The following is a 100,339-nucleotide window of genomic DNA, read 5'->3' on the forward strand; positions in this document are numbered from 1 at the left end:
TTGGTTTTTTATAAATTAAATAACCTAATAATATAAAACATTCTACTGCTCTTGAAATAATTAAACTTATTGCTAATCCTTCAATACCTAATTGTGGTCCCCCACTATATGGTAATGATAAAATACAAACTAAAAATGTATTTAAGAGTAATGAGCAAATAGAAGTTATCAATGGTGTTTTAACATTACCACATGTATTCATAGTAATTGACATAATAAAAGCAAAACCTAACAATGGGTAATTTCAAGCAATTAATTTACTATATTCTTCAGCAATACCAATAGCATTTTGATGAGAATTATCTTCAGCACCAAGAATTACTCCCATAATTTGTTTGCTAAATAATTCTAATATTACAACAAAAAATATTGAAAAAATTAAAGTATAAAATAATTTTATATTAGTAGTTTCTTGAATTTTCTTCTTATCTTTAATACCTGAATATTGAGCAGTAAAAATATTACCGGTAGCAACGATAGCAAAAAAGATATATCAAACCATATCATAAATATTACTTGATGATGCAACTCCAGCAATAGCATCATCATTTCCAAATTGACCAACCACAAAATTATTCATTAAGTTTATTAATGTTTCAATTAAAGATTGTGTACAAATTGGAATCATAAATAATAACGCCATTTTATAAAAGTTTAAATTATCTTTGTTTAATGTTTTCATATTATCTCACCCAATTTAAAATTTAATATAATAAAAAAATATATTAATGTTATTATTTAATATTTTGTTATATTTTTAACGAATAATTGCTTGAAATTTTTTCTTTAATATTTCTTGAATAATACTTATTTGTCCACTTACTTTTGTTTCATCTAATTGTTCTTCTTGACTATTAAATTTCAAATTAAAAGTTAATGAGTGTTGATGTTGTGATTTTAATTTTTCATCATTATAAAAATCTACCAAAGATATTTGTTCTAAAAAATCAATATTTGCAAATATTATAGCATTTTTTACATCAGAAAATTGAATACCGCTATTAACAATAATTGATATATCACGACTTAAAGCATTAAATTTTGATCAAAGCTTAAATTTAGAAACTACTTTTTGTTGTTCTTCTATGATTTTAACTAACTTACTACAATTAATTTCTGCTAAGAATATTTTTTCAACATTCATTATTTTTTCAGTTTGTGGATGCAGTGCGCCAATAGTAGCAATATGTTCTTGCTCATAAAAAATATCTGCGCTTAAATACGGATGCATTAAAGAATTATTATTTGTTTTATAAACAATAGAGTTAAATAAATTTGGCATAACTTTTGCTAAAAAACCATCTAAAAAACCTTTAATAAAATAATACGTACTATTAGTAATTTTATTAGTATTAATTTTTGGTCAAAAATTATCCATAATCATAAAAGCTAAATGATGATTATCATCAGTTTCATCACCTGTATAAATAGTTTCATCAGTAAAAATTTTTAATTGTGTTTCTTTACGTGCATAATTATATTGACAAATTCTTAATAAACTATCTGTCAAACTAAAACGCATAACTTCTCTTGTTAATGTCAAAGGTGCTTCTAATTTTACAGGTATTTTATATTTAAAAAAATTAAAATCATTTAATCTCTGCATACTTGTTAAGCTATATGTTTTTATTTGATTAAAACCATAACTTGTTAAATGTTGTCTTCACTTCATCATTAAATTTTCCATTGCCGTTGGTGACTTAAATGATACATTAAATTGTGGTTTAATAACTGGTAATTTATCATATCCAAATACTCTTGCAACTTCTTCACTAAAATCATTAGCATTATTTAAATCACTACGATGATTAGGAACTGTTACTTTTAAAATTTCTTGATTTTTTGCATCAATTTCAATTTGACAACCAATAATAGTCAAATAATTAATTATTTCATTAACCCCAAAATTTGTATCTAAAATTTTATTAATAAAATTAAAATTAAAATTGATCACTTTTGTTTTAACTTGATAAGGAACATCATTACTAAAACCAGTAATTTCATATTTAACTTGTAATTGTCCTAAAATAAACAAATAACGTTGTAAAGCAATTAAATAATAATCAGGAACAACTGGTCTTGTTAAACGTTCTAATAATGTATTAATAAGAGCACCATGTCGCTTTGCTTGTTTACTCATTAAGGTAACATCAGGATTAATTGAAAATATAAAAACTTCTTTGGAACTTGGTTTAACTTCATATTCAATATTATGACTAACTCCTAAAACACTAAAAGCCAAATATTTATCGTGTAATAAAATATCACCCTCTTTAATTTGCAAATTACCTTCTGGGTATGATTTAGGTGAAATATTTAAAGATGGTTTTTTTAAAACATCGGCACTAAAAGTAATTAAGGGTTGACCCAATTCTAACATTACTAAATGAATAATATCTTCTGATAAAGTTTTGGGTACAATATTTGCAAGTTGTAGTGTTCTTCTAATTCAAATTGGTGTTATTACAGATTTATCATCAAATTCAATCTTTAATGTTGCTAAAGCTTGAATTTTACCATTAAGAACACTAACTTGACTTTTATTATCAAATTTTCCTATACTACTAACTTCCATGTTTTTTAAAGGAATTTTAAAATAACCGCTTAATTCTCTAGCAATACTATAAATCCCCAAACAATCACTACGATTTACTGTTAAATCAATAAAAAAAATTGTATCATCTAAATTTAAATATTGTAATGGATTAATATTACCAACCATTGCATCATCTGGTAAATGAATAATACCACTTAATTCTTCTTTATTCTGAACAATACCGCTTAATCCTAATTCTGTTAATGAACAAAGCATTCCTGAAGAAACAACGTCTTGAATTGTTCTTTCAACAATAGTAAGACCATTACCTAAAGTACTTCCTATCCTTGCTACAACAACTTTAATACCAATAACTACATTTGCTGCACCACAAACTATAGTTAACATTTCAGTGCCTACTGTTACTTCACAAATATTTAATTTATTTGATTTAGGATGTTTAGTAATTTTAGTAATTTGACCAACAACTAAGTTTGTATTACTGAACATTAAATTTTTTACTTGATCAACCTCAAAACCTAAACTATTTAAAGCATCAACGATTTCATAATCTTTAATGCTATTAATATTCAATCACTGCGAAATGATTTTACGTGAAATTATCATTTTATTTTATACTCCTTTTAATTTTTAAAATTGTTTTAAGAATCGAAAATCATTATTATAAAATAATCTGATATCGTCAATGCCATATTTAATCATAGTAATTCTTTCAATGCCTACACCAAAGGCAAAACCTGCTGTTGTTTCATCTAAATCAGCAGCAATAAAAACATTTGGATGAATCATACCAGCACCTAAAACTTCAATTCAACCAGTATACTTACATAATGAACAACCTTCTGTATTACATTTTGGGCAACTTACATCTACTTCAACTGAAGGCTCCGTAAATGGGAAATAACTAGGACGTAATCTTGTTTTAGTTTCCATGCCAAAAAATTGCTGACAAAAATAATTTAATGTTCATTTTAAATTTGCAAAAGTAATATTAGATCCAACTAAAAACCCATCAACTTGCATAAATTGGTGAGAATGAGTAACATCATCATCATCTTTTCGATAAACATTTCCTAAACTAATAATAGCTGTGGTTTCTTTTGAATTTTTATCTTGCTCGCTAAGAATGCGTGCAGTCATATTTGTAGCGTGTGTTCTTAATAATCAACGATTAAGTTTGTCATTATTATTTTCAAGATAAAAAGTATCTTGCATATCTCTTGCTGGATGATCAAATGGTAAATTTAAGCGATTAAAATTATATTCTTCATTTTCTACTTCATTACCACTAATGATTTGATAACCCAAATTTTTAAAAATTTCAGATATTTCGGTAACAGTTTTTAATAAAGGATTGGTGTGACCAATATTAAAATCAATACCCGGTAGTGTTAAATCAATTTCTGAAGATTTAAGACGCTCATTAATGTTATCTTTTTCAATTTCATTAAATTTTTTTATTATATATTCATTAATTTCTTTTTTTAATTTATTAGCTGCTTGACCAATTTCAATTCTAAAATTATGAGGAAACTTTTCTAAAGATTTTAATATATTATTAATATCCGAATTTTTACCTAAATATTGTGATTTTAAAACTTGCAATTTATGTAAATCAGCAACTTCATCAATATTATTAAATGCTTGCTGTCTAATAATTTCTAATCTTTTTTTTAAATCGTTAACCACTAACATTCTATTCCTCCATTAATTTGTTAATATGTATAATTAAATTTTATAATTCAAAATAAGTATAATTTATTTTAATATATTACTAGATATATTACTAGTAAATAAGCAATACGTTACTATTGCTACACTTGTTGCTAAATTTAATGATTCAACATTAAAAGAAGTTGGAATAAAAATATTACTATTAATTTTATCTTTATACTTTTTATTAATACCTTGTCCTTCATTGCCAAATAAAAAAGCATTCTTTTGCTTAAAGGTAATTTCAGATAAATTAGTACTATTATCTTTATGTAGAAATGTACCATAAATCATATAATTTGCATTTTTTACTTTTAATAAAAATTGATCAAAATTTTCATAATACACATTAGTATAAAAAATAGCTCCTTGACTTGCACTAATTACTTTGTGATTATATAAATCAACGCTTTCATTTGATAAATATACTTCAGAAATATTAAAAGCAGTAACACTGCGTAAAATATTTCCTAAATTACCTGGATCTTGAATTGTATCAATTAGAATAATATGAGAAGAATAAAAATAATTTAAAGGTTTAACAATATTACAAACGCCAATTATTGGTTGTGGTGTTTTTTGTTGTGAAATTTTTTTAATAATCATACTATTTACAACAATAACTTCAATATTATTACAAGCTTTTAATAAATTTGCATATTTGTCTAAATACTTCTCATCAACATATACTGCAAGTAATCTTTTTTTTAATAATGCAATACTAATTAAATGTTCTCCTTCAATTAAAAACATTTTTTTAACATTGCGATGTTTTCTTTCATGTAATAAAACTAATTCTTGAATTATTGGATTTTTAAGTGAGGTTATTTGTTTCATCCATAACTCCTTGTTTTAATATTTTTTGACAATCTTGAAAATCTGGACAATATTGAGCAACAAAATTTCAAAATGTTTTTTTATGATGAGCATGAATTATATGCGTTAACTCATGAATTATAACATAATCAATTACAGCATAATCAAAATGAATTAATTTATAATTAAGTGTAATGATTTTAGTATTTGGTTGACAAACACCTCATTTATTTAACATCGAACGAATTTTTAGTACTGAAAACTCAATATTCATAATTTCTGATCAATATTGTAAGCGACTCATAAAAATATTTTTTGACTCTTCTTTTAAAAATTTTTGAATTTTAATTAATATTTGCTTATCATCTTGAATATTTGTGCATACTACCAAATTATTAAATTCAAAATAAATAATGGTTTTTTTTGAATGATACTTAGTAATTAATTGATATTTTTTACTTAAAAAATAAAGATAACTGTCATTATTATTAATAACAATATTAGGTTTTAATATAGTTTTCTTTTTTAAAATTTTAGGTAAACTTTTTAAAATGAAATCTTCAATTAATTTTTCTTGCATAAAAAATGGAGCACTAATAATAATTTGATCGTTGAGCACTTTTAAATACATATGTTTTTGTTGTTTATATGTAATAATGTACTCTCATTTTGTATTATTATAATTGAAAATTTTAACATTAGTCATTTTAATCTCCTAAATAAAACGATCACTTATTTCCATTAATAATTTTGTGATTGTCGTAAATGATTTATTTCATTTTTATAAATATAACAAGAAATAATGTCTTCACTATTAAAATTACATTTTTTACCAATTGTAAAATAAATATTTAATAATTCAAAAAAATCATTACTTGATTTTGATTTAAAAAGAGTTGTAACAAAAGCAAATAAATCAATGAATGCAAGATTAAGATCTTGATAATTTGTTTTTTCTGAAAAACTAAAATTTTGAAAATCAATATTAAGGCTATTACCGATACTAAGAATAAAATGAAGACTATCAATATATTCTTCAAGCATTACTGATTTTTGACTACTTGGTTTTGAACTTCAATATTTAAAACATCTTTGTTCATTTGCAAATTCACCTAATTCAACTAAAAGTGCTAAAAATCTAGAATTTAATGTTTTAATATCGCTAACACCACGATTAATAATTATTTTTTTATCTAACTCATTTTGAAGTTGGATAATTGTTGAAAATTGTTTTGAATTTAACATAATTAACTCACTTTCTTTTTTTTAATTATTAATTAAGATTTCATTATTTTCTTATCTTTTAAATTTAATTTTTTATAAAATTTTGTAATTAATGATTTTTTATCTTTGTAAATAGGATTAATTTTTGTTCCTTTTTCTAAATAAAAAGGAGATAAAGTTTTTATAATAAAAATATATGTTAAAACTAGTAATGAAATACCAACAACAGACATAAATGTAAAACGTAAAATTGGTAACCACACTGAAGTGTCTAATACTTTTTTACCAAAACTTGCTGTATAACCAGCATTACCAATAAATAAGTAATTAGTACCAAAAGAAGTATTAAAAATAAAAACACCACTACCAAATAAAGTTAAATATAATATACTTTTTTTGATATATATTTTGTCATATTCAATATGACCATATAAATATAAAAGTAAATAAGAAAAAAGAATAATAATATGAATAAAATAATAATTTCAATAAAGAAAATGTTGTGGACCAAAAACTCATTTTGTTTCATCTGGTAATAAAAATGCCAAAATAACAGGACCAATTAAAGGAAAAGTAATATTAAATAAACTTTTATTAGGAATAATTAATAGTATACCACTAGTAATATTTAATACCGAACATAATTGAAAAGGAAAATAATCATACCATTGATAATTATCACCATTCAATCCATGAACAATATAAAAACTAATATATAAAAGTATTTGAAAAATACCTAAACTACATTTAAAACTATAGCACTTACTTAAATTAGCATAAAACCTTTTAAAAATAAATAAACTAATTATCAAGAATAATGATATAGATAAGCCAATTCAATAATACATACCAAATAAAGGATTAATAACTGCTTGTGGATTACCATCAAAAAATCCAAGAAAAACAAATTCCATAATGGCCCCCTCTTTTTTTAAATTTCTTTCTTATTTTTATACTAAGAAGCGAATTTATTTTTTAATTTTACCATTAAATATATTATAAAACAAAGTTTGTGATAAAAAAATATTCTTTGAAATTTATATTAAATACATTTCTAAAACTTATCATAATTATATAAATTAAAAACACTTGAAATAAATTAAATTTATTATAAGTGTTTTTAATTTATATAAAATTTTGCAATTAATTATTTTGCTAAAGCAGATTTTGATGCCAAAACTAATTTTTCAAATTCTTCTGGTTGATTAATTGATAACTCAGACAATATTTTACGATTAAGATTAATATTAGCTTTATTTAAGCCATCAATAAAACGTGAATATGATAAATCATAATTACGAACAGCTGCATTAATTCTTTGAATTCATAACTTGCGAAACTCACGTTTACAATTTTTACGATCACGATAAGCATATGCTAATGAGTTCATTACTTGTTCATTTGCTGTACGATATAAACTATGTTTTGCTCCATAATATCCTTTTGCTGCTTTTAGTATTTTTTTACGGCGATGATTAGTTGTATAACCGCCTTTAACTCTAGCCATTTATTTTGTCACCTTCCTAAATTAAATCTTTTAAACGCTTATAGTCAGAAGCAGATACTTCACTTCACCCACGTAATTGACGTTTTTGTTTTGTTGTTTTATTTTGAGCTAAGTGAGAAACAAAAGCACCACTACGCATTCATTTAACACTTCCTGTTACTTTAATTCTTTTTTTTAAAGCTTTTTTTGTTTTCATTTTTGGCATATTTTACCTCCTATTGTTAATTTTCTTGATTTTTCTTTTTTGGAAAAAGATAAATAGTTTGTATATTTTTTTCTTTTTTATCAAAGTTTTTATCATAAATACAAATATCTTCTAATTCTTTATAAAATTTTGTAATTACTTCAAATCCTGCTTCAGGATTATGTAATTCACGACCACGATATTTTAATGTAACTTTTACTTTGTTACCATTACTTAGAAATTTACGAGCCTTATTTGCCTTTGTTTTAATGTCATTGTTATCAATAACAACACTTAGTCGAATTTCTTTTTCTTCAACAATTGTTAATTTTTGTGCTTTTTTAACTTCTTTTTCCTTTTTTTGTTGTTCAAAACGATATGTATCAAATTTAAACATTTTACAAACAGGTGGTTTAGCATTTGGTGATATACATAATAGGTCATATCCTAAATCTTCTGCTTTTTTTAAAGCATCATTTTTTTTCATTAAACCATAATTAGTACCATCATTACCAATTAATAAAAATTCATAAAAGGGAATATTACTATTTCATAAATTATCATTATTTTTAAAAGCCATACATACCTCCTTTAATTTGCATAAATAAAAGTGTGCTAAAACGCACACTCACCACTACAAAACTTTATTTTAAAAATAAAAATTTAAAGCATTGAACCTATAACAACTTAGCTATCAGGTGAGCGTAAAAACTACTTTCTTTATGTCAAGTATTATTATATTAGATTTTTAATAAATTACAAGATTTTTTTAATATGTGTGTCATTATTTAGTGATAATTTCCTATTAGTTATCGAGTAAAAATTTCCCAAAAGTGAAGTTAAATATACTTGGTGATAAATATGGAAAGAAGCATGACTATGAAAGAAAAATATAAATATAAGATTATAAACGACATTACTATTAAAAAATTATCTAAGCATCAAACTAAAAGTAAACTTAACTTAACTATTAGAAGAATTAATCAATTAATTCAAATTTTTAATAGAGAAGGTAAAATTGGTTTTATTCATAAATCACGTAATAAAATTTCTAATAAAGCAACAAATATTAAAATTAAAAATGAAATTATAAACTTGTATAAAACCAAATATTATAATTTTAATTTTCAACATTTCCATGAGAAATTAATTAATGAAGAAAAAATTAAAATTTCATATAGCACACTTTATACTATATTAATTAAAGAAAAACTCACTTCACCAAAAAAAACATAAAAATAAGAAAAATAACTTACATCCAACAAGAAATCGTAGAACAAATTTTGGTGAATTAATTCAAATGGATGCAAGTAATCATCATTGATTTGGTAATGATAAACCAAAAGCATTTTACATGCTGCAATTGATGATGCTACAAGCAATATTGTCGGGCTATGATTTGATCATCAAGAAACATTAGATGGTTATTATAATGTCTTTTATCAAATTTTAACTAAATATGGCATACCAAAATCATTTTATACTGATAACAGAACAGTTTTTGGATATAAGAACCTGTTTGGAATCTTTTAAACATAATTAAACTAAAAAAGGGAATAATTATTTCTAACCTGACAGTTAATTAACATTTTATTTTCTTTGTCATTTTTTTGTTAAAAAGATTTTATCATTTGACAACTTATCGATTAAAAATTTATTTTTCAACTATAAAATAACATTTATGATATTAATTTAATCAAAAATAAGTTAAAAAAGATCCTAAACAGGTTCTAAGAAAAAAATCGATGCGGGTAAAATAAACACAGAAAATGACACTTATACTCAATTTCAAAAATGCTGTAATGATTTGGGTGTTGAAATAATTAGAACTTCAATTCCACAAGCTAAAGGTCGAATTGAACGCTTATTTGGAACACTTCAAAGTCGATTAATTAGCGAACTAAGACTTAATAAAATTAAAACTTTAGAAGAAGCTAATCAATTTCTTAAAACGTACATAAACTTTTTTAATAAACAGTTTGCTTTTCCTATTGATGATAATAAATCTGCTATGATTAAAGCTCCTACACAAGAAGAAATAAATATTTATCTTTCAAGATTTTCTAAAAGAAAAACAGATAGTGGTTCAACTATAACATATTATAGTAAAAAATATTTTCCTTATAAAAATAACAAAGTTCAATATATACAACCTAGAACTGATGTAATTGTACTTAAATCATTTATTAATGACTTATATCTTAGTTACAATAATCAAATGTATGAACTAAAAGAAATAGCTTTAAAACCAATTATCAAAGAAAATTTAATAAAAACTAAAAAAGTTTATATACCCAATAAAAATCATCCTTGAAGATATGGATATTAATAATTCCTAATTAAAGTTATATAAGATTTACATTTTGTGAATACTAAACCATATAAATTTTTAAATCATTTGTATATGAGCAAATTTTGTTACCTAAAATTGATTTTAAATATAAAAGAAATTGTAATTGCAATCTATCGTTTTTACATTTGTGGTAAGTTTGATTTATTCGGATTTATTAATAAATTATTTAAAGTTGCATTATTAATTTTATTAACATCTATATTTATTTCACTATTTGATTTTCTTATATATAATTCTTTTACTTTTTTAATATTTCCAAAAAGTTCTTTTGATATTTTTATAAAAAAATCATTTTTTTCTTTAATTATTTTATTTTTATCAATTTTTCCAAAAGTAAATATTTTTAATATTAAATAACTAATTTTTTTAAATTTGCTAATCTTTTGTTTTTTTAAATTTTCATTAATATCAACAATAGTAGTTTGAGCTAAATTAACTCTATTACTAATAATTTCTGGAGTAAATTGATTTTTATCAATGATTATTTTTATCAATTCTTTATTAATTCATTCATATTCTTCTTGTAAATTTTTATTCATTTTTTCATCCTTTCAAAATAAAAACTCATTTACTTTGAAATTAAAGCAATGAGTTAAAAACTTATATTAAGTTTAATTAAATTATACAAAAAAAATCCTATATTAAAAACAGGAATTAAAATTTTAAAGGTTATTTGGAATTTGTGTTTATTTAATAGTGTAACTTTCCAAAATAATTTAATTTTTTGATAAATATTTTTAGGAAATTTTCATTCGATATTGACAATGAATTAATTATTGGAATTGACCCTGCTGGTATTGGTAATAATGGAATTGTTATATATTCAAATGAAACTAATAATATTGTTTTTAATGAAACATTCAATACATTAACTGTTTTATGAACTAAAAATATTTATAAAGAAAAATTTCAATTAATTAAAGAAAAATTTATTGATAAAAAAATATTAGTTATTGTAGAAAATTTCTTTTTAAATTCAAAACAATTATTAACTAATCCATTAGCAACTCCTAAAATTATTGGTTCATTAATGGTATTAGTACAAGATGTTTTCAACTGAGATTATTTCGAAAATCACCCAAAAAATAAAACTAAAATAGAAAATTATAAAGGAAATATAAAATATGGATATAATGTTAGAGAATAACAATAACGAAAAAACAAAAGATGAATCTATTTTTATACCTTCTCCTGCTATTTTTGTAGAAATTTCATTTGAAAACATTAAAACTAAAAAACAAAAACATGCAGAAAGACAAAAAAATATGGACGTATTTCAAATGTGGATATAATTTAATTTTCTTTAAATAAAAGATAAAATAAATTATTAATTTTTGTAATAATTACAACACATTAATTAAAAAAAATAAAGTATTTTGTGTCACATTTTTATTAATATAAGAGGCTTTTTAGAAATCTGTGTATCTTTGTTTTACAAAGTACTAGTTAAGATTAATTCTATCTTCAAATTTTATCATAAAATGAGCAATTGCTGTATTTCAATTTTGAATGGGCATTGTTCATTTTTTTGTTATATTTTCAATTGCTAAATAAAATATTTTCAATTCTTCCATATCATTAGGAAAAACTTTTTTATTTCTGATAACTTTTCGTAATTGACTATTAACAGATTCAATAGCATTTGTGGTATAAATTACTCTTTTAATTTCTGTTGGATAACTAATAAAAACTATCAAATTTTCTCAATTTTTATATCAAGATTTAGCAATTTGAGGATATTGTTTATTTCACTTATTTTCAAATGTTTCTAAAGCCTGCATTGCTTGTTCTTCACTACATGCAGTATAAATTGGTTTTAAATCTGCAACTAGAGATTTTCTATGCTTATATGAGACATATTTCAAACTATTTCTAATTTGATGAACGATGCATAATTGATGTTCTGTTTTAGGATAAACTGATTGTATTGCTTCTGACATTCCTGTTAAATTATCACTACAAGCAATAAGAATATCATTTAAGCTTCGATTTTTCATTTCTGTGAAATTGGCTAATCAAAATTTAGAACCTTCATTTTCACTAATTCATAAGCCTAAAACATCTTTTTTACCTTCTAAATCAACTCCTAAAGCTATATACACAGATTTGTTAATAATGCGTTTATCTTGTCGTATTTTAACTACTATGCAATCAAAATAAATAATCGGATAAATACTATCTAATGGTCGATTTTGCCATGCTTTTACATCATCAATAACATCATCAGTAATTTGACTAATAACACTTTCACTAATATCAGCACCATGATATAACTCTTGTAATTGCATTCTAATATCTGATAATGTCATACCTTTTGCATATAAAGAAAGAACTTGTTGATCAAAACCATCAAATCTTCTTTGTCTTTTTGCAATTATTAAAGGATTAAAATTACTATTGCGATCTCGTGGTACATCAATCTCAATTTTACCTTGTTGAGTTATTAATTTTTTTGAACTTATACCATTACGAGCATTGTCACTATTACTATGTTGATTCTTATCATATCCTAAATAATTTTGCATCTCAGAATTCAACATTTTTTCTACTAATCTTTTTGTTAATTCTTTATACAAACCTCCCTCTTTAAAAACTGTTGTTAAATCTTCAGTATTTTCTAATAATAAATCTACTGCTTTTGATATTGGATCATTATTATTAATATTTTGCTTTTTAGCCATCTGTAATTCACTCTTTCTAGGTTTATTATAGAATTAATTAAACATAGTTATTTTTGTAAGTTACACAGATTACTAAACATTACCGAGAAATTTTAGAAATGATTGGTGTACAAGTTATAGCAGTAGCACTTGCAATCAGTTACTTTTTCTTTTAATTTATTAATTTTCTCAAATGCTTGTTTTTCTAATTTTTCAAATTTTTCTTGTAATTTATATATACTTTCTCGTAATTTTTCAAAATATGATGTATTTTTTCAAAATTTATTTAAACCTTTTTTTAAATAAAATCTAATATCCAAATATTTAAAAATTTTATTTGCATTTAAAACAATCTTATGAATTGAACTTTTTTTAAAATTAAATTTAATAGCATTAGCACGAATTTTTTGTAAATCTAAAATTAAAGTTTTTCCATATCTATTTTCTGAATGTATTGTATGAACTAAATTTAATCAATCATGTTGGTTCATAGATAGTACTTTTTTTAAATCAGTATTATATTTTTTTAAAAAGTTATTTGCTTTTTCAATATCTTTAATTTTAAATTTAGGAGTTAATTGTGGACTTAGTTTTATTAATGTATTTTGTAATAATAAGTAATCTTTTAATTCTTGTGCTTCTAATTTTTGAAAATTATTTTTATATTGTCTTTCAGCAACATATCCTAAATCTCGTAATACTGTTTCACGATTAGGAGTAAAACTATAATTCATTAAATAACGTTTATTACCAATAATTTTATCTGTTAAAATTTCTTTTCCACTTACTTGACTTATAATTTCTTGTAAGTTTTTTGCTTCTTTAATTCCAACTTGTTCTAATGTTTTAGTTTTTTCTGCTAATTTAATAAATTTAGTAGTACGATAACCACGACTAATTTTATTAAGTCCAGCAAATGCAGGAAGTATATTAAAGAAAGTATTTAATTTTGTTAGAACCTGTTTAGGATCTTTTTTAACTTATTTTTGATTAAATTAATATCATAAATGTTATTTTATAGTTGAAAAATAAATTTTTAATCGATAAGTTGTCAAATGATAAAATCTTTTTAACAAAAAAATGACAAAGAAAATAAAATGTTAATTAACTGTCAGGTTAGAAATAATTATTCCCTTTTTTAGTTTAATTATGTTTAAAAGATTCCAAACAGGTTCTTACATTTCCTTTTAAATAATCATAAACTTGATTAATAGTAAAATCAGTTAAAAACTCTACACCAATAGCACTAATACTAGCAACTAAATCACTTGCACCTAATCCAAGGACTACACTTTCACTTAATCCACCAGTAAAAGGAGCAAGTGCTACTGCTATAACTTGTACACCAATCATTTCTAAAATTTCTCATCAAAAACTTTTATTTTCTTGTTGGTTACTTGTTCTAGTATGTTTTGGTTTATTTATGTTTAAAAGTATTGCTGTACTAGTTGTACCGATTGGCATGGTATTAATTTCCTTTATTTAAGAGTTATTTTAATTGGATTTGTTGTTCCTTTATAATTTAAGTCATTAACATTTGCAGTAATAGTTATATATAAGTCACCTGCTTTTTGTTTTTGATTACTTACATTAGTTTTTCCTTGTGCGTCACTAAAATATTTAATAGTTGGATTTGTTAAATTTGGATTTAATGATTTAAGTTCATTAGTACTTTTTATTTGTGTATTTAATTCACTATTATTGTTATTAACATTTGCAGTAATATCAGTTGTTAAATTTGTAATTTTAGTTTTTAAATCAGTTTTATCAGTATTAATAATTCCACATGCCATTCAACGTGATGTTGTTTCATTATTAGAAATATAAGGTATGGCTTGACCTGTAACTTCTCCACCAACTAAATACATTCTTCCAACTTTACCATCTGCCACTTCTTGAACATAAATAATTGTATCTTGCAACATATATCTTTTCATTGCTCTTGGTGTTGCTAAAACAAATGACATAATTTCATCATCATTTTTATCATTTTTAAAAGTCATATAGTCATCCATTACAATTTGACATAAAACACCTTTAATATATAAATCATTACCATTTAATCTTAATTGTTGTGCAATTTCATTATCAGTAATTAAACCTTTATTATCTGCCAAATAAACTATACTATCATAAAGAGAATTAGTAATAAAGAATCTACAATTTGCAATATTTCTATATTGAAATAATGTATTTCATGCCCCCAACATTGCTTCTACATATTTAATTGCTTGTGCTTTTGGTTCTGTTGATTTTTCAATCATAAATTTAATTGCATATTTTGCAATTACATTAGTATTGTTATTAGCTAAATAATCTGCTAAATCATTAGCAACTTCATATTGCATACTTTGTAATAAATTTTGACCATTTTCTGCTAATAAATCTTTTGCTGCAATTGTTTCGCCAGCAACGGCTTCTTCTGTAATTTCTTTAATAATTTTATCTGTATCAGCATATCCAACATCTATTCTTTTACTTTTATCATTTCATTGAAGAGCTTTAACTTTTGGGTCTTTTGGTTTTTTAACTATAAATTCAATTCTTGTTGAATTAACCATTTCGATAGGAAAAAAACTTGCCCACGGACTATTTGATTGTTTAAAAAATTCTATAAATTCTGGTGCTTCTACTAATTTTTCGGTATTATCTAAATTTTGTTTGAATGGTACTGCCATTTTTTATTTTCCTTCCTTATAATTTATTTTTATTTTTATAATCCAATAATGTACTTTTTATTGAATTTGGTTGATTTGTTATTATTGTTTGTGGTTTGCCACCTGTATTAATTGTTTCTTTAAATACTGGTTGTTCTTTAATCATTTTTTTAATAGTTTCTTCAATTTTTGAATTTTCTATATTACTTGTTTTAAATTTTAAATAATCATAAAATTCAGTTTTAACTTGATATTTTTTAAATATATTAATAATTTCTTTTTCTTTAATTTCTTGATTAAGTTTATTTAACTTATTTTCTGCTTCATTAACTTTATTTTCTATTTCTTGTGAAGAAGCATTATTTTCAGTTAAAGGTTCAGTTGTTTGTTGAACATTATTTTCATTTTCTAACATTTAACATTCTCCTAATCTTATCCCAATAATCAATCTTTAACTAATTGTGGCATTTCACTTATTAGTTTTTTATAATCATTAACAGCATTTTCTAATATATCAATATCAGAAAATTTAAAACAATTTCCTATATCTAAATCAAAATCTCTATCAATTTTGATATTATTTTTTCTATATTTTTCATTAAATTCAATTTTTGTCATATTATTTTTCTCCTTTATTAATTTTTTCATTTAATTTTGCTAATTTTTTTTGATGTTTTATAATTTTGTTATTTGCTCTAACATGTTTTGGAGTTGTAATAAATCTTTTTAATAAAACAATAATTTCTCTGCAAATTAATGTTCCAACACTTGTTCCAATAATTATTAATTCATGTAAAAATTCTTTCATCTCAATATTTTCCTTTCAATTATTTATTTTTTAATTATTCATCAAATTGACCACCATTAATTCTTTCAATCATTGATTGTGAATTACTTATAATTTTTACTAATACAGATATTTCTTTATTTAATTGTTCCATTCTTTCTTTATATGATTGTATTTCTTGATTATAATATTCAATTATTTTTTCTTTATTCATTGCTTTTCACCCCCTTTATAAACTCATGTGATTGTAATCTCAATTTAATGAAGCATTATCAGTATTTAATGGTACTTCGCTCATATTATCACTACCGTATTGACTGGTTGTTTCACTATTAATTGAAAATCTATTATCATTAATTAATCTTGTAGTTTCATTATTAAATGTTGTTTCTTGCATTTCTTCAACATGATGATTTGTTTCCATAGGTAATAAATTATGAATAATTTCAGATGCCCCAGCAATAATGGTAGGTACTGCATAAGCATTATTAAAATTATTATTTATACCCATAGCAACACCAGTACTAATCAAACATCCACCAGTTGCCATATTACAAATTTTTCTTATTGTTTCAAATTTATTAGGTATTAACTCAGTTAATCCACTAATAAGATTTGAAATACCATAAGCATTTAAACTAATATATGTATCTCAATCCATTAATGACTGATTATCTTGTTTATCTAAGAACCTGTTTGGAATCTTTTAAACATAATTAAACTAAAAAAGGGAATAATTATTTCTAACCTGACAGTTAATTAACATTTTATTTTCTTTGTCATTTTTTTGTTAAAAAGATTTTATCATTTGACAACTTATCGATTAAAAATTTATTTTTCAACTATAAAATAACATTTATGATATTAATTTAATCAAAAATAAGTTAAAAAAGATCCTAAACAGGTTCTAATAATAATCATGGTGGACCCTCAGTTGTAGTTGTAGTAGTTATTGGAGTTGGTGTTGTTGGAATAATAGGATTAATATTATTTTCTGTTCATTTACTATAATTTGCTAAACCGATTGTTCCTAAACCTAGTAATATTTTTTTAGAACTATTAATTAATTTTGTTTTAGTATTTGGTCTTTGATTTAAATTTCAAATATCTAAACCTAATTTTTTACCAAATAATAAACTATTAATTGAACCTAATACTGGATTTGAAATTACTTGACCATAATAAGAACTTGTACCAATCATTGCACAAATAGGACTTATACCGGTTCTAATTAATTTGGTTAAAGTATAATTTGATTGTGTATTTTCGTTTGGCATTTTATTCTCCTTTAATTTCTAATTTTTTAACTGTTACTTTAATTCAACCTTGATAAACATCATTATCACCAACTATTAATGCAACATTACTTTCGGGGTCAGAAACAATTATGTGTTTTGATTTAATATTTGGATATTGTCTTAAAATAATTGCTCTAATATCATTACTTGTATGAATTGCTTTGGGAAATGGTGATAATATTTCAATTTCATCTTTATTTTCAAACAAAGTAGGTAATATTATCATTAGTCAAATTCTCCATTTTCTATTTTTTCTTGTAATTTCATTATTAATTTCATTTTCCAATTACTAATATTAATTTTAATTTCATCACTAATATCATCTTTAAGTAATTCCATAAATTCATTGTCAAGATAATTAATTATTTTTTCTTTATTCATAATTTAACCTTTCTTTTCTAACTCTTTTATTTTGTTTTTGCTTACATAAGTTATTACATTTATGGGCATAAACTCTACCATAACCACATTTATTATTCTTTTTAATTTTTATTATCATTAGTTTTAAATGTTTCTTCTTTTTCATCTCAATATAATTTGGTATTTGTTTCTATTCACTTCTCAAAAGAATTTAATTTTAATTTATTCATTATCAAATGTCTCCATTTTCTAAATCTTTAATTAATTCAAAAGCATCAATATATGGTATTCCATCATCACCTTTATCTAATTCATCTTGTATTTGTTCTTTAAGAAAATTAATTAATTTTTCTTTATATTCATTAATATATTTTTGAGCAATTTTTCTTCTTATATTTTCAACTTTAATCATATGTTCTTCACAAAAATATCTTACTTGTACATTATCTTTATCTAATTTTGTTGGTAAATTAGTACAATATATGTTTACCAACTTCATTAACTTCACTAAAACAACATGGTATATTTTCTTTATTCATTATTTACTTTCCTTTCTATATTTTTTTTCTTGATGTATTAATAAATTTATTAAAATTATTTGTTTATCAATGTCACCTAATTTTTTTAAAAGATATTCATATCTTTTTTTAAAATCTTCACTATCAATATCTCTATCTTTATAAATTAAATTTTTCAGTTTTTTTATTTTATATAAGAACCTGTTTGGAATCTTTTAAACATAATTAAACTAAAAAAGGGAATAATTATTTCTAACCTGACAGTTAATTAACATTTTATTTTCTTTGTCATTTTTTTGTTAAAAAGATTTTATCATTTGACAACTTATCGATTAAAAATTTATTTTTCAACTATAAAATAACATTTATGATATTAATTTAATCAAAAATAAGTTAAAAAAGATCCTAAACAGGTTCTAAGGTTTTTGGGGAATATATTTCTCCATCCATACAAAGAAAACATTTCATTATTTTATTTCCTTATTTTCAATTTGATTAGCAATTTCATTTAATATTTTCAATACTTTATATTCATTTTTTAATTCTTTAATAATAAATATTAAAATTATTATTAGTGTTATACTTGTTATTAATATTGGTACTATTAATAAAATTTTTCATAATATCATTTTTTTACTCTTTTCATTTTTTAAATCATTTAACATTAATTGAACAAAATGCACGATTTTTAGGAATATTTAAAGTATTAAAAATTTGACCAGTTACTAAAATTTCATCATTTTTGTTTAATAAAATACATCGTTTATAAAATTTTGGGTTATTAAAAATTAAAGTAACATAGTTTAATCCATTTCATTGACCTCTAACACTATAATATAATTCTTTATTACCTTTTTCGTAATATTTTGCTTCAATAGTATTACTTAGTTTTACTGTTAATTTGACATAATTTGCTTTTTCTTTCATGTTTATAATTTCCTTAAATAATTATCAAAAATTAATATTTTTTTATGATTTTTTAAATAATATTGAATATGCTTATAAGCATCTTGTTCATGTTTTGTTAATTTTATATTTCCTTTATAATTTGTTATTTTATTTTTATTTTTTGGTTGGTTTTCTAGATAATCTCAATTCATAACATCTTGTACTAATACCATTAATGCACCAATAATTTTAGGGGTTGCTAATGGATTAGTTAATAATTGTTTTGAATTTAAAAAGAAATTTTCTACAATAACTAATATTTTTTTATCAATAAATTTTTCTTTAATTAATTGAAATTTTTCTTTATACATATTTTTAGTTCATAAAACAGTTAATGTATTAAATGTTTCATTAAAAATAATATTATTAGTTTCATGTGAATATATAACAATTCCATTATTACCAATTCCAGCGGGGTCAATTCCGATAATTAAGTCATATTTCATTAATTAAGTTAACCTCTAATAACTGTTTTAATAATTTCTAAATCACAATTACATCAACAATATTTACATTCTTCAATAAATTCTTTATGACCACAAACTAAATTATCTTTTTTTAAATCATCAATCAGTTTAATTAGTCCTATTTTAAATTCAATATCATCACTGTCTGGTATGCAAATCGTTCTTCTTTTAGTTAAATATTCTTTATCCATATTTATACCTCCTACTTAACCTAATATTTAAAATACAGTCATAACAAATCGCTTTACTATTTTTATCTATTAAAAAATATTTTCTTGTTTGGAATGGCAACACTTTTTAGGACTATTTTTTGGTAGACACTTGTTCTTGATATTTGATAGGAGTTAAGTAGTTTAAAGTGCTGTGGATTCTTATGTTGTTGTATCAATTGATATAATCAAATAATTCTAATTTTAATTGGATTAATGATGTAAAATTTTTATCATTAATAAATTCAGTTTTGAAAGTTTTAAAAGTTGCTTCAGCAACAGCATTATCATAAGGACAACCTTTTTTGCTTAAAGATCGAGTAATATTGAATGCTAATAAAAGATTATTAATAATTTTATTGTTAAATTCATTACCTCGATCACTATGAAATATTTGGATATCTTTTAAACAGCGATTTGATTGCATAAATGCTTGATATACTAGTAATGCATCTTTTTTAACTCCAACACTATGTCCAATAATTTCTCGGTTAAATAGGTCTATTAATAGGCAAATATAGTTTCATTTACCATTAACTTGAACGTAAGTTAAATCACTAACAATAACTTCATTTTTAACCCTATTATTAAAGTTTCTATTAACAAGATTGGTTATTTGACTATTATTGACTTTATTATGATGATTTTTGAATGATAATTTAGTGTATTTTGATATTAAATTATGCTTATTCATAATTTCTTTAATTTTTCTGCGTGATAAATAAATTTCTTGGTTTTCTAAAATTTTTTTTAATCTTCTAGTACCATAAACTTCTTTATTTTCTTTAAAAGCACTAATAACAGCTTCATCATACATATTATTTTTGATTTTATTTTCTTTTTTCTTTAAGTTAAAATAATATGTTGATTTAGATATTTTCAAAAAACGACACATTGTGCGAATTTTATATTTAACTTTATTTTTAGCAATAATTTCTACTTTCTGCCTATTATTAGTGCTGCTTGCTTTAAAATATCATTTTCCATTCTTAATTGTTTTAATTCTTTTCTTAATTTAATTAATTCATTTTCTTCAACAGAACGATTATCTTTAGTTTTAAAACTACCTGAATTAGTAAATTGCTTAATTCAATTATAAGTAGCTGCTCTTGTAACATTGTACTCTTTAGCAAGACAAGACACTGACTTACCGCTTTGATATAAAGCTACTATTTGTTTTTTAAATTCATCTGAATATGAGTTAATATTGGCCATAATTATACTTCCTTTCTTTTCACTAATTTGTTCACTTGTCTACGTAATTAGTGTCCAATAAAGTGTAACCCATCCAACCATAAATATCACAAAATCATATTCAATCATGTTCATTAATCATTATTGAATTACCTTACTTTCATTATTAATATGTTCTGTTGCTTCTAGCATAAAGAACATAACTACTATTCGTTTTATTCATTCCAGAAATTCTGGGCTCAAAAATAAATTGTGAAATTTTAAAAAACATTGAGGCATTCGATTCAATATTTATTTAATTTGTGTTTAGCAAATTAATATTTTAATTGAACCGGCACCGCTCAATTTTTTTTACAAGTTTGAAATTTATTTTCTCGCCCAAAAATTTTTTCAAAAAAAAATAAAAAATAAAACCAACACTTGCTCACTGGGGAGTGGCAAGGTTGGTTAAATAAAGAATAGAATTAATACAATAGGTCCCTACAACAGGTCTATATATACTAGTTTCCAATTCGCTCCCACCCCAAGAATTACCATTACTGGTTAGTATATTTTATTAGGTATCACTCCACTTTTTATTTATTCATGCAAGTCCGCATGCTCTAGCTACTATTTTTAACAACTGTGTTGTAGTTCACTTTTTTAGTTTCCTAACACGTGTTGATAATAGCGTTAAAGACGATTATTAAAAATTTTAAAATTTTACAATTACAAAAAAAAGACAAGATTTTTATTCTCGTCTTTTATCATTTATTTTTAATTCAAGGGTTTAAAAAAGAAAGGAGTTATTTTTAAAACTTTTTAGTTATCGACATCTTCGACACGCTCCCAAAAAATTACTAATGAATATGTATATATTAAATTAATAAGTGTATTTTATTATATATTTAAAATTTAAAACTATCAAAATAAAATTTTAAATATACAATAATAAATGAAAATGAAAAATATTAGTTTAGTAATTAAATGTACAATTAAAAAAACAAAACTTTAAAACTTACTAAAATAGAATATTTTATAAAAGTTTTGAAAATAATGTTTTATCAATAAAACTTAATATAATTTTAAATTTAAAATTTGTACCTAAATTATAGGTACAAATTTTTATTATTTCTCATTTTGCTGTGTGTACATCACAATACGTAAAATAAGTTGTAATATTTCATAAATCATACGAATCAAGTAATAAATAAACTTAATTTGGAAAATTCAACTAATAGCACGTATTTCTTTTTCATTTAAAATACCAACAAGATTTTGACAAATTTCTTTTCTTGATTTAGCATAAAAAATCATTTGCATTGAAGAAAAAAGAATTAATAAAATACTACCTAAAATTGATAAAACAATTGAAAGTATATTGGCGCTCGCTGCTGATAAAGTAATTCAAGAATTAGCAGGTGAAAGAGCAAATAGAATAGCAAGTGCAAAAGGAATTAAAACAAAAAATAATGTTATTTTACGAGAAAAATCTCATCAAAAAGTATTAAAACGACTACTATTTGAACTACTTACTGCCCAAGTACTTTCCATTGCCATTGCTAAAGTATAAATAGAACGACGGTGATAAGTTCATGGTAATAGTCTTAAAGTAAAATTACCATTATTAAATAAATATGGCCTTAAATAAAAAAACCTAGGTTCAACAGTAATACTATTAATATTACCAAATCCCTTAAATTTTATTCTTTTTGCATTAATACCGTATGTTTTTAAATATTTTTGAGATAACTCGCCACCAGTTAAATTAGCACTATTTTCACGATGGAATCAAGAATACTTAATTCAAGTGAAAAATCAAATCATAGTAACAACAAACAAAATTACACCAACAATAGCTACTAAGCTTGCTAAAACAATTAAACTAGTTGATCAAGTCTTTGGATCATTTGGATTAACTGAGGATAATAATAAATTAGTCATAATCTTCTCCTTTCTAACTATTTGAATAGAGTCTACAATATTATAACATAGTATTATTCCACTACGAAAAGAAAGTTATAAACTTCTTGATCACCATCAACAATTTCATATTCAATATCATAATCTTCATCTAAAATTTTTTTCATAAAATTAATTTGATCTTTTGAATAACCTTTACCTTTAAAAATAGTAATTATTTCTGCACCATCTCAAATTAATTTAGTAAACAATACTTTAATTACATTAAATAAATTTTCGTTTGAAGCAATAATTTTTTCTTTACCATCTTTATTACGAAAACTAACAGCAGAAAAAAAGTGTTTTTTTCCAATTTTAATACCATCTATTTCAACATCACGATCAGCAACTGTTACATAACCAAAAGCAGCATATTTAATTTCATTTCACATATTTTTATTATTTTCTTTTGCACTTAATTCAGGATTGAAATTTAAAGCGGCACGCATACCTTGAGCAATATTTTTAGCAGGTAATACAAAAACTTTTGATTTTTTTTCTAATTTTCTTGCTTGTTCTGCTGCTAAAAATAAATTACTATCATTTGGCAAAATAAAGACATTTTTTGCATCGACAATTTCAATTGACTTTAAAAAGTCATCTGTTGATGGATTAACTCTTTTTGAATACATAATAATATTGTTAACCTTTAATTCATCTCTAAAAAAGGTTTCAATTCCTCTACCAGGAACAGCAGCAATTAAAGCAAATTTATTATTTAATTTACGAATTGGTTTAATAGTTTGTGTATGTGCTTTTGCCTGTTCGGTCATATTTTCAATTTTTACTTTTAAAATTTCACCAAATTTCTGAAAATAATTTAAAATTTGACCTGGTTTTAAAGTATGAACATGAACTTTGATTAAATCTTCATCATCTACTAAAACTATTGATTGACCATCCATTGTTTCTAAATCAGTTCGTGTTTTGCTTAAATTAAAATCTAACTTACTAACTTTATTTAGTTTTACAATAACTTCTGAACAATAACCAAAGTTTTCTTGATTTAAAACCATTTCTAATTTTGCTGTATCTTGTTGTTCTAATTTTTTCTTTGGTGAAATAGCTTTACCGTGCTTTAAACCATACACCATACCTTCAACAATATAAACTAAACCAGCACCACCCGAATCAACAACTCCTACTTTTTTTAAAATTAACAATAAATCAGGTGTTCTTTTTAATGATTCATTCATTCCTTCTAGTAATTTTTCAAAAATATAAAGCGAATCTTTGCCTGTTATTTCTAATTCATTAATATAATTAGCACCATCTTTAATAATAGTAAGAATAGTACCTTCTACTGGTTTCATAACTGCACGATATGCATAATCTTGCGCACTTTTTCAAGATTTTAATAAATCCTCATTACTAATGAAATCATTTTTTAAATCTTTTGTTTTTATAGTTTGAAAAAAACCACGAAAAATTTGAGATAAAATAACTCCAGAATTACCACGCGCACCCATCATTAAACCACGAGAAAAAGTAGCAGCAAATGTTTTTAAACTATCATATTCTTTGCCATTTAATTCTTTTATACCATTCATCATTGTTAAATTCATATTTGTTCCAGTATCACCATCAGGTACTGGGAAAACATTTAATTTATCAACTTCAAAATGATGATTATAAAGATTATTAGCACCGCTAATAAGCATAACTTTTAAGGTTTTAATATCAATTTTTTTCATTTAATTTCACCTTATATTTTCTTTTATTCTTCAATTAAATCATGAACAAAAATGTTAAGTACTATATAGTCTTGATGTTTAATAATCTTTTCAACAATATATTTTAAATTTTTCTGAGTTTGATTCATAATATTTCAAATATTATTATTAAAAAAACAAACTATATTAATATCAATAATTCAACCTAAATCAGACTTGTTAACTTTAATTCCATAATTATTATCTTTTTCATAAATATTGGCAACACCTGGTACAGATAAAATACTTTCTGATAATGCTTTTTTAATAATGTTCATAATATCTTTATCTTTCTCCACATAATCACCCCTATTATATTAATAATAAATTAAATTTATATAAAATAAAATCTCTTATAATTTTTATAGTCTTTTACATTATACCTAATATAATATATCAAGACAATAATAATCTTAAAGATAAAGATATTATATATTGATAATGGTTTTTTCTATATAAAAACATAATTAAGAAAAACTAAACTACCTAATTATTAAATATAAAATACTATCTATAATTTTAAAAATTAATATTAATATTACTTTTAGTAAAGTAATACAATAATAATTAAATAATTACTTATTCTTAACTGTCTTATTTTTATACTTAAACATTATATAATAGAAAATAATAAAATTTAAAATATATAAAATACTAACTAACCAAAAGTATAATTAATAATTAAACTATACTTCAAAAATTTACTATATAAATTTTAGGAATTTTTGTGTTTTTAATCGTAATCTTATTTTTTGCAGAAATTTCAATTACAATTTTCATAATAACAATTACATATTTCAATAAATTACCTCCTATTTTATATAAAAAGATTATCACTTTTTAAAATAAAAATTAATTTAATGATAATGAAAATATATTAACTTCTTAATAACTAAATTTAATGTTCAACCACTTATTAACAATTGTAATTTTATATAATATAAAATAATATTTAATTGTTAACATTCAAAAGTGTTAACTATAATAAGTATTGAAATTTTATATACATAAAATTTAATGATTTTGAAAGGAACAATAATATGTTAAAAATATCTACTAATTATTTACCAGATCCCACTGAATATGCTAAATTTTTTTGTGAATATATATTCAAAACTTTAATAGAAAAAATTATATATTTTTATACAACAGTCAATGGGTTTCTAGATCAAAAATTTATTACATTTTTGACTAATGAAAAAATTGCTAATGAATTTAATAAAACAAAAAATATGGATTTAGAAACATTAATAAAAGAATTTTTGGAATTGGATGGGTTACACTTTATTGGACACTAATTACGTAGACAAGTGAACAAATTAGTGAAAAGAAAGGAAGTATAATTATGGCCAATATTAATTCATATTCAGATGAATTTAAAAAACAAATAGTAGCTTTATATCAAAGCGGTAAGTCAGTGTCTTGTCTTGCTAAAGAGTACAATGTTACAAGAGCAGCTACTTATAATTGAATTAAGCAATTTACTAATTCAGGTAGTTTTAAAACTAAAGATAATCGTTCTGTTGAAGAAAATGAATTAATTAAATTAAGAAAAGAATTAAAACAATTAAGAATGGAAAATGATATTTTAAAGCAAGCAGCACTAATAATAGGCAGAAAGTAGAAATTATTGCTAAAAATAAAGTTAAATATAAAATTCGCACAATGTGTCGTTTTTTGAAAATATCTAAATCAACATATTATTTTAACTTAAAGAAAAAAGAAAATAAAATCAAAAATAATATGTATGATGAAGCTGTTATTAGTGCTTTTAAAGAAAATAAAGAAGTTTATGGTACTAGAAGATTAAAAAAAATTTTAGAAAACCAAGAAATTTATTTATCACGCAGAAAAATTAAAGAAATTATGAATAAGCATAATTTAATATCAAAATACACTAAATTATCATTCAAAAATCATCATAATAAAGTCAATAATAGTCAAATAACCAATCTTGTTAATAGAAACTTTAATAATAGGGTTAAAAATGAAGTTGTTGTTAGTGATTTAACTTACGTTCAAGTTAATGATAAATGAAACTATATTTGCCTATTAATAGACCTATTTAACCGCGAAATTATTGGACATAGTGTTGGAGTTAAAAAAGATGCATTACTAGTATATCAAGCATTTATGCAATCAAATCGCTGTTTAAAAGATATCCAAATATTTCATAGTGATCGAGGTAATGAATTTAACAATAAAATTATTAATAATCTTTTATTAGCATTCAATATTACTCGATCTTTAAGCAAAAAAGGTTGTCCTTATGATAATGCTGTTGCTGAAGCAACTTTTAAAACTTTCAAAACTGAATTTATTAATGATAAAAATTTTACATCATTAATCCAATTAAAATTAGAATTATTTGATTATATCAATTGATACAACAACATAAGAATCCACAGCACTTTAAACTACTTAACTCCTATCAAATATCAAGAACAAGTGTCTACCAAAAATAGTCCTAAAAAGTGTTGCCATTCCAACTACATTTTTAATATAATAATTTAAAATACTTCAAGGATTACAACTATTAATTTCTAATAATTGACTACAACCACGAATAGCATCTGCCATATCTTGTCAATCTTTTTCAGCAATTTGATGTGCTTCATCAACCTGTCTAATTACATAATCATATTTTGAATTATCTGGTAAACCAGTTAATTTAATTTCACTATTATTTTGTTTATATAACGCACGACATTCAATTTCACTATCTCTATAATTAATAGTTTTACGAGTTTCAGAAATTGTATATTCTAAACCAATAGCAAATAATACTCATCTATTTTTTAATTGTTTTCAAGTATCATATAATTGTTCACTCATATTTCTAAAAATATAAGTTTTAACTTTTGTATTTGGTAATACAGTTGTTTTACATTCAAAATCAAAATCTTGAATAGTTTTACCAGATTTACGACTACCTAATTGGTCAATTCTTTTAACAGTTAAAGGTTTTTTATAATACATTTGTTTTAAAATATCATTAAGATAACCAAAATGTTCTAAGAACCTGTTTGGAATCTTTTAAACATAATTAAACTAAAAAAGGGAATAATTATTTCTAACCTGACAGTTAATTAACATTTTATTTTCTTTGTCATTTTTTTGTTAAAAAGATTTTATCATTTGACAACTTATCGATTAAAAATTTATTTTTCAACTATAAAATAACATTTATGATATTAATTTAATCAAAAATAAGTTAAAAAAGATCCTAAACAGGTTCTAACATTTATTCTTACTCTTATTTTCAAGTTGAATTACTATAGGGTGTGTGTTATCAGTATTAATATCTATTTTTGTAGATAAATTATAGTCTTTTACATATGCTCTTTCTAAATATCAAGCAGAAGAATTAGGACTTGCTTTTAAAAATCTTTGAAAATTTAAATGTTTAATTTTTGCATATGCTCAATTAATTTGTTGTAAAAAAGTATCTTTTTGTTTCTTTTTTCACTCATTTATAGTATTTTGAGTGATATTTAAGAACATTTGCATACCTTCTTTTGTTGGTATTTCTTCATTATTAGTACAATATTCAAAATATTTTTTTATTTCTTCTTTTAAAGATTTAATATTGTATCTAATTCTTATTTTTTCTTCTTGCACATAAAAATATCCTTTCATATGCTTTAAAAACACAAAAATTTATGATATAATTAATATAATCTTTAAGTTAAGTTTCACCAAAAATAACTTATGAACTTTATTAATTACTTCATATATTTATTTCTTTAATTTTTATAATATAATTATAACAAAAAAATAATTAATTTTTATTTTTTTGTTTTCATTCCTTTAATGATAACTTACGTTTTTCTTTAAATAAACATGAACATATATCACATATTATACTATCATCAGAAAAACGGTTGTAAATATTATAACCGTGCTTTTTATTACAATCATTAATAATATAATTAGTTCTCTCATGAATGAACTTAATTTTTAAATCATTAGTGATTACTTTTTCAAAAGTTTTCTTTTTATCTCTTATTATTTTTTCACTTCCTTTGTCTTCGATATCTTTTAATCATATCTCTCTTATTATTCCACGTAATGCTAATTTTCAACCACCATAATTTTGAATTTCATTAATACTTAATTCTCTATCATTAATTCTAATTAATTCACCATATTTAAAAGTTAAATCATAATTTTTATTTTTTAATATTAATGTATATTTATTATTTTTACTTTTTTTAAACTTAAATTTATTAATATCACTTTTTTTATCTATTTTAATAATATTTTTAAACACTAGAAGAATTTCTCTTTTTTTTATTTTTTATTTTTTTTATTAAATAATCTATCAAGCATAATATAATACTTATTCCAATGACACCCATACCTATCAATAATCATTTAGGGTCTTGACCCTGATGCTCAATATTTGTTAAGTACTGTCCTAACATTTTTATTTTCCTTTTCTATATACGTTTTTCTTTATTGTACATTATTTTATTAAAAAAGAAAAGATAACTAATAAAAGTTATCTTTTAAACGTAAATAGAATTTGCAGTTTATTTTATCGCTCTTTAATATTATACTCTAAAACTAAACATTTTTCAACAATATTTTAATAAATTTGTTACAATGCTAGGAGTTAAGACTATCAGTTGAAAGGTGTTAAATAATGTTTAGTTTTAAAGAATTTCTAAAACCTGAAATCACTAATATTTTAGCAAAATATTTTCAAAAAATCTATGATTTTGATGAATATTTTTTTCTAAATAGAGATAAAAATCAATATAAAGTTGCTTAAACATGTAATAGAACAGTAAATACTCCAATTGGAATAGGAACTTTTAGACAAAGAGTTTATTGGGATAAAATTAATAAAAAACTTATTATCCCATTTATGAAGAATTTGGTATTAAAAAAAGAGCAAGAATTACTAATGATTTATATTTTGATATATTAGATAATTTAATTGAAAATTTAATAAGTAAAAAAGGTTATTTTAATATTCAATCAGAATTTAAATATACTTCTTTTTCTAAAAATCTTATTTCAAGAATTTTTAAAAATGTAAAAATTGAAAAATTTATACCAGAACAAAAATTTAAAGTATTAGATAATGAAAAATTAAATATATGTGCAGATGATGCTTATATAACTTGTTGAGATGAAAATGGTTTAAAACAACAATATTGTTGTAGACTTTTAACTTATAATTTAGGAAGAAAAGAAATTTATTCATGTAGAAATCAATTACAAAAGAAAATAACTTCATTTATGTTATTTAAAACTAATAATGCTCCAAAACAAGAAGAATTACATAATTTTACAATGCAAACTATTAATACTCATTATGATATTAAATTAAATATAGGGAGCGTGTCGAAGATGTCGGTAACTAAAAAATTTTAAAAATAGCTCCTTTCTTTTTTAAACCCTTAAATTAAAAATAAATGACAAAAGACGAGAATAAAAATCTTGTCTTTTTTTTGTAATTGTAAAATTTTAAAATTTTTAATAACCGTCTTTAACTCTATTATCAACACGTGTTAAGGAACTAAAAAAGTGAACTACAACACAGTTGTTAAAAATAGTAGCTAGCATGTGGACTTGCATGGATAAATAAAAAGTGGAGTGATACCTAATAAAATATACTAACCATTTAATGGTAATTCTTGGGGTGGGAGCGAATTGGAAACTAGTATATATAGACCTGCTTAGGGAACCTACTATATTAATTCTATTCTTTATTTAACCAACCTTGCCACTTTCAAGTGAGCAAGTGTTGGTTTTATTTTTTATTTTTTTTGAAAAAATTTTTGGGCGAGAAAATAAATTTCAAACTTGTAAAAAAAATTGAGCGGTGCCGGTTCAATTAAAATATTAATTTGCTAAACGCAAATTAAATAAATATTGAATCGAATGCCTCAATGTTTTTTTAAAATTTCACAATTTATTTTTGAGCCCAGTTTTCATGGAATGAATAAAACGAATAGTAGTATTATTAATAATCTAAAAATCAAAATATATGTTCTTTATGCTAGAAGCAACAGAACATATTAGGAAAGGATTATTATGCAAATAGAATTTAAAAAAGAACAAATTGTTAAAGATAAACCACAATCTATTCTTATTGATTATGTTGAATATAAATTATCGCTTCCAAAATGAATGATTAAAAATAATTCTTTTATTGTTGATAACAGTTATACATATTGAGTTTTTAATTTAGAAAATATTAAAAGAGAATTAAGTGGTAATGAATTAATAAAATTATTAGAACCATATATTAAAGACCAAAAAATAACTGTTAATAAACCAACTACTCCAAAAGAATATTATCTTAATGATATAAAACTTGAACCATTAGCATTTTATGAACAGCATAATAGTTGATTTATGGGTGAAATAACAGATAACAAAACTAAAATTACTAATCCTTGTTTTAAATATAACATTACGTGAGAAGAAAACAGAAAAGGTTTTAAAATAAATAATCCATATAAACATGATGATTTACCAATTAATTATATAGTCACTTCATATAAGGAAATTTCAACTCATAATGAAAAAGTATTTTTGTTGAACATGTAAACAAAATAAATTAGATTATTTATTCTTTAATACTAATGATATAAAAACAATAAAATATTTTTTAAGAGATAAAAATAGTAAAGCAATTTGTTATGACTGTATTTTAAATATTAGGTTAAGTAGGAGGTATAAATATGAATAAAGAAAAATTAATTAATCATATTAATAATTTAATTAAATTAGAACCAGAACGTAGAACTGATGTAACTTTATTTATTTTAAAGGAATTAATTGAAAATGGAGACTTTGATTAATAATGCAATATGACTTAATTATTGGAATTGACCCCGCTGGTATTGGTAATAATGGAATTGTTATATATTCAAATGAAACAAATATGATTATTTATATGGAAACATTCAACACAACACATGTTTTTGAAAGTAAAAATTGTTATAAAAGAATACTATCAATAATTAAAGAACAATTTTTTGATAAAAAAATATTAGTTATTGTAGAAAATTTCTTTTTAACTTCAAAACAATTATTAACTAATCCATTAGCAACGCCTAAAATTATTGGTGCATTAATGGTATTAGTAGAAGACGTTATGAATTGAGAATTTCAAGAAAGCGAACCAAAAAATAAAATTAAAATAGAAAATTATAAAGGAAATATAAAATTTACAAAACATGAACATGATGCATAATATTTCTAATAATGAAACAACATCACGTTGAATGGCATGTGGAATTATTAATACTGATAAAACTGATTTAAAAACTAAAATTACAAATTTAACAACTGATATTACTGCAAATGTTAATAACAATAATAGTGAATTAAATACACAAATAAAAAGTACTAATGAACTTAAATCATTAAATCCAAATTTAACAAATCCAACTATTAAATATTTTAGTGACGCACAAGGAAAAACTAATGTAAGTAATCAAAAACAAAAAGCAGGTGACTTATATATAACTATTACTGCAAATGTTAATGACTTAAATTATAAAGGAACAACAAATCCAATTAAAATAACTCTTAAATAAAGGAAATTAATACCATGCCAATCGGTACAACTAGTACAGCAATACTTTTAAACATAAATAAACCAAAACATACTAGAACAAGTAACCAACAAGAAAATAAAAGTTTTTGATGAGAAATTTTAGAAATGATTGGTGTACAAGTTATAGCAGTAGCACTTGCTCCTTTTACTGGTGGATTAAGTGAAAGCGTAGCACTTGGATTAGGTGCAAGTGATTTAATTGCTAGTATTAGTGCTGTTGGTGTAGAGTTTTTAACTGATTTTACTATTAATCAAGTTTATGATTATTTAAAAGGAAATGTAACAAAATTAAATACTTTCTTTAATATACTTCCTGCATTTGCTGGACTTAATAAAATTAGTCGTGGTTATCGTACTACTAAATTTATTAAATTAGCAGAAAAAACTAAAACATTAGAACAAGTTGGAATTAAAGAAGCAAAAAACTTACAAGAAATTATAAGTCAAGTAAGTGGAAAAGAAATTTTAACAGATAAAATTATTGGTAATAAACGTTATTTAATGAATTATAGTTTTACTCCTAATCGTGAAACAGTATTACGAGATTTAGGTTATGTTGCTGAAAGACAATATAAAAATAATTTTCAAAAATTAGAAGCACAAGAGTTAAAAGATTACTTATTATTACAAAATACATTAACAAAATTAAGTCCTCAATTAACTCCAAAGTTTAAAATTAAAGATATTGAAAAAGCAAATAATTTTTTAAAAAAATATAATACTGATTTAAAAAAAGTACTATCTATGAATCAACATGATTGATTAAATTTAGTTCATACAATACATACAGAAAATAGATATGGAAAAACTTTAATTTTAGATTTACAAAAAATTCGTGCTAATGCTATTAAATTTAATTTTAAAAAAAGTTCAATTCATAAGATTGTTTTAAATGCAAATAAAATTTTTAAATATTTGGATATTAGATTTTATTTAAAAAAAGGTTTAAATAAATTTTGAAAAAATACATCATATTTTGAAAAATTACGAGAAAGTATATATAAATTACAAGAAAAATTTGAAAAATTAGAAAAACAAGCATTTGAGAAAATTAATAAATTAAAAGAAAAAGTAACTGATTTATTTACTAGTGCAGAGAAAAAAGCAATTAAACATGCACAATTAATTCCATTAAATTCCTCAGTATTTATGGGTTGTAAAATTCAACCTTTATCATTAGATAAATGTGCAATTACTATTTATCATCGTAATCCTAAATATAAACCAATTACAGTTGTTGATAGTATTCTTAAAGCAGAAACTTTTGTTACTCAAATACATCCATTCCATTGATATCGTTGATATAGTGGTTGATACATTGGTTATGGAGTTAATCAAAATAAATGATTAAAAGCAATAGCATTTGCTCCACCGGTTGTTCAACAAATAATTAGAGATAGTTTTAAAGTATATAGAGAAATATTTAGAATCGTAAGAACTTATCATAAAGTAGCAAATGTTATTAATAATCCTATTGAAAATATTAATAAATCATTTAAAAGTGTTGGTTTAAAATTTTCAGTAAATACTGTATTTGGTACTGGATTATTACATCATTTAGAAAAATTTGCATATAGTCAAGTTGTAAAAAAAGGTAAAAAGAAATTACAAAAAGAAATTATACATATATCACATAGAAAAACTAAAACAAAAACTAAACATTATAAAAAAGCATTTTTTAAGGAATGATAAAATATGATTAATAAACTTTGAACTGGTGTCAGTCTAGAAAATTATAATAACTGATATCCATTAACTGGAAAAATTACAGAAACACCACAGCAATATATACAAACATGACCAAATGTTAATGATTGATTTAAAACTTTTGCTATTCGTGCTCAAAATGATATTAATGCTTATCTTGGTTTTATTTTATCTAAATTTCCTTTTGATAGTTTTAAAGATGAATTAATTAAAGAAACATTAAGAACCTGTTTGGAATCTTTTAAACATAATTAAACTAAAAAAGGGAATAATTATTTCTAACCTGACAGTTAATTAACATTTTATTTTCTTTGTCATTTTTTTGTTAAAAAGATTTTATCATTTGACAACTTATCGATTAAAAATTTATTTTTCAACTATAAAATAACATTTATGATATTAATTTAATCAAAAATAAGTTAAAAAAGATCCTAAACAGGTTCTAAGAGATATGGTTTTTGTAACCGCTGAACATTGAGTATTTAATCGTACACCAATTGAATTTAATGTTGATGCTACTATTCAGTTTAATAATGGTAGTCAATTTAGTGCAAATAGTATTCCTACAATTAATGTTTGAGATTTAGCACCAAGTAGAATGAAAATATTGGCAAGACTAACAGAATTAAAACAAATATTATCAAATTATAATGATGATGAAATAGATATTGAAAAAATTGATTTAAAAGCATTTTATACTAGAAATCAAGTTGATGAATTAATTAATGAACAAAAAGAATTTACATTATCAAAACAAATTAAATTATATGATGATTTAGTTGATGATAATGAAAATGAAATATATAGAGGTCCTGTTAGTAAATTTGTTAATAAAGGTTATGTTGCAACTGATTATGATAAAGAAACTGAAACAATGATTTTAGATTGACCTGATGAAATTGGTACATTACCACCAGAAGCATTACAAAATAATCCACAAATTGGTGATTTTACTCATGCACCAACTTGTGATTTTTCTGCTAAACAACAAAAACGAATTACTACTAATGAAAATGAAATTACCAAATTAAATAGTGAATTAATTAAAGCAAACGAAAATATTAATGATGTTAAAAATAATTGATTTAATATTGAAACTAGTCCTTTATGAAAAAAAGTTGAAAATAATAATATAGAAATATTTAAATGATATTTTATTAAAATCAGTTATCAATATTCAACAGAAAATAACTTTATGAAATTTTATAAAGTAATTAAAATTTATTTAAATAATGTTTTTAATGAATTTGAATTGCTAAATGTTGATTCCATGACGTATAGTGAACAAATCCAAAATAAAAGAATTTTAAATACCGGAACGATTTACTATAACAATAAAAAGAAAGAATTTAGTGGTGGCGGTAATTCTTATCCTGAACGTGGAAAAATTAATTTAATTGGTGGTATAGAAGAAATATATCAATATCAAGGAATAGATACACCAACTGAATTTATAGCAGAAGAAGATACTGAACGTGATTATTATACAAAACAAGAAACTAATGAATTATTAGATAAAAAACAAAATATAGATGACAATAATTTACAAACAATAGAAAAACAAATAGTTCCGGCAATTAATGAAAATAAATTAAATATTGACAAAAAACAAGATAAATTAATTGCTGGTGAAAATATTAAGATTGATGAAAAAACTAATACTATTAGTGCTACTGGCGGTAGTGGTGAATCATTATGATTAATAGACCCTAATTCGCCTAATATTATTCAACCTAAAGAAAAAAGAATTATTACTTCAAATAATACTAGAATTGTTTATATAGCAGACCCTACACAACCACAAGATGCTGTTAATTTAAGAACATTAAATAAAAATATCCCAGATTTAACTGATTATTATAAAAAAGAAGAAGTAGATAAAGAATTAGAAGATAAAATAGATAAAACACAATTTCAATATGCTTTTGTTCTCAATACTTTTGGTACTGAAATTGCTAATTTAGAAACTAGTGATAAAACTATTGCTGGTGCTATTAATGAATTAATTAAAAAAATAAAAGATTTAAAAATTGGTAAATGAAAAGAAGTTGGTATTAAACAAGATAATAAAACTATTAATTATAATTTTATTAAAAATAAAAGATATCGTATTTATTATAATTTTGAATTAACTGATAGTAACATAAATAATTTTTCATGAATATGTAAAGAATTTATACATAATGGGAATAATAATCAAGTTTTAGAAAATTTTTTATATAGTGATAATTCAAATACATTTTTACAATTAAATATAAATTCTATATTTATGAATACAATTCCAATTTCAAAAAAAGTTGGTCAATTGTTAAAATTAGAAGAAGAAATTACTTCAAATACATTAAATATTACAAAAAGTGAAAAAATAGATATAACTAAACCTTTAAAAATTAATTCAAAAACTTTAAATATTAAAGAATTAGCAGAAAATACTTTTGATATTGAATTAAAAAATACACCAACACCAACACCAAGTATTCCACAATGAAAAGATGTAGCCTTTAATATTAGTACTACTGGTATAAAAAATCAAGAAATTAGATATGATTGTAAAGAAAATAAATTATATCGTATATGATTTAATTTAAATCCAAGACAACAAAAAATAATATTACCAGATATTTATACATTTACTGAATTTGTTTATTCGTTAGGTTCTGGTATTCCACAAACTGTAACAGTATATAGTACTTATATAAAAGAGGGTGGAAGATTACAATTATTATGTTCAAGAAATGAAAATATTGATGTTTTTAAATGAGAAGACATGAATATTAGTGGTGGTAATTTATGAAAATTACAAGAATTGCAGGAATAATATTATGTTTTTTAAAATAATAAAAATTATTTTAGGTTTAATAGGAGTTTTATTATCTTCTGCTGTTGCTGGTTTAATTATATTTATTATAGTAAAAATTGTATTAAAAATTAATCAAATATTTTAAAAAAAGGTGGTGAATATTATGTTAGGTAGATTTTTAAGAAGAGATAAAAGCACTAATAATGAAGAAAAAACTAAATTAACTTTTTTAAAAGGTAAAAGTACACATGCTTCTATTTTAAGTTATTTTGGTTTTAATGATTTTAATCATGAAACATATTTTACTGATTTTGTAGCAGAAAATAATGCTAATTTATATAATGCTCCACTAGATATTAACAATGAAACTATTAAGCAGTATTTAATTCAACAAGAATTTTATAAAAAAAATTGAAATTCTATTTTTAAATTAAGTAAATTGGGAATTAGTGGTTATTTAATTTTTATTGCAAATGATGACTTATATTTTCAAGTAGTTGATATACAACAAAAAGTTTATGATATTACTGGTAAATTAATTCAATGTACTATTTTTTATGATAGTTATGAACAAAATGCACAAATTGTAAGATTATTTGAAGTTTATACATTAAATAATGAACAAGTAACTATTAATCGTGCAATTTATAGTGTTAATGATAGCAAAAAACAATTTCCACTAGATTTTAAATCGTTCATTAATAACCCTAATTTAGCACAAGAACAAATACTAAATATTAACATATACCAATAGCAATTATGCGAAATAAAGCAAATGAATTAGCAGATTGTAATAAAGTAATGGATAAAATTAAAGCATTAGATGTTATTTATGAACAAATTGTTTTAGATACAATTTTAAACTCACCAAAGTTTATTTTTAATTCAACTTATGGTAATGTAAAAGATTTATTAGAAGATGCTGTAAGAACCTGTTTAGGATCTTTTTTAACTTATTTTTGATTAAATTAATATCATAAATGTTATTTTATAGTTGAAAAATAAATTTTTAATCGATAAGTTGTCAAATGATAAAATCTTTTTAACAAAAAAATGACAAAGAAAATAAAATGTTAATTAACTGTCAGGTTAGAAATAATTATTCCCTTTTTTAGTTTAATTATGTTTAAAAGATTCCAAACAGGTTCTAAGAATATTAGTTACTAAAAATTATATTTTTAAAAGTGGCGGAGATAATAATGAACAAAATGAAAATATCAATATGACAAGTAGTAATTTTAAAGGTAAGAATTTAACAGATATATATGATTGAAATGTTAATGAAATATTTAAACGTTGTGGCATTCATATTCCAAGTCAAAAGAAATCTGCACAACAATCAGTACCAGAAAGTACAGCTGTAAATATTTCAACTATTAATTATATTGAACAAAAGTTATGACAATTTAATATTGATATTCTTAAATTTATTCAAATATTAGTACGTTTAGATAAAGATTTATTAAATAGTAAAACATTTAACATTAATGATGAACAAGAAATTAATAATTTAACAGTGAGATTAAAATTATTTAATCCCGAAAATAACCAATTAATAGGAGAAAACAATGGACAATCAAAACAACAAACCACAAACGAAGTTTCCACAGAAACAAACTAAACTTAATCAAGCAGAAGTAGAAAATGATTATTTAATTGACAATATTCCTTATGACTTTACTAATCTTATGAGTAGCAAAGGTGACCCTGAGCTTAAAAGAGCATATGATGAATTTAAACTAAGAACTTTATATATTTATGAAATTGAACGTTTATTTAAAAATAATGAAAATAATAATTTAAGATTTTCAGCAAATACTATTAAAATTGGTTTTATTGATATTGATAAAGTATTAAAAACTACTGCTGCTGAAACATCTGATTTTACTATGCAATTAAATCAAAGAGCAAGTACAAATATTAATGATAATACAATTGAATATAGTATGACTGATATTAAAAATTTAATATTTCAAGAAATAAATTTATTAAATCAATTTAAGTTATATGCTGTATCTATTAATGAACCCTTAACTGAAAATAATATTGATAATTTATATATCATTAATAACTATTCTCAACCTTATCAAAATCCAAAAACAAGAAGTACTAAAAGTATTACTATTATTAAAATTAAAGATTTTAAAACAAGAGATGGTTATCCAATCATTATTAAATTACAAAAACCATTAGATAAAGATACAAAAGTAATTGGTTTAAAAATTAAAGCCCCTAGAAGCATGATTTTTGGCAATATAAAGGTACTTGGCGAAGTTGATAATATGGAAGTATACCCAAAGTTATTTGTTAAAGATAAGATAGCATTTCCGCTATTATCAATGCCTATTGAAACTCAACCAAAAGTTAGAATATTACAACAATGATTTAGTGAACAAATTTTACCTTGAAATTTAGCAAAACAATTTATAGGACAAGAAAAATCAGTTTTAGATTTGATTAAAATTAGTACTGGAACTGAAACAAGAAGAGAAGTTATTAAAAACGCAAGAGTTACACATGCTTGATTAGGATATGAGTTTAGTAATGTTTTAGGTGGTAAATGACCACTAAAAAGTCAAAAAGAATTAAAATATAAAGAAGTTTGAGATTTTGTAGGTGAAAGTCAATTTTATCAATATGTTGCAACTAATAATAGATTTGATGATATTGAAATTGAAATTAAAGATGCACCAACTAATGATAGTTTACAGCAACTTTTATTAGATATGCTAAGTTATACATATAACTATAATAGAAATTTTGAAGGTGCTTTATATGATGATAAAGGTAAATCTAAAAATAAAATGGCAGAATTACGTGATACATTTTCAGGACAAAAACCTGATGAAATAATTACAAATTTATTTAAACAATGAGAGTTAGATTATCCAAATTATGTTAACTTATTACAAGTTAAAATATTTAAAAAAGTATTTATTATGTTATCAAAATATATTTATTCATTTTTATCAATAAACAAAGGTTTAAATGATGATAATAAAATTTTATTACCTTATTACTTTGAATTAAAATCAAGTCCAATAAAACCTAGTAAAAATGATTTTTGGCAATATAAAGATATAAAGGTTATATTAAAATCTGAATATTTTGATTTTACAGATATGAATAACATTAAACTAAAAAATAATGATATTAGTCAAAATGAATTGTTTAAACTTGATGATAATCAATTTAACTGATTATCTATAACAAATGAATTAGAAACTAATAATATACCTTCATTAATTCCTGCTGATTGAACGTTAGCAAATGGTGAATATGGAAAATATTTTACAAGAGCAATTATTGAAAAATCTAAAATTGAAAATGCTTTAAGTTTATATGGTGCAAATAAATCTCAATTATTTTCTAAATTAGAATTTTATGAAGAAATATTACAAATTGATAATAAAAATGAATTTGAATTGCAAATTAAAAATCCTATAAATAACTTAAATAGGATTGAAATTAGTGGAATATTTGGTGCTGGTAATTATGATTTTATTTTAATAACAGATAAACAAGAAATAAATTTAAAAAATATTAATTTATTTGATAAATATAATGAAAATATTTCTTATATTAATTTAGAAATTTAATTATCAAAATAATCATATGTGTAAGTACAATCTCATTTGACATCTTCATCATGTTGTTTAACTTTTGAAAAATATAAATCAGTTATATCAGGACTATATCATTTATTTCATCAAATAGTTGTATCACCGTATACTCTTTCACCATTTGGTTTTAAAAATGAATTTTCCATATTATGGGTAAGCACCCCCCATGATTAATCCTATTGTTCCAGTTGTAGCACCAGTTAGTGCTAATGCTAATGTTATTTTACTTAAATTTGCTTTTATTCATGTTTTCATATTTTTCTTACTCCTTTATTATAAATAATTTACTAACAGTTCTATATTATCAATTTCATCATCATTTTTTAATTCTTTTCTAATTTCTTCTAACCATTCAGGTGCTAATTCATATTCAAGTTCATCTGCATGTTCTTTACATAAAAAAACATTGGTTACTTTTTTTTCGTCAACTCTTAATTGAACAATATTATCTGATACAATATTGCATCCTTTTCTTTGACAAATTACATCCTCATCAAAATTATCATTCATCATTTTAAATTGTTTTTGCTTATTTTTTACTTTTTTTCGAACTTTGCTTCTTTTTTTACTCATAAATTCTCCTTTTTTCCTTGCTTTTACTTATAAATTGTACTATTTTTGATTATTTTTACAAGTATGCTTTTAAATGCAAAATAACGCCTAAATTAAAGACGTTTATTTTATGAGACTACACTATTAATTATATTGAAATTGTTTATTATATTTTAAATATGAAAGTGGTTTTTTAAATATTTTTTATTTTATTTAAAATTACACTTATATATTTATATAATAATTAAGTAAATTAATTTTTTAAATATATTTACAATAAATTTAGTTTTTTTAAATAGTTAGGAGAAGTAAATATGAATTTTAATTATAAATGAAATTTTAGAGAGCAAAATGCAAAAATTGATAAATTAGTTTTAGACCATATAACAAAGAAATGATAAAAATGAGATTGAAGAATATTTAAAACAAGAGATAAAAAGAAATATAAAATTGTTGATTATCAATATCGAACAAGAAAAATAATGTATGGATTAGTAACTTATAAAAGAAGAATTTATGAATATTTTGATGAAAAATTACAAAAATGAGTTCGTGTTTGTTTAGTTGATGAATGATTAAAATTACCTAAATATAAAAGAATTGGTGAAGATGTTGAACAAACTATTATTGAATATTTTGCTGATGGAAAAAGATATCATAATATTTGTGCTATTTGTAAAAAAGCAGGTATTAGTGTTAGTACTGTTCATAGAATTTTTAAAAATTTAGAAGTAATTGAAGCAAATCCAGTAAAAGTAAAATTAGAAAAAAATCAACCTATTTTTGTAGCAATTGATGATGGTCATCGAAAATTTTGAAATTTTAAACGTAAAGGTATAAAACACTCTATGCGATTAATAGTAACATATACAGATAATATTAATCACAAAGTACAAAATAAAAGAGTAAAGGCAATTATAAGACCAACAAGAACAGTAATTGGAGTTAAAAAGACTGCTGAATTTGTTAAAGAGCATTGTCAAAAATTTTATGAAAATATTGAACAAGCAAAAATTATTATTTGTGGTGATAGTGCAGGATGAATTAAAGAAATTGCTGATTATTTAGGTGCCCAGTTTGTTTTAGAACCTGTTTGGAATCTTTTAAACATAATTAAACTAAAAAAGGGAATAATTATTTCTAACCTGACAGTTAATTAACATTTTATTTTCTTTGTCATTTTTTTGTTAAAAAGATTTTATCATTTGACAACTTATCGATTAAAAATTTATTTTTCAAGTATAAAATAACATTTATGATATTAATTTAATCAAAAATAAGTTAAAAAAGATCCTAAACAGGTTCTTAGATAAATTTCATTTAATTAGAACATTATATCTTGGAATAATGGCTGGCAATAAAGGAAAATATTTAAAAGAATATAATCACTGTAAAAATTTAATTAATAATGGACAATATGAACAATTAATTGATTTTTTATATAAAGAATTAGATAATCATAAAAAATTAAAGAAAAAATATTTTAAAAATAATAAACAAGGTATTGAAAATCAAAGTGCAAAGTGAAATATTGGTTGCTTTACAGAAACTAATATTTGACATGTTTTAAAAGAAATGCTTGGTAATAGAACATATAATATTTTAATTTATATTAAAATGGTTATTTTTAAATGTAATAAGATAAATTTAGAAACATAGTTTTAATGAATATAGTAATTATTGATTATTTCACAATTTGCAATAAAGTCTCAAAAATTTTTATTTTTAATTTTTATTTTTAAATAAATTATTCATAAAATTAATAATATAGTTATAAATATTAAAATTGGTACTAAAATCTCGCAAAAAATAATTCCAATTTTAAATTGTAATAAAGAATAATGATAATAATTATGAACAGTATAATAGTTTCCAAAATTTTTAAGAGAAATATTATTATTACTTAGAATATAATATAAACTATATTTACTTCATAATATAAAACCATTATATTTAAATATTTTTTTTAAAATTTTATGTAAAGAAATATCTTTCGAGATTACTACTTCTTTTCCATGAAATAAACCTATTAATCACAATCCTATAATTAAAGTTAAAATAGTTAAAATAAATAATGATACAGTTATTAACTGTAATTTTTTCAGTTTTTTAATTGTCATCTTTAAATTCTCCTTAATTTTATTCCATAAGTTTAGCACTTACTAAATTTAATTATAAGTATTTTAGTTGCATTTAATTTAAAAAAATTATATTATTTAAATACAATTTCATAAAAATCCAAATTATTTCTTGTCTGAAATATAATAAGACTGTGTGTGAAGTAATTTATTCCGGATTTTTGACAATCTCCCTTTTTATTAATAAATTTTTCTTTAATTAATTGAAATTTTTCTTTATAAATATTTTTAGTTCATAAAACAGTTAATGTATTGAATGTTTCATTAAAAATAATATTATTAGTTTCATTTGAATATATAACAATTCCATTATTACCAATACCAGCAGGGTCAATTCCAATAATTAAGTCATATTTCATTATTAATCAAATTCTCTGCATTGTATTTTATTAATTAAAATTTTAATAATATCAATTGAACCTTTTAATTTATTTAAATAATATATGTCTTTTTCTTTATTATATTGTTCTATATCACTATCTAAAATTAAATTTAATCAACTAATTAATTTTTCTTTATCCATATTTATACCTCCTACTTAACCTAATATTTAAAATACAGTCATAACAAATTGCTTTACTATTTTTATCTCTTAAAAAATATTTTCTTGTTTTTATATCATTAGTATTAAAGAATAAATAATCAAATTTATGTTGTTTACATGTTCAACAAAAATACTTTTTCATTATGAGTTGAAAGTTCCTTATAAGAAGTAACTATATAATTAATTGGTAAATCATCATATTTATATGGATTATTTATTTTAAAACCTTTTCTGTTTTCTTCTCACGGTTATATTTAAAACAAGGATTAGTAATTTTAGTTTTGTTATCAGTTATTTCACCCATAAATCAACTATTATGCTGTTCATAAAATGTTAATGGTTCAAGTTTTATATCATTAAGATAATATTCTTTTGGAGCAATTGGTTTATTAACAATTATTTTTTGGTCTTTAATATATGGTTCTAATAATTTTATTAATTCATTACCACTTAATTCTCTTTTAATATTTTCTAAATTAAAAACTCAATACGTGTAACTGTTGTCAACAATAAAAGAATTATTTTTAATCATTCATTTTGGCAGTGATAATCTATATTCAACATAATCAATAAGAATAGATTGTGGTTTATCTTTAACAATTTGTTCTTTTTTAAATTCTATTTGCATAATAATCCTTTCCTAAATATGTCCTGTTGCTTCCTAGCATAAAGGACATATAATTTGATTTTTAGATTATTAATAATACTACTATTCGTTTTATTCATTCCATCAATTCTGGGTTCAAAAATAAATTGTGAAATTTTAAAAAGAAATCGAGGCATTCGATTCAATATTTATTTAATTTGCGTTTAGCAAATTAATATTTTAATTGAACCGGCACCACTCAATTTTTTTTACAAGTTTGAAATTTATTTTCTCGCCCAAAAATTTTTCAAAAAAAATAAAAAATAAAACCAACCCTTGCTCACTGGAAAGTGGCAAGGTTGGTTAAACAAGGTTGGTTAAATAAAGAATAGAATTAATATAGTAGGTCCCTACAACAGGTCTATATATACTAGTTTCCAATTCGCTCCCACCCCAAGAATTACCATTAATGGTTAGTATAATTTATTAGGTATCACTCCACTTATTATTTATCCATGCAAGTCCACATGCTAGCTACTATTTTTAACAACTGTGTTGTAGTTCACTTTTTTAGTTCCCTAAGAACCTGTTTGGAATCTTTTAAACATAATTAAACTAAAAAAGGGAATAATTATTTCTAACCTGACAGTTAATTAACATTTTATTTTCTTTGTCATTTTTTTGTTAAAAAGATTTTATCATTTGACAACTTATCGATTAAAAATTTATTTTTCAACTATAAAATAACATTTATGATATTAATTTAATCAAAAATAAGTTAAAAAAGATCCTAAACAGGTTCTAACACGTGTTGATAATAGCGTTAAAGACGGTTCTTAAAAATTTTAAAATTTTACAATTACAAAAAAAAGACAAGATTTTTATTCTCGTCTTTTGTCATTTATTTTTAATTCAAGGGTAAAAAAAGAAAGGAGCTATTTTTAAAACTTTTTAGTTACCGACATCTTCGGTACGCTCCCTATTAAATAACTAATTTTTTTAAATTTGCTAATCTTTTGTTTTTTTAAATTTTCATTAATATCAACAATAGTAGTTTGAGCTAAATTAACTCTATTACTAATAATTTCTGAAGTAAATTGATTTTTATCAATGATTATTTTTATCAATTCTTTATTAATTCATTCATATTCTTCTTGTAAATTTTTATTCATTTTTTCATCCTTTCAAAATAAAAACTCATTTACTTTGAAATTAAAGCAATGAGTTAAAAACTTATATTAAGTTTAATTAAATTATACAAAAAAAATCCTATATTAAAAACAGGAATTAAAATTTTAAAGGTTATTTGGAATTTGTGCTTATTTAACAGTGTAACTTTCCAAAATAATTTAATTTTTTGATAAATATTTTTAGGAAATTTTCATTCGATATTGACATTAAAAACTATTTCAATATCTTTAATATTTAATTTAATTACTAATTTTAGTATAATTAGTTTTTTTAATTTATTTATATTAATGCTATTACAATTAAATAGCAGTAAATGATCTCACTAATTCAGAAGTAGATAAACTAGTATCTAAGCATATACCACTATCGATAATATCTTGTTTAGAAAATGCTTTTTGACTATTGGAAATAGATACAGTTTCTTCTTTATTTAAACAGCTATTTTCTGAAGTCATTATTTTACTTTCATTTTCAATATCTTCTTCATCAGTATCTTCTCAGTTATCAACAAGAAAATAACGTGGAGGAAGTTCATCTAATATTTCATGTATACTATTTAAATCTTCTGCCTTTTTAAGTAACTTAGCAATTTCAATAACTTTAGTAGTTTCATCATTTATATTCATTTTTTCATTAAACAAATCAGTTAAATCCAATACATTGTCTTCAGAAATTTGTTCTTTTTCTAATCAATTATTAATTTTTTGATTAAATAATTTAGTTAAAATTACTGCATCTTCCTCAGAAATATTAAACTTTTTTAATCAATCATTATTTTTTTCATTAAATAACTCGGTTAAAATTGCTACATCTTCTTCAAAAATTTTTCTTTTTTTAAACAAACAATTAATCATTTTTACTCAATCAATTTCATCTTTATATTTTCTAAAAATAATACGTTTAAATAACGTATTCTTATCTTTTTCTGGCATATTTAATTTTCCTTTCAATGTTAAAATAAATTATTTTAAATAACATTATAACATCAAATATAATGATAAAAACTTTTACAATAGTATATAATTATAAATAAGTAAGGCTTAAAAATAAATATAACTTTTAGGAGGAAAATATGGAAAAGAAACTTTTAACTTATCCTCATGATATATCAAAAAAGTTATTAATCATACTAGGTATAAGTAAAATTGCAATTGGTTTGTCTATCTTATTTGTTTTTATTACAAACTTAATTATCTATACTAATTCAGGATTAATATTTTCTTTTAGAACCTGTTTAGGATCTTTTTTAACTTATTTTTGATTAAATTAATATCATAAATGTTATTTTATAGTTGAAAAATAAATTTTTAATCGATAAGTTGTCAAATGATAAAATCTTTTTAACAAAAAAATGACAAAGAAAATAAAATGTTAATTAACTGTCAGGTTAGAAATAATTATTCCCTTTTTTAGTTTAATTATGTTTAAAAGATTCCAAACAGGTTCTTAGAGAAATATCATAAAATAAATTTACAAGATAAAAAATGAGTATAAATGTTTTAAAACATTTATACTCATTTTAAATTTATATTAATTTTAAAAATTCTAAAATTCGATTTAATTCTTTGTGATTACTATAATTGATGATTAGTTGTTTTTTATTGATTTTTACTTTAGTATCTAAAGTTCTTGATAAAGTATTTTCTAATGCTACTAAATGAAGATCTGACTTTTTATTAACATTTTGTTTTTGATTTAAACTTAATTGTTGCATCTTAATAACATCTTCAACCTTACGAACACTCCATTGTTCACTATATGCCCTTTTAGCAATAGTTACCATTAAATTAAGATTAGTGCCTAAACTTAATAACGGTTTAACATGACCCATTGTTAATTCATTGCGTTGAAGCATTTGTAAAATCTCTACTGGCAATTGTAAAATTCGTAAAGTATTAGCAATGTGACTACGTGATTTATTAACTTTTTGTGAGAGTTGTTCTTGAGTTCATTTCATTTTACTAATTAAAGTTTGATATGCCTGTGCTTCTTCAAAAGCATTCAAATCAACACGTTGAATATTTTCAATCAAAGCAAATTCCATTAATTGTTGATCTGTTACTTCAATAGTTACTGCAGAGATCTCTGTTAGACCTGCTAATTTTGCAGCTTTAGTTCTACGTTCACCAGCAACTAATTGAAAAACACCATCTGTTATCGTTTTTTTAACAATAATTGGTTGAATTAAACCATGAATTTTAATTGAATCACTTAGTTCTTGAATTTCTTGTTCATTAAATACTACACGCGGTTGATATGGATTAGGAATAATTTTAGCAAGAGAAATAGTTTGTGAAAAAGTTTTAGCAATTTCTGGTGAACTTTCAATGTTAGTTATCAAATCATTTAAACCTTCACCAAAAATTGATGCTAAGCCTTTAGCAGAAATACGATTTTTTTTATCATTAGACATTATTTAACACCTCATTCACTAAACTTTGATAAGCAATAGCACCACTGCAACGTGGCCGATAACTAAAAATATTTTTACCATGACTTGGTGCTTCACTTAGAGTTACATTTCTTGGAATATAATTTTTATAAACTTTTTCTCTAAAATTTTTTTGAATTTCTTTGATAACTTCAACAGAAGAAGTTGTTCTAATATTAACCATAGTTAATAAAATCCCTTCAATTTCTAAATTGGGATTAAATAATTGTTGTACTAAACGAATAGTAGATAATAATTGTACCAAACCACCTAATGCATAAAACTCAGCTTGCAATGGAATAATAACTGAATTAGCTGAAGCTAAAGCATTACGATTAACTAATCCTAAACTAGGTGGACAGTCAATAATAATAAAATCATATACTTCCTTTACGGGTTCTAATTTTTCTAATAAAATATTTCTTTTATTACGAGATTGCTCTAATAAAAATATTTCGGCTCCCGCCAAAGAAATGGTTGATGGTAATAAATCTACTCCTTGACAAACTTCAGTTTTAATTACTTTTTCCAATGGAACATCATGTACTAAAACATCATATATATCTTGTTCAACTTTATCAGAAGCAAAACCCATTGAAATAGTAGCACTACCTTGTGGATCCAAATCAATAAGTAACACTTTTTTATTTTTTATACCTAAACCTGCAGCAAGATTAGTAGCAGTAGTTGTTTTTCCGACTCCACCTTTTTGATTAGCAATTGCAATAATTTTGCCCATAATAATTACCTTTCTAAATTAATAGACTAATATTTTATCCTACTAATTAAGTTTAACACTAATTTTAATTAATATTATTTACAAAGGTTTACTTTTAATTTGTTGATAAGGTCTTGGATATTTTAAAGCACATAATTTATATTTTTGAAAATGAAGGATTGTTCTTTGACCATAGTTGTTTGGTAATTGAACAGTAAATTGATTAATTAACTTTGCACCCATTGTGTTAATACTATTTTGTGCCAACGCAAGTTCTTCTTCAACTTTAAGACCCTTATAAGCAATAAATAATCCTTCAACTTTAACTAATCCTAAACATAATTCACTTAAAATATTTAACGGTGCTAATGCTCTTGCTGTTACAATATCAAATGTTTCACGATATTGATGAGCAAATGTTTCTACTCTTTGATTAATTATATAAACGTTTTCTAAGTTTAGTTCAGTAATTACTGTTTTTAGAAATTGACATTTCTTTGTATTCGATTCAATAATAGTTAATTGTAATTTGGGAAAACAAATTTTTAAAATTATTCCTGGTATACCAGCACCACTACCAACATCACAAATATTTTGATCCTCCAAAATGATATTATTACTAATTAAAAGAGAATCATAGAAATGTTTATAATAAACTTCCATTTCTTCAATGATCGTTGTTAAGTTATATTTTTTATTTTCAGCAATTAAAATTTTATAATACTGACTTAATTGTTGTTCCATTATTGGGGTTAAAGTTAAATTAGTTAAACCTATAGCTCAATTTTTATTCATTGCTTACTCCTAAATCAATCATTTAATAAAATACTTTATTTAAAGTAGACTATAAATATAATGTTTTAAATAATTAAATTATATTTAATTATAATGTGGAATGGCAACACTTTTTAGGACTATTTTTTGGTAGACACTTGTTCTTGATATTTGATAGGAGTTAAGTAGTTTAAAGTGCTGTGGATTCTTATGTTGTTGTATCAATTGATATAATCAAATAATTCTAATTTTAATTGGATTAATGATGTAAAATTTTTATCATTAATAAATTCAGTTTTGAAAGTTTTAAAAGTTGCTTCAGCAACAGCATTATCATAAGGACAACCTTTTTTGCTTAAAGATCGAGTAATATTGAATGCTAATAAAAGATTATTAATAATTTTATTGTTAAATTCATTACCTCGATCACTATGAAATATTTGGATATCTTTTAAACAGCGATTTGATTGCATAAATGCTTGATATACTAGTAATGCATCTTTTTTAACCAACCTATGTCCAATAATTTCGCGGTTAAATAGGTCTATTAATAGGCAAATATAGTTTCATTTATCATTAACGTGAACGTAAGTTAAATCACTAACAATAACTTCATTTTTAACCCTATTATTAAAGTTTCTATTAACAAGATTGGTTATTTGACTATTATTGACTTTATTATGATGATTTTTTAATGATAATTTAGTGTATTTTGATATTAAATTATGCTTATTCATAATTTCTTTAATTTTTCTGCGTGATAAATAAATTTCTTGGTTTTCTAAAATTTTTTTTAATCTTCTAGTACCATAAACTTCTTTATTTTCTTTAAAAGCACTAATAACAGCTTCATCATACATATTATTTTTGATTTTATTTTCTTTTTTCTTTAAGTTAAAATAATATGTTGATTTAGATATTTTCAAAAAACGACACATTGTGCGAATTTTATATTTAACTTTATTTTTAGCAATAATTTCTACTTTCTGCCTATTATTAGTGCTGCTTGCTTTAAAATATCATTTTCCATTCTTAATTGTTTTAATTCTTTTCTTAATTTAATTAATTCATTTTCTTCAACAGAACGATTATCTTTAGTTTTAAAACTACCTGAATTAGTAAATTGCTTAATTCAATTATAAGTAGCTGCTCTTGTAACATTGTACTCTTTAGCAAGACAAGACACTGACTTACCGCTTTGATATAAAGCTACTATTTGTTTTTTAAATTCATCTGAATATGAGTTAATATTGGCCATAATTATACTTCCTTTCTTTTCACTAATTTGTTCACTTGTCTACGTAATTAGTGTCCAATAAAGTGTAACCCATCCAACACAGATTTCTAAAAAGCCTCCAGGAGGATATTGATCAGCTAATTTGTTGATTGCATTTACCATTACTTCTTTTTGATAATTATTATTAAATTTTAATTCTTGTTTTGTTTTTTTAGTTTTTTGATATCATTTTTGATTATATATTTTCCTTTTTGCTTTTACCTCGGATTTTTGCTCATATTTTTGCTTTCTTGCCTTCACTTCTGGCCTTTGAGCATATTCTTTCATTTTTTCTTTATTTTTTTGATATCACTCTTGATCATATTTTCTCCTTCTTGCCTTCACTTCAGGTCTTTGAGCATATTCTTTCTTTTTTGCTTTCACTTCAGGTCTTTGTTGATATTCTTTTATTTTTTCTTTATTGCGTTGATATCATTTTTTCTTATACTCTTTTTGTTTTTCGTTATTCATAAATTTATCACCTCTTAAATTTGTGTCATATTTACAATTTTTATTACTGTTTAATTTCTTTTGATCATCATAAATCAAAATCTTCTTTGAACTTTAAAATACAAGTAAAATATTTAATATATAAAATTAGCGATCTTTTAATTAAGATCGCTAATTTATTAAATATTTAAATTTGGATATTTGCGTTTTAAAAAAAATAATAAAACTTGAATATCAGCAGGACTAACACCAGAAATTCTTGTAGCATGACCAATTGTTAATGGTCTAACGCGCTTTAATTTTTCTCTAGCTTCACCAGTAATACTTTCTACTAAATCATAATCAATATCACTAGGAATTTGTTTTTTTTCTAAACTATTAGTTTGTTGCGCCATTTTTAGTTGCTGATTAATATACCCTGAATATTTAATTGTAATTTCTAATTCCATTAATTCATGATATTGTAAATCATTTATTAAAGGTAACTGTGAAGTAAACATTGATAATTTGACACCTGGGCGTTTTAATAATTCATAAGCAATAATATGATTATCGGGAATTGGACCTAAATTATTATTAATAATATACTTAGCAACTTCTGAATTGGGACTAACTTTAATAGTTTTTAATTTTTCAACAATATTGGACATTAATGTTTGTTGAATATTAAATTGCGATCAACGTTGTTCACTAACTAAGCCAACTTGATAACCATACTTAATTAATCTTGTTTGAGCATTATCATTTCGTAATAATAAACGATGTTCAGCTAAAGAAGTTAATAAACGATAAGGTTCAACTGTTCCTTTTGTTACTAAATCATCAATTAAAACTCCGATATATGCTTCATCACGCTTTAAAATTAATGGTTTTTCTTTTTTTATTTTTAAATGGGCATTAATTCCAGCTATTAAACCTTGACACGCTGCTTCTTCATAACCACTAGTACCATTAATTTGACCAGCACTAAATAAGTTTTTAATTAATTTAGTTTCCAATGTTGGTCATAATTGTGTTGGTTCAAAAGCATCATATTCAATAGCATATGCTCATTTTAATACTTCACAATTTTCTAAGCCAGATAACGTTCTCAACATTTTATCTTGCACATCAATTGGCAATGATGTTGAAAAACCTTGGACATAAATTGAATCCAAAGCAAGTGATTCTGGCTCTAAGAAAATTTGATGACGAGGCTTATCAGCAAAACGTACTACTTTATCCTCAATACTTGGACAATAACGTGGTCCAGTACCTTGTGCTTCACCATTATACATTGGTGATTTATCTAAATTATTATTAATAATGGTATGAGTTTTATCATTTGTATAAAGTAAATAACAAGGTAACTGTTTTGCTAATGGTGAAAAATTTTTAGTTTCATGTGAAAATGCTAAAGGTAAATCACTACCTAGTTCAATATTAGTTTTGTCAAAATCAATACTATTTTTTTTAATACGAGGTGGTGTTCCTGTTTTTAAACGTATCATATTAAAACCTACAATTTTTAATTGCTCAGAAATACCATTACTTGTTCTTTGACCATCTGGTCCTTCTGATTTCTTATTATGACCTTGTAAAGTTAAAGCTGTCATATAAGTACCAGTAGTTAAAATCACAATTTCACTTGTAATTTTTTCACCATTCTCTAAAATAACACCCTTAGCAGTGTTTTCTTCAATTATTAATGATTGTACCATAACTTCTAAAATTGTTAAATTTTCTTGTTTATTTATTGCATTTTGCATATATTGTGAATAAGCAATTTTATCAGATTGAGCACGAATAGCTCAAACTGCTGGACCACGTGAATGATTTAATAGTTTCATTTGCAAAGCAGTAGCATCTGCTGCTTTAGCCATTTCGCCACCAAGTGCATCAATTTCACGAACCACAACTCCTTTGGCTGGTCCACCAATAGAAGGATTACATGGCATTAATGCAATTTTAGTTTTATCAAGAGTAATAATAGCAGTTTTATGACCTGCTCGTGCAGAAGATAATGCCGCTTCAACACCAGCATGACCCGCACCAATTACAATAATTTCATAGTCATATTTCATTGATTTCACCTCCATTTCATAAAATATTACATTTCAAAATTAATAACATCAAAAATAAGAAATTTTATTTTTAATTTCTTTAGTAATGTTATCATAAACAAGCAAAATATTCATGCACTTTTTAGACTTTTATTAAATAAAAATTGAATTTTAGTTAATAATCTTCTCGATTATAATTGATTATATTTTATACAAGATATAAATATTATTTAAAGAATTAGTGCTGCACTTAAAAATAGCAACTGTTTTAACTAGTAATCATTAATACTAATTTAAAGCCAGTAATTACTTACTTTTAAGTATTTTATTTATTAGCACAAGATGTGTTTTTATTGAAAAGACACTTTTGTCATTAACATTAGTGACTGTATCCAATGGTGATAAAACATATGCAACATCTATTTCTTTTTCCATAACTGTAACCTCTTTTGTATACAATTTGACTTAAATAATTTATCTTAATATCCCTACATAAGTATAATTATAATGTTAATTTTTAAATTTGCAAATTTTTATTTACTATACCTTTAAACTTAAAAAGTATTTTTATATATAAAAATACATCTTATATTAATTAAGATAAAGAATCACCAAATAATCTCCCCATTTTAATATTAAGATTATTACATAAAGTTTTTAAATGGTAATGTTCACTGAAATGTATATTAATTAATTTATGTAAAGTGGTAACATCTGCCAATGGATCATGATGATCAAATTTAATTTGATTACTATGAGCAAGAGCACTTAAACGGTTATTAGGATAATCATATGTTCTTCTAAATAACTTAACTGAACAAATGTAAAAAAAATTAGGGCACTCTAAATCATAATGATTAATTAATGATCTTAAGATATTAATGTTAAAGTTAGCGTGATGAGCAATAACAACTGGATGGGTTACACTTTATTGGACACTAATTACGTAGACAAGTGAACAAATTAGTGAAAAGAAAGGAAGTATAATTATGGCCAATATTAACTCATATTCAGATGAATTTAAAAAACAAATAGTAGCTTTATATCAAAGCGGTAAGTCAGTGTCTTGTCTTGCTAAAGAGTACAATGTTACAAGAGCAGCTACTTATAATTGAATTAAGCAATTTACTAATTCAGGTAGTTTTAAAACTAAAGATAATCGTTCTGTTGAAGAAAATGAATTAATTAAATTAAGAAAAGAATTAAAACAATTAAGAATGGAAAATGATATTTTAAAGCAAGCAGCACTAATAATAGGCAGAAAGTAGAAATTATTGCTAAAAATAAAGTTAAATATAAAATTCGCACAATGTGTCGTTTTTTGAAAATATCTAAATCAACATATTATTTTAACTTAAAGAAAAAAGAAAATAAAATCAAAAATAATATGTATGATGAAGCTGTTATTAGTGCTTTTAAAGAAAATAAAGAAGTTTATGGTACTAGAAGATTAAAAAAAATTTTAGAAAACCAAGAAATTTATTTATCACGCAGAAAAATTAAAGAAATTATGAATAAGCATAATTTAATATCAAAATACACTAAATTATCATTCAAAAATCATCATAATAAAGTCAATAATAGTCAAATAACCAATCTTGTTAATAGAAACTTTAATAATAGGGTTAAAAATGAAGTTATTGTTAGTGATTTAACTTACGTTCAAGTTAATGGTAAATGAAACTATATTTGCCTATTAATAGACCTATTTAACCGCGAAATTATTGGACATAGTGTTGGAGTTAAAAAAGATGCATTACTAGTATATCAAGCATTTATGCAATCAAATCGCTGTTTAAAAGATATCCAAATATTTCATAGTGATCGAGGTAATGAATTTAACAATAAAATTATTAATAATCTTTTATTAGCATTCAATATTACTCGATCTTTAAGCAAAAAAGGTTGTCCTTATGATAATGCTGTTGCTGAAGCAACTTTTAAAACTTTCAAAACTGAATTTATTAATGATAAAAATTTTACATCATTAATCCAATTAAAATTAGAATTATTTGATTATATCAATTGATACAACAACATAAGAATCCACAGCACTTTAAACTACTTAACTCCTATCAAATATCAAGAACAAGTGTCTACCAAAAAATAGTCCTAAAAAGTGTTGCCATTCCAAAATTTTGATTAAATGATAAAGCATCATAAAACATTGCATGCATAGTTGTTACATTAACTACATCTCAGTTTGAAATATCTTGATTAAATTTTTTTGCTCCAGCAAACATTGAACTCATATTTGTTACGTGTGCAATATTTCAACTTGATAGATTTTGATTAAATGATGAAGCATTACTAAACATATAACTCATATCTACTACATTTGATGTATTTCATTTTGAAATATCTTGATTAAATGCTCTTGCATCCATAAACATATTTTTCAAAGATCTAATTTCTGATGGTAAATGATCAGATACTTTTTCTATTGTTACTGGCATTTTAACAACTTGAATTATTCCTTCTCGATTTTGAAAAAATCCAATTTGAATAACCTCTTTGCTATTTATATTTGATAAATCTACTTCACTCGTTTTCACTTGTTTTCCATCTTTGTCAATGTAAATTGTATCTTGCTGAATTTTATTATCTAAAAATTGAATTTTTTGTGAACTTGTATTTAAGATAACATTAGTTAAATTACCCGTAATTGCTAAAATACTTAATGTTGTTAATAATGATTTCATAATTAATCACCCTCCAAGTTTTCTCCAATAACTTCTTAAAATTTAAGAAGATAAATATATTTTAGTATTTTTTAAAAAAATAAATAAACAATAAGTTATAAAAAACAAAGCATTACAATTATCTTTAAATTTAAATTAAATAAAAAGTTATCAATGTACTTGCAAAATGTTCACCGATAACTAAACTATTTTTAAATTGAAACTATTTTTTATTATTAAATTAATAAATAAAATAAAATACCGGTACTAATGATATTGCAATTAATAATGATAAATATTTTTTCATAAATTAATCCTCCTCAATTTTTACCAATATCTTCTTAAGTTTAAGAAGATAAATATATTTTACATACTTTTAATTATTTTTTAACACTTTTTTCATAAAATTGTATACTAATAACTTATTAACTAAATCTATTGCACTATTTAAAATAATATAAATTTTAATATATAAAACACTTAAAATATAAAAAAATAATTAATAAAATGATAAAACAGAAATCATGTAAAATGTATAGTATAAATTTAAAGGGAGTTAATTAGATTATGCCAATTATTACAACTAAATGCTATATTTCATCATGTGAGAAAAAATATACATTTGACTCTTTATATCGTGATAAATTTATATATTGCAGCGGTAAATGTTATCAACAAGCATTCAATAATACAGTAACAAAATATACACAAAAATAATAAGTTAGTTTTGGAGAGATATTATGAAAAAAGAAAAATTAATAGAATTGATTAACAATAAAATATTATAAGGTTTTTAAAAATGAAAAAAAAGATATTTAAAGAAACTGTTGATGATAATTATTCAACAAAGAAAAGTATTAACTATTATAATAATTGAATGATTATAATTTTTTCATGATTAACAAGTGTAACTTTACTAATTAGTTGAGTTTTATGAATTATTTTCTTTAAAGGAGAAACTACTGATTTATTAATCCTTATTGATAATTTAATCACTAAGAAATTTTTTAAATTCAATTTAACTTTTCCAACTCTGACAATTGCAGTATTGGGTTTTGGTTTCATAATTTTAGGTGTTGTTGCCTTTCCTTTTATTTTTTTAAAAAATAATGATTTTATTTCCTTAATATTAACTAGAATTATGTTATGAATATCATTATTTTTTATTATTGGATCAATTTTATTTTTTTCCTTTGGTGGATATGTTGCTTTTTATAAATTTGCTTCTACGATAACTATTCGGAAAAAACTATTTTTCATTATTCCATGAGGATTAGAATTTTTTTATTTTATAGTTTTAATAATTTCTTGTATATGCTTTATTAAGAAGAATAGAAAAAAGAAATATATGTCACTAGAAGCAAAAGCACTATATTCACAAAATGAAATTAATCAAAATATAACTTCTTCAACAAATAATGAAGAAGAAACAATATGAACGCCACAACAAATTGAAGAAGTATGAAATAAAGGAGAAATTATCAATAATTTTAATCCACAATTATACCGTCGAGATTATGCGGGTGCCTTAATGTTTTGACATAATTTTATTGCACAACCGAAGCTTAATGATCCAATTGAAAGTTTAAATTGAACTATTGTTTATGAACGCCCCAGCACAGCAGATGGAACTAATTATATTAAAAATTTAGTACCCATGAATAATAATAATGCTGTTACTAAAGGTAATAATTTCCCCCATTGAACAACTTCAGTCACTTATGACAGTAAAAAAAATAAAAACATATTTAAAAAGAAGTCATGAAAACATAAAGAAAAAAATCAAATAGAATAAAAAAAACATATTTAAAAAACTAAGTATTTTAATACTTAGTTTTTTAAATAAAGATTAATTATCCAATTTTAGTTTTAGTTTCAACATTACTTGCTAATACTGTATCCAATACATCTTGACCATCACGGACCTGATGTTGTTCTGGATCAATGCTATGTAACATAATAATAACTTGATGAGCAACATTGATTTTCATACGATTAAATAATTTTGAAGCTTCCTCAATATAAGCTTGTAAGGGATTTAACTGCGCATAACCACGCAAATGAATTCCTGCACGCAGTTTACTTAAAGCATCAATGTGATTAGTTCAATATTGATCAAAAGTTTGTAAAACAACACTATTTTCAATTTTTTTTATAATAACATCATTTAATTTTTCTCTTTTTTCAAGATAAAAATTATAAGATTTTTCAACAATTAAATCAATATTTTCTTCAGTACTTAATCGATTTAACTTTTCTGCTATTAAATCATTAGGCTTAATTAATTTATTTTCAATACCTTTAACTAATTCATCATAATCAATAAACTGTTCTCTACCAACAACTTTATTAAAAATATTTAGTAAATCACGTGCTACTGTTCTGTGCATATTTTTGATTAAATCTAATAAATCATCAGCAAGTAAAATATTATCACGTTGATGATATGTAGCTTCACGATGCTGAGCAATAACATTATCATAATCTAATAAGTTTTTTCGTGCATCAAAATTCATACCTTCAATTTTTTGTTGTGCTCTAGTAATTGATCTAGTTAACATTTTTGATCTAATATAGTCTTCACCTAAACTTGCAAAAGCTTTTTTTAATTTTTCACCACCAAAACGTAACATCAAATCATCTTCAATCGAAACATAAAATCGTGAAAATCCAGGATCACCTTGTCTTCCGGCTCTTCCACGTAATTGATTATCAATTCTTCGTGCTTCGTTTCTTTCAGTACCTAATACAGCAAGGCCACCAAGTTCAATAACACCCTTACCAAGTTTAATATCAGTTCCACGTCCTGCCATATTAGTTGCTAAAGTAATTGATCCTTTTTCACCAGCTCTAGCAATAATATCAGCTTCACGAGCATGATTTTTAGCATTTAAAATCTCGTGCTTAATTCCTTCCAAAGTTAACATATTAGCAATTCGTTCTGATACATCAACATTAGCAGTACCAATCAAAATTGGTTGTCCTTTAGTATGTCGTTCTTTAACTTCTGCAATTAAAGATTTAAATTTAGCATTTAATGAAGCAAAAACATGATCGGGTTTATCTTCTCGAATAATTGGTTTATTAGTAGGAATCTTAATTACTCTCATATTATAAATTTTTACAAATTCTTCTTCTTCGGTTTTAGCAGTTCCTGTCATACCACTTAATTTATTATATAAACGGAAAAAGTTTTGATAAGTAATAGTAGCTACTGTTGTTGTTTCTTGTTGAATTGTAACATTTTCTTTAGCCTGTAAAGCTTGATGAAGTCCATCACTATATACTCTACCAGGCATTAATCTACCAGTAAACTGATCAACTAGCACAATTTCACCATCTTTAACAACATATTCTACATCTAATTTGAAAACATGATTAGCACGAAGTGCATTTTGAATATGATGAAATAATTCCGAGTTATCAATATCAAATAAATTTTTTAAATTAAACTGTTTTTGAGCTTTATTAACACCCGTTACTGTTAATGCAATTTGGCGTGATTCTCAATCAATTTTATAATCTTCAGGTATTAAAGTTTTTGCAAAAACATCTGATGCTTGATATAAAGGCGTACGATTTTTTGAACCACCAGAAATAATTAAAGGTGTTCTTGATTCATCAATTAAAACAGAGTCCGCCTCATCAATGATAGCATAATTAAGCTGACGTTGAACTTTTTCTGGATAAACCTTAACCATATTATCACGCAAATAATCAAAGCCTAATTCCGAATTAGTTGTATATGTAACATCTTTTAAATACGCTTCACGTTTTTGATTAGTAGAATGATCACGAAGACTAACACCAATAGTAATTCCCAAAAATTCTAAAATTGGTCGATTTAATTCAGCATCTCTTGCCGCTAAATATTCATTAACAGTAATAACATGAACACCTTTACTACTTAAAGCATTTAGATAAATTGGCATCACGGCAGTTAAAGTTTTTCCTTCACCAGTTCGCATTTCAGCAACATCACCATTATGAAGAACAATACCACCAATTAATTGAACAGGATATGGATGTAATCCACTAATTCTTCTTGTTGCTTCTCTAATTGTCGCAAAAGCTTCAACTAAAATATCATCTAAAGTCTCACCTTCTGCCAATCTGGTTCTGAATTCAACTGTTTTATTTGCTAATTCTTCATCTTTAATTTTTCTCATTGTTTCATCAAGGCTAATTATTGCCTTAACTTGTTTATTAATTTTTCGTAAAATTTTACGATCTCACATAAAGTAAATCACCATTTTTTTCTTTATTATTACTTATACTTATTATTACTTGTAAAGTAATAAAATCTTTATTATTTTAACATAAAAAAACTTAGAAAACTTAGTACCCAAAAAAAATTGTATTTATATTATATTTTTTTCTTTCTCTTCGAAGTTAGAAAAGGACGTATTTCAAATGTGGATATAATTTAATTTTCTTTAAATAAAAGATAAAATAAATTATTAATTTTTGTAATAATTACAACACATTAATTAAAAAAAATAAAGTATTTTGTGTCACATTTTTATTAATATAATTTAAAAATTCCTAACTATTTAGGTTTAGATTTATTAAATTTTATAAATTTAAACAAACACTTTTAATTTATTAATTCTTGCTTGCTTTAATTTTAATAAATTAAAAAATGCTTCTTTTGAATAAATTTTTGCATTATTATTAGATATAGATTTTATTAAATGATAAACATCACTTTCAGCACTACAAGCAATATTTCAAATAGCATTTTGATTTCTAATACCTTCTTTATTATTTTTAAAATATTCATATATTTTTTCATCAGCATTATTTTCTTTTAAATAATCTAATAATTTATAATAACAACCATTTAAAAATAATTCATAATAAGCATAATTTAATTTTTTATTATTTTCTTTTGTTCTTTTACCTTTTCCTACAATAAATACTTGTTTTAATTTTTGTAATGGATATCATTTATCTACAGCATAATCAATTTTTAAATAATTAGCAGTAGATTTAAGATAAGTTGCACCATCACCAGTTAATTTTAAATTTTCATTAGTATAACCTATAAAAATATTATCTAAATTAGTTATTATTGATTTACCAAATTCTTTTTTAGTAATTCTTTGACCTTTTCTAGTTGAAATAACAAAAATATATTTATTTTCTAAAACATGTCTATTATCAGTAGATTTTTCTAAATCAAAACCTAAACTAATACTTACCGTTCTGTGTCTAAATTTTCTTTTTTGCTTATTATCAATTAAATTATTATATGATTCATCTGATTGTATATAAATATAATCAGTTGGTAATATTTGTCTTTTTTCTTTTGGTAATTCTTGAACAAATATAATAGTTTCTTTTAATCTTCTACAAATAGCTGATAAAGATATATTTATTTTTAAATTATGTTTAATTATAGGATATGTAATATTATTAAAATCAGCATTAATTATTATTAATTTATTAACTCAATTTGTATAATTTTTATATTTATCAATATCAATATATATTCTTGTTGGAGTTATAATTTCATTTGTTAATTTATTTTTATATGTTCTTAATGGTAAATAAGATATTCCAAATTCGCTTTTTATTAAATGTTTTCTACGTTTTATTAATTTATATTTATTTCTATCATATTCATTTAAAAATCAATTATTATCATATTTTAATATTTTATTATCATAATCTAATAACATTTGTTTTTCATGATTAATTTTATGTTGATAGTTGTCAAGTTTTTCAGATAGTAAAATCATAATGCTTTTTCCTTTCTAAATACATGACTTTAAGTATAACAATAATTAACTGGTGAGTTTTGTAGTATACTTTAGTTAAAATGTTATAATTAGTATATAAATATTGAATATAGGTGATATAATATGCCAGCAAAAAGAAAAGAATTAGGTAATTATGATGTTACAATTAGTAATTATTTAAGAACTAAAAATAAAACATTAACACCACAAGGATTAAATAATGCACTTGGAATTGATAGAAAATTTATATTTGATTGCCGACGCAGAAGCAGTCCATGACAACGTAATTTTTTAAAAAGTTATGATAAAGCACGTAGTATTATTTCAACTCATATGTTAGAAAAAGCATTAGTAAAACCAGAATTAATTTATCAACATTGATTAAAATCTCATCCTAATGAATTTGATATTAATGAAGACGATGATGATATTTATCATAAGGATTACATGTAAAAGTAATAAAGAAACTTTTATAAAAATAACGAGTAATTAATTTTCCAAAAGTAGGACTATATATATTTTTATCAATAAAAGTTCAACTTCATTCTTTAATTGGTTCATTTGAAACTTTAATACGATTACTTCTAAACATAGAATTTTGTAAACGCTCATATCTATATGTTAATTGCTTTTCTGTTAGTGTTTCTTTTTCTTCTGCCATTATTATTTCATCAGTACGTGAACCCAAAAAACTTGACCCACCCGCTTCTTTTCCAAAAATTTTATTACCATTAGCATAACCAATAAAATCAATTTGTTGATTATTAGGAAAAATAATACATCCACCATCTTTGGTTATTTTTCATTTAATACCATGTGGATTATTAGGTAATAAATTAATATTATATGTATCTAATAAAACTTGACAAACATTCATTAATGCACCAATTGTCGTTTCACTATGAGTATTTTCATATCTTCTTACTTCTTGAACACTACTATCACTAAAATTACAACATATAAATAAATCAAATGCTAAACAGTTTCAAGTTTTTCTTGTTCCACGTGCAGTTGGTACAAAACGATAAAAACAATTAGTTGTAAAAAATTCTGCTCATTCATCACTAACAAATTGTTTAAAAATATCTCAACTAAAACCATAATTATTATCACTAAAATTAAGATTATATTTTTTATTCAGTTGTGCATAACTACTAATAAAAGCCATATTTTACTCCCTAATTTTTATAAGCAATACAATTAAATTATAACAAACAAAATTTAAAAAGGAACATTAAAAAATGTTTATATTACCATTCTCTAATCATTTTGATTGAGATAAACATGATTTTAATCAAGATGAATTAAGTTTAAAACAAACAGAAGAATTATTTAGAACCTGTTTGGAATCTTTTAAACATAATTAAACTAAAAAAGAGAATAATTATTTCTAACCTGACAGTTAATTAACATTTTATTTTCTTTGTCATTTTTTTGTTAAAAAGATTTTATCATTTGACAACTTATCGATTAAAAATTTATTTTTCAACTATAAAATAACATTTATGATATTAATTTAATCAAAAATAAGTTAAAAAAGATCCTAAACAGGTTCTTAGAATATTTATTTCTATAATAACAAGTACGGCATACAGTATTTTCAGTTTCTTTATTTTCAGTTTGTAATATATTATCCAACTTATCTAATCCTACTGCTCTAATATCATCAACAGTAAAATCTAATGCTTGTGATTGTTCATAGTCTTTAACAATACTTAATTCACTCTTTAACGAATGAATATAATTTAAAGCACGACTATTATATCTTTGTAAATAAGACCTAGGAAATCATAAACTAAAAGTCATAGTTTCACCACTATAACTAGGTGGTAATCCACCACGTTTAATTATTCGCTTTGTTTGTCTTTTAGATAATACAACTTTATTATAATCATCAACATTAGTATAAATATTTAGTTTAAACTTAACTAAAAATAACAAAATACGCATTCTTTTAACTTGAACAATATATTCCACTTTTTCACGTGCTTGCTTTGGTATTCTATCGGGGTGTTGCTCAATCATATACATAATTCCATTAAAATTATGACCTATTAACTTTGGATGGGTTACACTTTATTGGACACTAATTACGTAGACAAGTGAACAAATTAGTGAAAAGAAAGGAAGTATAATTATGGCCAATATTAACTCATATTCATATAAATTTAAAAAACAAATAGTAGCTTTATATCAAAGCGGTAAGTCAGTGTCTTGTCTTGCTAAAGAGTACAATGTTACAAGAGCAGCTACTTATAATTGAATTAAGCAATTTGCTAATTCAGGTAGTTTTAAAACTAAAGATAATCGTTCTGTTGAAGAAAATGAATTAATTAAATTAAGAAAAGAATTAAAACAATTAAGAATGGAAAATGATATTTTAAAGCAAGCAGCACTAATAATAGGCAGAAAGTAGAAATTATTGCTAAAAATAAAGTTAAATATAAAATTCGCACAATGTGTCGTTTTTTGAAAATATCTAAATCAACATATTATTTTAACTTAAAGAAAAAAGAAAATAAAATCAAAAATAATATGTATGATGAAGCTGTTATTAGTGCTTTTAAAGAAAATAAAGAAGTTTATGGTACTAGAAGATTAAAAAAAATTTTAGAAAACCAAGAAATTTATTTATCACGCAGAAAAATTAAAGAAATTAGGTAATGTTTAGTAATCTGTGTAACTTACAAAAATAACTATGTTTAATTAATTCTATAATAAACCTAGAAAGAGTGAATTACAGATGGCTAAAAAGCAAAATATTAATAATAATGATCCAATATCAAAAGCAGTAGATTTATTATTAGAAAATACTGAAGATTTAACAACAGTTTTTAAAGAGGGAGGTTTGTATAAAGAATTAACAAAAAGATTAGTAGAAAAAATGTTGAATTCTGAGATGCAAAATTATTTAGGATATGATAAGAATCAACATAGTAATAGTGACAATGCTCGTAATGGTATAAGTTCAAAAAAATTAATAACTCAACAAGGTAAAATTGAGATTGATGTACCACGAGATCGCAATAGTAATTTTAATCCTGTAATAATTGCAAAAAGACAAAGAAGATTTGATGGTTTTGATCAACAAGTTCTTTCTTTATATGCAAAAGGTATGACATTATCAGATATTAGAATGCAATTACAAGAGTTATATCATGGTGCTGATATTAGTGAAAGTGTTATTAGTCAAATTACTGATGATGTTATTGATGATGTAAAAGCATGGCAAAATCGACCATTAGATAGTATTTATCCGATTGTTTATTTTGATTGCATAGTAGTTAAAATACGACAAGATAAACGCATTATTAACAAATCTGTGTATATAGCTTTAGGAGTTGATTTAGAAGGTAAAAAAGATGTTTTAGGCTTATGAATTAGTGAAAATGAAGGTTCTAAATTTTGATTAGCCAATTTCACAGAAATGAAAAATCGAGGCTTAAATGATATTCTTATTGCTTGTAGTGATAATTTAACAGGAATGTCAGAAGCAATACAATCAGTTTATCCTAAAACAGAACATCAATTATGCATCGTTCATCAAATTAGAAATAGTTTGAAATATGTCTCATATAAGCATAGAAAATCTCTAGTTGCAGATTTAAAACCAATTTATACTGCATGTAGTGAAGAACAAGCAATGCAGGCTTTAGAAACATTTGAAAATAAGTGAAATAAACAATATCCTCAAATTGCTAAATCTTGATATAAAAATTGAGAAAATTTGATAGTTTTTATTAGTTATCCAACAGAAATTAAAAGAGTAATTTATACCACAAATGCTATTGAATCTGTTAATAGTCAATTACGAAAAGTTATCAGAAATAAAAAAGTTTTTCCTAATGATATGGAAAAATTGAAAATATTTTATTTAGCAATTGAAAATATAACAAAAAAATGAACAATGCCCATTCAAAATTGAAATACAGCAATTGCTCATTTTATGATAAAATTTGAAGATAGAATTAATCTTAACTAGTACTTTGTAAAACAAAGATACACAGATTTCTAAAAAGCCTCAGAAATTATGAATAAGCATAATTTAATATCAAAATACACTAAATTATCATTCAAAAATCATCATAATAAAGTCAATAATAGTCAAATAACCAATCTTGTTAATAGAAACTTTAATAATAGGGTTAAAAATGAAGTTATTGTTAGTGATTTAACTTACGTTCAAGTTAATGGTAAATGAAACTATATTTGCCTATTAATAGACCTATTTAACCGCGAAATTATTGGACATAGTGTTGGAGTTAAAAAAATGCATTACTAGTATATCAAGCATTTATGCAATCAAATCGCTGTTTAAAAGATATCCAAATATTTCATAGTGATCGAGGTAATGAATTTAACAATAAAATTATTAATAATCTTTTATTAGCATTCAATATTACTCGATCTTTAAGCAAAAAAGGTTGTCCTTATGATAATGCTGTTGCTGAAGCAACTTTTAAAACTTTCAAAACTGAATTTATTAATGATAAAAATTTTACATCATTAATCCAATTAAAATTAGAATTATTTGATTATATCAATTGATACAACAACATAAGAATCCACAGCACTTTAAACTACTTAACTCCTATCAAATATCAAGAACAAGTGTCTACCAAAAAATAGTCCTAAAAAGTGTTGCCATTCCAAAATCTTCCTTTTTTAAATCATGAACTTGATAATACTTCTCATGCATTTTCTGGTATTTCTTCTTCATTTTCTTTAAATAAATTATTAAATTTATTTACATAATTTTTAACAGTTCTAATTTCTGTTGGTATAATAGAATTTTTAAAACTATTTATTGGATTTTTAAATTTATTAATTTCATTTTTTAATATAGATAATTCACTTGGTTTTAATATACTTGTTAATTTTTTAAGTATATTTGGATTAAAAACACTATATGGTTGATGTATTTCTTTTTCACTAATATTTTCGCTATCAAATACTGCTTTTAATGATTGATTTTTATAATAAGTTTTTAAAGCATTTATTAATGCTAATTTAATATCATTACTTGCTAATGCATAATATATTCATTCAATAATTAAAGGTAACATTATAAACTCATATGACTATAATCTCATCTTAAATTTGATTCACTAATTTCACTAATAGCACCATATTGACTTATACTATCATTAATAAGATTTGCAGTTTCATTATTAAATGGTGTTTCTTGCATTTCTTCAATATGATTTGTAGTTTCCATAGGTAATAAATTATGAATTATTTCACTTGCACCAGCAATTATAGTAGGTATTGCATAAGCATTATTAAAATCATTATTAATACCCATAGCAACACCACTTGATATTAAACAACCACCAGTAGCCATATTTGCTATTTTACGTATAGTTTCAAATCTATTAGGAATTAATTCTGTAATTCCATTAATAAGATTTGAAATACCATAAGCATTTAAACTAAAATATGTATCTCAATCCATTAAATTATTAGTATTATTTTTCATTAATAATAAATCATCTGGAAAAGGATTAATTGGTGTTGTACTTGGAAATGGATTAGGAGTTGGATTAGGATTAATATTTATATTAGTAAATTTAGCATAATTAACTAAACCAATTGTTCCTAAACCTAATAAGATTTTTTTACTACTATTAATTAATTTAGTTTTAGTATTTGGTCTTTGATTTAAATTTCAAATATCTAAACCTAATTTTTTACCAAATAATAAACTATTAATTGAACCTAATACTGGATTTGCAATTACTTGACCATAATAAGCACTTGTACCAATCATTGCTGCTAATGGACTAATTGAAGAACGAATTATCTTTAATAAAGTATAATTATTTGATTGTATAGTTTCAGAAATTGGCATTTTCATTTACTCCTTTTAATAAATTAGGTTGTTTTTCTATTTTAATAATTACTTTACCTTCACAATGAATATTATCTCCTACACATATAGCATAAGTATCATGTACATCACTTACTATAAAATAATCATTTCTTAATTTAGGATATTCATCTAATAAAATTGCTCTAATATCATTACTTGTAGTTAAATCTGCTGGCTTTGGTGAATAAATAGTAATATTTGCTTTTTCATCAAAATATTTATAAATATATTCCATAATTATTTTTTAGAAAATTTTAATTCTATTTCTTCAATATAATCTTTATCATTACCAGTCATAGTAGCACTTTTTGATGTAATATTACTAAATGTTGCTTTACCTTTTTCATAACCATTATTACCAGCATTTATTATTGCAGTTTCTAATTCATCATTAGTTGGTGTATTACCAACCATAGTTATTTTTCCTAAATTTTTAAAATAAATTAAATCATTTAAACTAATTCTAAAATCATCAAAATCAGCAATTTTAAATGTTACTGGTACTTTTTCTCTTTCTGCTTCAGTTAATTTAATTCAATTAGTCCAACAACGTTTTTGAGCTTCTTTAATTTCATCAGCTGTTGGCATTTTTTCCATAATAATAAATGATAATCAACCACGAATTGCTGTTGTTATACCATAAAGTGCTTTACCTAATGTTTTTTGATTTAATGTATTATTATCAATTAAATTTACTATTTTTTGAAAACTATTAGGTTGTGCAAATGCATTTCTATACACAAAAACTCCTAATACTTTTTTTAAATCAAATGTTTTTTCTAAATGTAAACCAGTTTTAGTATCTTTAACCATATCTTTATTTAAAAACATATGTTTATATAAAAACATACCAAATACTGATTGTTTATATAATTGACCACTTGCTACAGTATCTGCTGCAATTTGACCATAATTTAATCTTAGAACCTGTTTGGAATCTTTTAAACATAATTAAACTAAAAAAGGGAATAATTATTTCTAACCTGACAGTTAATTAACATTTTATTTTCTTTGTCATTTTTTTGTTAAAAAGATTTTATCATTTGACAACTTATCGATTAAAAATTTATTTTTCAACTATAAAATAACATTTATGATATTAATTTAATCAAAAATAAGTTAAAAAAGATCCTAAACAGGTTCTTATACTTAAAGTCATGTATTTAGAAAGGAAAAAGCATTATGATTTTACTATCTGAAAAACTTGACAACTATCAACATAAAATTAATCATGAAAAACAAATGTTATTAGATTATGATAATAAAATATTAAAATATGATAATAATTGATTTTTAAATGAATATGATAGAAATAAATATAAATTAATAAAACGTAGAAAACATTTAATAAAAAGTGAATTTGGAATATCTTATTTACCATTAAGAACATATAAAAATAAATTAACAAATGAAATTATAACTCCAACAAGAATATATATTGATATTGATAAATATAAAAATTATACAAATTGAGTTAATAAATTAATAATAATTAATGCTGATTTTAATAATATTACATATCCTATAATTAAACATAATTTAAAAATAAATATATCTTTATCAACTATTTGTAGAAGATTAAAAGAAACTATTATATTTGTTCAAGAATTACCAAAAGAAAAAAGACAAATATTACCAACTGATTATATTTATATACAATCAGATGAATCATATAATAATTTAATTGATAATAAGCAAAAAAGAAAATTTAGACACAGAACGGTAAGTATTAGTTTAGGTTTTGATTTAAATAAATCTACTGATAATAGACATGTTTTAGAAAATAAATATATTTTTGTTATTTCAACTAGAAAAGGTCAAAGAATTACTAAAAAAGAATTTGGTAAATCAATAATAACTAATTTAGATAATATTTTTATTGGTTATACTAATGAAAATTTAAAATTAACTGGTGATGGTGCAACTTATCTTAAATCTACTGCTAATTATTTAAAAATTGATTATGCTGTAGATAAATGACATCCATTACAAAAATTAAAACAAGTATTTATTGTAGGAAAAGGTAAAAGAACAAAAGAAAATAATAAAAAATTAAATTATGCTTATTATGAATTATTTTTAAATGGTTGTTATTATAAATTATTAGATTATTTAAAAGAAAATAATGCTGATGAAAAAATATATGAATATTTTAAAAATAATAAAGAAGGTATTAGAAATCAAAATGCTATTTGAAATATAGGTTGTAGTGCTGAAAGTGATGTTTATCATTTAATAAAATCTATATCTAATAATAATGCAAAAATTTATTCAAAAGAAGCATTTTTTAATTTATTAAAATTAAAACAAGCAAGGATTAATAAATTAAAAGTGTTTGTTTAAATTTATAAAATTTAATAAATCTAAACCTAAATAGTTAGGAATTTTTAAATTATATTAATAAAAATGTGACACAAAATACTTTATTTTTTTTAATTAATGTGTTGTAATTATTACAAAAATTAATAATTTATTTTATCTTTTATTTAAAGAAAATTAAATTATATCCACATTTGAAATACGTCCAATAAAATTAATAATGCAACTTTAAATAATTTATTAATAAATCCGAATAAATCAAACTTACCACAAATGTAAAAACGATAGATTGCAATTACAATTTCTTTTATATTTAAAATCAATTTTAGGTCACCAAATTTGCCCATATACAAATGATTTAAAAATTTATATGGTTTAGTATTCACAAAATGTAAATCTTATATAACTTTAATTAGGAATTATTAATATCCATATCTTCAAGGATGATTTTTATTGGGTATATAAACTTTTTTAGTTTTTATTAAATTTTCTTTGATAATTGGTTTTAAAGCTATTTCTTTTAGTTCATACATTTGATTATTGTAACTAAGATATAAGTCATTAATAAATGATTTAAGTACAATTACATCAGTTCTAGGTTGTATATATTGAACTTTGTTATTTTTATAAGGAAAATATTTTTTACTATAATATGTTATAGTTGAACCACTATCTGTTTTTCTTTTAGAAAATCTTGAAAGATAAATATTTATTTCTTCTTGTGTAGGAGCTTTAATCATAGCAGATTTATTATCATCAATAGGAAAAGCAAACTGTTTATTAAAAAAGTTTATGTACGTTTTAAGAAATTGATTAGCTTCTTCTAAAGTTTTAATTTTATTAAGTCTTAGTTCGCTAATTAATCGACTTTGAAGTGTTCCAAATAAGCGTTCAATTCGACCTTTAGCTTGTGGAATTGAAGTTCTAATTATTTCAACACCCAAATCATTACAGCATTTTTGAAATTGAGTATAAGTGTCATTTTCTGTGTTTATTTTACCCGCATCGATTTTTTTCTTATATCCAAAAACTGTTCTGTTATCAGTATAAAATGCTTTTGGTATGCCATATTTAGTTAAAATTTGATAAAAGACATTATAATAACCATCTAATGTTTCTTGATGATCAAATCATAGCCCGACAATATTGCTTGTAGCATCATCAATTGCAGCATGTAAAAACGCTTTTGGTTTATCATTACCAAATCAATGATGATTACTTGCATCCATTTGAATTAATTCACCAAAATTTGTTCTACGATTTCTTGTTGGATGTAAGTTATTTTTCTTATTTTTATGTTTTTTTGGTGAAGTGAGTTTTTCTTTAATTAATATAGTATAAAGTGTGCTATATGAAATTTTAATTTTTTCTTCATTAATTAATTTCTCATGGAAATGTTGAAAATGAAAATTATAATATTTGGTTTTATACAAGTTTATAATTTCATTTTTAATTTTAATATTTGTTGCTTTATTAGAAATTTTATTACGTGATTTATGAATAAAACCAATTTTACCTTCTCTATTAAAAATTTGAATTAATTGATTAATTCTTCTAATAGTTAAGTTAAGTTTACTTTTAGCTTGATGCTTAGATAATTTTTTAATAGTAATGTCGTTTATAATCTTATATTTATATTTTTCTTTCATAGTCATGCTTCTTTCCATATTTATCACCAAGTATATTTAACTTCACTTTTGGGAAATTTTTACTCGATAACTAATAGGAAATTATCACTAAATAATGACATGAAATAGTTTTTAATTGTATTTTTTTTAAAAATATGTATAATCCTAAATATTAAAAGTTAATTTCTTTTAATATTATTTAATTTTAAAAGGTTATAACATACCACCTTGATTTTCAGATCAAGTTGGTATTTTTTGTTTTAAATATTTGAAATAACAATAATGAAATTATTATATTAATATTAAATTTAATAAAAAACAAAAAATAGGGAGGAAAATAATGCCAAACACATTTAATTTTAACAACATAACAAAAGGTCAACAATTAATAATTTTTTTTAATAATAATAAAACATTAATTTTTAAGACAGAGAATGCTTCGCAAGGTACAAGATTTGTCGTATTTGGTGAAACATTGGAAGGAGAAAAAGTATTAATTCCTGCTTTTACTGGAGCAGAATTAGATACTAAGTATCGCAATGTTAATGATAGCAGATCACGTCTTAACAATTGTACTAAATGGATAAGTAAACGTTGATTTGGAGTAACATCTCGCTTCCTTGATGTAGAAGAAATTTATTTATTAAATTCAGAAGGTAATTTAAGAAAATATGATGGTGCTTTTGATGGTAAAGTTTGTTTTGAAAAAAGTCAATTTTATGTTTCTGAAGAAGCCACTTATAACTTTAATGATATAAAAGTATTTTTCTTAAAAGCAAGAGTTAGAAATATTTTATTAAAAAATAATAGAGGAAAATTACCAATAGATGAAAATGTTTCACTTATTCAACAAGCATTAGCAAGAATTGGAGAAGATTCACAATTAGACACCGCTAGATTATTAACAATGAAAGAAAGAGTAACTTTATTTATTGAAGCAATCAATCAAATACCTGAGGCTATAGATCTTTTTGTTTATTATCAAGAATCAGAAGATAAGAAAATTTTAGACATTAATGATGTAATTTTACAAAGTGAATTATTACATAAGTTAAATATTAAAACTGGGTTAAATTTTACTAAAGAAGAGTTAACAAAATTTAAAATTAAGTTAGAAGTTATTGAAAATAATGAAGATGAAGATGATAATATTTTGAAAGTACAATTAAATCTTGCATATAAAGTTGATAATAATACCTGAAGCGCAAACTTTTCTTCTTCTGAATTCCAAATTAAAGCTAAAAGAAAAAATAAAGTAAGTTTATTATTTAATTTACATTGTGGTAAACTTTCAATGATTTCGGTTAAATCAATGTCTATACAAGAAAAGGAAGCATCTTTTTTTTCTAAATTAGATTTTGAAATTAAAAAAATAGATAATGTAATAGAAGAATTTATTAAATTAAGTAATGAAGATAAAAGAACAGTTAATGCTTTATTACAAACACAGCAACAATGAGAAAAAAATATTGCTGATTGAAAAAATGAAAAAGAATTATCTGATACAGAACGTTTAGCAGGTATTAATAAAGATAAAAAAGAATTAGAAAATGTAACTAAAAAAATCGAAGAAATTTTAGTTAAAAATGAAGAACATAAACAAAAAACACTTAATAGTTTACTTATAGATATGAAATTAGTTAATAATTTACAAATGTTAAGTTATTTACAAAAGAGTTTATTTTTAAAAAGTAAAGAATATTTAATAGCAAGTGATGTTTTTTATCAGGTACATAATTCATTTTCACTTCTTTCAATGCAAAATATTGAGAAATATGTAAAAAGTAAAAATCCAGATAACATTTCTCCTCCTATTGGTTCAATTGCTGAAATTGATAATTTATTAAATGATAATTTTTCTGAATTTGTTGAAATATATAAGTTATTACCAATTGAATTTCAGAGTAGACCAGTCTATATTGTTTCTAAATTATTAAATCTTTTAGATAACTTTAAAAAAATAGAAATGAGTAAACTTTTAGGACAAGAAATTATTATTGATGAAGAACATATGGCAAAAGTTTATCTTTCTCTATTAAACTTTTCAGATTATGAAGGATCTTTTTCACAATTTGTATGATTAACCAATGATTTAGAAATAAAATTATCAAAGTCTGTAAAAAATAGTAAAGAATTTAAAGTATATAAACAAGAATTAGAAGACTTAAGGGTTAAATTTTGAAAATCGTATGATTTTACTACATTAATTAATGAATTAGTAAATGTTTATTTTCCTAGTGAAAAACAAGAAATTTTACCTAAATTTAGTTTAGAAGAACACTTTTTATTAGAAGAACAAATATTACAAACTAATATTCTTAAAGACAATGATAGTCATAATATAGCAAAATTAAAACTTATGAAAGCTAATAATATATTAAAAACAAATCAGAAACTATCAGAAGGTTTTCAAAAAGAATTATCTGATGCATTTCAAATTTCAGAAGAAAGAGCAAAAATAAATTTAGGTAAATGAGAAGTTAATGATATTATTGCAGTTAATAGTTTGGTTAATATTGATGGTATTAAAGAAAATGAATTAGTCTATTTTAAGGTTTTACAAAAAAATAGAGATAATTTTACTGTTATTATTCAATATTTAAACTCAAAAAAAACATGAGACTATAAAATAAGAGATATTACAATTAATAATTGTAAATCATTTAATTTTACTTTTTCTAAAGAAAATCTAAACTTCCCAAGTCAAGAAGAAATCATTGATTCACAAACATTAATAAATGATTATATAACTTGAAAAGATAAAACAATACCAGAATATGTATTATTATTACTGGAAAAACTTAAAAAAATTAATGATCCAATTTTAGGTTTTGTAAAAGTTAATAACCAAAATTCTTTTAATGATTGAGAATGAGAAATTAATTTGCAAAAAATTAAAGAAAAATTATTAGAGATTATTGATAAAGAAATAATGAATGATAAGCAGTTAATAGAAGAAGGTCAATTGACACATTTAGAACGTTTAAGAAATAATGAAGATTTAAGATATGTTATTAGTAATAATATTTTAACGTTTGATTTTACTGAAAATAGTAAAGAAAAAATTAAAAGTTTAAAAGAAAATGTAAATAAAATAAGTGTTATATTTGATATTAGTTATCATTCAAATTTTTTAGGCAATTATAAGAAACAAACATCTGCAATTAATTTTAAAATTAATAGAGATAGTTCAATTGCAAAAAAAAGATTAGCAGCCATAAAAGAAGAGGTTAGCAAGATAAGAAATTCAGTAGTAGTAGTTAATAGTAAGATCAGAACCGTAACTAATGATTTACATGACTTACACAATAGTATTCTTAATCTTTTACAAACTAAAAAACAAGAATGGGAAACATTAAGTAATCATACAAATTTAAATGTTCAATTTCAAAATCAACGAGTAATAGCAAAATTAAAATTAGATATTGAACAACTTAATGAACAATTAGTTAATATTAAAGATAAAATTTTTAAATTAAGTGCCCAAAAAGTAGAAAATTCATTGTTTTATAATGATTATATAACTTTTATTAGATATTATGATCGAGTTACCGAAGATACACCTTCAGATATGAAAAAATATTTGTATTGAGATAAAAACTATCAAATTATTAAAAATAAGTTAAAAATATATAGTGGTTATAATAATTTTGATCATTATGAAACAGTATCTTTAAATAAAATTAATAATATTAAAGATATTGACATTGAAAATTGTAAAAAATCTTTAGTAGAATTATCAAAAACAAAATTTAAAAAACTTAGTTGATGACAGAAAATAATAAATAAAATATCTTGAACATGAAAAAAAACAAAAATAGCTACTAAGACAGTTAAAGAAAATAATACAAAAAATTTTGGAACTTTAATTGCAAATTTAAATGATAATAAAACATCAATAGATGAAATAAGCGTACCTTATCAAAGACAAAGTATACCAGAACTATTACCAACATCTGAGCCTTGAGATGAATTAATAATTGAAAAAAAACCTAAATTATCACGTTCAAATAGTACTGATAGTGCGATAAGTTCACTTTCTTCTGAATTTGAAGAAAATGATTATTCTATTATTGATAACGATAAAATATTAAGAGAACTTAATAGTTATAGTTTTCCACAGTATAGTGATTTAGAAAGCAGTACTGAATCATCTCGTCAAGAATTTAATCATTGTCTTACTAGAACAGCATCTAGTGATAGTGGCATTTGTTCTGGTCAGATTACTCCTAAACCAGTTAGTACAAATCCTTTTGATGATGAAAGCGATGATGAAGAACTTGCTGGTAATACTATTAATGAATCTAATAATTTAGTAAATACTGTACCATTACCATCCAAATCAACTTCAAAATTAAATTTTTCTTAATTGATAATTAATTTTATATTTTTCTTTATAATTTATATGATACGATGTAATCATATAAGTAAAAGAAACAGGTGTATATTATATGTTAACTGCTGGTATCGTTGGTTTACCTAATGTAGGTAAATCAACATTATTTAAAGCCATTACCAATTCACAAGTATTAATTGAAAATTATCCTTTCGCTACTATAAAACCAAATATTGGTAGCGTTCCAGTCAATGATTCAAGAATTTTAAATTTAATAAAAATCTTTAATCCACAAAAAATTGTACCAACAATTTTAGAATTACATGATATTGCCGGACTTGTCAAAGGTGCTAGTAAAGGTGAAGGATTAGGTAATCAATTTCTTGCTAATATTAGAACAGTTGATGCAATATGCGAAGTTATTCGTTGTTTTGATGATATTAATGTTAGTCATGTTGAAAATAAAATTGATCCAATTAATGATTTTGAAATTATTGAATTGGAATTAATGTTAGCTGATCAAGAAGTAATAAGTAAACGAAAAGAAAAAGTTCGTAAAAAATCGCAAATAACTAGAGATAAACAAGGTATTGCTGAGGTAGCTTTATTAGAAAAAATTAATAATGAATTAAACAATGGTATTGCTATTCGTAATCAAAAGTTAAGTTCAGAAGAATTACTAATGATTAAACCTTATAATTTTTTAACTGCTAAACCAATAATTGTTATTGCTAATATTAATGAAAAAGATTTAATAACTAAAACCAATAAATATGTTGAACAATTACAACAATATATGAGCAAAAAAAATATTACTGTAATTGTTGTTTGTGCTAAGACAGAATGTGAACTTTCTGAATTAGAAGCAGAAGAAAAAAAAGAAATGTTTAAAGAGTTAAATATTTTTGAATCAGGAATTGATCAAATTGTATTAGCAACTTATAAACTATTAAATTTAGGTACTTATTTTACTGTTGGACCCAAAGAAGTTCATGCTTGAACTTTTATTAAAGGAATGAAAGCACCAGAGTGTGCTGGTATCATTCATACAGATTTCATGAAAGGTTTTATTAGACTTAAAGTTTATAATTATCAAGATATAGAATTATTGGGTAGTGAAAAAAATGTTCAGGAAAAGGGAAAAATGAGAGTTGAAGGTAAAAATTATATAGTTGAAGATGGTGATATTTGTCATTTCCTTTTTAATGTTTAGTTTTAAGATAATATTAATTATAAAAAGGTTATAGTTTTGTTATAATTAATTTGAAAATATACTAGCAAGAAAGGAAAAAATTATTATGTTAAAAAGTAATTTACAAAATCCTGATTCTGACATTCAAGAAAACAATTATGTTCCAAATAAAAAAACTAAAAAGTTTGATGTTCTTAATAAAATAAAAGTTTCAAGGGCTTTACTTTTTTGATCACCAATTGTGCAAATTATTGGTAGTATTGCTTTTTTAATACTATTAATAGTTAATGCATTTGTTGGGCAAAAAATGGGGTTTGAATTTAGTAAACTGCAATTAGCTTTATCATTATCATATGTTGGAATTGCAATTTTAGTCAGTATTATTTGTTTTATGATACCAGCAAAGAAACTTAAAGAGAAATCTTCATTTAGAATTACTGCTATTTCAACATTAATATTATCAACATTAATGTTAAGTGGTAGTCTAGTTTTTTGATCAATACCAGTATTACTATTTTTTTCATTAATATCATTAATTGTATGAATATGTGAAGTAATAGCAGCGATTATTTTAATTTTAGTAGTTGAAGAATTGCCTAATGAAAAATAAAGTAGGTGAAAATAATGAAAATTAAAGATTTAGATAACATTAAAAACAAAGAAACATATTTTATTCCATATGAACAAAAGACTAAAAATGCATATTTTGTTTATTTGGCAATATCAATAGTTCTTTTTTTATCAGTTTTTATTTTTTCTTTATTTGCTACTATTAATGTATCAAAATATAAATTATATAATGTAAAACTTACTGATTTTAATTATCCTATTTTGAATTTATTTTATGCTCCAATTGTTTGTTTAATTGCAATTACTGTAAGTATGATTTTATTAATATTTGCTCCTAGAGTAAGTATTGTCTCTTCAAAGTATAGCAGTAGAATGTTTTATACTGCTTTTTGATTATTAATTCTTAGTGTAATGTTAAGTTCAGAAGTACAATTAACTTATATTTCACAATCTGGAATATTGTATAATGAAAATTATCATTGAATTAATCCAATTATTGCAAGAATATTTATTATTTTTAGTCTTTTTTTAATTTTGATTACACAACTATTTTTTTGAATTATGCGTAGAAAGTTTACATTTATGAACTCAGATTATGAAATTTATACTACTAGAAGTATGGAAAAAAAACAAAGACGAATTAGAAAACAAGAATTAAAAAAAATTAAAAAACAAGAAAAGGAATTTAGTAAAAAAACTTTAAATATTAAATAAAAGGGGGGGCAGATTTATGAGAATTCGTAATTGGTGGTTTATTAGTTTTTATTTATTATTAAGCACATTTATTATTTATGAATTATTTTTTTTAATTGCTTTGTCAAAAAATACAGCTTTAAAAGATTTATATTATTATGGTTTTCAAATTGCAGAACCTTCACCAAGTTTTAATCCTTCAAGTTATACTGCAATTTATTATTTACCAGTAATAGGTTTAGTTGTAAGCAGTTTCGGTTTGATTAGTTGTATTTTTACGGCAAGAGTTTTTCTTGAAAAATCTCCTCGTTTTAAATTTGTATTTTTAGTTGTAAACTTTATAATTTTTGTTGTTGGATTTTTGATAAGTTTTTCTGGTCAATTGCTTTATTGTGAATGAAGTAATGATAGTGCACAAATAATACCTAATAGAGGAGGAACGATTGAAGTACCAAGCTTTTATTATAGAAATTGAGTTTCTTCAACTATTGTTTGATCAATTTTTGGTTTTTATTTTGCATTACTTGTTGCAGCAGTTATTTTATTACTTAAATTAAATTTAATTAATGTTCAAACATATCACTTTTATCGTCAACGTATTGAAGCAGCAATTGATTTTGAACCAGAATTAAAACAACCATTACCAAGTTCTAATGAATTTGATCCAAATGATACACAGACTATTACAATTTTTCTTGATGAAGAAGTAAATGAAAAATTACAATCAAAAACTAATCGTAAAAAAGCATTGAAATCCTCTAAAAATAATAAAAAAAAATTAAATTCTAAAAATAAGACTAATAAAGTAGAAAAAAAAGTTAATAAGATTAAAAAATCTTAAATTAAATAAAGATGGTGAAAATATGAAAATTCGTGTACGATATGCACCTAGTCCTACTGGGTATTTACATATTGGTGGTGCTAGAACAGCATTATTTAATTATTTATTTGCAAAAAATAACAAAGGAGATTTTATAGTCAGGATTGAAGATACTGATTTAGAACGTAATATTGAAGATGGAATTAGTTCACAATTAGATAATTTACGTTGAATGGGAATAATTCCTGATGAAACTATTGATTTACCAGGTAAATATGGTCCTTATAAACAAACTGAACGTTTAAATATATATATTCAACATGCATTAATACTAATAAAAGAAAAAAAAGCACATTATTGTTTTTGTACACCTCAATATCTAGAAGAAATGCGTAAGAAACAAGCAGATAAAAATATTTTAGCTTTCCAGTATGATGGAACATGTTCAAAATTAGAGCAGTCTGTAATTGAAGAAAATTTACAAAATAAAATTTCATATGCTATTAGAGTTAAAATCCCCATTAATAAAAGTTATAAAATTAAAGATTTAGTTCGTGGTAATGTTGAATTTAATTCAGTAGACTTAGGAGATTATATTATTATTAAATCAAATGGAGTGGCTACTTATAATTTTGCTGTTGCTATTGATGATCATTTAATGGAAATAAGTCATGTTTTTCGTGGTGAAGAACATTTGTCAAATACACCAAAACAATTAGTTATTTATGAATATTTTAATTGGAAAATTCCAATTTTTGCCCACTTAACATTAATTGTTAATAATAAACGTAAAAAATTATCAAAACGTGATGGTAGCATTATCCAATTTATTCATCAATATCGTAAAGAAGGATATTTGCCAGAAGCAATTTTTAATTTTATTGCTTTATTAGGATGAAGTTCGCATGAAGAAAAAGAAATTTACACTAAAGAACAATTAATTAAATTATTTACCCCAAAATATTTAAGTAAAGCACCAAGTATGTTTGATCCAGAAAAATTAGTGTGAATGAATAATTATTATATTAAAAGATTAAATGTTGAACAATACTTAGATTTAGTTACACCTTTTATTAAAGAAAAATATAATTGAAATAGCAAAACTATTGAATGATGAAAAGAAGTATTATTAATTTATCAATCACAGTTAGAATATGGTAGTCAAATTAATGAATTGGTAAGTTTATTTTTTAAAAATAATTTTAAGGTAGATATAGAAGCAAAGACTTTTTTGAATGATAATGAATGTAACTTAGTTTGTACAGCATTTATTAAAAAGATTATTGATTGTAAAAATTGAACTAGTGATAATATTAAAAACATTATTAATGAAGTTAAAAAAGAAACTAATGTTAACGGTAAATTATTATTTATGCCAATTAGAATTATTACAACAGGACAAATGCATGGACCTGATTTAGTTAGCACCATTAAACTATTAGGTTATGATACCATTATTAATAATGTGAAATTAAATTTTAAATATTAAAGAAAAATAAATATTATTACTTACTTATACTAGAAAATATAATATTTGCTTTTGTTATAAATAAAAATTATAAAATTGTTCTTTTTACTCAAAATAATTACTAAAATAGAAGAAAAATTTTATATTATGTTACTATTAAAATAAAAAATTAATAATACCTAAAATTTATAAGATATTAATGAGAGGTTAAAATTTATGTCAAGCAATAATTATAAAGTAACTTTTATTCGTGACGCTGTACACAAAAATATTAATATCAGCGAACCCGTTATTCAGGCATTAATATCTTGTAAAGAATTTCAAAGATTAAGATGAATTAATCAACTTGGTGGTGTGCAAATTGCTTTTCCTAATGCAACTCATACTAGATATGTTCATAGTATCGGTGTTTACCATATATTAAATCGTGTTCTTAGTGAAGTTGAAGGCTCTTCTTTATTAACTAAAGAGGAAAAAACAAACATTAAAATTGCTGGTTTATTACATGATTTAGGACATGGTCCTTTTTCACACACTTTTGAAAAAATCATAAACCTTAATGTTAATAAAAAAGAAAATTTTACTCATGAAGATTATACTTGTGCTATTATTAATGATAATAGTACTGAAATTAACATGATTTTAAAACAATTTAATATTAATATTAATGCTATTATTGGTATCCTTAAGAAGGATTATAAAAATTATCCTAAATATCAAATTCAATTGGTATCATCGCAATTAGATTGTGATCGTATTGATTATTTAATGCGTGATGGATATTTTACAGGAGTTGGTTATGGAAGTATTGATATTGATTGAATTATTACGAATATGATAATTGATATTAAAGAGGGTTTAGTTTTTTTATACAAGGCAATTTCTGCTATTGAAAATTATTTAATCACAAGGTTCCATATGTATTCTCAAGTTTATTATCATAAAAGTGGAATTCTTTTTGATCTTAATTTACAAAAATTATTTTCAAGAATAACTGAATTATATTTTGATAAAACTTATTCATTTAAAGTCAATATTCATGATTTTATTGCTATTTTTGAGGGAAAAAGCGTTGAAATACAAACATATTTAAATTGAACAGATGCTACTTTAATTAAGTTAATGCAAGATATTATTAATTTTGAAAAAGATAATGAGTTAGTAAAAATATCAAAAGTAATTTTATTTTGTTTTAACTGAGAAAATGAATTGTTGTTATTAACAAGTAAAAATAACACTAATGTTATTGGCGTTAAACAAGATTTAAAAAATGTACTTTATTATTTTAAAAAAGATCCAATTATTATTAAAACAAAAAACGAAGAATATATTACTTTAGAAAAAATCTCACAAATTTTGCAAGATCCAATTAAAGCACCAAATACAATTTATTTTTTAAAAAAGAAATAGAAATTTAAAAGTATTATAAAATGAGGTAATTATGAAAATTTTAAAATCAATTAATAAAGTTTTTGAGTATCCAAATATTTTAGATTTAACGCCAGGAGATTTTTACTTAAATTCACATGAGTATCATTTAGCAACGCAAGAAGTAATAGTGATATTGGGTGTATTAATTAATAAAGAAAAAATTGAAAATGCTATTAAAACTTTAAATTTTACTTGAATAAATTTTAAAGAAAAAGTAATTGTTTATTTTTCTATTTTTGCCTACCTTATAATAGGTAATGAATATAATGATTTAAAATCAGTTAAAATAAATCAAATTAAATTTAAAGATAATACGTTAAAAATTAAATTTAAAGAAACATTACTTACAATGATTAATAAATTTCCAAGAACTTTGCATTTAACTAATGTTTTGGGTAATGATAATGATCGCGCTAATATGTATGCAGTTAACGCTATTTTAAATATTAAAAAAGGGATTGGATATGATAATTTTCATATTACTCTTTTTTCAGTATATCAATCGTTAGAATTAAAATTAAAGCATTGTTTAAGAAAATATATTCAAGTTGAACCTTCAGCTAGTAAGAAAAAATTTAATTTTCATAATTTAATACGATTGATTAAATTAATTAGTACTACAAGAGTTGAAAGTGAGGAAATGAGTAAAATATTATTAAACTTAAGAGAACGTTTGCGTTATTTTGAACAAATTAATCCTGGCGGTCAAGCAGCAAGATATGAAGCTGAGATAAATCATAATTATTTTCATAATTTAAATTCGTATATAATTAATGAACAAGAATTACTAAGTAATTTTGTCAAGGCTTTAATTTTATTACAAGAATTATATTTAAAATTAATAGAATTATATAAAGATGATAATACTAAAGTTAAAATGCAAAAAAAAATTGATTTAGAATTAGTTAAAGTTTCAGGAATTAAAATCGAAGATGATCCAAAAAAAATTAATGATAAATTAAGAAATGTGCTTGATAATCAAATTTTTGGTAACTATCAAGAATTAATTGATTTAAATTACAATGATGTTACTATTTTGGAATTTTTAATCAGAATTGGATTTATACAGTATGTTAATGATACAATTGAACAACTTTTATAAAAAAGTATTTATTTTTACTTTTTTATATGATATAAATTAAATTTATGAGTATAATATTTTAGATATTGAAAGGGGTCTGAACTGTGGACAGTTATGTTATTAATGAACTCACTACTATTATTCTTGATGCAGTAGCATTTGCAAATTATGAAATAGAATTGAATCAGGTTGTTATTGAAATTAATAAAAATAATGACTTAGGTGATTATTCTACATCAATAGCAATGATATTAGCAAAAAAATATAAACAAAAACCATTAGACATTGCTGAAATTATAGTTAAAAATATTCATCAGAAACACCCATTAATTAAAAAAATTGATTATATTACTCCTGGTTTTATTAATATTAATATTAATGTTGAAGTATTTAGTTTGTTATTAATGAAAATTATTAATGAGAAATCATTATATGGTCAATCTAATAAAAAAAATATTACTTATAATATTGAATTTATTAGTGCTAATCCAACCGGACTTTTACATTTAGGACATGCACGAAATGCGGCTATTGGTGATAGTTTAGCTAATATATTAGAACATAGAGGATATAATATAGTTAGAGAATACTATATTAATGATGCTGGTAATCAAATTAATGTTTTGGCCAATTCAATTTTCATAAATTATCAAAATCTTTGTGGCAATGCTGTTGAATTACCAAAAGAAAGTTATCGTGGTTCTGAAATTTTAGCTGCTGCACAATCATTTTTGAAATTAAATGGTAATAAATTTGCAAATAAACCTTTTGATGAAACTTCTTCTTTAATTTTTAAAGAATTTGGTATTAATTATATGCTTTCAGAAATTAAAAAAGATTTAAAAAAATTTAAAGTTAAAATTAATATTTGATTTTCTGAATCATTTTTATATAAAGAAAATATTATTTCTAATTTAATCAAACAATTTGAAATGCAAGGCAATACTTATCAACTTGATGGTGCTATTTTTTTAAAAACTACTTTATTTGAAGATGATAAAGATCGTGTAATTGTTAAGAAAGACAAAACTTATACATATATGCTTCCTGACTTAGCTTATCATCATATTAAATTTCAACGTAGTGATGTGTTAATTAATATTTGAGGAGCAGATCATTATGGCTATATTCCAAGAATTAAAGCGGGATTATATATGCTTAATAATGATGCCACTAAACTTGATATTTTATGTATGCAAATGGTAAAGGTTATTGATAATGGTAAAGAACAAAAAATGTCAAAAAGAGCAGGAACATCAATAACTTTAAGACATATGATAGATTTAATTGGAAAGGATGCTTTACGTTATTTTTTAGTATCAAGATCAGTTGAATCACATCTTGATATTGATTTAGCACTTGCTAAACAACAATCTAACGAAAATCCTGTTTATTATGCTCAATATGTTCATGTGCGTATAAATCAAATTATAGAGAATTATCCAAAATTTGAAATTGCAAATAGTATTAATTTATTAACAGAACAAAAGGAAAAAGAATTATTGATTACATTAGATGAATATATAATTATTTTGCAAAAAATTGAAAAACAGCATCAGCCACATTTGCTTACAAATTATATTCAAAAATTAGCTAAGTTATTTCATTCTTATTATAATAAACATAAAGTTATTAGTGAAGATCAACAATTAACAATTCAACGATTAACATTAGTTTTAGCAATAAAACAAATAATGGCAAATGCTTTAAATTTAATTGGTGTGGATGCGCCTAAAAAGATGTAAAAAATATATTTTTTATTATTTATAATATACAATTTAGAAGGTGATTAAGAAATGCAAAACAAACAAACATTAGTAGAAGTAGCATATAGTTTTTTATGCAAAAAGAAAAAAAGCAGTTTTAATGAAATTTGAACACATGTTAAAAAACAATGTAATATTTCTAAAGAAGATGAAGAAAAAATTGCTGGTGAACTTTATACTGGAATTATTTTAAATACCAATTTTTTCTTAAAAAATGATAAACTTTGATATCCACGTAATGAAGTCTCATTAGAGGAAATTAAAGAACATATGACAAGAGTAGAAATTCCAAGTAATACAAAAGAAGAAATTGATAGTACTGAAACAGTTACAGATAATGATGAAACTATAGATTTAAATGAAGACGTAGAATATGAAGATGATGATTTAAATACCATTAGTATTCAACCATTAGAAGATAGTTATGATGATGAATAATAATGATATTATTAATTAATATTTAGGAGAAAACTAATGAATTCAAAGTATATATTTATTACTGGTGGTGTTGTATCATCTTTAGGTAAAGGAATTACAGCAGCATCGCTTGGTCGTATATTAAAGCAAAAAAATATTAAGATTTTTATGCAAAAATTTGACCCTTATATTAATGTTGATCCAGGTACTATGAGTCCTTATCAACATGGTGAAGTATATGTAACTAGTGATGGTGCTGAAACTGATTTAGATTTAGGTCATTATGAACGTTTTATTGATGAAAATCTGACTAGAGACTCCAATATTACTGCCGGAAAAGTATACCAAACTGTTTTAAAAAAGGAACGCGATGGTTTTTATGAAGGGAAAACTGTACAAGTTGTACCACATGTTACTGATGAAATTAAAAAACATATTTTTAATTCCGCAATTAATAGTAAGGCTGATGTTATTATTACCGAAATTGGTGGAACAGTTGGTGATATTGAATCATTAGCTTTTATTGAAGCCATTAGACAAGTTAAAAACGAAAAAGGTCATGAAAATGTTATTGTTATTCATACTACATTAATTCCTTATTTACATTCGGTTGGTGAATTTAAAACGAAACCCAGTCAACATTCAGTAAAAGAAATATTATCATTAGGTATTCAACCTGATATTTTGGTTTGTCGTAGTGAAACTATGCCACCTGATCATATTTTTGATAAATTATCTTTATTTTGTAATATTAAACGCAGGCATGTTTTAGCAATTCCTGATTGTGATAATATTTATAAAGTGCCATTATCTTTAGAACAACAAAAAATTGATGAAGTAGTTTCAGAATTATTAAAATTAAATAAAACTAAACCAGATATGTCAGAATGAGATACAATTGTTAAAAAGTTAGATAATATTAATCAAGAAGTTACTGTTGGTATTGTGGCAAAATATTCGAATTTAAGTGATGCTTACTTATCAGTAATTGAATCATTGAAAATTGCAGGTTATAGTCTTAATACTAAAGTTAATTATAGAATTATTAACGCTGAAAGTTTAGATAGTAAAAACATTAATTCTATGCTTTCTCCTTTCCAAGCAATAATTGTTCCTGGTGGCTTTGGTAATCGTGGCGTTGAAGGTAAAATCAATGCAATTAATTATACTCGAGTTAATAAAGTTCCTTTCTTAGGATTATGTTTAGGTATGCAGTTAGCTTGTATTGAATATGCTCGTAATGTATGTAATTTACAAGATGCTAATTCTACTGAATTTAATGAAAAAACTAAAAATCCTATTTTTGATTTATTACGTGGTAAAAATAAAAATGATCAAATCGGGGGAACTTTAAGATTGGGTAATTATCCAACCACTTTAATTAATGATTCATTAGCAAAATCTCTTTATAAACAAACGATTATTATTGAACGTCATCGTCATCGTTATGAATTTAATAATAGTTATAAAACATTACTTGCAAAAAATGGATTAATTTTTAGTGGTATATATAATAAAGAAGATTTGGTAGAAATGATTGAGTTGCCAAAAGAAGTACATCCATTCTTTATTGCAAGTCAGTTTCATCCTGAGTTCACATCAAGAATTAATAAACCAAATCCTTTATTTTTAGGATTAATTAAAAGTATTATTAAAAAATAATGATAAAGTAAGAAAATTTAATTTTAAAATTGTTATAATTTTTATGAATTGTATATTCTCAAAATATATATGCAACTAGATTTTTTATGAAAATATATAATATAAGGTTATAATATTTTAAGAAAGAAGGAAAAGAAATGAATAAATTTGTTAGTGCAAAAAATATGATTGATAAAGCAAAAGCAGGTAAATATGCCGTTGCTCACTTTAATATTAATAATTTAGAATGAACAAGATCTATTCTTGAAGTTGCACAAGAAACTAAATCATCTGTTATTTTAGGTGTTTCAGAAGGTGCTATTAAATACATGGGTGGATTTAACACAGTTGCTAGTATGACTTTAGCGTTATTGAATGATTTAAATATTACTATTCCAGTGGCATTACATTTAGATCATGGTCAATCAGTAGATTCTTGTAAGAAAGCATTAGATGCTGGTTTTAGTTCTGTTATGTTTGATGGTTCTCATTTAGATTTTAATGAAAATATAAAAGGTACCAAAGAAGTAGTTGCTTATGCTAAGAAAAGAAATGCATCTGTTGAAGCAGAAGCAGGGACTATTGGTGGTGAAGAAGATGGAGTTATTGGTAGTGGTGAGATTGCTAGTGAGGAAGATTGTAAATCATTAGCAGCTTTAGGAATTGACTTTTTAGCAGCCGGAATAAATAATATTCATGGAAAGTATCCTAAAAATTGAGATGGTTTAAATTTTGATGTGTTAAAAAAATTATCAGTAGCTTCAAATAAGCCAATGGTATTACATGGTGGTTCTGGAATTCCAAAAGATCAGGTTAAAAAAGCTATTAATTTAGGAATTGGTAAAATTAATGTTAATACTGAATTACAAGAAGTGTTCGCCGCAGCTATTGAAAAATATGTTACGGAAGGAAAACTTAATGAAGATAAAGGGTTTGATCCTAGAAAAATTTTTAAGCCAGGAATGGAAGCAATTAAACTTAAAGCTAAAGAATTATTAACAGAATTTGGTTCATTAGGAAAATCTTAAAATTAAGATAAATTTCAAATATGAAAATTACTTTTATTATCAATAACTTGTGATATTTTTTCATTACTTGGTTTATTTCTATCTTTTTCATCTCAAATGATTGTTCCAATTGTTGATAACAATTCATATTGTTCAAGAAAAGTTTTTTTTACATAATCAGTACTTTTTTTAGGAATATAGCCTAAAGTGACATTAGTAATAGCACCAATCATTTGGAATTGTGCCATTCCTATGTTTTCTTTAATAGCAAATTGCTCTAAAGTTTTAATAATCATTTCATCTTTTTCAATAATTAATGCATACTTATTTCCGATCATTTTTTTAATTTTCATAATAAGAATCTCACCTTTCTTTTAGCAGTATTTTAACATATTTATTAATAGCAATAATGATTAAATTTGATTATTATAGGAAAAAATATTTTTCTTTTTGTAATAAAAATTATTTTAAAAAGAAAAATATATTAATTTTAAAATTAATAGGTATAATAAAACTAATATTTAAACTAAGGAAGTGATAAAGTTGAAAACTAATGGTTTAGTAATTGCTATTGGTAATGATCATACCGCTTATGAATTTAAACAACCAATTATTAAATTTTTACATACAGAAGGCTATCAAATTTTAGATTTAGGAACAAATAGCAGTGAGCCTGTTGATTATCCTAATTTTGGTTTTAATGTTGCTAATGCTATTGTTAGTAAAAAAGCAGATTTTGGTATTGTAATTTGTGGTACTGGTATTGGTATTAGCATTGCTACCAATCGTATTAATGGTGTTCGTTGTGCCCTTTGCTATGAAGAAGAAACAGTAAGATTGGCAAGGCTTCATAATGACGCTAATGTTTTAGCACTAGGTGCTAGAATTATTTCTGATTATAAAGCAGTAGAACTTGTGAAATTATTTTTAAATACTAAAACAAGTGATGAAAAAAGACATCAATTAAGAGTTGCAAAACTAAAATAATTTTACTATTAAATTATTAAAGAGAGGATGTTTAAAAATGGATAAATCTTTTAATAAGGGTCTTGACCCAGAATTAAAAAAAATTGTGAAAGATGAATGACAACGTCAACAAAATCATATTGAATTAATAGCTTCAGAAAACTATGTATCACCAGCTGTACTTACACTTGCTGGAACAATATTAACTAATAAGTATGCAGAAGGTTATCCTGGCAGAAGATATTATAATGGTTGCGAAAATGTTGATAAAATTGAAAATTTGGCAATAGAGCGTTTTAAACAATTATTTAATTGTAATCATAAATCAGGTCAATGTAAAAAAGGTAATTTTCATGCTAATGTACAACCTCATTCTGGTAGTCAAGCTAATGCTGAAGCATATGCTGCTATATTACGTCCAGGTGATACTATTCTTGGTATGGAACTTGATGCCGGTGGTCATTTAACTCATGGTTATAAAATTAATTTTTCTGGTAAAATTTATCACGGTGTTAATTATGGTGTAAGTAAAAAGGATGAATATTTAGATTATGATGAAATTTTAAAAATTGCTAAAGAATGTAAACCAAAAATTATTGTAGCAGGAGCTAGTGCTTATTCAAGACTTATTGATTGATCAAAGTTTCGTAAAATTGCCGATACTGTTGGAGCATATTTAATGGTTGATATGGCGCATATTGCTGGATTAATTGCTGCTGGATTACATCAAAATCCTATTTGTTATGCTGATATTACAACAACAACAACTCATAAAACATTAAGAGGACCACGCGGTGGTGCTATTCTTTGCACCGAAGAATTAAAAAAGAAAATTGATAGTGCGGTATTTCCCGGTAATCAAGGTGGGCCATTGGAACATATTATTGCAGCAAAAGCACAAGCTTTTTATGAAGCATTAACGCCAGAATTTAAAACTTATCAAATGCAAATAATTAAAAATGCTCAAGCATTAGCGAAAACTTTTCTTGATGCAAAATTTCATGTAGTGGCGGGTGGCACTGATAATCATTTATTAACTGTTAATGTTACTAATATTAACGGTTTAAATGGTAAAGAAGCTGTTGATATTTTAGAAAAGATTAATATTGTTGCTAATAAGAATGGTGTTCCCTTTGATCCTTTACCAGCTGTTATTACTAGTGGTGTTCGTTTTGGTAGTCCAGCAATGACAACGAGAGGTTTTAAAGAAGAGCAGTTTATTGAATTAGGAAAGATTATTATTAGTGCTTGAAAATTACCTAAGGGTATTAATGATGATGGTTTAAATGAATTAAGAAAAAAAGTTGATATGCTTTTAAATAAATTTCCCATTTATGAAGATATAAAATTACCTCAATAATAAAATAATTATTTTATGTTTGGAATATGAAAATAAGTTTTCTGTTAATTAACAGAAAACTTATTTTATTTTTTTGAATCTTTAATTTCTTGGTAATGTTTAGTAATCTGTGTAACTTACAAAAATAACTATGTTTAATTAATTCTATAATAAACCTAGAAAGAGTGAATTACAGATGGCTAAAAAGCAAAATATTAATAATAATGATCCAATATCAAAAGCAGTAGATTTATTATTAGAAAATACTGAAGATTTAACAACAGTTTTTAAAGAGGGAGGTTTGTATAAAGAATTAACAAAAAGATTAGTAGAAAAAATGTTGAATTCTGAGATGCAAAATTATTTAGGATATGATAAGAATCAACATAGTAATAGTGACAATGCTCGTAATGGTATAAGTTCAAAAAAATTAATAACTCAACAAGGTAAAATTGAGATTGATGTACCACGAGATCGCAATAGTAATTTTAATCCTGTAATAATTGCAAAAAGACAAAGAAGATTTGATGGTTTTGATCAACAAGTTCTTTCTTTATATGCAAAAGGTATGACATTATCAGATATTAGAATGCAATTACAAGAGTTATATCATGGTGCTGATATTAGTGAAAGTGTTATTAGTCAAATTACTGATGATGTTATTGATGATGTAAAAGCATGGCAAAATCGACCATTAGATAGTATTTATCCGATTGTTTATTTTGATTGCATAGTAGTTAAAATACGACAAGATAAACGCATTATTAACAAATCTGTGTATATAGCTTTAGGAGTTGATTTAGAAGGTAAAAAAGATGTTTTAGACTTATGAATTAGTGAAAATGAAGGTTCTAAATTTTGATTAGCCAATTTCACAGAAATGAAAAATCGAGGCTTAAATGATATTCTTATTGCTTGTAGTGATAATTTAACAGGAATGTCAGAAGCAATACAATCAGTTTATCCTAAAACAGAACATCAATTATGCATCGTTCATCAAATTAGAAATAGTTTGAAATATGTCTCATATAAGCATAGAAAATCTCTAGTTGCAGATTTAAAACCAATTTATACTGCATGTAGTGAAGAACAAGCAATGCAGGCTTTAGAAACATTTGAAAATAAGTGAAATAAACAATATCCTCAAATTGCTAAATCTTGATATAAAAATTGAGAAAATTTGATAGTTTTTATTAGTTATCCAACAGAAATTAAAAGAGTAATTTATACCACAAATGCTATTGAATCTGTTAATAGTCAATTACGAAAAGTTATCAGAAATAAAAAAGTTTTTCCTAATGATATGGAAGAATTGAAAATATTTTATTTAGCAATTGAAAATATAACAAAAAAATGAACAATGCCCATTCAAAATTGAAATACAGCAATTGCTCATTTTATGATAAAATTTGAAGATAGAATTAATATTAACTAGTACTTTGTAAAACAAAGATACACAGATTTCTAAAAAGCCTCAATTTCTTTCATTTTTTCAATAAAATTATTATCATATTTAACCAAAGATTGTTCTTTAATAAACTTTATTAATTCTGAAACATCTTCATCACTAATTCATGGTGCTTGTAAACGATTGATATTATTTTGTCCTGGAGCTAAAAATAACATATCGCCTTTACCTAATAATTTTTCTGCTCCAGCAGTATCAAGGATTGTTTTTGAATCAATTCAAGATGCAACTTTAAAAGCAATTCTTGCTGGAATATTATTTTTAATTACGCCAGTAATTACATCTACTGATGGTCTTTGTGTTGCTATTACTAAATGAATTCCTGCTGCTCGACCCATTTGTGTAATTCGCATGATCCCTTCTTCAATTTGTTTGCTTGCTTGTACCATTAAATCTGCTAATTCATCAATAACAATAATATAATAAGGTAATTTATCAATTTCCTGACTTATTTTTTTATTATAACTTTCAATATCACGATTTCCATTTTTTGCAAATAGTTGGTATCGACGCATCATTTCTAAAATTACTACTTGTAATGCTGCTGGTGTTTTGTTTGCTTCATTAATTACTGGAATAATTAAATGTGGGATATCATTATAAATTGCTAATTCTACTCATTTAGGATCGATTAATATTAGTTTTATTTCATGAGGTTTGTATTGTAAGAGCAAAGAAATTAGTAAATCATTAATAAAAACTGATTTTCCTGAACCAGTACTACCAGCAATTAATAAGTGCGGCATTTCTTTTAATGAATGAAAGATGTAATCACCAGTAGTATTTCTACCAATACTAATTAATAATTTTTTATTTTTATATTTTTCGCTTATATTTTCAAATTGTTCTTGCATATTAGTTGGAACAATATTTTTATTACTAACTTCAATTCCAATCATTGATTTACCAGCTATTGGTGCTTCGATTCTAAGAACCTGTTTGGAATCTTTTAAACATAATTAAACTAAAAAAGGGAATAATTATTTCTAACCTGACAGTTAATTAACATTTTATTTTCTTTGTCATTTTTTTGTTAAAAAGATTTTATCATTTGACAACTTATCGATTAAAAATTTATTTTTCAACTATAAAATAACATTTATGATATTAATTTAATCAAAAATAAGTTAAAAAAGATCCTAAACAGGTTCTAATATTATTATTTGCTAAAACTAGTTTTAGTTCTTCTTCTAAGTTAGTAATTTTGTTAATTTTCATTCCTGAAGTGATTGAAACCTCGTATTTTGTTACTGTTGTACCAATAGTAAAATCATTTACTTTTCCTTGAACAGAAAATTCTTTAAATAACTGATTAATTTTTTCTTTATTTTCTAAAGCATATTTTTCATTTTCTTCTTGCTTTTTTATTAGATTATCTGATTTTTAGTTAATTTTAATGTTGGTAAAATATATTTTTGATTAATTATAGTTTGTTCAGGAAGAAAAGCTTTTGTTTTTTCTTGATTATTATTTTGTTTTTCAATTTGATTAATAATTTTGTTTTGTTCTTTAACTTTTGTTTTATTATTTTCTAATTTTTGATTATTAATTTTGTTAATATTGTTATTTTCTTGTAATAATTCCTTATTGGTTTCTATATCAAAGTTTATTTTTTCATTTTTTACTTTATTGTTTGCTAGATTTTCTTTTGTAAATTGTTTAGTTTCTAATTTAGATTGCTTATTATTGTTTTTTTGCTTGTTGTTTGTTTATTTTTAGTTCTTTTTTTAGATTATTGATTTTGATAGTATTATTTTGTGCCAAAGTAAGTTTTTTTGTTTTTCTTTTGCTTTTTCTAATTTATTAATTTTTTGATCTTTTCGCTTAACTTTAAAATCTAAAATTGTTTCTTTGATATGATTTGAAATAGTGATAAATAAAATTAAGGGACAGTTAAAAAATAATCAACTAAAACAAATAATAATCATTAATATATTTAATATAAAATTAACAAAAAAAGTTGTGTAACCTAAAAATTCTAATATAGTATTACCAATTAATCCGCCAACAAGATAAGAGGGAAAGAAACTATCAATAGTTCAATTATTAAAGGAAATAGGTGATTTGAAAAATCCGTGATAATTATTAAAAATAGTTGAATTTCATCAAGATTGATAATAATCATTAATTAAATTAATATGAAATTTATTATTAAATCAAATATTATCATAATGACTAATAATAGTAAAAGTTTCAATTGTTCAAGCGCAGCATATAATAGTAGTAATTATTGCTCAAACAAAGGAAACTTTAAATTTAAAATAATAATTAAAACAAAGTGGAATTAAAGATATATATAATAATATATAAATTAAATATTTGCTTCATCCAAATAAAAAAGAAAATATAAAGTCGTCTAAAAATTTACCAATTGGTAGTAGTCTTAATAAACTAAAAGTTATTAATAACAATAAAATTAGAGTACCTAATAAGATACCAATTTTATTATTATTACTATTTTTAATTTGTTTAATTTTAATATTTTTAAAATCTTTCATAATTTTAAACTCCTAACTTTTCTATTTTAAATTTATTGGTTGAGTGATTGTATAAAAATAATATCATATTATTATCAGTAAAAGTCATATAATCATCCATAACAATTTGGCATAGTACACCTTTGATATATAAATTTGTTCCATTTAATCTTAGTTGTTGTGTTATTTGGTTATCAGTAATTAAACCTTTATTATCTGCTAAATAAACTAAACTATCATATAAATTATTAGTAATAAAAAATTGACAATTATTACTATTTCTTAATTAAAATAAAGTATTTCAAGCAGATAGCATTGATTTTAAATATCCTACTGGTGTTTTATCAGTAATATCTAATTTAGTTGCATATTTTGCAATTACATTTTTATCATTATTTGCTAAATAATCCGCTAAATCATTAGCAACTTCATATTGCATTGTATTTAACAAATTTTGTCCATTTTCTGCATTTAAATCAACATTAGCAATTATTTCACCTGCAACTGCTTCTTGTTTAATTTCTTTTAAAATTTTAATAGTTTCAGCGTAACTAACATCTAATCCTTTGCTTTTATCATTTCATTTTAGTACTTTAATTTCTGAATTTTTTGGTTTTTTAACTATAAATTCAATTTTTGTAGAATTAACCATTTCAATAGGAAAAAAACTTGCTCATGGTGAATTTGATTGTTTATAAAACTCTATAAACTCAGGTGCTTCTACTAATTTTTGTGTATTATCTAAATTTTTTTGAATATTAATTGCCATTTTTTATATTCCTTTCCGTTATAAGTTATTTTTCTTTTTATAATCCAATAAAGTACTTTTTATTGAACTTGGTTGATTTGTTAATATTGTTTCTTGTTTACCACCTGTATTAATTATTTCTTTAAATACTGGTTGTTCTTTAATCATTTTTTTAATAGTTTCTTCAATTTTTGAATTTTCTAAATTATTAGTTTTAAATTTTAAAAAATCATAAAATTCAGTTTTAACTTGATATTTTTTAAATATATTAATAATTTCTTTTTCTTTAATTTCTTGATTAAGTATTTAACTTATTTTCTGCTTCATTAACTTTATTTTCTATTTCTTGTGAAGAAGCATTATTTTCAGTTAAAGGTTCAGTTGTTTGTTGAACATTATTTTCATTTTCTAACATTTAACATTCTCCTAATCTTAGAACCTGTTTGGAATCTTTTAAACATAATTAAACTAAAAAAGGGAATAATTATTTCTAACCTGACAGTTAATTAACATTTTATTTTCTTTGTCATTTTTTTGTTAAAAAGATTTTATCATTTGACAACTTATCGATTAAAAATTTATTTTTCAACTATAAAATAACATTTATGATATTAATTTAATCAAAAATAAGTTAAAAAAGATCCTAAACAGGTTCTTATCCCAATAATCAATCTTTAACTAATTGTGGCATTTCACTTATTAGTTTTTTTATAATCATTAACAGCATTTTCTAATATATCAATATCAGAAAATTTAAAACAATTTCCTATATCTAAATCAAAATCTCTATCAATTTTGATATTATTTTTTCTATATTTTTCATTAAATTCAATTTTTGTCATATTATTTTTCTCCTTTATTAATTTTTTCATTTAACTTTGCTAATTTTTTTTGGTGTTTTATAATTTTTTTATTTGCTCTAAGAACCTGTTTAAAATCTTTTTAATAAAATTGAAATAAAGGAAAGAACAACCATTTGTAAGCTAGTATTTAATTTTCTTTCACAATTTTTTCATAATCTTCTGCATTTTTCTAATCATGCAAAACTTCGTTCTACAACTCATCTTTTTGGCAATAATACAAAAGAATGTAATTCATTACGTTTGATAACTTCAACATTTGCATTTATGATTGTTTTGATTTTAAAAGCAAATTTTTCACCAGTATAACCAGCATCTACTAGTATTTTTTGAACTTTAGATAAATTTTCTTTTTCATTTTCAATCATTATTATAGCACTGTTACGATCTGTTTTTTCTGCTGTGGTTATGTAAATTATATGCGGTAAACCTTGAGAATCAACAGCAATATGACGCTTTATTCCTGAAATTTTTTTACCAGCATCATAACCTTTATTTTTAGCAGTATCTGTGTTCTTAACACTTTGTGAATCAATTATACAAAAACTAGTTTGTTCTTTTCTACCATTATTGATACGAACTTTTCTAACTAATTTTTTTTAAAATTACTTGTCAAGTGCTAGGTTCTTTATCACTATTTTTACTTCAAATTTGAAAATAATAATATACAGTTTGTCATTTTGGAAAATTTTTTGGTAACATTCTTCATTGACATCCACTTTTTAATACATATAAAACTGCACAAAATACTTCATATAAATCTAAATTTCTTGGTTTTGTTTTCTTTTTGCTATTTTCTAAAATTGATATTATGTTCTCAAATTGTTCTTTAGTAACATGACTTGGATAATTTTTATGCATATATACCCCTTATCTTAAAATATATAGTCATTTTACGTTATTTTATAAAAGATTCCAAACAGGTTCTAACATGTTTTGGAGTTGTAATAAATCTTTTTAATAAAACAATTAATTCTCTACAAATTAATGTTCCAACACTTGTTCCGATAATTATTAATTCATGTATAAGTTCTTTCATATCAATATTTTCCTTTCAATTATTTTATTTTATAAACTCATATGGTTATAATCTCAATTTAATGAATTATTATCATCATGTAATGATACTTCATGAAAATTACTACCATAATTGTTTATTTCACTATTATTAACTAATCTAGCATGTTCATTTGTAAATGAAGTTTCTTGTAATTCTTCATTATTATTTATAGTTTCCATAGGTAATAAATTATGAATAATTTCACTTGCTCCAGCAACAATAGTAGGGATTGCATAAGCATTATTAAAATCATTATTTATACCCATAGCAACACCACTTGATATTAAACATCCACCAGTTGCCATATTTGCTATTTTACGTATAGTTTCAAATCTATTAGGTATTAATTCTGTAATTCCATTAATAAGATTTGAAATACCATAAGCATTTAATGAAATATAAGTATCTCAATCCATTAGTGATTGATTTTCTTGTTTATTTAATAATTGTAATCATGGTGGACCTTGTGTAGTTGTTGTTATAATTTCTGTTGTTGTAGTTATAGGAATAGATGTTGTAGTTGTTATTGGACTTTCAGTTGGATTAGGAATAATATCTGTATTAATAAATTTTGCATAATTTACTAATCCAATTGTTCCTAATCCTAATAATATTTTTTTAGAACTATTAATTAATTTAGTTTTTACACTTGGCATTTGGTTTAAATTTCATATATCTAAACCTAATTTTTTACCAAATAATAAACTATTAATTGAACCTAATACTGGATTTGAAATTACTTGACCATAATAAGCACTTGTACCAATCATTGCACAAATAGGACTTATTCTAATTCTAATTAATTTAGTTAAAGTATAATTTGATTCTGTATTTTCGTTTGGCATTTTATTCTCCTTTAATTTTCTAATTTTTTAATTGTTACTTTAATTCAACCTTGATAAACATCATTATCACCAACTATTAATGCAACATTACTTTCAGGGTCAGAAACAATTATATGTTTTGATTTAACATTTGGATATTGTCTTAAAATAATTGCTCTAATATCATTACTTGTATGAATTGCTTTCGGAAATGGTGATAATATTTCAATTTCATCTTTATTTTCAAACAAAATAGGTAATATTATCATTAATTATTTCTCCTTATTTTTAATTTGATTAGCAATTTTACTTAATATTTTTAATACTTTATATTCATTTTTTAAATCTTTAATTATATAAATTAAAAATATTATTAATGTTAGAACCTGTTTGGAATCTTTTAAACATAATTAAACTAAAAAAGGGAATAATTATTTCTAACCTGACAGTTAATTAACATTTTATTTTCTTTGTCATTTTTTTGTTAAAAAGATTTTATCATTTGACAACTTATCGATTAAAAATTTATTTTTCAACTATAAAATAACATTTATGATATTAATTTAATCAAAAATAAGTTAAAAAAGATCCTAAACAGGTTCTTATACTTGTTATTAATATTGGTACTATTAATAAAATTTTTCATAATATCATTTTTTACTCTTTTCATTTTTTAAATCATTTAACATTAATTGAACAAAATGCACGATTTTTAGGAATATTTAAAGTATTAAAAATTTGACCAGTTACTAAAATTTCATCATTTTTGTTTAATAAAATACAGCGTCTATAAAATTTTGGGTTATTAAAAATTAAAGTAACATAGTTCAATCCATTTCATTGACCACGAACACTATAATATAATTCTTTATTACCTTTTTCATAATATTTGGAATGGCAACACTTTTTAGGACTATTTTTTGGTAGACACTTGTTCTTGATATTTGATAGGAGTTAAGTAGTTTAAAGTGCTGTGGATTCTTATGTTGTTGTATCAATTGATATAATCAAATAATTCTAATTTTAATTGGATTAATGATGTAAAATTTTTATCATTAATAAATTCAGTTTTGAAAGTTTTAAAAGTTGCTTCAGCAACAGCATTATCATAAGGACAACCTTTTTTGCTTAAAGATCGAGTAATATTGAATGCTAATAAAAGATTATTAATAATTTTATTGTTAAATTCATTACCTCGATCACTATGAAATATTTGGATATCTTTTAAACAGCGATTTGATTGCATAAATGCTTGATATACTAGTAATGCATCTTTTTTAACTCCAACACTATGTCCAATAATTTCGCGGTTAAATAGGTCTATTAATAGGCAAATATAGTTTCATTTACCATTAACTTGAACGTAAGTTAAATCACTAACAATAACTTCATTTTTAACCCTATTATTAAAGTTTCTATTAACAAGATTGGTTATTTGACTATTATTGACTTTATTATGATGATTTTTGAATGATAATTTAGTGTATTTTGATATTAAATTATGCTTATTCATAATTTCTTTAATTTTTCTGCGTGATAAATAAATTTCTTGGTTTTCTAAAATTTTTTTTAATCTTCTAGTACCATAAACTTCTTTATTTTCTTTAAAAGCACTAATAATAGCTTCATCATACATATTATTTTTGATTTTATTTTCTTTTTTCTTTAAGTTAAAATAATATGTTGATTTAGATATTTTCAAAAAACGACACATTGTGCGAATTTTATATTTAACTTTATTTTTGACAATAATTTTTATTTTCTGCCTATTATTAGTGCTGCTTGCTTTAAAATATCATTTTCCATTCTTAATTGTTTTAATTCTTTTCTTAATTTAATTAATTCATTTTCTTCAACAGAACGATTATCTTTAGTTTTAAAACTACCTGAATTAGTAAATTGCTTAATTCAATTATAAGTAGCTGCTCTTGTAACATTGTACTCTTTAGCAAGACAAGACACTGACTTACCGCTTTGATATAAAGCTACTATTTGTTTTTTAAATTCATCTGAATATGAGTTAATATTGGCCATAATTATACTTCCTTTCTTTTCACTAATTTGTTCACTTGTCTACGTAATTAGTGTCCAATAAAGTGTAACCCATCCAATTTTGCTTCAATAGTGTTACTTAGTTTTACTGTTAATTTGACATAATTTGTTTTATCTTTCATTTTTATAATTCCTTAAATAATATTGAATATGTTTATAAGCATCTTGTTCATGTTTTGTAAATTTTATATTTCCTTTATAATTTGTTATTTTATTTTTATTTTTTGGTTCACTTTCGTGATAATCTCAATCCATAATATCTTGTACTAAGACCATTAAAGCACCAATAATTTTAGGAGTTGCTAATGGATTAGTTAATAATTCTTTTGAACTTAAAAAGAAATTTTCTACAATAACTAA

General features: G+C 23.1%; 118 protein-coding genes and 2 pseudogenes (1 of these 120 only partly in view). 46 read left to right on the top strand and 74 right to left on the bottom strand.

The genetic code is table 4. The features are described from left to right. The 10 genes from ACXUB0_RS11250 to infC form a co-directional block, all read right to left on the bottom strand. Nucleotides 1-682, bottom strand: partial view of an MATE family efflux transporter gene (locus ACXUB0_RS11250; protein WP_458258682.1) — the beginning only. It extends 740 nt beyond the left edge of the window; only the first 682 of its 1,422 coding nucleotides appear in the window; its start codon is at nt 680-682; its stop codon lies beyond the left edge, outside the window. 75 nt (nt 683-757) lie between these two features. Beyond that, nucleotides 758-3,163, bottom strand: a complete 2,406-nt coding sequence (gene pheT / locus ACXUB0_RS11255) for a phenylalanine--tRNA ligase subunit beta (protein ID WP_458258683.1) — start codon at nt 3,161-3,163, stop codon at nt 758-760. Between the two features lie 24 nt (nt 3,164-3,187). After that, a complete protein-coding gene (gene pheS, locus ACXUB0_RS11260; protein WP_458258684.1) occupies nt 3,188-4,252 on the bottom strand; it encodes a phenylalanine--tRNA ligase subunit alpha in 1,065 nt (354 codons plus the stop codon). A 63-nt stretch (nt 4,253-4,315) separates the two neighbouring features. Continuing rightward, nucleotides 4,316-5,107: a TrmH family RNA methyltransferase gene (locus ACXUB0_RS11265; protein WP_458258685.1), complete on the bottom strand. Its 792-nt coding sequence runs from the start codon at nt 5,105-5,107 to the stop codon at nt 4,316-4,318. Further along, entirely contained in the window at nt 5,085-5,792 is a 708-nt protein-coding gene (locus ACXUB0_RS11270) for a M48 family metallopeptidase (RefSeq protein ID WP_458258686.1), read from the bottom strand. Before ACXUB0_RS11270 ends, ACXUB0_RS11265 begins: the two co-directional genes overlap by 23 nt. A gap of 35 nt (nt 5,793-5,827) precedes the next feature. Next, the gene (locus tag ACXUB0_RS11275) at nt 5,828-6,331 is read right to left on the bottom strand and encodes a dUTP diphosphatase (protein ID WP_458258687.1); all 504 of its coding nucleotides are present in this window, start codon (nt 6,329-6,331) and stop codon (nt 5,828-5,830) included. Between the two features lie 32 nt (nt 6,332-6,363). Further along, nucleotides 6,364-7,224, bottom strand: a complete 861-nt coding sequence (locus tag ACXUB0_RS11280) for a TMEM164 family acyltransferase (protein ID WP_458258688.1) — start codon at nt 7,222-7,224, stop codon at nt 6,364-6,366. Between the two features lie 233 nt (nt 7,225-7,457). Then, complete coding sequence (rplT, locus tag ACXUB0_RS11285) at nt 7,458-7,817, bottom strand: 50S ribosomal protein L20 (RefSeq protein ID WP_252320320.1); 360 nt, start codon at nt 7,815-7,817, stop codon at nt 7,458-7,460. A 16-nt stretch (nt 7,818-7,833) separates the two neighbouring features. Next, on the bottom strand, nt 7,834-8,022 hold the full coding sequence (gene rpmI, locus ACXUB0_RS11290; RefSeq protein ID WP_458258689.1) for a 50S ribosomal protein L35: 189 nt from the start codon (nt 8,020-8,022) through the stop codon (nt 7,834-7,836). 16 nt (nt 8,023-8,038) lie between these two features. Continuing rightward, nucleotides 8,039-8,581 (bottom strand): translation initiation factor IF-3, encoded by a 543-nt coding sequence (infC, locus tag ACXUB0_RS11295; RefSeq protein ID WP_174480738.1) that lies wholly within the window; start codon nt 8,579-8,581, stop codon nt 8,039-8,041. Nucleotides 8,582-8,862: 281 nt separating this feature from the next. On the opposite strand from infC, the pseudogene ACXUB0_RS11300 reads away from it, so the two are divergent. Both ACXUB0_RS11300 and ACXUB0_RS11305 read left to right on the top strand, forming a co-directional pair. Continuing rightward, nucleotides 8,863-9,510, top strand: a pseudogene (locus ACXUB0_RS11300) (ISNCY family transposase); the annotation flags it as partial. Between the two features lie 217 nt (nt 9,511-9,727). Further along, nucleotides 9,728-10,330 (top strand): annotated as a pseudogene (locus ACXUB0_RS11305) (ISNCY family transposase); the annotation flags it as partial. Between the two features lie 143 nt (nt 10,331-10,473). On the opposite strand, the gene ACXUB0_RS11310 reads toward ACXUB0_RS11305, so the two are convergent. Continuing rightward, nucleotides 10,474-10,893, bottom strand: a complete 420-nt coding sequence (locus tag ACXUB0_RS11310) for a hypothetical protein (protein ID WP_458257688.1) — start codon at nt 10,891-10,893, stop codon at nt 10,474-10,476. A 185-nt stretch (nt 10,894-11,078) separates the two neighbouring features. Here ACXUB0_RS11310 and ACXUB0_RS11315 point away from each other — a divergent pair, with 185 nt between their 5' ends. Both ACXUB0_RS11315 and ACXUB0_RS11320 read left to right on the top strand, forming a co-directional pair. Next, the gene (locus ACXUB0_RS11315; protein ID WP_458258690.1) at nt 11,079-11,501 is read left to right on the top strand and encodes a hypothetical protein; all 423 of its coding nucleotides are present in this window, start codon (nt 11,079-11,081) and stop codon (nt 11,499-11,501) included. Beyond that, entirely contained in the window at nt 11,479-11,646 is a 168-nt protein-coding gene (locus ACXUB0_RS11320) for a hypothetical protein (protein ID WP_458257663.1), read from the top strand. The genes ACXUB0_RS11315 and ACXUB0_RS11320 overlap by 23 nt, the downstream gene beginning before the upstream one ends. Before the next feature lie 150 nt (nt 11,647-11,796). Here ACXUB0_RS11320 and ACXUB0_RS11325 read toward each other — a convergent pair whose 3' ends face one another. From ACXUB0_RS11325 to ACXUB0_RS11425, 21 genes are all read right to left on the bottom strand, one after another. Next, nucleotides 11,797-13,035 (bottom strand): IS256 family transposase, encoded by a 1,239-nt coding sequence (locus ACXUB0_RS11325; protein WP_458258691.1) that lies wholly within the window; start codon nt 13,033-13,035, stop codon nt 11,797-11,799. Nucleotides 13,036-13,127: 92 nt separating this feature from the next. Further along, nucleotides 13,128-13,748: a hypothetical protein gene (locus ACXUB0_RS11330; protein ID WP_458258692.1), complete on the bottom strand. Its 621-nt coding sequence runs from the start codon at nt 13,746-13,748 to the stop codon at nt 13,128-13,130. Nucleotides 13,749-14,157: 409 nt separating this feature from the next. After that, complete coding sequence (locus ACXUB0_RS11335; protein WP_458258693.1) at nt 14,158-14,478, bottom strand: hypothetical protein; 321 nt, start codon at nt 14,476-14,478, stop codon at nt 14,158-14,160. Between the two features lie 14 nt (nt 14,479-14,492). Further along, a complete protein-coding gene (locus tag ACXUB0_RS11340; protein WP_458258694.1) occupies nt 14,493-15,692 on the bottom strand; it encodes a hypothetical protein in 1,200 nt (399 codons plus the stop codon). A gap of 16 nt (nt 15,693-15,708) precedes the next feature. Then, on the bottom strand, nt 15,709-16,086 hold the full coding sequence (locus ACXUB0_RS11345) for a hypothetical protein (RefSeq protein ID WP_458257496.1): 378 nt from the start codon (nt 16,084-16,086) through the stop codon (nt 15,709-15,711). A gap of 17 nt (nt 16,087-16,103) precedes the next feature. Next, the gene (locus ACXUB0_RS11350; RefSeq protein WP_458257413.1) at nt 16,104-16,289 is read right to left on the bottom strand and encodes a hypothetical protein; all 186 of its coding nucleotides are present in this window, start codon (nt 16,287-16,289) and stop codon (nt 16,104-16,106) included. A 1-nt stretch (nt 16,290) separates the two neighbouring features. Continuing rightward, nucleotides 16,291-16,479 (bottom strand): hypothetical protein, encoded by a 189-nt coding sequence (locus tag ACXUB0_RS11355; protein WP_174481134.1) that lies wholly within the window; start codon nt 16,477-16,479, stop codon nt 16,291-16,293. 34 nt (nt 16,480-16,513) lie between these two features. After that, on the bottom strand, nt 16,514-16,672 hold the full coding sequence (locus ACXUB0_RS11360; protein ID WP_458257360.1) for a hypothetical protein: 159 nt from the start codon (nt 16,670-16,672) through the stop codon (nt 16,514-16,516). A gap of 15 nt (nt 16,673-16,687) precedes the next feature. Next, a complete protein-coding gene (locus ACXUB0_RS11365) occupies nt 16,688-17,119 on the bottom strand; it encodes a hypothetical protein (protein WP_458258695.1) in 432 nt (143 codons plus the stop codon). Nucleotides 17,120-17,354: 235 nt separating this feature from the next. After that, on the bottom strand, nt 17,355-17,735 hold the full coding sequence (locus ACXUB0_RS11370; RefSeq protein ID WP_458258696.1) for a hypothetical protein: 381 nt from the start codon (nt 17,733-17,735) through the stop codon (nt 17,355-17,357). Between the two features lies 1 nt (nt 17,736). Next, nucleotides 17,737-17,982: a hypothetical protein gene (locus ACXUB0_RS11375; protein ID WP_458257362.1), complete on the bottom strand. Its 246-nt coding sequence runs from the start codon at nt 17,980-17,982 to the stop codon at nt 17,737-17,739. Then, nucleotides 17,982-18,137: a hypothetical protein gene (locus ACXUB0_RS11380; RefSeq protein WP_458257363.1), complete on the bottom strand. Its 156-nt coding sequence runs from the start codon at nt 18,135-18,137 to the stop codon at nt 17,982-17,984. Before ACXUB0_RS11380 ends, ACXUB0_RS11375 begins: the two co-directional genes overlap by 1 nt. Before the next feature lie 208 nt (nt 18,138-18,345). Further along, the gene (locus tag ACXUB0_RS11385; RefSeq protein WP_458258697.1) at nt 18,346-18,615 is read right to left on the bottom strand and encodes a hypothetical protein; all 270 of its coding nucleotides are present in this window, start codon (nt 18,613-18,615) and stop codon (nt 18,346-18,348) included. A 486-nt stretch (nt 18,616-19,101) separates the two neighbouring features. Next, on the bottom strand, nt 19,102-19,263 hold the full coding sequence (locus ACXUB0_RS11390; protein WP_338975126.1) for a hypothetical protein: 162 nt from the start codon (nt 19,261-19,263) through the stop codon (nt 19,102-19,104). Between the two features lie 4 nt (nt 19,264-19,267). Next, on the bottom strand, nt 19,268-19,561 hold the full coding sequence (locus tag ACXUB0_RS11395) for a hypothetical protein (RefSeq protein ID WP_458257366.1): 294 nt from the start codon (nt 19,559-19,561) through the stop codon (nt 19,268-19,270). A 2-nt stretch (nt 19,562-19,563) separates the two neighbouring features. After that, nucleotides 19,564-20,028, bottom strand: coding sequence for a hypothetical protein (locus ACXUB0_RS11400; protein WP_458258698.1), 465 nt, complete (start codon nt 20,026-20,028; stop codon nt 19,564-19,566). Nucleotides 20,029-20,036: 8 nt separating this feature from the next. Beyond that, nucleotides 20,037-20,240: a hypothetical protein gene (locus ACXUB0_RS11405; protein ID WP_458258699.1), complete on the bottom strand. Its 204-nt coding sequence runs from the start codon at nt 20,238-20,240 to the stop codon at nt 20,037-20,039. A 112-nt stretch (nt 20,241-20,352) separates the two neighbouring features. After that, nucleotides 20,353-21,473 (bottom strand): IS3 family transposase gene (locus ACXUB0_RS11410; RefSeq protein WP_458257450.1). Its coding sequence is split into 2 segments (ribosomal slippage): nt 20,353-21,230 and nt 21,230-21,473, totalling 1,122 coding nucleotides; the frame shifts between segments, so codons are not numbered across the junction. Nucleotides 21,474-22,559: 1,086 nt separating this feature from the next. After that, nucleotides 22,560-23,375 (bottom strand): hypothetical protein, encoded by an 816-nt coding sequence (locus tag ACXUB0_RS11415; RefSeq protein ID WP_458258700.1) that lies wholly within the window; start codon nt 23,373-23,375, stop codon nt 22,560-22,562. Between the two features lie 53 nt (nt 23,376-23,428). Further along, nucleotides 23,429-25,087 carry a DAK2 domain-containing protein gene (locus ACXUB0_RS11420; protein ID WP_458258701.1) on the bottom strand — a complete coding sequence of 553 codons (1,659 nt, stop codon included), beginning with the start codon at nt 25,085-25,087 and terminating at the stop codon, nt 23,429-23,431. Between the two features lie 23 nt (nt 25,088-25,110). Next, nucleotides 25,111-25,404, bottom strand: a complete 294-nt coding sequence (locus tag ACXUB0_RS11425; protein WP_174481144.1) for a hypothetical protein — start codon at nt 25,402-25,404, stop codon at nt 25,111-25,113. A 1,046-nt stretch (nt 25,405-26,450) separates the two neighbouring features. Here ACXUB0_RS11425 and ACXUB0_RS11430 point away from each other — a divergent pair. Continuing rightward, nucleotides 26,451-27,619 (top strand): IS3 family transposase gene (locus tag ACXUB0_RS11430; RefSeq protein WP_458258702.1). Its coding sequence is split into 2 segments (ribosomal slippage): nt 26,451-26,694 and nt 26,694-27,619, totalling 1,170 coding nucleotides; the frame shifts between segments, so codons are not numbered across the junction. Here the strand turns inward: ACXUB0_RS11430 and ACXUB0_RS11435 are convergent. The 3 genes from ACXUB0_RS11435 to ACXUB0_RS11445 all read right to left on the bottom strand — a co-directional run bounded on the left by ACXUB0_RS11435 (nt 27,527) and on the right by ACXUB0_RS11445 (nt 29,378). Then, complete coding sequence (locus ACXUB0_RS11435) at nt 27,527-28,084, bottom strand: hypothetical protein (RefSeq protein ID WP_458258703.1); 558 nt, start codon at nt 28,082-28,084, stop codon at nt 27,527-27,529. The two genes, ACXUB0_RS11430 and ACXUB0_RS11435, sit on opposite strands and share 93 nt — an antisense overlap. Nucleotides 28,085-28,342: 258 nt before the next feature. Further along, on the bottom strand, nt 28,343-28,726 hold the full coding sequence (locus tag ACXUB0_RS11440) for a terminase small subunit (RefSeq protein ID WP_458258704.1): 384 nt from the start codon (nt 28,724-28,726) through the stop codon (nt 28,343-28,345). A gap of 160 nt (nt 28,727-28,886) precedes the next feature. After that, on the bottom strand, nt 28,887-29,378 hold the full coding sequence (locus ACXUB0_RS11445; RefSeq protein WP_458258705.1) for a hypothetical protein: 492 nt from the start codon (nt 29,376-29,378) through the stop codon (nt 28,887-28,889). 375 nt (nt 29,379-29,753) lie between these two features. Between ACXUB0_RS11445 and ACXUB0_RS11450 the strand changes: the two genes are divergently transcribed. The 12 genes from ACXUB0_RS11450 to ACXUB0_RS11505 all read left to right on the top strand — a co-directional run bounded on the left by ACXUB0_RS11450 (nt 29,754) and on the right by ACXUB0_RS11505 (nt 40,793). Beyond that, entirely contained in the window at nt 29,754-29,882 is a 129-nt protein-coding gene (locus ACXUB0_RS11450; protein ID WP_458258706.1) for a hypothetical protein, read from the top strand. Between the two features lie 1,271 nt (nt 29,883-31,153). After that, a complete protein-coding gene (locus tag ACXUB0_RS11455; protein ID WP_458257673.1) occupies nt 31,154-31,672 on the top strand; it encodes a hypothetical protein in 519 nt (172 codons plus the stop codon). A gap of 256 nt (nt 31,673-31,928) precedes the next feature. Then, the gene (locus ACXUB0_RS11460) at nt 31,929-32,321 is read left to right on the top strand and encodes a hypothetical protein (RefSeq protein WP_458258707.1); all 393 of its coding nucleotides are present in this window, start codon (nt 31,929-31,931) and stop codon (nt 32,319-32,321) included. Continuing rightward, nucleotides 32,314-32,667, top strand: coding sequence for a hypothetical protein (locus tag ACXUB0_RS11465; RefSeq protein WP_458258708.1), 354 nt, complete (start codon nt 32,314-32,316; stop codon nt 32,665-32,667). The genes ACXUB0_RS11460 and ACXUB0_RS11465 overlap by 8 nt, the downstream gene beginning before the upstream one ends. 14 nt (nt 32,668-32,681) lie before the next feature. Beyond that, complete coding sequence (locus tag ACXUB0_RS11470) at nt 32,682-34,379, top strand: hypothetical protein (RefSeq protein WP_458258709.1); 1,698 nt, start codon at nt 32,682-32,684, stop codon at nt 34,377-34,379. A 3-nt stretch (nt 34,380-34,382) separates the two neighbouring features. Beyond that, nucleotides 34,383-34,649 (top strand): hypothetical protein, encoded by a 267-nt coding sequence (locus ACXUB0_RS11475; protein ID WP_458258710.1) that lies wholly within the window; start codon nt 34,383-34,385, stop codon nt 34,647-34,649. Between the two features lie 196 nt (nt 34,650-34,845). After that, nucleotides 34,846-37,212 carry a hypothetical protein gene (locus ACXUB0_RS11480; protein ID WP_458258711.1) on the top strand — a complete coding sequence of 789 codons (2,367 nt, stop codon included), beginning with the start codon at nt 34,846-34,848 and terminating at the stop codon, nt 37,210-37,212. Between the two features lie 4 nt (nt 37,213-37,216). Further along, on the top strand, nt 37,217-37,339 hold the full coding sequence (locus ACXUB0_RS11485; protein ID WP_255495889.1) for a hypothetical protein: 123 nt from the start codon (nt 37,217-37,219) through the stop codon (nt 37,337-37,339). Nucleotides 37,340-37,357: 18 nt separating this feature from the next. Further along, complete coding sequence (locus ACXUB0_RS11490) at nt 37,358-37,948, top strand: hypothetical protein (RefSeq protein WP_458258712.1); 591 nt, start codon at nt 37,358-37,360, stop codon at nt 37,946-37,948. 5 nt (nt 37,949-37,953) lie between these two features. Beyond that, a complete protein-coding gene (locus tag ACXUB0_RS11495) occupies nt 37,954-38,166 on the top strand; it encodes a hypothetical protein (RefSeq protein ID WP_458258713.1) in 213 nt (70 codons plus the stop codon). Nucleotides 38,167-38,416: 250 nt separating this feature from the next. Further along, complete coding sequence (locus ACXUB0_RS11500; protein WP_458258237.1) at nt 38,417-38,815, top strand: hypothetical protein; 399 nt, start codon at nt 38,417-38,419, stop codon at nt 38,813-38,815. Beyond that, nucleotides 38,763-40,793, top strand: a complete 2,031-nt coding sequence (locus ACXUB0_RS11505) for a hypothetical protein (protein WP_458258714.1) — start codon at nt 38,763-38,765, stop codon at nt 40,791-40,793. The genes ACXUB0_RS11500 and ACXUB0_RS11505 overlap by 53 nt, the downstream gene beginning before the upstream one ends. On the opposite strand, the gene ACXUB0_RS11510 is transcribed toward ACXUB0_RS11505, so the two are convergent. Continuing rightward, nucleotides 40,790-40,963, bottom strand: coding sequence for a hypothetical protein (locus ACXUB0_RS11510; RefSeq protein WP_458258715.1), 174 nt, complete (start codon nt 40,961-40,963; stop codon nt 40,790-40,792). The genes ACXUB0_RS11505 and ACXUB0_RS11510 overlap by 4 nt on opposite strands. Nucleotides 40,964-41,090: 127 nt before the next feature. Beyond that, nucleotides 41,091-41,390 carry a hypothetical protein gene (locus ACXUB0_RS11515; protein ID WP_458258716.1) on the bottom strand — a complete coding sequence of 100 codons (300 nt, stop codon included), beginning with the start codon at nt 41,388-41,390 and terminating at the stop codon, nt 41,091-41,093. Between the two features lie 461 nt (nt 41,391-41,851). Between ACXUB0_RS11515 and ACXUB0_RS11520 the strand changes: the two genes are divergently transcribed. Both ACXUB0_RS11520 and ACXUB0_RS11525 read left to right on the top strand, forming a co-directional pair. Then, a complete protein-coding gene (locus ACXUB0_RS11520; RefSeq protein WP_458258717.1) occupies nt 41,852-42,529 on the top strand; it encodes an Mbov_0401 family ICE element transposase-like protein in 678 nt (225 codons plus the stop codon). A 187-nt stretch (nt 42,530-42,716) separates the two neighbouring features. Continuing rightward, nucleotides 42,717-43,028, top strand: a complete 312-nt coding sequence (locus tag ACXUB0_RS11525) for a hypothetical protein (protein ID WP_458257732.1) — start codon at nt 42,717-42,719, stop codon at nt 43,026-43,028. A 2-nt stretch (nt 43,029-43,030) separates the two neighbouring features. Here ACXUB0_RS11525 and ACXUB0_RS11530 read toward each other — a convergent pair whose 3' ends face one another. The 6 genes from ACXUB0_RS11530 to ACXUB0_RS11555 all read right to left on the bottom strand — a co-directional run bounded on the left by ACXUB0_RS11530 (nt 43,031) and on the right by ACXUB0_RS11555 (nt 46,760). Further along, nucleotides 43,031-43,489 (bottom strand): hypothetical protein, encoded by a 459-nt coding sequence (locus tag ACXUB0_RS11530; protein ID WP_458258718.1) that lies wholly within the window; start codon nt 43,487-43,489, stop codon nt 43,031-43,033. 92 nt (nt 43,490-43,581) lie between these two features. Continuing rightward, nucleotides 43,582-43,866: a hypothetical protein gene (locus ACXUB0_RS11535; protein ID WP_458258719.1), complete on the bottom strand. Its 285-nt coding sequence runs from the start codon at nt 43,864-43,866 to the stop codon at nt 43,582-43,584. Between the two features lie 2 nt (nt 43,867-43,868). Continuing rightward, complete coding sequence (locus ACXUB0_RS11540) at nt 43,869-44,030, bottom strand: hypothetical protein (RefSeq protein WP_338960339.1); 162 nt, start codon at nt 44,028-44,030, stop codon at nt 43,869-43,871. Nucleotides 44,031-44,265: 235 nt separating this feature from the next. Then, entirely contained in the window at nt 44,266-44,679 is a 414-nt protein-coding gene (locus ACXUB0_RS11545) for a hypothetical protein (protein WP_458258720.1), read from the bottom strand. Nucleotides 44,680-45,578: 899 nt separating this feature from the next. After that, complete coding sequence (locus tag ACXUB0_RS11550; protein WP_458258721.1) at nt 45,579-45,809, bottom strand: hypothetical protein; 231 nt, start codon at nt 45,807-45,809, stop codon at nt 45,579-45,581. 318 nt (nt 45,810-46,127) lie between these two features. Next, entirely contained in the window at nt 46,128-46,760 is a 633-nt protein-coding gene (locus tag ACXUB0_RS11555; protein WP_458258722.1) for a hypothetical protein, read from the bottom strand. Nucleotides 46,761-46,900: 140 nt separating this feature from the next. Between ACXUB0_RS11555 and ACXUB0_RS11560 the strand changes: the two genes are divergently transcribed. Continuing rightward, the gene (locus tag ACXUB0_RS11560) at nt 46,901-47,098 is read left to right on the top strand and encodes a hypothetical protein (protein ID WP_458258723.1); all 198 of its coding nucleotides are present in this window, start codon (nt 46,901-46,903) and stop codon (nt 47,096-47,098) included. A gap of 255 nt (nt 47,099-47,353) precedes the next feature. Here ACXUB0_RS11560 and ACXUB0_RS11565 read toward each other — a convergent pair whose 3' ends face one another. From ACXUB0_RS11565 to ACXUB0_RS11595, 7 genes are all read right to left on the bottom strand, one after another. Continuing rightward, nucleotides 47,354-48,241 carry a ParB/RepB/Spo0J family partition protein gene (locus ACXUB0_RS11565; protein ID WP_458258724.1) on the bottom strand — a complete coding sequence of 296 codons (888 nt, stop codon included), beginning with the start codon at nt 48,239-48,241 and terminating at the stop codon, nt 47,354-47,356. Then, the gene (locus ACXUB0_RS11570) at nt 48,234-48,998 is read right to left on the bottom strand and encodes a ParA family protein (RefSeq protein WP_458258725.1); all 765 of its coding nucleotides are present in this window, start codon (nt 48,996-48,998) and stop codon (nt 48,234-48,236) included. The genes ACXUB0_RS11565 and ACXUB0_RS11570 overlap by 8 nt, the downstream gene beginning before the upstream one ends. 78 nt (nt 48,999-49,076) lie before the next feature. Further along, the gene (gene rsmG, locus ACXUB0_RS11575) at nt 49,077-49,772 is read right to left on the bottom strand and encodes a 16S rRNA (guanine(527)-N(7))-methyltransferase RsmG (protein ID WP_338988073.1); all 696 of its coding nucleotides are present in this window, start codon (nt 49,770-49,772) and stop codon (nt 49,077-49,079) included. Nucleotides 49,773-49,891: 119 nt separating this feature from the next. Beyond that, a protein-coding gene (locus ACXUB0_RS11580) for an IS3 family transposase (RefSeq protein WP_458258726.1) occupies nt 49,892-51,009 on the bottom strand; the annotation gives its coding sequence in 2 pieces (ribosomal slippage) (nt 49,892-50,766 and nt 50,766-51,009; 1,119 coding nt in all). A 39-nt stretch (nt 51,010-51,048) separates the two neighbouring features. Further along, entirely contained in the window at nt 51,049-51,498 is a 450-nt protein-coding gene (locus ACXUB0_RS11585) for a hypothetical protein (protein WP_458258727.1), read from the bottom strand. A gap of 158 nt (nt 51,499-51,656) precedes the next feature. Continuing rightward, the gene (gene mnmG / locus ACXUB0_RS11590) at nt 51,657-53,540 is read right to left on the bottom strand and encodes a tRNA uridine-5-carboxymethylaminomethyl(34) synthesis enzyme MnmG (RefSeq protein WP_458258728.1); all 1,884 of its coding nucleotides are present in this window, start codon (nt 53,538-53,540) and stop codon (nt 51,657-51,659) included. Nucleotides 53,541-53,825: 285 nt separating this feature from the next. Further along, nucleotides 53,826-53,954: a hypothetical protein gene (locus ACXUB0_RS11595; protein WP_255495891.1), complete on the bottom strand. Its 129-nt coding sequence runs from the start codon at nt 53,952-53,954 to the stop codon at nt 53,826-53,828. A 554-nt stretch (nt 53,955-54,508) separates the two neighbouring features. On the opposite strand from ACXUB0_RS11595, the gene ACXUB0_RS11600 reads away from it, so the two are divergent. After that, nucleotides 54,509-55,629, top strand: a protein-coding gene (locus tag ACXUB0_RS11600; RefSeq protein WP_458257454.1) for an IS3 family transposase whose coding sequence is annotated in 2 segments (ribosomal slippage) — nt 54,509-54,785 and nt 54,785-55,629 — 1,122 coding nt in all. Because the reading frame shifts where the segments join, the coding sequence is not laid out codon by codon here. Here ACXUB0_RS11600 and ACXUB0_RS11605 read toward each other — a convergent pair. Then, on the bottom strand, nt 55,616-56,221 hold the full coding sequence (locus ACXUB0_RS11605) for a BspA family leucine-rich repeat surface protein (protein ID WP_458258729.1): 606 nt from the start codon (nt 56,219-56,221) through the stop codon (nt 55,616-55,618). The two genes, ACXUB0_RS11600 and ACXUB0_RS11605, sit on opposite strands and share 14 nt — an antisense overlap. A gap of 546 nt (nt 56,222-56,767) precedes the next feature. On the opposite strand from ACXUB0_RS11605, the gene ACXUB0_RS11610 reads away from it, so the two are divergent. Together ACXUB0_RS11610 and ACXUB0_RS11615 are read left to right on the top strand one after the other, a co-directional pair. Next, nucleotides 56,768-56,917 (top strand): hypothetical protein, encoded by a 150-nt coding sequence (locus tag ACXUB0_RS11610; RefSeq protein ID WP_338988136.1) that lies wholly within the window; start codon nt 56,768-56,770, stop codon nt 56,915-56,917. A gap of 82 nt (nt 56,918-56,999) precedes the next feature. Then, a complete protein-coding gene (locus ACXUB0_RS11615) occupies nt 57,000-57,995 on the top strand; it encodes a hypothetical protein (protein WP_338988135.1) in 996 nt (331 codons plus the stop codon). Nucleotides 57,996-58,053: 58 nt separating this feature from the next. Here ACXUB0_RS11615 and secA read toward each other — a convergent pair whose 3' ends face one another. Both secA and ACXUB0_RS11625 read right to left on the bottom strand, forming a co-directional pair. After that, entirely contained in the window at nt 58,054-60,438 is a 2,385-nt protein-coding gene (gene secA, locus ACXUB0_RS11620) for a preprotein translocase subunit SecA (protein ID WP_458258730.1), read from the bottom strand. A 345-nt stretch (nt 60,439-60,783) separates the two neighbouring features. Beyond that, complete coding sequence (locus ACXUB0_RS11625; RefSeq protein ID WP_458258731.1) at nt 60,784-61,944, bottom strand: Mbov_0401 family ICE element transposase-like protein; 1,161 nt, start codon at nt 61,942-61,944, stop codon at nt 60,784-60,786. 123 nt (nt 61,945-62,067) lie between these two features. Between ACXUB0_RS11625 and ACXUB0_RS11630 the strand changes: the two genes are divergently transcribed. After that, entirely contained in the window at nt 62,068-62,397 is a 330-nt protein-coding gene (locus ACXUB0_RS11630) for a hypothetical protein (RefSeq protein WP_458258732.1), read from the top strand. Here the strand turns inward: ACXUB0_RS11630 and ACXUB0_RS11635 are convergent. Next, nucleotides 62,354-63,112 carry a hypothetical protein gene (locus ACXUB0_RS11635; protein WP_458258733.1) on the bottom strand — a complete coding sequence of 253 codons (759 nt, stop codon included), beginning with the start codon at nt 63,110-63,112 and terminating at the stop codon, nt 62,354-62,356. The genes ACXUB0_RS11630 and ACXUB0_RS11635 overlap by 44 nt on opposite strands. 73 nt (nt 63,113-63,185) lie before the next feature. Here ACXUB0_RS11635 and ACXUB0_RS11640 point away from each other — a divergent pair, with 73 nt between their 5' ends. Then, the gene (locus ACXUB0_RS11640) at nt 63,186-63,311 is read left to right on the top strand and encodes a hypothetical protein (protein WP_458258734.1); all 126 of its coding nucleotides are present in this window, start codon (nt 63,186-63,188) and stop codon (nt 63,309-63,311) included. A 136-nt stretch (nt 63,312-63,447) separates the two neighbouring features. Here the strand turns inward: ACXUB0_RS11640 and ACXUB0_RS11645 are convergent, their stop codons facing one another. Beyond that, nucleotides 63,448-63,975 carry a hypothetical protein gene (locus tag ACXUB0_RS11645; RefSeq protein ID WP_458258735.1) on the bottom strand — a complete coding sequence of 176 codons (528 nt, stop codon included), beginning with the start codon at nt 63,973-63,975 and terminating at the stop codon, nt 63,448-63,450. A gap of 106 nt (nt 63,976-64,081) precedes the next feature. Between ACXUB0_RS11645 and ACXUB0_RS11650 the strand changes: the two genes are divergently transcribed. The 5 genes from ACXUB0_RS11650 (at nt 64,082) to ACXUB0_RS11670 (ending at nt 66,573) form a co-directional block, all read left to right on the top strand. Further along, on the top strand, nt 64,082-64,360 hold the full coding sequence (locus tag ACXUB0_RS11650) for a transposase (protein WP_458258736.1): 279 nt from the start codon (nt 64,082-64,084) through the stop codon (nt 64,358-64,360). 41 nt (nt 64,361-64,401) lie between these two features. Further along, nucleotides 64,402-64,608 carry a transposase gene (locus ACXUB0_RS11655; RefSeq protein WP_458258737.1) on the top strand — a complete coding sequence of 69 codons (207 nt, stop codon included), beginning with the start codon at nt 64,402-64,404 and terminating at the stop codon, nt 64,606-64,608. A 79-nt stretch (nt 64,609-64,687) separates the two neighbouring features. Continuing rightward, nucleotides 64,688-65,926, top strand: coding sequence for an IS256 family transposase (locus tag ACXUB0_RS11660; RefSeq protein ID WP_458258738.1), 1,239 nt, complete (start codon nt 64,688-64,690; stop codon nt 65,924-65,926). A gap of 48 nt (nt 65,927-65,974) precedes the next feature. After that, on the top strand, nt 65,975-66,226 hold the full coding sequence (locus tag ACXUB0_RS11665) for a hypothetical protein (RefSeq protein ID WP_458258739.1): 252 nt from the start codon (nt 65,975-65,977) through the stop codon (nt 66,224-66,226). Between the two features lie 14 nt (nt 66,227-66,240). Continuing rightward, nucleotides 66,241-66,573 carry an IS3 family transposase gene (locus ACXUB0_RS11670; RefSeq protein WP_458258740.1) on the top strand — a complete coding sequence of 111 codons (333 nt, stop codon included), beginning with the start codon at nt 66,241-66,243 and terminating at the stop codon, nt 66,571-66,573. Nucleotides 66,574-66,575: 2 nt separating this feature from the next. Here the strand turns inward: ACXUB0_RS11670 and ACXUB0_RS11675 are convergent, their stop codons facing one another. Genes ACXUB0_RS11675 through ACXUB0_RS11690 form a run of 4 tightly spaced genes read right to left on the bottom strand, consistent with a single transcriptional unit; the run spans nt 66,576 to nt 68,665 of the window. Further along, nucleotides 66,576-67,010: a hypothetical protein gene (locus tag ACXUB0_RS11675; protein WP_458258741.1), complete on the bottom strand. Its 435-nt coding sequence runs from the start codon at nt 67,008-67,010 to the stop codon at nt 66,576-66,578. Beyond that, nucleotides 67,010-67,795, bottom strand: a complete 786-nt coding sequence (locus tag ACXUB0_RS11680) for a hypothetical protein (protein WP_458258742.1) — start codon at nt 67,793-67,795, stop codon at nt 67,010-67,012. The genes ACXUB0_RS11675 and ACXUB0_RS11680 overlap by 1 nt, the downstream gene beginning before the upstream one ends. Continuing rightward, entirely contained in the window at nt 67,764-68,051 is a 288-nt protein-coding gene (locus tag ACXUB0_RS11685; protein ID WP_458257610.1) for a hypothetical protein, read from the bottom strand. Before ACXUB0_RS11685 ends, ACXUB0_RS11680 begins: the two co-directional genes overlap by 32 nt. Before the next feature lie 2 nt (nt 68,052-68,053). After that, nucleotides 68,054-68,665, bottom strand: coding sequence for a hypothetical protein (locus ACXUB0_RS11690; protein WP_458258743.1), 612 nt, complete (start codon nt 68,663-68,665; stop codon nt 68,054-68,056). 333 nt (nt 68,666-68,998) lie between these two features. Here ACXUB0_RS11690 and ACXUB0_RS11695 point away from each other — a divergent pair, with 333 nt between their 5' ends. Next, a complete protein-coding gene (locus ACXUB0_RS11695; RefSeq protein ID WP_458258744.1) occupies nt 68,999-70,159 on the top strand; it encodes an Mbov_0401 family ICE element transposase-like protein in 1,161 nt (386 codons plus the stop codon). A 398-nt stretch (nt 70,160-70,557) separates the two neighbouring features. Here the strand turns inward: ACXUB0_RS11695 and ACXUB0_RS11700 are convergent, their stop codons facing one another. Beyond that, nucleotides 70,558-71,802 (bottom strand): ISNCY family transposase, encoded by a 1,245-nt coding sequence (locus ACXUB0_RS11700; RefSeq protein WP_458258745.1) that lies wholly within the window; start codon nt 71,800-71,802, stop codon nt 70,558-70,560. 301 nt (nt 71,803-72,103) lie between these two features. Between ACXUB0_RS11700 and ACXUB0_RS11705 the strand changes: the two genes are divergently transcribed. The 12 genes from ACXUB0_RS11705 (at nt 72,104) to fba (ending at nt 88,206) form a co-directional block, all read left to right on the top strand. Further along, the gene (locus tag ACXUB0_RS11705) at nt 72,104-76,132 is read left to right on the top strand and encodes a hypothetical protein (RefSeq protein WP_458258746.1); all 4,029 of its coding nucleotides are present in this window, start codon (nt 72,104-72,106) and stop codon (nt 76,130-76,132) included. Nucleotides 76,133-76,214: 82 nt separating this feature from the next. Further along, nucleotides 76,215-77,312, top strand: a complete 1,098-nt coding sequence (gene ychF, locus ACXUB0_RS11710) for a redox-regulated ATPase YchF (RefSeq protein ID WP_252319775.1) — start codon at nt 76,215-76,217, stop codon at nt 77,310-77,312. 85 nt (nt 77,313-77,397) lie between these two features. Continuing rightward, nucleotides 77,398-77,901: a hypothetical protein gene (locus tag ACXUB0_RS11715; RefSeq protein WP_458258747.1), complete on the top strand. Its 504-nt coding sequence runs from the start codon at nt 77,398-77,400 to the stop codon at nt 77,899-77,901. A 14-nt stretch (nt 77,902-77,915) separates the two neighbouring features. Continuing rightward, nucleotides 77,916-78,575 (top strand): hypothetical protein, encoded by a 660-nt coding sequence (locus ACXUB0_RS11720; protein ID WP_458258748.1) that lies wholly within the window; start codon nt 77,916-77,918, stop codon nt 78,573-78,575. Between the two features lie 16 nt (nt 78,576-78,591). Continuing rightward, nucleotides 78,592-79,395 carry a hypothetical protein gene (locus tag ACXUB0_RS11725; RefSeq protein WP_252319781.1) on the top strand — a complete coding sequence of 268 codons (804 nt, stop codon included), beginning with the start codon at nt 78,592-78,594 and terminating at the stop codon, nt 79,393-79,395. 22 nt (nt 79,396-79,417) lie between these two features. Next, nucleotides 79,418-80,863, top strand: a complete 1,446-nt coding sequence (gene gltX, locus ACXUB0_RS11730; protein WP_458258749.1) for a glutamate--tRNA ligase — start codon at nt 79,418-79,420, stop codon at nt 80,861-80,863. 195 nt (nt 80,864-81,058) lie between these two features. Beyond that, a complete protein-coding gene (locus ACXUB0_RS11735; protein ID WP_458258750.1) occupies nt 81,059-82,252 on the top strand; it encodes an HD domain-containing protein in 1,194 nt (397 codons plus the stop codon). A 31-nt stretch (nt 82,253-82,283) separates the two neighbouring features. Further along, nucleotides 82,284-83,375 (top strand): hypothetical protein, encoded by a 1,092-nt coding sequence (locus ACXUB0_RS11740; protein ID WP_458258751.1) that lies wholly within the window; start codon nt 82,284-82,286, stop codon nt 83,373-83,375. 83 nt (nt 83,376-83,458) lie between these two features. Continuing rightward, nucleotides 83,459-85,099, top strand: coding sequence for an arginine--tRNA ligase (gene argS / locus ACXUB0_RS11745; RefSeq protein WP_458258752.1), 1,641 nt, complete (start codon nt 83,459-83,461; stop codon nt 85,097-85,099). 51 nt (nt 85,100-85,150) lie between these two features. Continuing rightward, a complete protein-coding gene (gene rpoE / locus ACXUB0_RS11750; protein WP_458258753.1) occupies nt 85,151-85,558 on the top strand; it encodes a DNA-directed RNA polymerase subunit delta in 408 nt (135 codons plus the stop codon). A gap of 36 nt (nt 85,559-85,594) precedes the next feature. Further along, the gene (locus ACXUB0_RS11755) at nt 85,595-87,199 is read left to right on the top strand and encodes a CTP synthase (protein ID WP_458258754.1); all 1,605 of its coding nucleotides are present in this window, start codon (nt 85,595-85,597) and stop codon (nt 87,197-87,199) included. 137 nt (nt 87,200-87,336) lie between these two features. Further along, nucleotides 87,337-88,206, top strand: a complete 870-nt coding sequence (fba, locus tag ACXUB0_RS11760; RefSeq protein WP_458258755.1) for a class II fructose-1,6-bisphosphate aldolase — start codon at nt 87,337-87,339, stop codon at nt 88,204-88,206. Between the two features lie 2 nt (nt 88,207-88,208). On the opposite strand, the gene ACXUB0_RS11765 is transcribed toward fba, so the two are convergent. Beyond that, entirely contained in the window at nt 88,209-88,538 is a 330-nt protein-coding gene (locus ACXUB0_RS11765; protein WP_458258756.1) for a PPC domain-containing DNA-binding protein, read from the bottom strand. Nucleotides 88,539-88,743: 205 nt separating this feature from the next. Between ACXUB0_RS11765 and rpiB the strand changes: the two genes are divergently transcribed. The 3 genes from rpiB to ACXUB0_RS11780 all read left to right on the top strand — a co-directional run bounded on the left by rpiB (nt 88,744) and on the right by ACXUB0_RS11780 (nt 91,925). Continuing rightward, nucleotides 88,744-89,172 (top strand): ribose 5-phosphate isomerase B, encoded by a 429-nt coding sequence (gene rpiB, locus ACXUB0_RS11770; protein WP_174480264.1) that lies wholly within the window; start codon nt 88,744-88,746, stop codon nt 89,170-89,172. Between the two features lie 37 nt (nt 89,173-89,209). Further along, nucleotides 89,210-90,511: a serine hydroxymethyltransferase gene (locus ACXUB0_RS11775; protein ID WP_458258757.1), complete on the top strand. Its 1,302-nt coding sequence runs from the start codon at nt 89,210-89,212 to the stop codon at nt 90,509-90,511. 175 nt (nt 90,512-90,686) lie between these two features. Next, a complete protein-coding gene (locus ACXUB0_RS11780) occupies nt 90,687-91,925 on the top strand; it encodes an IS256 family transposase (RefSeq protein WP_458258758.1) in 1,239 nt (412 codons plus the stop codon). Between the two features lie 29 nt (nt 91,926-91,954). On the opposite strand, the gene ACXUB0_RS11785 is transcribed toward ACXUB0_RS11780, so the two are convergent. The 13 genes from ACXUB0_RS11785 to ACXUB0_RS11845 form a co-directional block, all read right to left on the bottom strand. Next, nucleotides 91,955-92,857, bottom strand: coding sequence for an FtsK/SpoIIIE domain-containing protein (locus ACXUB0_RS11785; protein WP_458258759.1), 903 nt, complete (start codon nt 92,855-92,857; stop codon nt 91,955-91,957). Between the two features lie 208 nt (nt 92,858-93,065). After that, nucleotides 93,066-93,326, bottom strand: a complete 261-nt coding sequence (locus tag ACXUB0_RS11790; RefSeq protein WP_458258823.1) for a DNA translocase FtsK — start codon at nt 93,324-93,326, stop codon at nt 93,066-93,068. 359 nt (nt 93,327-93,685) lie between these two features. Further along, the gene (locus ACXUB0_RS11795; protein WP_458258760.1) at nt 93,686-94,456 is read right to left on the bottom strand and encodes a hypothetical protein; all 771 of its coding nucleotides are present in this window, start codon (nt 94,454-94,456) and stop codon (nt 93,686-93,688) included. 265 nt (nt 94,457-94,721) lie between these two features. Next, nucleotides 94,722-95,204, bottom strand: a complete 483-nt coding sequence (locus tag ACXUB0_RS11800) for a hypothetical protein (protein WP_458258761.1) — start codon at nt 95,202-95,204, stop codon at nt 94,722-94,724. An 18-nt stretch (nt 95,205-95,222) separates the two neighbouring features. Next, entirely contained in the window at nt 95,223-95,351 is a 129-nt protein-coding gene (locus ACXUB0_RS11805) for a hypothetical protein (protein ID WP_458258762.1), read from the bottom strand. A 506-nt stretch (nt 95,352-95,857) separates the two neighbouring features. Continuing rightward, complete coding sequence (locus tag ACXUB0_RS11810) at nt 95,858-96,025, bottom strand: hypothetical protein (protein ID WP_458258289.1); 168 nt, start codon at nt 96,023-96,025, stop codon at nt 95,858-95,860. An 89-nt stretch (nt 96,026-96,114) separates the two neighbouring features. Beyond that, nucleotides 96,115-96,904, bottom strand: a protein-coding gene (locus ACXUB0_RS11815; protein WP_458258763.1) for an IS5 family transposase whose coding sequence is annotated in 2 segments (ribosomal slippage) — nt 96,115-96,642 and nt 96,644-96,904 — 789 coding nt in all. Because the reading frame shifts where the segments join, the coding sequence is not laid out codon by codon here. Between the two features lie 37 nt (nt 96,905-96,941). Next, entirely contained in the window at nt 96,942-97,082 is a 141-nt protein-coding gene (locus tag ACXUB0_RS11820) for a hypothetical protein (RefSeq protein ID WP_458258764.1), read from the bottom strand. Nucleotides 97,083-97,111: 29 nt separating this feature from the next. Further along, nucleotides 97,112-97,948, bottom strand: coding sequence for a hypothetical protein (locus ACXUB0_RS11825; RefSeq protein ID WP_458258765.1), 837 nt, complete (start codon nt 97,946-97,948; stop codon nt 97,112-97,114). 11 nt (nt 97,949-97,959) lie between these two features. Beyond that, a complete protein-coding gene (locus ACXUB0_RS11830) occupies nt 97,960-98,196 on the bottom strand; it encodes a hypothetical protein (RefSeq protein ID WP_458258562.1) in 237 nt (78 codons plus the stop codon). Between the two features lie 388 nt (nt 98,197-98,584). Then, nucleotides 98,585-98,758 carry a hypothetical protein gene (locus ACXUB0_RS11835; RefSeq protein WP_458258766.1) on the bottom strand — a complete coding sequence of 58 codons (174 nt, stop codon included), beginning with the start codon at nt 98,756-98,758 and terminating at the stop codon, nt 98,585-98,587. An 82-nt stretch (nt 98,759-98,840) separates the two neighbouring features. Then, nucleotides 98,841-99,961 (bottom strand): IS3 family transposase gene (locus tag ACXUB0_RS11840; protein WP_458258767.1). Its coding sequence is split into 2 segments (ribosomal slippage): nt 98,841-99,685 and nt 99,685-99,961, totalling 1,122 coding nucleotides; the frame shifts between segments, so codons are not numbered across the junction. A gap of 129 nt (nt 99,962-100,090) precedes the next feature. Continuing rightward, nucleotides 100,091-100,339, bottom strand: a 249-nt coding sequence (locus tag ACXUB0_RS11845) for a hypothetical protein (protein WP_458258768.1), incomplete at its 5' end; no start/stop codon positions are given.

This window comes from Spiroplasma endosymbiont of Dactylopius coccus, assembly GCF_977110965.1.